90 protein-coding genes and 2 pseudogenes are annotated in these 104,029 nt (G+C 59.8%); 58 read left to right on the forward strand and 34 right to left on the reverse strand.

Annotated elements, in window-relative coordinates; genetic code table 11:
* Positions 1–95 precede the first annotated feature (95 nt).
* The 7 genes from ACTJLA_RS11635 (at position 96) to ACTJLA_RS11665 (ending at position 9,000) form a co-directional block, all read left to right on the forward strand.
* Entirely contained in the window at positions 96–1,052 is a 957-nt protein-coding gene (locus ACTJLA_RS11635; protein WP_034127415.1) for an ABC transporter substrate-binding protein, read from the forward strand.
* 22 nt (positions 1,053–1,074) lie between these two features.
* Positions 1,075–2,406 carry an LLM class flavin-dependent oxidoreductase gene (locus ACTJLA_RS11640; RefSeq protein ID WP_057975947.1) on the forward strand — a complete coding sequence of 444 codons (1,332 nt, stop codon included), beginning with the start codon at positions 1,075–1,077 and terminating at the stop codon, positions 2,404–2,406.
* Positions 2,407–2,507: 101 nt separating this feature from the next.
* A complete protein-coding gene (locus tag ACTJLA_RS11645) occupies positions 2,508–3,347 on the forward strand; it encodes a helix-turn-helix transcriptional regulator (RefSeq protein ID WP_034127417.1) in 840 nt (279 codons plus the stop codon).
* 36 nt (positions 3,348–3,383) lie between these two features.
* Positions 3,384–4,766, forward strand: a complete 1,383-nt coding sequence (locus tag ACTJLA_RS11650) for an aspartate aminotransferase family protein (protein WP_314543643.1) — start codon at positions 3,384–3,386, stop codon at positions 4,764–4,766.
* 146 nt (positions 4,767–4,912) lie between these two features.
* A complete protein-coding gene (locus tag ACTJLA_RS11655; protein ID WP_054918927.1) occupies positions 4,913–6,292 on the forward strand; it encodes an APC family permease in 1,380 nt (459 codons plus the stop codon).
* Between the two features lie 153 nt (positions 6,293–6,445).
* A complete protein-coding gene (locus ACTJLA_RS11660; RefSeq protein ID WP_314543639.1) occupies positions 6,446–7,936 on the forward strand; it encodes an aldehyde dehydrogenase in 1,491 nt (496 codons plus the stop codon).
* A 131-nt stretch (positions 7,937–8,067) separates the two neighbouring features.
* A complete protein-coding gene (locus ACTJLA_RS11665) occupies positions 8,068–9,000 on the forward strand; it encodes a cupin (RefSeq protein WP_054898490.1) in 933 nt (310 codons plus the stop codon).
* 1 nt (position 9,001) lies between these two features.
* Here the strand turns inward: ACTJLA_RS11665 and ACTJLA_RS11670 are convergent, their stop codons facing one another.
* The 3 genes from ACTJLA_RS11670 to ACTJLA_RS11680 form a co-directional block, all read right to left on the reverse strand.
* Positions 9,002–9,907, reverse strand: a complete 906-nt coding sequence (locus ACTJLA_RS11670; RefSeq protein ID WP_054898491.1) for a LysR family transcriptional regulator — start codon at positions 9,905–9,907, stop codon at positions 9,002–9,004.
* 117 nt (positions 9,908–10,024) lie between these two features.
* A complete protein-coding gene (locus ACTJLA_RS11675) occupies positions 10,025–10,285 on the reverse strand; it encodes a metallothionein (protein ID WP_034127423.1) in 261 nt (86 codons plus the stop codon).
* 56 nt (positions 10,286–10,341) lie between these two features.
* A complete protein-coding gene (locus tag ACTJLA_RS11680; protein ID WP_034127424.1) occupies positions 10,342–10,569 on the reverse strand; it encodes a hypothetical protein in 228 nt (75 codons plus the stop codon).
* Positions 10,570–10,816: 247 nt separating this feature from the next.
* On the opposite strand from ACTJLA_RS11680, the gene ACTJLA_RS11685 reads away from it, so the two are divergent.
* The 11 genes and pseudogenes from ACTJLA_RS11685 (at position 10,817) to ACTJLA_RS11735 (ending at position 21,001) form a co-directional block, all read left to right on the forward strand.
* On the forward strand, positions 10,817–12,544 hold the full coding sequence (locus ACTJLA_RS11685) for a hydrogenase maturation protein (protein WP_314543629.1): 1,728 nt from the start codon (positions 10,817–10,819) through the stop codon (positions 12,542–12,544).
* Positions 12,545–12,687: 143 nt separating this feature from the next.
* The gene (locus ACTJLA_RS11690; RefSeq protein WP_314543627.1) at positions 12,688–13,314 is read left to right on the forward strand and encodes a dTMP kinase; all 627 of its coding nucleotides are present in this window, start codon (positions 12,688–12,690) and stop codon (positions 13,312–13,314) included.
* Positions 13,315–13,324: 10 nt separating this feature from the next.
* Complete coding sequence (locus ACTJLA_RS11695; protein WP_314543625.1) at positions 13,325–14,104, forward strand: hypothetical protein; 780 nt, start codon at positions 13,325–13,327, stop codon at positions 14,102–14,104.
* A 6-nt stretch (positions 14,105–14,110) separates the two neighbouring features.
* On the forward strand, positions 14,111–14,704 hold the full coding sequence (locus tag ACTJLA_RS11700; RefSeq protein ID WP_054918938.1) for a hypothetical protein: 594 nt from the start codon (positions 14,111–14,113) through the stop codon (positions 14,702–14,704).
* 112 nt (positions 14,705–14,816) lie between these two features.
* On the forward strand, positions 14,817–15,065 hold the full coding sequence (locus ACTJLA_RS11705; protein WP_014718439.1) for a CsbD family protein: 249 nt from the start codon (positions 14,817–14,819) through the stop codon (positions 15,063–15,065).
* A gap of 490 nt (positions 15,066–15,555) precedes the next feature.
* Positions 15,556–16,920, forward strand: coding sequence for an epoxide hydrolase (locus ACTJLA_RS11710; RefSeq protein WP_314543618.1), 1,365 nt, complete (start codon positions 15,556–15,558; stop codon positions 16,918–16,920).
* Between the two features lie 62 nt (positions 16,921–16,982).
* Positions 16,983–18,056: an alpha/beta fold hydrolase gene (locus ACTJLA_RS11715; protein WP_054898501.1), complete on the forward strand. Its 1,074-nt coding sequence runs from the start codon at positions 16,983–16,985 to the stop codon at positions 18,054–18,056.
* A gap of 24 nt (positions 18,057–18,080) precedes the next feature.
* On the forward strand, positions 18,081–18,590 hold the full coding sequence (locus ACTJLA_RS11720) for a cytochrome P460 family protein (RefSeq protein ID WP_314543615.1): 510 nt from the start codon (positions 18,081–18,083) through the stop codon (positions 18,588–18,590).
* Between the two features lie 25 nt (positions 18,591–18,615).
* Complete coding sequence (locus ACTJLA_RS11725; RefSeq protein WP_197900539.1) at positions 18,616–19,392, forward strand: alpha/beta fold hydrolase; 777 nt, start codon at positions 18,616–18,618, stop codon at positions 19,390–19,392.
* A gap of 12 nt (positions 19,393–19,404) precedes the next feature.
* Positions 19,405–19,482, forward strand: a pseudogene (locus ACTJLA_RS11730) (creatininase family protein); the annotation flags it as partial.
* A gap of 100 nt (positions 19,483–19,582) precedes the next feature.
* On the forward strand, positions 19,583–21,001 hold the full coding sequence (locus ACTJLA_RS11735) for an aldehyde dehydrogenase family protein (protein ID WP_200583341.1): 1,419 nt from the start codon (positions 19,583–19,585) through the stop codon (positions 20,999–21,001).
* 99 nt (positions 21,002–21,100) lie between these two features.
* On the opposite strand, the gene ACTJLA_RS11740 is transcribed toward ACTJLA_RS11735, so the two are convergent.
* Entirely contained in the window at positions 21,101–22,312 is a 1,212-nt protein-coding gene (locus ACTJLA_RS11740) for a cytochrome c biogenesis protein DipZ (protein WP_181124332.1), read from the reverse strand.
* 30 nt (positions 22,313–22,342) lie between these two features.
* Positions 22,343–22,603, reverse strand: a complete 261-nt coding sequence (locus ACTJLA_RS11745) for a DUF2790 domain-containing protein (RefSeq protein ID WP_014718446.1) — start codon at positions 22,601–22,603, stop codon at positions 22,343–22,345.
* Positions 22,604–22,907: 304 nt separating this feature from the next.
* Here ACTJLA_RS11745 and ACTJLA_RS11750 point away from each other — a divergent pair, with 304 nt between their 5' ends.
* Genes ACTJLA_RS11750 through ACTJLA_RS11760 form a run of 3 tightly spaced genes read left to right on the forward strand, consistent with a single transcriptional unit; the run spans position 22,908 to position 25,147 of the window.
* On the forward strand, positions 22,908–23,648 hold the full coding sequence (locus tag ACTJLA_RS11750; RefSeq protein WP_054918946.1) for a response regulator: 741 nt from the start codon (positions 22,908–22,910) through the stop codon (positions 23,646–23,648).
* Complete coding sequence (locus ACTJLA_RS11755) at positions 23,645–24,952, forward strand: sensor histidine kinase (RefSeq protein ID WP_054918947.1); 1,308 nt, start codon at positions 23,645–23,647, stop codon at positions 24,950–24,952. The genes ACTJLA_RS11750 and ACTJLA_RS11755 overlap by 4 nt, the downstream gene beginning before the upstream one ends.
* Before the next feature lie 12 nt (positions 24,953–24,964).
* Positions 24,965–25,147, forward strand: coding sequence for a DUF1810 family protein (locus ACTJLA_RS11760; protein ID WP_374225741.1), 183 nt, complete (start codon positions 24,965–24,967; stop codon positions 25,145–25,147).
* On the opposite strand, the gene ACTJLA_RS11765 is transcribed toward ACTJLA_RS11760, so the two are convergent.
* On the reverse strand, positions 25,112–26,164 hold the full coding sequence (locus ACTJLA_RS11765; RefSeq protein ID WP_072446649.1) for an AraC family transcriptional regulator: 1,053 nt from the start codon (positions 26,162–26,164) through the stop codon (positions 25,112–25,114). The two genes, ACTJLA_RS11760 and ACTJLA_RS11765, sit on opposite strands and share 36 nt — an antisense overlap.
* A gap of 3 nt (positions 26,165–26,167) precedes the next feature.
* On the reverse strand, positions 26,168–27,166 hold the full coding sequence (locus tag ACTJLA_RS11770) for an AraC family transcriptional regulator (protein ID WP_232241639.1): 999 nt from the start codon (positions 27,164–27,166) through the stop codon (positions 26,168–26,170).
* Between the two features lie 170 nt (positions 27,167–27,336).
* Between ACTJLA_RS11770 and ACTJLA_RS11775 the strand changes: the two genes are divergently transcribed.
* Positions 27,337–27,483, forward strand: a complete 147-nt coding sequence (locus ACTJLA_RS11775; RefSeq protein ID WP_169918921.1) for a hypothetical protein — start codon at positions 27,337–27,339, stop codon at positions 27,481–27,483.
* On the opposite strand, the gene ACTJLA_RS11780 is transcribed toward ACTJLA_RS11775, so the two are convergent.
* Positions 27,470–28,081 carry a TetR/AcrR family transcriptional regulator gene (locus ACTJLA_RS11780; RefSeq protein WP_054898511.1) on the reverse strand — a complete coding sequence of 204 codons (612 nt, stop codon included), beginning with the start codon at positions 28,079–28,081 and terminating at the stop codon, positions 27,470–27,472. The two genes, ACTJLA_RS11775 and ACTJLA_RS11780, sit on opposite strands and share 14 nt — an antisense overlap.
* A gap of 119 nt (positions 28,082–28,200) precedes the next feature.
* Between ACTJLA_RS11780 and ACTJLA_RS11785 the strand changes: the two genes are divergently transcribed.
* Genes ACTJLA_RS11785 through ACTJLA_RS11795 form a run of 3 tightly spaced genes read left to right on the forward strand, consistent with a single transcriptional unit; the run spans position 28,201 to position 33,930 of the window.
* Positions 28,201–29,358, forward strand: a complete 1,158-nt coding sequence (locus tag ACTJLA_RS11785) for a MexC family multidrug efflux RND transporter periplasmic adaptor subunit (protein ID WP_314543596.1) — start codon at positions 28,201–28,203, stop codon at positions 29,356–29,358.
* A gap of 27 nt (positions 29,359–29,385) precedes the next feature.
* Positions 29,386–32,517: an efflux RND transporter permease subunit gene (locus ACTJLA_RS11790; RefSeq protein ID WP_054918955.1), complete on the forward strand. Its 3,132-nt coding sequence runs from the start codon at positions 29,386–29,388 to the stop codon at positions 32,515–32,517.
* A 3-nt stretch (positions 32,518–32,520) separates the two neighbouring features.
* On the forward strand, positions 32,521–33,930 hold the full coding sequence (locus ACTJLA_RS11795) for an efflux transporter outer membrane subunit (protein WP_314543593.1): 1,410 nt from the start codon (positions 32,521–32,523) through the stop codon (positions 33,928–33,930).
* 98 nt (positions 33,931–34,028) lie between these two features.
* Here ACTJLA_RS11795 and ACTJLA_RS11800 read toward each other — a convergent pair whose 3' ends face one another.
* Positions 34,029–34,595 carry a TetR/AcrR family transcriptional regulator gene (locus tag ACTJLA_RS11800; RefSeq protein ID WP_044273809.1) on the reverse strand — a complete coding sequence of 189 codons (567 nt, stop codon included), beginning with the start codon at positions 34,593–34,595 and terminating at the stop codon, positions 34,029–34,031.
* Between the two features lie 205 nt (positions 34,596–34,800).
* Positions 34,801–35,382, reverse strand: a complete 582-nt coding sequence (locus tag ACTJLA_RS11805; protein WP_169918920.1) for a TetR/AcrR family transcriptional regulator — start codon at positions 35,380–35,382, stop codon at positions 34,801–34,803.
* Between the two features lie 403 nt (positions 35,383–35,785).
* On the opposite strand from ACTJLA_RS11805, the gene ACTJLA_RS11810 reads away from it, so the two are divergent.
* The 12 genes from ACTJLA_RS11810 (at position 35,786) to ACTJLA_RS11865 (ending at position 52,188) form a co-directional block, all read left to right on the forward strand.
* A complete protein-coding gene (locus tag ACTJLA_RS11810; protein ID WP_314543584.1) occupies positions 35,786–37,210 on the forward strand; it encodes a DUF1329 domain-containing protein in 1,425 nt (474 codons plus the stop codon).
* A gap of 21 nt (positions 37,211–37,231) precedes the next feature.
* Entirely contained in the window at positions 37,232–38,875 is a 1,644-nt protein-coding gene (locus tag ACTJLA_RS11815) for a DUF1302 domain-containing protein (RefSeq protein WP_054896432.1), read from the forward strand.
* An 89-nt stretch (positions 38,876–38,964) separates the two neighbouring features.
* Positions 38,965–41,286, forward strand: coding sequence for an efflux RND transporter permease subunit (locus ACTJLA_RS11820; RefSeq protein WP_437179170.1), 2,322 nt, complete (start codon positions 38,965–38,967; stop codon positions 41,284–41,286).
* Between the two features lie 10 nt (positions 41,287–41,296).
* Positions 41,297–42,241, forward strand: a complete 945-nt coding sequence (locus tag ACTJLA_RS11825; RefSeq protein WP_054918964.1) for a WD40/YVTN/BNR-like repeat-containing protein — start codon at positions 41,297–41,299, stop codon at positions 42,239–42,241.
* Between the two features lie 242 nt (positions 42,242–42,483).
* Entirely contained in the window at positions 42,484–43,767 is a 1,284-nt protein-coding gene (locus ACTJLA_RS11830; protein WP_054896435.1) for an acyl-CoA dehydrogenase family protein, read from the forward strand.
* A 54-nt stretch (positions 43,768–43,821) separates the two neighbouring features.
* Positions 43,822–44,955 (forward strand): saccharopine dehydrogenase family protein, encoded by a 1,134-nt coding sequence (locus tag ACTJLA_RS11835; RefSeq protein WP_054896436.1) that lies wholly within the window; start codon positions 43,822–43,824, stop codon positions 44,953–44,955.
* 10 nt (positions 44,956–44,965) lie between these two features.
* On the forward strand, positions 44,966–46,525 hold the full coding sequence (locus ACTJLA_RS11840) for an AMP-binding protein (RefSeq protein ID WP_054896437.1): 1,560 nt from the start codon (positions 44,966–44,968) through the stop codon (positions 46,523–46,525).
* Between the two features lie 13 nt (positions 46,526–46,538).
* The gene (locus tag ACTJLA_RS11845) at positions 46,539–47,777 is read left to right on the forward strand and encodes a thiolase family protein (protein WP_089041691.1); all 1,239 of its coding nucleotides are present in this window, start codon (positions 46,539–46,541) and stop codon (positions 47,775–47,777) included.
* Between the two features lie 11 nt (positions 47,778–47,788).
* Positions 47,789–49,156, forward strand: coding sequence for an NAD(P)/FAD-dependent oxidoreductase (locus tag ACTJLA_RS11850; RefSeq protein WP_440841300.1), 1,368 nt, complete (start codon positions 47,789–47,791; stop codon positions 49,154–49,156).
* A gap of 191 nt (positions 49,157–49,347) precedes the next feature.
* Positions 49,348–50,820, forward strand: coding sequence for a flavin monoamine oxidase family protein (locus ACTJLA_RS11855; RefSeq protein ID WP_054896440.1), 1,473 nt, complete (start codon positions 49,348–49,350; stop codon positions 50,818–50,820).
* Between the two features lie 9 nt (positions 50,821–50,829).
* The gene (locus ACTJLA_RS11860; RefSeq protein ID WP_089041693.1) at positions 50,830–51,486 is read left to right on the forward strand and encodes a c-type cytochrome; all 657 of its coding nucleotides are present in this window, start codon (positions 50,830–50,832) and stop codon (positions 51,484–51,486) included.
* Positions 51,487–51,525: 39 nt separating this feature from the next.
* Positions 51,526–52,188, forward strand: a complete 663-nt coding sequence (locus tag ACTJLA_RS11865; RefSeq protein WP_236454252.1) for a hypothetical protein — start codon at positions 51,526–51,528, stop codon at positions 52,186–52,188.
* Positions 52,189–52,276: 88 nt separating this feature from the next.
* Here ACTJLA_RS11865 and ACTJLA_RS11870 read toward each other — a convergent pair whose 3' ends face one another.
* The 5 genes from ACTJLA_RS11870 to ACTJLA_RS11890 all read right to left on the reverse strand — a co-directional run bounded on the left by ACTJLA_RS11870 (position 52,277) and on the right by ACTJLA_RS11890 (position 56,619).
* The gene (locus ACTJLA_RS11870; protein ID WP_054896443.1) at positions 52,277–52,933 is read right to left on the reverse strand and encodes a c-type cytochrome; all 657 of its coding nucleotides are present in this window, start codon (positions 52,931–52,933) and stop codon (positions 52,277–52,279) included.
* On the reverse strand, positions 52,933–54,417 hold the full coding sequence (locus ACTJLA_RS11875; RefSeq protein ID WP_054896444.1) for a flavin monoamine oxidase family protein: 1,485 nt from the start codon (positions 54,415–54,417) through the stop codon (positions 52,933–52,935). Before ACTJLA_RS11875 ends, ACTJLA_RS11870 begins: the two co-directional genes overlap by 1 nt.
* A gap of 186 nt (positions 54,418–54,603) precedes the next feature.
* The gene (locus tag ACTJLA_RS11880; RefSeq protein WP_054896445.1) at positions 54,604–55,266 is read right to left on the reverse strand and encodes a TetR/AcrR family transcriptional regulator; all 663 of its coding nucleotides are present in this window, start codon (positions 55,264–55,266) and stop codon (positions 54,604–54,606) included.
* A gap of 90 nt (positions 55,267–55,356) precedes the next feature.
* Positions 55,357–55,773, reverse strand: coding sequence for a RidA family protein (locus ACTJLA_RS11885; RefSeq protein ID WP_314543560.1), 417 nt, complete (start codon positions 55,771–55,773; stop codon positions 55,357–55,359).
* A gap of 12 nt (positions 55,774–55,785) precedes the next feature.
* Positions 55,786–56,619, reverse strand: a complete 834-nt coding sequence (locus ACTJLA_RS11890) for a phytanoyl-CoA dioxygenase family protein (protein ID WP_054896447.1) — start codon at positions 56,617–56,619, stop codon at positions 55,786–55,788.
* 701 nt (positions 56,620–57,320) lie between these two features.
* Between ACTJLA_RS11890 and ACTJLA_RS11895 the strand changes: the two genes are divergently transcribed.
* Positions 57,321–57,875: a hypothetical protein gene (locus tag ACTJLA_RS11895; RefSeq protein ID WP_314543556.1), complete on the forward strand. Its 555-nt coding sequence runs from the start codon at positions 57,321–57,323 to the stop codon at positions 57,873–57,875.
* A gap of 86 nt (positions 57,876–57,961) precedes the next feature.
* Here the strand turns inward: ACTJLA_RS11895 and ACTJLA_RS11900 are convergent, their stop codons facing one another.
* Together ACTJLA_RS11900 and ACTJLA_RS11905 are read right to left on the reverse strand one after the other, a co-directional pair.
* The gene (locus ACTJLA_RS11900) at positions 57,962–58,825 is read right to left on the reverse strand and encodes a methyl-accepting chemotaxis protein (protein WP_370694803.1); all 864 of its coding nucleotides are present in this window, start codon (positions 58,823–58,825) and stop codon (positions 57,962–57,964) included.
* Positions 58,820–59,575, reverse strand: a pseudogene (locus ACTJLA_RS11905) (MCP four helix bundle domain-containing protein); the annotation flags it as partial. The gene ACTJLA_RS11900 and the pseudogene ACTJLA_RS11905, both read right to left, overlap by 6 nt.
* A gap of 157 nt (positions 59,576–59,732) precedes the next feature.
* Between ACTJLA_RS11905 and ACTJLA_RS11910 the strand changes: the two are divergent.
* The gene (locus tag ACTJLA_RS11910; RefSeq protein ID WP_314543552.1) at positions 59,733–60,944 is read left to right on the forward strand and encodes a multidrug effflux MFS transporter; all 1,212 of its coding nucleotides are present in this window, start codon (positions 59,733–59,735) and stop codon (positions 60,942–60,944) included.
* Positions 60,945–61,040: 96 nt separating this feature from the next.
* Here the strand turns inward: ACTJLA_RS11910 and ACTJLA_RS11915 are convergent, their stop codons facing one another.
* Together ACTJLA_RS11915 and ACTJLA_RS11920 are read right to left on the reverse strand one after the other, a co-directional pair.
* Positions 61,041–61,955: a site-specific integrase gene (locus tag ACTJLA_RS11915; protein ID WP_034127441.1), complete on the reverse strand. Its 915-nt coding sequence runs from the start codon at positions 61,953–61,955 to the stop codon at positions 61,041–61,043.
* A gap of 108 nt (positions 61,956–62,063) precedes the next feature.
* A complete protein-coding gene (locus ACTJLA_RS11920; protein WP_054896499.1) occupies positions 62,064–62,876 on the reverse strand; it encodes a M949_RS01915 family surface polysaccharide biosynthesis protein in 813 nt (270 codons plus the stop codon).
* A 411-nt stretch (positions 62,877–63,287) separates the two neighbouring features.
* On the opposite strand from ACTJLA_RS11920, the gene arnC reads away from it, so the two are divergent.
* The 12 genes from arnC to ACTJLA_RS11980 all read left to right on the forward strand — a co-directional run bounded on the left by arnC (position 63,288) and on the right by ACTJLA_RS11980 (position 76,377).
* Positions 63,288–64,322: an undecaprenyl-phosphate 4-deoxy-4-formamido-L-arabinose transferase gene (gene arnC / locus ACTJLA_RS11925; RefSeq protein WP_252950516.1), complete on the forward strand. Its 1,035-nt coding sequence runs from the start codon at positions 63,288–63,290 to the stop codon at positions 64,320–64,322.
* Positions 64,319–66,310: a bifunctional UDP-4-amino-4-deoxy-L-arabinose formyltransferase/UDP-glucuronic acid oxidase ArnA gene (arnA, locus tag ACTJLA_RS11930; RefSeq protein ID WP_054896501.1), complete on the forward strand. Its 1,992-nt coding sequence runs from the start codon at positions 64,319–64,321 to the stop codon at positions 66,308–66,310. The genes arnC and arnA overlap by 4 nt, the downstream gene beginning before the upstream one ends.
* Positions 66,310–67,194, forward strand: coding sequence for a 4-deoxy-4-formamido-L-arabinose-phosphoundecaprenol deformylase (gene arnD, locus ACTJLA_RS11935; protein ID WP_054896502.1), 885 nt, complete (start codon positions 66,310–66,312; stop codon positions 67,192–67,194). The genes arnA and arnD overlap by 1 nt, the downstream gene beginning before the upstream one ends.
* On the forward strand, positions 67,191–68,846 hold the full coding sequence (gene arnT / locus ACTJLA_RS11940) for a lipid IV(A) 4-amino-4-deoxy-L-arabinosyltransferase (protein WP_072446628.1): 1,656 nt from the start codon (positions 67,191–67,193) through the stop codon (positions 68,844–68,846). The genes arnD and arnT overlap by 4 nt, the downstream gene beginning before the upstream one ends.
* Positions 68,843–69,190 carry a 4-amino-4-deoxy-L-arabinose-phosphoundecaprenol flippase subunit ArnE gene (gene arnE / locus ACTJLA_RS11945; protein ID WP_032897302.1) on the forward strand — a complete coding sequence of 116 codons (348 nt, stop codon included), beginning with the start codon at positions 68,843–68,845 and terminating at the stop codon, positions 69,188–69,190. Before arnT ends, arnE begins: the two co-directional genes overlap by 4 nt.
* On the forward strand, positions 69,187–69,600 hold the full coding sequence (gene arnF / locus ACTJLA_RS11950; protein WP_294165513.1) for a 4-amino-4-deoxy-L-arabinose-phosphoundecaprenol flippase subunit ArnF: 414 nt from the start codon (positions 69,187–69,189) through the stop codon (positions 69,598–69,600). Before arnE ends, arnF begins: the two co-directional genes overlap by 4 nt.
* The gene (locus tag ACTJLA_RS11955; RefSeq protein ID WP_034127447.1) at positions 69,597–70,979 is read left to right on the forward strand and encodes a UDP-glucose dehydrogenase family protein; all 1,383 of its coding nucleotides are present in this window, start codon (positions 69,597–69,599) and stop codon (positions 70,977–70,979) included. Before arnF ends, ACTJLA_RS11955 begins: the two co-directional genes overlap by 4 nt.
* On the forward strand, positions 70,980–72,602 hold the full coding sequence (locus ACTJLA_RS11960; RefSeq protein ID WP_236454237.1) for an ArnT family glycosyltransferase: 1,623 nt from the start codon (positions 70,980–70,982) through the stop codon (positions 72,600–72,602). It abuts the gene before it with no gap.
* Positions 72,603–72,922: 320 nt separating this feature from the next.
* Entirely contained in the window at positions 72,923–73,111 is a 189-nt protein-coding gene (locus tag ACTJLA_RS11965; protein ID WP_254989728.1) for a type VI secretion system contractile sheath small subunit, read from the forward strand.
* A 166-nt stretch (positions 73,112–73,277) separates the two neighbouring features.
* Positions 73,278–73,988, forward strand: a complete 711-nt coding sequence (locus ACTJLA_RS11970) for an HPP family protein (protein WP_057975912.1) — start codon at positions 73,278–73,280, stop codon at positions 73,986–73,988.
* 130 nt (positions 73,989–74,118) lie between these two features.
* On the forward strand, positions 74,119–75,222 hold the full coding sequence (locus ACTJLA_RS11975) for an enoyl-CoA hydratase/isomerase family protein (RefSeq protein WP_236454234.1): 1,104 nt from the start codon (positions 74,119–74,121) through the stop codon (positions 75,220–75,222).
* A gap of 3 nt (positions 75,223–75,225) precedes the next feature.
* Complete coding sequence (locus tag ACTJLA_RS11980; protein ID WP_057975908.1) at positions 75,226–76,377, forward strand: acyl-CoA dehydrogenase family protein; 1,152 nt, start codon at positions 75,226–75,228, stop codon at positions 76,375–76,377.
* Between the two features lie 248 nt (positions 76,378–76,625).
* On the opposite strand, the gene ACTJLA_RS11985 is transcribed toward ACTJLA_RS11980, so the two are convergent.
* Genes ACTJLA_RS11985 through ACTJLA_RS12005 form a run of 5 tightly spaced genes read right to left on the reverse strand, consistent with a single transcriptional unit; the run spans position 76,626 to position 82,183 of the window.
* On the reverse strand, positions 76,626–77,399 hold the full coding sequence (locus ACTJLA_RS11985; protein ID WP_054896511.1) for an enoyl-CoA hydratase: 774 nt from the start codon (positions 77,397–77,399) through the stop codon (positions 76,626–76,628).
* An 11-nt stretch (positions 77,400–77,410) separates the two neighbouring features.
* On the reverse strand, positions 77,411–78,538 hold the full coding sequence (locus ACTJLA_RS11990) for an acyl-CoA dehydrogenase (RefSeq protein ID WP_034127453.1): 1,128 nt from the start codon (positions 78,536–78,538) through the stop codon (positions 77,411–77,413).
* Positions 78,539–78,547: 9 nt separating this feature from the next.
* A complete protein-coding gene (locus ACTJLA_RS11995) occupies positions 78,548–79,732 on the reverse strand; it encodes an acetyl-CoA C-acyltransferase (protein ID WP_054896512.1) in 1,185 nt (394 codons plus the stop codon).
* A 12-nt stretch (positions 79,733–79,744) separates the two neighbouring features.
* A complete protein-coding gene (locus ACTJLA_RS12000; protein ID WP_054896513.1) occupies positions 79,745–80,512 on the reverse strand; it encodes an SDR family NAD(P)-dependent oxidoreductase in 768 nt (255 codons plus the stop codon).
* 21 nt (positions 80,513–80,533) lie between these two features.
* The gene (locus tag ACTJLA_RS12005) at positions 80,534–82,183 is read right to left on the reverse strand and encodes an AMP-binding protein (protein WP_197900558.1); all 1,650 of its coding nucleotides are present in this window, start codon (positions 82,181–82,183) and stop codon (positions 80,534–80,536) included.
* 374 nt (positions 82,184–82,557) lie between these two features.
* Here ACTJLA_RS12005 and ACTJLA_RS12010 point away from each other — a divergent pair, with 374 nt between their 5' ends.
* The 4 genes from ACTJLA_RS12010 to ACTJLA_RS12025 all read left to right on the forward strand — a co-directional run bounded on the left by ACTJLA_RS12010 (position 82,558) and on the right by ACTJLA_RS12025 (position 87,952).
* Positions 82,558–83,451 carry a bestrophin family protein gene (locus ACTJLA_RS12010; protein ID WP_054919016.1) on the forward strand — a complete coding sequence of 298 codons (894 nt, stop codon included), beginning with the start codon at positions 82,558–82,560 and terminating at the stop codon, positions 83,449–83,451.
* Between the two features lie 70 nt (positions 83,452–83,521).
* Positions 83,522–84,580 carry a tetratricopeptide repeat protein gene (locus tag ACTJLA_RS12015; RefSeq protein WP_198791286.1) on the forward strand — a complete coding sequence of 353 codons (1,059 nt, stop codon included), beginning with the start codon at positions 83,522–83,524 and terminating at the stop codon, positions 84,578–84,580.
* A 202-nt stretch (positions 84,581–84,782) separates the two neighbouring features.
* Positions 84,783–86,282 carry an ATPase domain-containing protein gene (locus tag ACTJLA_RS12020; RefSeq protein WP_034127457.1) on the forward strand — a complete coding sequence of 500 codons (1,500 nt, stop codon included), beginning with the start codon at positions 84,783–84,785 and terminating at the stop codon, positions 86,280–86,282.
* On the forward strand, positions 86,282–87,952 hold the full coding sequence (locus ACTJLA_RS12025) for an ATP-binding protein (protein ID WP_440841309.1): 1,671 nt from the start codon (positions 86,282–86,284) through the stop codon (positions 87,950–87,952). Before ACTJLA_RS12020 ends, ACTJLA_RS12025 begins: the two co-directional genes overlap by 1 nt.
* 61 nt (positions 87,953–88,013) lie before the next feature.
* On the opposite strand, the gene ACTJLA_RS12030 is transcribed toward ACTJLA_RS12025, so the two are convergent.
* From ACTJLA_RS12030 to ACTJLA_RS12050, 5 genes are all read right to left on the reverse strand, one after another.
* Positions 88,014–88,391: a response regulator gene (locus ACTJLA_RS12030; RefSeq protein ID WP_032897270.1), complete on the reverse strand. Its 378-nt coding sequence runs from the start codon at positions 88,389–88,391 to the stop codon at positions 88,014–88,016.
* Between the two features lie 78 nt (positions 88,392–88,469).
* On the reverse strand, positions 88,470–89,663 hold the full coding sequence (locus tag ACTJLA_RS12035; protein WP_034127459.1) for a hybrid sensor histidine kinase/response regulator: 1,194 nt from the start codon (positions 89,661–89,663) through the stop codon (positions 88,470–88,472).
* On the reverse strand, positions 89,657–90,256 hold the full coding sequence (locus ACTJLA_RS12040) for a chemotaxis protein CheB (RefSeq protein ID WP_054896518.1): 600 nt from the start codon (positions 90,254–90,256) through the stop codon (positions 89,657–89,659). The genes ACTJLA_RS12035 and ACTJLA_RS12040 overlap by 7 nt, the downstream gene beginning before the upstream one ends.
* The gene (locus tag ACTJLA_RS12045; RefSeq protein WP_019817062.1) at positions 90,253–91,083 is read right to left on the reverse strand and encodes a CheR family methyltransferase; all 831 of its coding nucleotides are present in this window, start codon (positions 91,081–91,083) and stop codon (positions 90,253–90,255) included. The genes ACTJLA_RS12040 and ACTJLA_RS12045 overlap by 4 nt, the downstream gene beginning before the upstream one ends.
* Positions 91,084–94,581: a response regulator gene (locus ACTJLA_RS12050; RefSeq protein WP_054919026.1), complete on the reverse strand. Its 3,498-nt coding sequence runs from the start codon at positions 94,579–94,581 to the stop codon at positions 91,084–91,086.
* A gap of 262 nt (positions 94,582–94,843) precedes the next feature.
* Between ACTJLA_RS12050 and ACTJLA_RS12055 the strand changes: the two genes are divergently transcribed.
* Positions 94,844–95,197, forward strand: coding sequence for a response regulator (locus tag ACTJLA_RS12055; protein WP_060773084.1), 354 nt, complete (start codon positions 94,844–94,846; stop codon positions 95,195–95,197).
* 114 nt (positions 95,198–95,311) lie between these two features.
* A complete protein-coding gene (locus ACTJLA_RS12060) occupies positions 95,312–96,712 on the forward strand; it encodes a DUF1254 domain-containing protein (RefSeq protein WP_198791289.1) in 1,401 nt (466 codons plus the stop codon).
* A gap of 56 nt (positions 96,713–96,768) precedes the next feature.
* Here the strand turns inward: ACTJLA_RS12060 and ACTJLA_RS12065 are convergent, their stop codons facing one another.
* The 5 genes from ACTJLA_RS12065 to ACTJLA_RS12085 form a co-directional block, all read right to left on the reverse strand.
* Complete coding sequence (locus ACTJLA_RS12065) at positions 96,769–97,440, reverse strand: DUF3313 domain-containing protein (protein ID WP_054896522.1); 672 nt, start codon at positions 97,438–97,440, stop codon at positions 96,769–96,771.
* Between the two features lie 114 nt (positions 97,441–97,554).
* Positions 97,555–98,913, reverse strand: a complete 1,359-nt coding sequence (locus ACTJLA_RS12070; RefSeq protein WP_054896523.1) for a M10 family metallopeptidase C-terminal domain-containing protein — start codon at positions 98,911–98,913, stop codon at positions 97,555–97,557.
* A gap of 126 nt (positions 98,914–99,039) precedes the next feature.
* Positions 99,040–99,609 (reverse strand): isopentenyl-diphosphate Delta-isomerase, encoded by a 570-nt coding sequence (gene idi, locus ACTJLA_RS12075; protein ID WP_054896524.1) that lies wholly within the window; start codon positions 99,607–99,609, stop codon positions 99,040–99,042.
* Positions 99,610–99,658: 49 nt separating this feature from the next.
* Positions 99,659–100,456 carry a class I SAM-dependent methyltransferase gene (locus tag ACTJLA_RS12080; RefSeq protein ID WP_054896525.1) on the reverse strand — a complete coding sequence of 266 codons (798 nt, stop codon included), beginning with the start codon at positions 100,454–100,456 and terminating at the stop codon, positions 99,659–99,661.
* On the reverse strand, positions 100,453–102,678 hold the full coding sequence (locus ACTJLA_RS12085; RefSeq protein WP_197900561.1) for a cytochrome P450: 2,226 nt from the start codon (positions 102,676–102,678) through the stop codon (positions 100,453–100,455). The genes ACTJLA_RS12080 and ACTJLA_RS12085 overlap by 4 nt, the downstream gene beginning before the upstream one ends.
* Positions 102,679–103,030: 352 nt before the next feature.
* On the opposite strand from ACTJLA_RS12085, the gene ACTJLA_RS12090 reads away from it, so the two are divergent.
* Positions 103,031–103,723 (forward strand): aspartate/glutamate racemase family protein, encoded by a 693-nt coding sequence (locus ACTJLA_RS12090; RefSeq protein WP_057975886.1) that lies wholly within the window; start codon positions 103,031–103,033, stop codon positions 103,721–103,723.
* Positions 103,724–104,029 lie beyond the last annotated feature (306 nt).

A 104,029-nucleotide genomic window follows, 5' to 3' on the forward strand; every position in this document is an offset into this window, starting at 1 on the left:
GGAGCAAGCTCCCTCGCCACAGATAAAAGCTTTTTAAAACCGAGACCGTGCGTGCGGATCGATTTGAATGCCCCACAAGGCATCTGGAGACGAACGTGCGTTACCTCAAAACCCTGGCGGCCGGGTTGGCCGCCTCTTTGCTGTGCCTGACGGCGCAGGCCCAAACCCTGGTGGTCGGCGACCAGAGCTACAACGCTCAGGCCGTGATGGAAGCGGCGGGGGTGCTCGATGACCTGCCTTACACGCTGGACTGGAAGCAGTTCACGGCCGGGTCGCCGGTGGCCGAAGCGCTCAACGTCGGCAGCCTGGACCTGGGCCTGCTCGGGGATGCCCCGGTGTTGTTCCTGGGCGCCTTGGGTGCACCGATCAAGGTGATTGCCGTCAGCCGGCAAAATCTCGACGGCGTAGCCATCCTGGTAAAAAAAGACTCGTCGATCCACAGCCTGGCCGATCTGGCAGGCAAGCGCGCTGCGATCTGGAAAGGTTCCTGGAGCCAGCAACTGTTGCTGACCGCACTGGACAAGGCCGGGGTTGCGCGGGATTCGCTGCAATGGCGCTACCTCAGCGCCCTGGATGCCTCCCACGCGCTGGAAGGCGGTGCAGTTGACGTGATCGCCACCTGGGAACCCTACGTCACGCAACAGGAACGCCAAGGTGCGCGGGTGCTGGCAACCGCTGAAGACTTGATCCCGGCCCAGAGTTTCATTGCCGCCAACGCCAGTGCTGTCGAGGCCAAGCGTGAACCCATCAGCGACTTCCTCCAGCGCCTGAAAAAAGCCCGCGACTGGGCCCGCCAAAGCCCGGCCAACGCCAACGCGTATGCCGATGCCTGGGCCAAGCGCACCCGCGCTGATGCCGACATCGCTCGCGTCTGGTTTGCCCGCGCACGCACCACCGTCGAGCCGCTGACGCCTCAGGCGCCCATCGAGGCGCAAAAGACCGTGGACTTTTTTGCCGGCCTGGGCCTGGTCAAGTCTTACTCGGCCGCCACGTTGTTCGACCCTTCATTTGCAGCCGCCTTGCAGCCCGCCGTCGCCACCACCCAGCCCTGACCGCTTGAAGGACTACTGCGCAATGACTAAAAGACAGCTCAAACTGGGCGCCCTGACCATGGGCTGCGGTGGGCCGGGCCGCCATAACCTGTGGCTTGATCCGCAGTTGCCGGCCGATGCCAGCGTCAACGTCGATTGGTACATCGAGATAGCGCGCCAGGCCGAGGCGGCGCTGTTCGACCTGCTGTTCATCGTCGACAGCCAGTTCATCACCGAGGGCTCGCCTTCTCATTACCTCAATCGCCTGGAGCCGCTGACCTTGCTGTCGGCACTGGCCGTGAGCACGCGGCATATCGGCCTGGTCGGTACGCTGACCACCTCTTATAACTCGCCCTATAACGTCGCCCGGCGCCTCGCCTCCCTGGACCTGATCAGCAAAGGCCGCGCCGGCTGGAACGTGGTGACCAGTGGCGATGCCGGTACCGCCGGCAATTACAGCCGCGACGAACATTACGACTATGCCACCCGCTACGGGCGTGCCGCCGAACACGTTCAGGTGGTGCAGGGGCTGTGGAACTCTTACGAAGACGATGCGTTTGTGCGCAACCGTGCCACTGGGCAGTTTCTCGACCCGAGCAAGCTGCACAGCCTGAATCACCAGGGCGAACACTTCTCGGTGGTGGGCCCGCTGAATATCCAGCGCTCGCCCCAAGGCCAGCCGGTGATTTTCCAGGCCGGCGACTCGGAGCAAGGCCGCGACCTGGGCGCCGCCACTGCCGATGTGATCTTCACCCACGCGGCCAGTATCGAGCAGGGCCAGGCGTTTTACCGGGATATCAAGGGCAGGGCGGCACAACGGGGGCGCGATCCGGAACAGGTACTGATCATGCCCGGTGCGGAAATTTATGTGGGCGACACCGATGCCCATGCCCGGGAAATCGAGCAGCACTACCATCAGCTCGACCACAGTTTTGCGCTGGCACTCAAGGAGTTCGGGCGCAATTTTGGCTGGCATGATTTCAGCCAATACGACCTGGATGCGCCGTTCCCGCAAGAGAGCCTGGAGGCCGCGCGCAGCAGTTTTTTCACCGCTGCCAAACGCATCGCCGACCAGGCGCGGGAGCAGGGCTTCAGCCTGCGCCAGGCCGTCGAATTTGGTCGGCAATTGCGCCCAGGCGCGTTCGTGGGCAGCGCGGCCACGGTGGCGCAGAAAATGGCGGATTGGTTCGAGGCACGGGCGGTGGACGGGTTCAATATCTACATCGGGCACCCTGGGCAATTTGATCGCTTTACTCAGGAGGTGATCCCTTTGCTGCAAGAGCGCGGTGTTTATCGCACGGCCTACGAGGGCTCGACCTTGCGCGAAAGCCTGGGCTTGGCGATTCCGAGGTTCCAGCGCACCCCCTCACCCTAAGGGGTGATTTCGATGACTTTGCGGGTGTGGGACTATCACTTCAGTCCCCGGCGCCAGTGATCTGGTGTCGCACCCAACCGTTATGACGGCGAGTCTTCGAAGTGGATAATGATCGACTGTCTTCAGCCCAGTGGTTCGAACAGATAGCCAGGGTGACCGAGAGCATCGGGCACGCGGGGTTTGCCGCCACGTTGTTCGATGCCCTGGGGTGTATCCGCCCCATTCAGGCCACGACCTTGTACCTGTACCCCCACGACGGCATGCCCAGCGCATTGTTCGAACTGGACGGGCCATGGCTGCCCCAGGGCAATGTGCGCCAGTACCTCTCCGGTTTTTACTTGCTCGACCCGTTCTACGGCGCCTGCGTGGAGGGCGCCACTTCCGGCTGCTACGACCTCGCCGATGTGGCCCCCGACCACTTTGAGCACAGTGAGTACTACCAGTCGTTTTACCGGCATTCGCACCTGGAGGATGAGCTCAACTACATCCTGCAGGCCAGCAACGGCTTGAGCCTGGCGGTGTCGCTGGCCTTTACGCAGAAGCTCGACGCGACCACCACCGAGCAATTCAAGCGCATAGCACCTTGGGTACTGGCGGTGCTGGGCAAGCACTTCGTCGGCCTGGAGACTCAGGGCGCGCGTTTCGAAAGCCTGTTGGAACAGCGTATTCACTCGGCACTCAACAACTTCGGCTCCTCGCTGCTCACCGAACGCGAATGCCGGATCACCCAGTTGATCCTGCGCGGCCACTCCACACGTTCGCTGGCCGAGCGCCTCGGGGTCTCCGAAGACACCATCAAGTCCCACCGCAAGCACATCTACAGCAAGCTCGACATCGGCACGCAATCGGAACTGTTTTCCCTGTTTATCGACTCGTTGGCCGAGGCCCAGGGCGGGCTGAGCAAAGACCCCCTCGAACGCTACATGAGCAAAGGCCGTTGACCGGCTGCATGACCACCCACAACAAGAGAAAAAGCCATGAACCTACCCTTTGAACCGCAACGCCAGACCCAGGACTACCAAGCCTCGGACGCGGCCCACCATATCCATGCCTTTGTGGATCAAAAGGCGCTGAATACCGAAGGCCCGCGCGTAATGGTTCGCGGTGAGGGCCTGTACCTGTGGGACAGCGAGGGTAAGCGTTACCTGGACGGGATGTCGGGTCTGTGGTGCACGCAGCTGGGTTATGGGCGCAAGGACCTGACGGCTGCGGCTGCTGCGCAGATGGATCAGTTGGCGTACTACAACATGTTCTTTCACACCACCCATCCGGCGGTGATCGAGCTTTCCGAGTTGCTGTTCAGCCTGTTGCCAGGGCACTACAGCCATGTGATCTACACCAACTCCGGTTCCGAAGCCAATGAGGTGCTGATCCGCACCGTACGCCGCTACTGGCAAGTGCTCGGCAAGCCGCAGAAGAAGATCATGATCGGTCGCTGGAACGGCTATCACGGCTCCACCCTGGCGGCGTCTGCCCTGGGCGGCATGAAATTCATGCATGAAATGGGCGGCTTGATCCCGGACGTCGCGCACATTGACGAGCCTTATTGGTACGCCCAGGGCGGTGACTTGACTCCGGCCGAGTTCGGGCGGCGCTGCGCCCTGCAACTGGAAGAAAAAATTCTGGAGTTGGGCGCGCAAAACGTCGCCGGTTTTATCGCTGAACCTTTCCAGGGCGCCGGCGGCATGATTTTCCCCCCAGAAAGCTACTGGCCAGAGATCCAGCGTATCTGTCGCCAATACGATGTGCTGCTGTGCGCTGATGAAGTGATTGGCGGTTTCGGTCGTACAGGTGAGTGGTTTGCCCATCAGCATTTCGGCTTCGAACCCGACACGTTGTCGATCGCCAAGGGCCTGACCTCAGGTTACCTGCCCATGGGCGGTTTGGTATTGAGCAAGCGCATGGCCGAAGCCCTGGTAGAGCGGGGCGGGGTGTTTGCTCATGGACTGACGTATTCCGGGCACCCGGTTGCGGCGGCGGTGGCCCTGGCCAACCTCAAGGCCTTGCGTGACGAAGGGATCGTGCGCCAGGTAAAGGACGACACCGGGCCGTATTTGCACAAGCTCCTGCACGAAGTCTTTGGCAACCACCCGCTGATCGGCGAGATCCAGGGCACCGGCCTGCTGGCAGCCTTGCAGTTTGTCGAGGACAAAGGCACGCGCAAACGCTTTGCCAATGAAAACGACCTGGCCTGGCAATGCCGCACTTTTGGCTTTGAAGAAGGCGTGATCATTCGCTCGACCCTGGGCCGCATGATCATGGCGCCGGCCCTGGTAGCCAGCCGCGCGGAGCTCGATGAACTGGTCGACAAGACCCGCATTGCGGTGGACCGCACAGCACGGATGGCGGGAAAACTGTGAAGGGCTGAGCCCCCGCATGCCGCTTCGGTTGAACAGGGTGGGCGGCCCATAGCGGCCTGCCCACCGCTCCCAATGGATGACTCATCAAAGGTGTCGATTTGATCGAACGCCGCGGCGCCCTGCATTCCACTTTCCAGGAGTCAGCAATGAATACAATAACAAACGTAGCCGATACTCCCGTCCATCAAACCCCAACCCAACCAACCTCATCGCGCCGCTTTCGACAACCCCTGGGCCTTGTCGGGCTTGTACTGTTCGGGCTGGCGTATATGGTGCCGCTGGCGGTGTTCACCACCTACGGTCTGGTGACCCAAATGACCAAGGGGCACCTGCCCACCGCCTACCTGTTGACCCTGGCTGCCATGCTGCTGACGGCCTACAGCTATGGGTGCATGGTCAAGGCGCACCCGTATTCGGGCTCGGTCTACACCTATACGCGCAAGGCGTTTGGCGCCTCCTTCGGCTTTATCGCCGGCTGGACCTTGCTGCTGGACTACATCTTCCTGCCGCTGCTCAGCTATTTGCTGATCGGCATCTACTTGTCCGAATACTTTCCTACCGTGCCCACCGCGGTATGGGTATTGGGCTCCATTGCCCTGGTGACGGCGCTGAATCTAGTGGGTATCGAGTCGATTACCCGGGTCAATTGGGTGCTGATCGTGGCCCAACTGGTGTTCATCGTGGTGTTCGTGGGGTCGTCGATCCACAACCTCAGCGGGCAAGCCGAGCCGGTGTCGCTGCTCAAGCCGTTTCACCATGAAGGTTTCAGCGTGCCGCTGATCATGACCGGCGCGGCGGTGCTGTGCTTGTCGTTCCTGGGGTTTGATGCCGTGTCGACCATGGCTGAGGAGACACCTGACCCGCGTCGTACCATTCCGCAGGCGATCATGGCGGTGTCGCTGATCGGTGGGTTGCTGTTTTTGGTGGTGTCGTATTGCGCCCAGATGGTCTTCCCGGAATGGAATAGTTTTGCCGATCCCGACTCGGCTTCGGTCGATGTGATGCGCCGGGTCGGCGGCGAGCTACTGGTGAGTGCGTTTACCGCCACCTATGTGGCGGGCTGTTTCGCCTCCGCGATGGTCTCCCAGGCCAGCGTGTCCCGCGTGCTGTTCGCCATGGGCCGCGACGGCGCATTGCCCAGGGTATTCGGCAAGCTGGTGACGAAAAAACGCGTGCCGGCCAACGCGATCATGCTGGTCAGCCTGTTTTCGCTGATTGCCCTGTTCATCAGCCTGGACACCGTGGCCAACATGATCAGCTTTGGCGCGCTGTTCGCGTTTTCGGCGGTGAACCTGGCCGTGATCAAGCATTACTTGGGCGACCAGAAGCTGCGCGGTACACGCAACTATCTGCTGTACGCCGCCCTGCCGGGCCTGGGGTTTCTCAGCACGCTGTGGTTGTGGACGAGCCTGTCCGGCCTGTCGTTCACCATCGGCCTGTGCTGGATGGCCCTGGGGCTGCTGTGTTTGTTCTGCGTCACGCGTGGGTTCCGGGTACGCATGCCGGAGCTGCAAATGGCCGAATGAACAGGCCCCACCTCGGTTCATCCGTAGGAGCGAGCTTGCTCGCGAAAAACGTCAACGATAACGCGTTCTTNCTGGATGAACGCGGCGCCCTTGAGTTTTTCGCGAGCAAGCTCGCTCCTACAAAAGCCTTACGGCCCAATTCAGGAGTACAGCATGTTCAACCTCGACTATTGGCAGCAACGCGCTGCCCGCCAAACCTTCATCAGCACCGCCCTGATCGACGGCCAGCCCGTAGGTGCACTCTCCGGGGCGACCTTCGACACCATCAACCCGGCGACCAACCGCTTGCTTGCGCAGGTCGCCGCCTGCGGTGCAGCGGAGGTCGACCTGGCAGTACGCTCTGCGCGCCGTGCCTTTAACGACGGCCCGTGGCGACGCATGCCTCCAGGCGAACGCAAAAAAGTCCTGATCAAACTCGCCGACCTGTTGATGACCCACCGCGAAGAACTCGCACTGCTGGACTCCCTGAACATGGGCAAGCCGGTAATGGACGCCTATAACGTCGACGTACCCGGCGCGGCCCATGTTTTCGCCTGGTACGGTGAAGCTCTGGACAAGCTCTACGATCAGGTCGCCCCGACCGCCGCCAACGCGTTGGCGACCATCACCCGCGAAGCATTGGGCGTGATTGCAGCGGTGGTGCCGTGGAATTTTCCGCTGGACATGGCCGCCTGGAAATTGGCACCCGCCTTGGCGGCAGGCAATAGCGTGGTACTCAAGCCCGCTGAGCAATCGCCGTTTTCCGCCCTGCGCCTGGCCCAACTGGCGCTCGAGGCGGGCGTCCCCGAGGGCGTGCTGAACGTGGTGCCAGGCATGGGCGAGGGCGCCGGCAAGGCACTGGGGTTGCACCCGGACGTCGATTGCCTGGTATTTACCGGTTCGACCCAAGTGGGCAAGTACTTCATGCAGTACTCCGCGCAGTCCAACCTCAAGCAGGTGTGGCTGGAGTGTGGAGGCAAGAGCCCGAACCTGGTGTTTGCAGACTGTCAGGACCTGGACCTGGCGGCGGAGAAGGCGGCCTTCGGGATATTCTTCAACCAGGGCGAGGTGTGTTCGGCGAATTCGCGCCTCTATGTGCAACGCTGCATCCACGACGAGTTCATCGAGCGCCTGATCGATAAATCCCACGCCTGGATGCCCGGCAACCCACTGAACCCCGCCAGCGCCGCCGGTGCAATTGTCGACAGCGGGCAAACCGCACGCATCATGCAAGCCATCGGGCAGGCTCGCGCAGAAGGCGCCACGCTGTTGAGCGGTGGCCAACAGTTGAACATCGAGGGTTGTTCAAACTTCATCCAGCCGACGATATTTGCCAACGTCACCGCTGACATGCGCCTGTCCCGTGATGAGGTGTTTGGCCCCGTGCTGGCGGTGAGTGCCTTCGATACCGAAGAACAGGCGATACAGCAAGCCAACGACAGCGTCTACGGCCTGGCGGCATCGGTGTGGAGTGATGACCTGAACCGTGCGCATCGCGTGGCGCGTGCCCTGAATGCTGGTACCGTGTCGGTCAACACCATTGACGCCCTGGACGTGACCGTGCCGTTTGGCGGCGGCAAACAGTCGGGGTTCGGGCGCGATTTGTCGCTGCATTCGTTTGATAAGTACACCCAGTTGAAAACCACCTGGTTCCAATTGCGTTAACTGCCCCGTTTCGCATAACTGCTGTGCCGTTACAGGCATTCATCCGCCAATGGGCAATGCCTATAGTCCACTTAGCCCGTGCAGCGCTTCAACCGTGCTGCGCGATCCAGCCCAAGACTGAGGTGAGCCTGATGAACCGTGAATTCGACCCCGCACTGACGGATATCAACCAAGTGGACGCCGAGTACTTCGAGTACAGCAAGGCGGCGAATCCCATCAGTGCCAACCTGATTTCCCGCATTCCCTACCACAGCTTTCCGGCCTCGCTGTATGACAATGGCCCCTCCCGCGTGGTACCGCTGGACCTCAGCGACGCCTTGGGCTGCGAAGGCCCTGCGACAGGCCCCGGGCTATGCGCGAACTTCATGCGCCTTAACCCTGGCGACACGCTGACCCTGCAACCCAACGCCACTTCCCAGGTGTTCTACGTGATTGCCGGGGAGGGCAGCGTGGTTCAGGGGGAGTATGAGATTCAATGGTCCAAGGGCTGCTTTATCGCCCTGCCGGGATTACAGCAAGCGCACTTCAGTGCCCGCGAGGATGCACGTCTTTACTATGTGCACGATGAGCCGTTGCTGCGTTACCTGGGGGTGACACCCCGCGCCGATCGCTTTGCGCCGACCCTGTACCCAGCAGCACTGGCCAACGCGAAGTTGCGTGAAGCGGCCGATGATCCCAGGGCACAGGACCGCAGCCGCATCAGCATCCTGCTGGGCAACCGTCATTTCCCGCAGACGCGCACGGTGACCCACGTGTTGTGGGCCATGTACGGGATTCTGCCGGCGGGATCGGTGCAGAAACCCCATCGGCATCAGTCGATTGCACTGGACTTCATTATTGATTGCCCCACGGGCTGTTATTCATTGGTGGGCACCGAGCTGGACGCGGATGGGCAAATTCGTAACCCGCAGCGGGTCGACTGGTCTCCCGGCCTGGCGTTTGTCACGCCACCGGGTTACTGGCATGCGCATTTTAATGAATCGGATAGCGAGGCGTTCCTGATCCCGATTCAGGATGCGGGGCTGCAAACCTACTTGCGTGCGCTGGATATCCGCTTCAGTTGAGTCACTTCCAGTCCGGTGTTTCGCCCAGTCGTTCAACGATAAAGTCGATAAAACACCGGACCTTGGACGATACGATGCGCTTGGGCGGGTACACAAACCACACCGCAAACGCCCGCTCAACGCCCTGGATATGCCATTCGGGCAGCCACACTGCCAAGTCGCCGGCCTCGATACTTTGCGCCACCAGCCAGTCCGGCAACAGCCCAAAGCCCAAGCCTTGGCGCACGGCGATGAGTTGCGCGTCCAGGTCATTGATTCGAATAACGCCGTCATGCTGCAACGGGAGCGCGCGGCCGGCGGATACAAAACTGATATCGCCGGTGGTAGCCGTGCCCAGCACCGCAGGCAAACCGGCCAGGTCGGTGGGCGTGGAAGGAGGAGGGTGCTGCATGCCAAACGCCGGGCTGACCACCAAGCGGTAGTGGCCGTCGCTGAGCTTGCGTGCCTTGAGGGTCGAATCGGCCAGCTCGCCAATGCGTATGGCTAAGTCGACGCCGGCATGAATCAAATTGACCTGGGTGTTATCCAGCACCAGTTCCACGCTGATCTGCGGGTAGCGCACCAGAAAGTCATTCAACGCCGGCAGAATGTGATGCCGCGCAAACGCCGGCGGCAGGTTGAGTTTCAACACTCCCCGGGGATGCTGGTTCAGCGCAGACGTGGCGGCCTTGGCGTGTTCCAGTTCATCCAATACCCTGCGTGCGTGTATCAGGAAGGTCTGACCGCCTTCGGTCAGATGCAGCGTGCGTGTGGAGCGGTTGAACAGCGCGATGCCCAGGTCTTGCTCGAGGTCCTTCACATAGCGTGAAACCGTTGAGGCCTTGATCCCCAAGCGTTCGGCGGCACGCGAGAAATTGTTGCCTTCGGCGGCTTCGATGAATGCGGTGAGCGCGGTGAAATAGTCCAAGGGCAGCCTCAGGGCAGGGCGGTGAGACGTGCAGGTTGTTGAGTTTTGCCGGGGGCTGTCAACTGCTAGACCCTAGAGCCACGATGCAGCCCCCGTTTTCCTAATGGGTCTGAATGATCAAGGCGATATGGGATCGCTCGCAGGAAAGGTTTCTTCGATCGCCTCGTCGAGCTGGCTATCGCTGACAGCGCGGTCTTGCACCTTCACATTCGACTCGCAATGGCAATCGGCACTGGGGCACGCTTGACCCTGGGGGTGCAAGTCGGCGCATGCCTGGCTGCAGTAGGCTTTGCCGTTGCGCTGGTGACGCGTGTCATGGGTCACCTGGCAGGTGCAGCCTGGGCAGGCGCAGGTCCAACCTTGAGTTGTCGGGTTCATAGGTCCTCCGAATATTCAGTGATTGATAAACGGGCAGCAGTTTTCTGATACGTAAATCAGGGCTGCTGGTAATGCCCTGGGATGTCATGGCCTTCATCGGCCGGCTTGTTGCGCTTTTGCACCTGGACGTCGCTCAATTTCGCGTCCTTGAGCTCTGCGAAGCGCTGCCTGAGCAGGGACTCGGCCCATTGCGGGTCCAGCGTGTCTGCATCGTGCTCAAGCGTGCGGCTTTGTGGCTGGTTGTCGAGGATGAAACTGATGAGGTAATGCGCTTTCTCGAACATGAACGTGGCTCCGTTACGGTTAACAAGGCGTACCCGAGCAGGGCATGTTCATTTGATGAGTGGGCTGCGCAGTGATTCAGAAAATATAAGCCGCTTTCACCGGCCGAACGTTGAGAACAACAGAACCCGACTATTGATCTCGATCAGGTGGCCGTGCTGGCCCGCGCTATAACCTTGGGCGCTTATCGATGGCCAGGGACGGCTCAACGAGCAGCTCTGGTCGCACATTCTCAAGGAAGAGTCAGCCATGCGATCACTCAAGATCCTGTTGTTATCATCGGCATTCAACGGTTTGACCCAACGAGCCTGGCTGGATCTGCGCCAGGCGGGTCACGACCCCAGCGTTGTGGTGTTCACCGATCAAGCCACGGTGTGCCAGCAGGTCGAGGCGTCAGGTGCCGACCTGGTGATCTGCCCGTTTCTGAAGGATCGTGTGCCGCACCAACTATGGAGCCATCCGCAGCGCCCGGTGGTGATCATCCATCCGGGCATTGTTGGTGACCGTGGTGCCAGTGCGCTGGATTGGGCTATCACCCAGCAGGCCCGCCGTTGGGGCGTCACGGCTTTGCAAGCGGTGGAAGAAATGGATGCAGGACCGATATGGTCCACCTGTGAGTTCGACATGCCCGACCAGGTGCGCAAATCCGAGCTGTACAACGGCCTGGTGAGCGACGCCGCGATGGTTTGCATTCGTGACGTCGTGGCGAAATTCGCCAAGGGCTTCGTCCCCAAACCGCTCGATTACACCCAACCCAGCGTCATCGGGCACTTGCAGCCGAACATGACCCAGGCCGACCGCACCTTCAGTTGGTTCGATTGCGCAGCCTTTATCAAACGCAGCATCGATGCTGCCGATGGCCAGCCCGGCGTGTTGGCCAGCCTGTTGGGCGGGCAATATTACCTCTACGACGCGCACTTGGACGCCCGCCAGGGCACTCCCGGAGAAATCCTTGCGGTACAGGACGACGCTGTGCTGGTGGCGGCCGGAGATCACAGCCTGTGGATCGGCTCGCTCAAACCCAAAGGCCCAGAGACCTTCAAGCTGCCGGCACGGCACGTACTGGCGCAAAGGCTGGCCGGCGTTCCGGTGCTGGACAGTTCAATCGCCTGCCAGGCGTTCAACGAGCGGGTCTATCAACCCATTCGCTACCAAGAGTTCGGCCACATCGGCGAACTGACGTTCGAGTTCTACAACGGCGCCATGAGCACCGAACAATGCCAGCGGCTGGTCGCAGCGTTGCGCTGGGCCAAGGCGCGAGATACCCGGGTGTTGCTGATCAAGGGCGGGCGCGGCAGCTTTTCCAATGGGGTGCACCTAAACGTCATCCAGGCCGCCGACGTGCCGGGGCTGGAAGCCTGGGCCAACATTCAAGCCATCGACGATGTGTGCCTGGAGCTGCTCACTGCCAGGCAACTGGTGATCAGCGGCCTGACCGGCAGCGCAGGCGCAGGCGGTGTGATGCTGGCGCTGGCCGCCGACATTGTATTGGCCCGCGAAGGTGTGGTGCTCAACCCGCACTACAAGACCATGGGACTCTACGGCTCCGAATACTGGACCTACAGCCTGCCACGGGCCGTGGGCAGCGAAATCGCGCATAAGCTTACCGAAGAATGCCTGCCCATCAGCGCCATCCAGGCCCAGCAGTACGGCATGGTCCAGGGCATCGGGCCCCGCTGTCTGCAGGCATTCGGCCTGTGGCTTTTGCAAGAGGCTGACCGTGCGTTGACCGATGATAAGTACCTTCACGCACGCACACGTAAAGCCACGCTGGATACTCAGCAAGTTGAACGCTGTCGCGAGCAGGAACTGGCACAGATGCGATTCGACATGGTGGGAAATCGCCAGCAGTTTGCCGAGAAATGCCGCAACTTCGTGTTTAAACGCAAAACCTGCCAGACCCCACAGCGGTTGATTGCGCCATGGGCGTTGAGGTATGAGGCTGGTGTGCCGGAAAGCCGGATGCTGAATGACTGACTGTCGACGCGGGGAGGGCGCGTCGGCCAGTCCAGCCTCGCATTGGGCAATAGGGTTGCCCATAATGGACGCCAACTCGCCCAAACGCTCAGACCCCGAGGCCCCATGGAACTGCACAACCTGAACGATGATGCAGCGCCCGTATGACTCGTGCGCTGTTTATTTCGATGGATGGCCCCAAAGGCACCGGTAAAACCACGCTGCTGGAGGCCGTTACGACAGCGTTGAGGGCCGACAACCTAAAGGTCGTGCGACTGTGCGAGCGCAAGAGCGATCCCTGTCGAGCGCAAACGATGGCTCTGGTTAACACGTTCGCCCGAGATCCCAGCCGGGATCTGGAACTTGAGGTGTGTGAGCGCTTTGCCGACAGCCGCAGCTGGATTACTCGGAACGTACTGGCCGCGCAGCCACCTGACAGCATCATCCTGATGGATCGCTGGTACCCGTCTGATGCCGCGTTTCGTCGGTTGACACCCTTTGCAGACATTCTTGAGCTGAACATTAATCGGCAGGTGCAAGTGCCGGATCTGCATGTGGGGGTTGTCACCGCGGCGCAAATATCCTGGGCACGGGCGGCAGCACGACGGCGGGGGTTGAGCAGTACGGTGATGTTTAAGCTGGAGGAGCAAGTTGTGTGTACCGAGGCGTTTGAGCGAGCAGCTGTGGAGCAGGGGTGGGTAACGTGTCGCAATGAAGGGACGATTGAAGAGGCGGTGAGGCGGGTGGTTTTGCAGATATATAAGGTCCTTCATCCCAAGCATCAGGAGTAACGGAGTGCCGTTGAACCAGCAAGATCAGGATGATGTTGGTCATCAGAACAAACGTCACCGAACGAAGAAACTCTATGAAAACGTCGTGATAGGAAACTTCCTGTACGGTCTCGGATTCGCCGTGCGGTCATGTCTAGACGCAAACACCTCGATCCCAAGCGTGGTCAACCTACTACAGCAGACGCCTGCAGACAAAGAGCTGGCTGACGTACTGCTGAGCTTTCCAGGTGTCGTGCGCTTGATCGAATTCAAGATGAAGGGCGCCAGCCTGAAAAAAGAACGGCTGCGACATCGTTTACTCATGGCCGGCCTGGCAGGTGAAAATCAGGTATTGGTCGAAACGTCCAGAAGCCTGCACTGGTATGTGGAGGTGGGCGCCAATGACACCGACACGCCTTTGGTTTCGCGAGCCGTTCCATATCTCGACGCCTTCGACGAAGAACACTTGGCGTTGTCCGCGGGAAGCCTTGAACGACTCGTGGAGCAAACCGCGCGCGAAGCTGTTCGCGGCCTGGACCCGATGATGCGCGAGCGTTCACAGATATACCTGCGATTTTTACGCAATATTCAAGCTGACGACCCGGTGGGCGCAGGTGGCGTGCTTCTGGTCATGGGCGCAGGTGGAGCAATGCATTTTGTTCAGCTGCGAGACGTCTGTGATTTGAGTATGCCGCACAGGCAATGGCTTGAGCTGGAAATGAGCGGTCCCCAGCTGGAGCTATCTGTGCCTGCATTGGAGCTAAGCATGAAGCGTCCCAAACACCGCGACGGCCCCGAATATGGAAGGTAATGACCCATGGACGAACACGTGAACGAAAATGACCTCAGCCTGCGGGCCATGGCCGTTGCTGCCAAGGGCATCATGAGCGCAGCGGAAAATGACAGAAAAGCCGCTGAGCAGGCGATTGCGCGTCTTGGCTATCTGGAAAAACGTGTTGAGCAGAGCCTGCAACAGATTCCGACGATACTGGGCGCTTCAGCGGCGCAGATCGCAGATTCAGTGGCTTCAAAGGCGGCCGAGCAGTTGATTGGCAAGTTCAGACAGGCCGATGCCGCTGCGCTTGATGCGGCGCAAAAGTACCAGGCCGCCAGTGACAGCCTTAAGCGTCGATTCTGGCTCAGCATCTTCGCTATTCATCTAGGTGTGGTATTGCCTCTGGCGTTGCTGTTTTTCTTTGCGGTCCCCAGCACCGATGAGATTGCGCAAAGGCAACGAGAGTTAGCGGTGCTTGAGCAAAACATAGAAGCGTTGAAACGCCAGGGTGGTGACGCTGCCATTATTGACTGCGAGGGACGCCCGTGCGTGCGCACGCGAGAGGTCCCGGGCAAAGATCCCTATCACGATGCCGCTACAGGGAAGAAGACTTATCGGTTGATCTGGACCAAGTGAGCTTCATCAACTTTGAACTAATCACTAAGCCTGTCCACCTAACGCTTTGCACGTTGCCTCAAGCCCGGGGTTTTCCTGGGTTACCCAATCACACACGAAGGTTTGGTTAATCATGAAGAGCGAACAGGTAGAAGGCGTTGTAGAAAAGGTTGCTGGCAAAGCCCAGAGCGCAGTCGGGAAGCTTTTTGGCGATTCGAAGTTGGAAGCCGAAGGCGCTGGACGCCAGGCTGCGGGTCAACTGACGCAAACCTATGGCGACGCACTGGACAGCGTTTCTACATTCGTCAAAGAAAAACCGGTTGCTGCACTGGCAATCGGGGCTGTTGCTCTACTGGTGCTGAAGAGATTGCTTGGTCGCTGAACAGCAGTAGCTTCAATAAGATTGCTGGCACGGTAGAGACGATGGTGAACGCTAACCAGAATCAGGGGCAAATTTCTGGAGTTTCTTGCAGGCGTGGAAGGGCGTGAAGTGGAGCGGGGTATCTGCCTGTTCCTTGGGTAACCAAGTCATGCTGCCTGGCAATCGACGCGGTCTCTATGCCCTTTGCCGAGCTTGATGGGCTGAAAAGCCCTTATGTTTTCCAGGTCCCAGAAAAGCCAATGCCCCGACAAGTCGGGGCATTGGTTTTTTTATGAGCGAGTGGTCGGTTTGTATCGTTTTGTATCTGCGCTTTGGATAGATACACAGCGATTCCTTTAAGTCGGTTGATGACACATACGGGATACCTACGGGGCTTTAAATGAACCCATCGAGAAGGCGCAAACCTTCTCCAATGGATGACTCATTTAACTCGCGGCTATCTCTGCGCGTTTCGCGACGTTGTCGACCAATGACTTATAGGAAATTCAAAATGCCTGCAGCTACGTTCGGTTTCACCTGGCGCCCTTGTCTGGCTTCTTCCGTGAAAATGGGCGCTTTGGGGTTGGCCCTGATAGCCGGCAGCGGTGGTGCCTGGGCTGCTGGCCCGGCCGCCGATGCGTCAATTGCCTCGGCCTCGACCAATCCCGAATCGATTAGACCTTATCGAATTCACGTCGATGAAGCGCAATTGACCGATCTGAAAAAGCGCATTGCGGCGACCCGCTGGCCGGACAAAGAGACCGTCAATGACGTTTCCCAAGGCGTGCAGTTGGCCCAGGTCCAGGCGCTGGTGAAGTATTGGGGCAGCGGCTATGACTGGCGCAAGGCCGAAGCGAAGCTCAATGCGCTGCCTGAATTCATCACGACTATCGACGGCGTGGATATTCAATTCATCCATGTTCGCTCGCCAAACCCCAACGCGATGCCGCTGCTTCTGACACACGGATGGCCTGGCTCACAGTTTGAGTTCCTGAAGACGATCGGCCCGCTGACGGATCCCGTTGCTTACGGCGGTAAGGTTGAAGATTCGTTCGACGTGATCATTCCATCGATTCCGGGACACGGTTTTTCCGGTAAGCCAACTGAATTGGGCTGGGGGCCGGATCGGGTCGCGAAGGCTTGGGATGTGCTCATCAAGCGTCTGGGTTATACCCACTATGTCTCCCAGGGCGGAGATCACGGTTCGGTCATATCGGATGCATTGGGCCGCCTGAATCCGCCGGGGCTGTTGGGCATTCACTTGAACATGCCGGCCACCATCCCGCCCGAATTGGTCAAGCCGATCAATAGTGGTGACCCGGCCCCTGAAGGGCTCACTAAGCCTGAACGCAAGGCGTTTGATTCCTTGAGCACCTTCTTCGGCCGCAATGCAGCATACGGCGCGATGATGGTTACGCGCCCGCAGACTATCGGTTACCTGCTGGCCGATTCGCCTACCGGAACTGCGGCGTGGATGTACGAAAAAATCGCCGCGTGGACGGACAGTGATGGCCAGCCTGAACGGGTATTGACCCGTGACGAGATGCTGGACGATATCAGCCTGTACTGGCTGACGAACGCAGGCGCATCGTCATCGCGTTTCTACTGGGAAAACAACAACAACAATTTCAGCGCTGCCGCGCAGAACACCGCAAGCATCAAGGTGCCGGTGGCGATCACGGTCTTCCCGCACGAGATCTATCAGGCGCCTAAAAGCTGGGCGCAACGCGCTTACCCATCACTTTCCTACTACAGCGAGGTTAACAAGGGCGGCCACTTCGCTTCCTGGGAGCAACCTCAATTGTTCAGCGAAGAGTTGCGGGAGGCCTTCCGGCCGCTGCGCGCCAAGCTGAGCGCAACGAAGACAGCCCAGTAGCTCACACGCAACCCAGCCAACACACCTGGCCGCTATTCGGCGGCTCGCTACGGAGAAATACCATGGAGATGACCTTGCTGAACAATCAAAATAAATCCAGCCGCCTGCGGGGTCTTGCCCCATCGCTGTTGGCAGCAGCGGTGCTGCAATTCGCGGCGGTGGCTGTCGGTTTTTCCCAAGCCAGCGCGGCTGATGTACCCGCGTCCACCATTGGGGCTATCACCCCGGGAGCTCACACCTCTCTCGGTGCACTTAAGCATGTGAAAGCGGGGCTGCTGAACGTTTCTTACGCGGAACTCGGCCCAGCCGATGGTCCTGTGGTCATTTTGTTGCACGGCTGGCCCTACGATATCAACGCATACGCTGATGTCGCTCCTGCTTTGGCGGGCAAGGGATATCGAGTGTTGATCCCTTCTGCGCGTGGTTATGGCGATACGCATTTTCTCTCGGCCAAGACTGCTCGCAATGGTCAACCCGCTGCGCTGGCGACCGACCTGATCGACTTCATGGACGCGCTGAAGATCAAGACCGCGGTGTTGGGTGGGTTTGACTGGGGCGCCCGCACTGCAGATATCGTTGCGGCACTGTGGCCGGAAAGAGTGAAAGCCCTGGTCGCTGTGAGCGGTTACCTGATAGGCAGCCAAGAGGCAGGCAAGGCGCCATTGCCGCCAGCCGCCGAACTGCAGTGGTGGTACCAGTTCTACTTCGCGACCGAGCGTGGGCGCCTGGGCTACGAGAAAAACACCCATGACTTCGCCAAGCTCATCTGGAAGCTGGCGTCGCCACAGTGGAATTTCGACGACGCCACTTATGAGCGCAGCGCGGCGTCCTTGCAAAACCCTGATCACGTGGCCGTGTCGATTTTCAACTATCGCTGGCGCCTGGGGTTGGTCAAGGGCGAGGCCAGATACGACGCGCTGGAGAAGAAACTCGCGGCATTTCCATCCATCAGCGTGCCCACCATCACCCTGGAAGGTGATGCGAACGGCGCACCGCATCCACCTGCCGAAGCGTACGCCAAGCGCTTCACTGGCAAGTATGAGTACCGATTGATCACCGGTGGAGTAGGCCACAACTTGCCGCAGGAAGCGCCGAAAGCCTTCGCCCAGGCGGTGATCGACGCCGATCATCTTTGAAAACCGGCTGAGAGGATGGCGATGATGAAGCTGGAATTTCTGGCCGCGATGTCGGCTGCCATTGCAATCGCAGCGTTGACGGCTACCGGTGTTGCCTCGGGCGACGCCAGTAATGGCGACGCCTCGCCGATCTATGGCGTGAAACTGCCTGAAAACTACCGCCTATGGCCGCTGATTGCGCCGGCGCAGGAAGCGGCCCCCCTGAACGAACTGCGAGCCGTGGTGGGCAATGACTTGGCCATCAAGGCTTATCAGGATTCAACGCTGCCGTTCCCTGATGGCACGGTGCTGGTAAAGCTGGCCTGGAAACATGTGCAGTCTCCGGAATTCGAGCCGGCGTCCATCCCGGGGCCGGCCACGACCGTGCAGGTGATGGTCAAGGACTCGAAAAGATATGCAGCAACCGGTGGCTGGGGATTCGGGCGGTTTATCAACGGTAAACCGGCCGATGAAGCCCAACACCAAACCTGCTTCGCCTGTCACCAGGCGCGAGTGCGTAATCACGATTTTGTCTTCACGCGCTTCGCTCCCTGATTTCCCGTCAAACCTGGAGTCAACAATGAAAAAAGTATTAACCGCACTGGCCGTCGCCGTCAGCCTGAGCATGGCGACACACGCCTGGTCGCAAACTGAAAAACCCACGATTGTGCTCGTACATGGCGCCTTTGCCGATGCGTCGAGTTGGAATGGCGTCGTGAAGATTCTCGAGAAGGACGGTTACCCGGTGGTTGCCGCTGCCAACCCATTGCGCGGTGTAAAGAGCGATGGTTCAGCAATCTCGGCATTGCTGACGAGCATTCATTCGCCGGTGGTGTTGGTCGGCCACTCCTATGGCGGCAACGTTATCAGTGATGCGGCCAACGATCATGCAAACGTCAAAGCCCTGGTTTACGTCAGTGCGTTTGCACCTGAGGCCGGGGAAACCGTCGCCGGGCTGGCCGCCAAATTCCCGGGCAGCACGCTGGGTCCAACGCTGGCTGCGCCTGTACCGTTGGCCGATGGGGGCAAGGACTTGTACATCCAGCAGGACAAATTTCACAACCAGTTCGCCGCTGACGTCCCCGCGAAAGAGGCGGCATTGATGGCCGCCACCCAACGCCCGGTAACGGAAGCGGCGCTCAACGAAGCATCCGGCAGCCCTGCCTGGAAGCATATTCCGTCCTGGTACATCTACGGCGACAAGGACAAGAACATTCCCCCGCAAGCCATGGCATTCATGGCCAAGCGCGCCGCTGCCAAAGCCGTGGAAGTGGTCAAGGGCGCTTCACATGTGGTGATGGTTTCGAACCCGGAACCGGTTGCCCGCCTCATCGAAAAAGCCGCCACGGCGAAATGACACGCCAAGGGCGAAGCGGCGCTTTCAGCGCTCTACGCCGAGGCGAGTTTTGCACGTCGCCCGGCGGGTTTCGTTTTGAAGTTGTGCAACGCTGAAACGCAAGAGAGGGGGGTATTCGACGCGGCCAACGCCTGGGCACACCGGGCGTTGTGCTTATCGCGGGCAACCGCAATCAATCAGGTACGCCACGATGTGGAAGATCAATCACAGTTACATTGACGGAGCATTCGTTCCTGTTCATGGCAATGAAACGGTGCAATGCATCAATCCGGCTACCGAGGCGGTCATCGGTACGCTCACTCTGGCTGATCGTGAAGATGCCAGGCGCGCTATCGCGGCGGCTTCGCATGCTCAAGTCGCGATGGGCCGCACCTCCAAGGCCGAACGTATCGACATGCTCGAGCAGTTGCAGGCTGCCGTGCTGGCGAGCACGAATGAAATTCGCGATACCGCCATCGAAGAGTACGGTGCGCCGTTTGCCCGTGCGCAATGGGTCAGTCGCTACGCTTCACAGTCATTTACCAATGCGGCGCAGGTGTTGAAACACTTCGACCTGAGTCGTTCGGTCGGTGACGCTACCGTGGTGATGGAGCCGGTCGGAGTCGCGGCGCTGTTTGCCCCCTGGAACAGCACCGCCGGGACGATATGCAGCAAACTGGCATCGGCCATCGCGGCGGGTTGTGCCTCGGTCATCAAACCGAGCGAGTTGAGCCCCTTGCAAACCACAGTGCTCGCCCAAGCGCTGCATCGCGCAGAGTTGCCCAACGGGGTTTTCAATATTCTGTTGGGACGCGGCAGTGATGTGGGTGACGAAATCAGCGCCAGCCCACTCATCGCGAAAATTTCATTCACCGGGTCCACCGCCACCGGAAAGCTCATTGCACGTGCCGGAATCGAGACCATGAAGCGAGTGAGCCTGTCGCTCACGGGGAAGTCGGCCTCTATCATCTTGGATGACGCCGATCTCGACATCGCCATTCCCCTGGCTCTGAATGCTGCGTTCATGAACAACGGTCAGGCATGTGTCGCTGGCACACGTCTGCTGGTGCCACGCTCGCACGCCGAGGACATTATCGAGCGCGTGAAAAGCCTGGTTGAAGCGATGGTCGTCGGCGATCCGCAGGATCCGGCCACTGCTCTCGGGCCGCTGGTCAATCGCGCCCAATTCGACCGCGTACAAGCTTTCATCCGCCGCGGGCAGGCGCAAGGCGCGACGTTGATTATCGGCGGGGAGGGCAGACCGACCGGCTTGGACAAGGGCTATTTCGTCAGGCCTACGGTCTTTGCCGACGTCAGCAATGACATGGACATCGCGCAAGAGGAGATTTTCGGCCCGGTGCTATCGATCATTGCGTATGACTCGCAAGAACAGGCGATCGCTATTGCCAATGCCAGTCTCTACGGTTTGCAGGCTTATGTATTTTCCCGGCAACCGGAGCGTGCCCAACGCCTGGCGACCCAGTTGCAGGCCGGCTCGGTGTTGATCAACAGAATTTCGCCAGAGCTGCTGGCGCCGTTCGGCGGGGTAAAGCAGTCCGGTGTCGGCCGGGAGTTTGGAGTCTTTGGGCTGGAAGCATTTCTTGAGGCCAAAAGCATCGTGTCAGATTAGCCTGGGGTTGGCGGGAGAGGGTGGTCGCGCAACCCAGGCCGCAGGAGAAAAAGCTAATGGCCCACAGCACGTTGCCTGTGGGCCATGGGTTTTCAAGGGTTACGCGGCTGGAGCTTTCGCCTCCTGCAGCAGTTGCTGAATCATCTTTTCCTGCGTCTCGTAGCGACCTTCTCCGAAGTGGGTGAAACGCACTTGCCCTTTGGCGTCGATCAGGTAGTGCGCGGGCCAGTACTGGTTATCGAAGTTGCGCCAGATCGCGTAGTTGTTATCGATGGCTACCGGGTAAGTGATGCCGAGCTTTTTCACCTCATCCCTGACATTGCTGATGATGCGTTCAAAACCGTATTCCGGGGTGTGGACGCCGATTACCACCAAGCCATCCTTCTCGTACTTCTGCGCCCAGTCCTTCACGTACGGCAGGGTGTGCTGGCAATTGATGCAGTCGTAAGTCCAGAAATCGACGAGCACTACTTTGCCTCTGAGCGATTCACTGGTCAGCGCGGGCGAATTGAGCCATTCCACCGCGCCGGACAGCGACGGCATCGGGCCTTGGGCGTTGTCGAGGGTGGGTTCGGCCTTGGCCTTGCTTACCAGGTATTCGACGACTTTGGGGACGCTTTGCAGCACGCCTTTTTCCAGCACGCTGACGCCTTCGGACGACGCCCCGGCCAACAGCGTCTTGTCGGCACCGGTAGAAATCATCAGCGCTGCGGCCAGGACCGCAAAACCGGTGACGCGCCGCAGCCAACCAGTGACCGGAATCGAGGCCTTCAGGCGATTGACTAAACCGCGTCCGGCGAAAATCAGCGTACCCAACGACAGTGCACTGCCCAGGCCGTAGGCCACCAGCAGCAGGCTGGTTTGCGCATTGGCGCCTTGCAGCATGGCGCCGGTAAGGATCACCCCGAGGATCGGCCCGGCGCACGGCGCCCAGAGCAGGCCGGTGGCGACGCCGATCATCAGTGAACCCAGCGGCCCGGACATTTTGCGCGTCTGGGGGTCGAGGCGATTGCCCAGTAACACGAACGGGCTGGCCAGCCAGCCACTGATTCGTGCCGAGATCAGCGACAAGGCAAACAGCGCCATCACCACAAGTGCCACATGACGCCCGGCGTTGTTGGCCTGAATCACCCATTCACTGCTGACCACGGCCAGGCTGGAAATCAGCGCGAAGGTCAGAACCATGCCACCAAGGGTAAGCAGGATCGAGGAGCGTGTGCGGTCGATACCGGCGAACAGAAATGGCACGACCGGCAGGATACAAGGGCTGAGGACGGTCAATAAGCCGCCCAGTAATGCGATGAGGAACATAAGGGTCTCCTGATGAAATGTGGGCAGGGCTCAGTTATCGCTGTGGCATTCGGCAAATTTGCGGTAGTTCAAGATCTCGGTCTTGCCCTGCGAATTCAGGTAGGTCAGCTGGGCATCGACAATGCCGCAGGCAGCCCCGGCATCCTGTGTCAATGCCACCACTTTCTGGATGTCCAGGTGCGTGCCGTAGGTGTAGGTCTGCGGCGTGACGTCGGCTTCGGCGCGGGCCGAGAAGGTGCAGATATTCAGGGCGGCAAACAGGCAAGTGGCATAGAGGGTATTGGTGTTCATGGTCGTTTCCTCAAGGCTTCATGGGTTGGGTCGTTCGGTTGAGCCGAGGCGCTAGGGTTGGCCTCGATGTGGCTCATTAGAAGCCCGCGAGGTATCTCGTCTGTGTCAAAAACAGGCGCGGATAAATCGGTTCGTATCAGGACCCCGTCCCGATACACAGCCATACAAAACCTAGGAAATTGTTGTTTTTGCCTCTGCATGTATCCTTCGCCACAGCAGATACACTGCAATACAAACCGCCGCGGGCGAACGGGCTCAGCCTCTATAGACTGAGCCGCAATTTCCAATGACAGAGGCTTGGCCCATGGAACACGTTGATCACATCCTCATCGTGGACGATGACCGTGAGATTCGAGAGATGGTAGGCAACTACCTGAAGAAGAACGGCCTGCGGACCACCGTGGTTGCCGATGGCCGCCAGATGCGCTCGTTTCTCGAGGCCACGCCGGTAGACCTGATCGTGCTGGACATCATGATGCCCGGCGACGATGGCCTGGTGCTCTGCCGCGACATTCGCGCCGGCAAACACAAGGCCACGCCGGTGCTGATGCTGACCGCCCGCAACGACGAAACCGATCGCATCATCGGCTTGGAAATGGGCGCCGACGATTACCTGGTCAAGCCGTTCGCCGCCCGTGAATTGCTGGCGCGCATCAACGCTGTGCTGCGCCGTACGCGCATGCTGCCGCCCAACCTGGTCGTTACCGAAACCGGAAGGTTGCTGGGGTTCGGGCGCTGGCGCCTGGACACCTCCGCCCGCCATCTGCTTGATGAAGACGGCACCATGGTCGCCCTCAGCGGCGCTGAATATCGCCTGCTGCGGGTGTTCCTCGACCATCCGCAACGGGTACTCAATCGCGACCAGTTGCTCAACCTGACCCAGGGCCGTGACGCCGACCTGTTCGACCGTTCCATTGATCTGCTGGTCAGCCGCCTGCGCCAACGCCTGCTTGACGATGCCCGCGAGCCGGCTTACATCAAAACCGTGCGCAGCGAAGGGTATGTCTTCTCGCTGCCAGTGGAAGTGCTTGGAGCACCGGCATGAAGCCTTCGCTGCATTGGCCTCGTACCCTCATCTCGCGGCTGTCGCTGATCTTTCTGGTCGGGCTGACCCTGGCGCAGGCCTTGTCCTTCGGCGTGCAGTATTACGAGCGTTACGAAACCGCGAAAAACACCATGCTCGGTAACCTGGAAACCGATGTATCGACGTCCATTGCCATCCTTGACCGCTTGCCCGCCGAGGAACGCATGAGTTGGTTGAAACAACTGGATCGACGCAATTACCGCTATTTGCTCGGCGAAGGCTCGCCAGGCGTCGCTCTGCGTGACACGCCGATTGCAGTGACCTCGATCAAGGAGGCCATCGGCAAGGATTACCCGATGACCGTGACAGACATTCCCGGGCCTATCAAACATTTCCAGGTCCATCTGAAACTGGCCGACGGCAGCCCGGTGACCATCGACGTGCGCCCCTCGATGGTGCCGTTGTCGCCGTGGCTGCCGGTGGTTTTGCTGGGCCAGTTGGCCTTGATGATTCTATGCACGTGGCTGGCTGTGCGTATTGCCATACGCCCGCTGACCCGACTGGCCCAGGCCGTGGAAAACCTTGATCCCAACACTCACCCGGTGCATCTGGATGAACAAGGCCCGACCGAAGTCGCACACGCTGCCATCGCCTTTAATGCCATGCAGGCGCGCATTGCGGCCTATCTGAAAGAACGCATGCAACTGCTGGCGGCGATTTCCCACGACCTGCAAACCCCGATCACGCGCATGAAGCTGCGTGCCGAGTTGATGGACGACTGCGGTGACAAAGACAAATTGTGGAATGACCTCGGCGAGATGGAACATCTGGTGCGTGAAGGCGTTGCCTATGCCCGCAGCGTGCATGGCGCCACCGAGGAAAGCCGCCGTACCGATCTTGATTCATTCCTCGACAGCCTCGTGTTCGACTACCAGGACATGGGCAAGGACGTGCAGCTCAGCGGCAAAAGCAACGCAGTGATTCACACGCGGCCCCACGCGCTGCGCCGAGTGCTAGTAAACCTCACGGATAACGCGCTCAAATTCGCCGGTGCAGCGCAACTGCGGGTGGAGCCGAAGGAGGGCGACAGCCTCTCGGTGACCGTGATGGATCGTGGTCCCGGCATTGCCGAAGAGGAGCTGGCCCGTGTGATTGAGCCATTTTACCGCGTGGAAAATTCGCGCAACCGCAGCACCGGCGGCACGGGCCTGGGCCTGGCTATCGCCCAGCAACTGGCACAAGCCCTCGGCGGCACCCTGACCTTGAGAAACCGCGAAGGCGGCGGACTGTGCGCTGAACTGAGATTACCGACGCGCTCATCGTAGGAGGAGCGAATAATGCAGGATTCGTTCAATCTGTCCCGTTTCGTCGAGGCGCAGCGCCGGGTGTTCAGTCGGGTCATGGACGAGCTGCGCGCGGGCCGCAAGACGAGCCATTGGACGTGGTTTGTCTTCCCCGCAAACGCAGGGGCTGGGTCGCTCCGCTCAAAGCTGATCTTTCATCCGGCTCGTAATCAATAAAGGCTGCCTGCTCACCCCCGACTGGCTGCACCACTCAAGCGCAGACATACCAAACCAGCGATGAAACGCCCGCGAAAAAGTGCTGACATCGGCGTAACCCAGCAGATGCGCCACGTGTGTAAGACTGACTGTCGGAACCAGCAGGTAATTGCGTGCCAGTTGTTGGCGAGTCTCATCCAGCAACTGCTGAAAAGACGTATTTTCTTGAGCCAAGTGGCGCTGCAAGGTTCTTGGGGTGACTGCCATGCAATCGGCCACCTTGTCGATCGTTGCACGTCCGCTGGGCAACAAGTTACGCAGCAATTGCCTGACGTAGCCAGGCATCACGTCTGTCGACAAGCGCTCTATACCTGATAGATGTGTAGCAAGAATCTGATGTAGTGCTTCGCTGGAGCGATCCAGTGGTTGCGCCAGCACGCATGCGTCAAATAGCAGACCAGTACGTGCTGCTGAGAACGTTGGTGTAATACCCAGTGCCTGGCGATAGCCCCACTCATCGGCAAGGGGCGGATGACGAAGCATTACCGCCTCAGGTTGCCATTGATCCCCCGCCAACGCGAGCATCAGTTTTAAACCGACACCACACGCCAGTTCTTCTGCTTGAGGCAATCCGACAATCGACATCTCATCGGTTCGATAACTCAGCAACGCGACGCCTTCGACAACCTCCAAATCAACCTGTGCCGCGCCGTTGTACAGCCCGAAATTCGCGCGCAGTTCGAGCAATGCATCGCCGATGGTTCGAGCGTTGTGGATCAGGAAAAACATATCACCGAAGACGTCGACACCTTGGTGGAGCCCGAATTCCAGGCCGAACAATGCGTTATTCGAACGCTGCCGGCACATTTGCAACAAGCTGCAATATTGTTGGAAGGAGAGGATATCTTCCGGGCGCTGCAGCGACATCGCAGGCACACGGGCCTGTAGCAGTATACGGCTTGGGTCCAGACCCTGACGCCGGGCAAATTGATCGAACCCTGTCAGACTGATTGCACGAATAAATGGATTGGACGCCATTTTTTACCCAAGAGTTTGTTGCATGCGCTGCTTCCACTTCTGCGGGCTGACGCCATTCCAGCGCGTGAAAGCCCGGGAAAAGGTGCTCAGGTCGGCATAACCCAACATACCTGCCAGCTGTGTCAGGCTGATCGATGAGTCGCAGAGGTAGCGTGCGGCCATCGTCTGGCGCGTTTCGTCCAGCAGCTCCTGAAATCGCGTGTTTTGTGCCCGAAGATAACGTTGCAAGGTGCGCGGGCTGATCATCATGTACTTGGCCATGTCGCGAAGCGTGACCGGACCATTGGCAAGCTCATTGCGTAGCCTTTTTTGCACATAAGACGGTAATTCTTGCAGTGTTACGCGCGCTAACTCGTCGATCTGTTGCTGGGCTAATAGTTGACACCTGACGTCTGTAGCTCCGAGAGGTCTCGCCAGTAATGACTCATCGAAAACCCAGGCATTGACGGTGCTGTCAAAGCACGGAGGGACACCCAGCAGCGTGCGATAGGCAATGCGGCTGGCCGGAGCGCTGTGGCGCAACATCAGAGCTCTCGGTTTCCAGGCGTACCCTAGCAGTTCGCGGAGCAAGCATGCGGCAACTCCCATCGCCAGTTCCACTGTCTGATGTACTGAGGCCAACGTACCGTCAATGACTTCGTACACAAGAAGGGCACTGCCGCCTCGGCGTTCAAGGCGCACTAGTGCGCCGTCACTGTGTATATGGAAATAGCGTGTCAGCAGATTCAGCGATTCGCCCACATTGGCCGCGTTACGCATGGCGTACAGCAGAGTGCCTAGACTTTGCGTGCCTTGGTGCAAGCCTAACTGTAAGCCGAACAAGGGATTGCTCGACCGTAACGCACATAACTGGACCAACGCATTGAATTGAGCGCCGGATATTTGAGCGTTCAGCGGATCTTCGGGCAGGTCTACCTCCGCCAGCGCCGAAACCGGATCAATCCCCTGACTGGTAGCAAACGCCTTGAAACCAAGCAAAGCAACACCACGCACTGTGGACATCATCTGAGCCTCTCGAATGAAATACTGCCTTTGGCCTGAGAAGTATTGGCACGATATGCAAAATCTCTGGCGCGATATGCAAAGCTTTCACCCTTGTCCCGAGACCACACTCGAACGACCAATAACAAAAGACCTGCGTTCGGCCCAAGGCTGGACGATGGAGGTATACGATGCGTCGGTTTCTGTTCGCTTTGCTGGTGGTCGCGCTGATTTCGGGTGCGCTGTATGTTCAGCCACGGCCCGCTGACCACAATGTTGTTCATCATGCCAATCACCCGCCGGTTGCCAGCATCAGCGATGCCTTCACGCATTTCTGAGGACTGAAGCGTGCTCCTGCACAGAGGCGTGCTCGCGGAACTCGCCACTAGAAAGTGCTCCGTGCAGGAACATTTGCTCCAGCGTTCGGGCCGACTCGGCGTTGGCTGCACGCCCGCGCTGTTCGGCATCCACCAAGCCGTAGACCAGGGTGATGAACAGCTCGGTAAAAATCGCTGCGGTAATGTCGATGCGAAACAGTCCTCTTTGCTGACCTCTGAGGAAGAACTCGTCTAGCGCCGCCAGGTAAAACTGCCAGCGTGTGTCACCCCGTTCGAAGTCGAGGAAGTCTGGGCGGTATTGCGCCATAAGAAAGGCAAGCAATTCGCGATGAGCCAAGTGCTCGCGGATCAATCGACGCAGCGCGTCCAAGGGCTGCAGGTGCTGCAAACCGGCGCTGCGGATAATCAGATTGAGCGTACTTTCGGCGTACTCCTCCAGTCTCTGCCCTAGATTTTCCCGTGTCCCACAGTAGCGGTGCAGGGTCGCTTTACTCATGCCCGCCAGTTGCGCCAGCTCTTTCATTGTCGCCCGGGGGCGATTGACAACCGCCATAGTCAGCGACTTGAGCATTTGTTCATCATGGGAATTGGGTGTCATCACCACGCCTTTAGCGATGTTTATACAGGGATCACAATATTCTCATATGAGACAATGTTGACTCATTAGAGTTTGCAAAGTAGCATCCGCACCAAGTTCAATCAAGCCTTGGGTGAGAGATGGGAAATTTGCGTGCGATAGGGATGGCAGGCTCGCTGGCAGCGGCCATTGCGCTGGCCGGGTGTGGGCCGTCGAATGAACAAACGGATGTGGCCGAAGTGGCGCGTGCTGTAGAGGTGCTGGCAGTAAAGACGGAGCCTCTGGCTCTGACTTCGGATTTGCCGGGCAGGGTAGAGCCCATGCGAGTCGCCGAGGTGCGCGCGCGCGTGCCAGGCATCGTGATGCAAAAGCGTTTTGAAGAGGGCGCGGATGTCAAAGCCGGGGACCTGCTGTTCCAGATCGACCCGGCGCCGCTAAAGGCGGCCTTGTCGCGAGCAGAGGGTGAATTGGCCCGCACCCAGGCCGTCGCACTTGAGGCACAGGCGCGGGTCAAGCGCTATGAACCGTTGGTGAAGGTCGAGGCGGTCAGCCAGCAAGACTTCGACAGTGCCATGGCCGACCTGCGCAGCGCCCAGGCGGCCACGCGCTCGGCTCAGGCCGATCTGCAAAGCGCGCGCTTGAACCTTGGTTATGCTTCGGTGACTGCACCGATTTCTGGTCGTGTCGGCCGTGCGCTGGTAACCGAAGGTGCGTTGGTCGGTCAGGGGGACGCGACGTTGATGGCGCGGATTCAACAGCTTGATCCAGTCTATGTCGATTTCACTCAGTCGGCCGCCGACGCGCTGCGCCTGCGCGAATCGCTCAAGGGCGGAAAACTCTCCGCTGATGACAGTAAGACGTTGTCGATTCGTGTCGACGGCACCGCTTTTGAGCGTCAGGGCGCACTGATGTTTACCGATATCGCCGTTGATCGCGGCACCGGGCAGGTGTCATTACGCGGCAAGTTCGCCAACAGCGACGGCGTGTTGCTGCCGGGCATGTTCGTGCGCGTGCGCACGCCTCAAGGCACCGACAAACAGGCCATTCTCGTGCCCCAGCGCTCGGTGCAGCGCGGCAGCGATGGCGGCGCGCAGGTCATGGTCGTCGGCGCCGACGGCCGCGCCGAAGCGCGCAATGTGGCGACCGGTTCCATGCAGGGTTCGCGCTGGCAGATCAGTGAAGGCCTGAAGGCTGGCGATCAGGTGATTGTCAGCGGACTGAGCGGCCTGCAACCAGGTGCCAAGGTCGTACCCGCCCAGCCCCAAGCCCAGGCTCAGTCGCCTGAGTCGCACCAGTAAGGGCGCCGTCGCCGCGAGGATATTCCGATGTCTCTGTTTTTTATCAAACGCCCGAACTTCGCCTGGGTGGTAGCGCTGTTCATTTCTCTGGCCGGTCTGCTGGTCATTCCGATGCTGCCGGTAGCGCAGTACCCCAACGTCGCGCCGCCGCAGATCAAGGTGACGGCGACCTATCCCGGCGCCTCCGCGAAGGTGCTGGTGGACTCGGTCACCAGCGTGATCGAAGAGTCGCTCAACGGTGCGAAGAACCTGCTGTATTTCGAGTCGACCAACAACTCCAACGGTATCGCCGAAATTGCAGTGACGTTCCAGCCGGGCACAGATCCGCAGCTCGCTCAGGTTGATGTGCAAAACCGCTTGAAAAAAGCCGAAGCGCGGATGCCGCAAGCCGTGCTGACCCAAGGTCTGGAGGTGGAGCAAACCAGTGCCGGTTTCCTGCTGATCTATGCGCTGAACTATAAGGAAGGCACCCAGCACAGTGACACCACCGCATTGGGCGACTACGCCGCGCGCAATATCAACAACGAGCTACGCCGGGTTCCGGGCGTCGGCAAGCTGCAGTTCTTCTCCTCTGAAGCGGCGATGCGCGTCTGGCTCGACCCGCAGAAACTGGTGGGCTACGGGCTATCCATCGACGACGTCAGCGCGGCCATCCGTGGCCAGAACGTGCAAGTGCCGGCTGGCAGCTTCGGCAGTACGCCGACCAGCAGCCAGCAGGAACTGACCGCCACCCTGGCGGTGAAAGGTACGCTGGATAATCCGGAAGAATTCTCTCGTATTGTCCTGCGTGCCAACGAGGACGGTTCGACGGTCAAACTGGGCGACGTCGCCCGCGTGGAAATCGGTCAGGAAAGTTACAACTTCAACTCGCGCCTGAATGGCAGACCCGCCGTGGCAGCGGCGATCCAGTTGTCGCCAGGCGCCAACGCGATCCAGACCGCAACTGCGGTCAAGCAGCGCCTGGCCGAACTGTCGGCCTACTTCCCGGATGACGTGGAATATTCCGTTCCTTACGACACCTCGCGTTTCGTTGATGTCGCGATCGAGAAGGTTATTCATACCCTGATCGAAGCGATGGTCCTGGTATTCCTAGTGATGTTCCTGTTCCTCCAGAACATCCGCTACACCTTGATTCCGTCGATCGTGGTACCGGTGTGTCTGCTGGGCACGCTGCTGATGATGTACGTGCTGGGCTTCTCGGTGAACATGATGACCATGTTCGGCATGGTGCTCGCCATCGGCATTCTGGTGGACGACGCCATTGTCGTGGTGGAGAACGTCGAACGGATCATGGCCGAGGAGGGGTTGTCGCCGGTCGACGCCACGGTGAAAGCGATGGGGCAGGTATCGGGCGCGATCATCGGTATCACCCTGGTGCTTTCGGCGGTGTTCATGCCGCTGGCATTCATGTCCGGCTCGGTCGGTGTGATCTACCAGCAATTCTCGGTATCGCTGGCGGTGTCGATTCTGTTCTCCGGGTTCCTCGCGCTGACGTTCACCCCGGCGCTATGCGCCACGCTGCTCAAGCCGATTCCACAAGGGCACCATGAAAAGCGCGGCTTCTTCGGCGCCTTCAACCGTGGCTTTGCCAAGCTCACCGATCGCTATTCAGTCCTGAACAACGGGCTGGTGGCGCGTTCCGGCCGGATGATGTTGGTGTACCTGGGCATTATCGCCATGCTCGGTTACTTCTACCTGCGCCTGCCGGAATCGTTTGTGCCGGTGGAGGACCAGGGCTACATGATCGTCGACGTCCAGCTGCCGCCGGGCGCGACCCGTACCCGTACCGAATCGACTGGCGAACAACTGGAGCGTTACCTGGCTACCCGTGACGCGGTTCAGTCGACGTTCCTGGTGTCCGGCTTCAGCTTCTCCGGGATGGGCGATAACGCAGCGCTGGCATTCCCGGTGTTCAAGGACTGGTCGGAGCGTGGCGAAGATCAATCGGCCATGGCAGAGGTCAATGCGCTGAACGAGCAATTTGCCGTGGCCAACGACGGTGCGGTGATGGCCGTGCCACCGCCGCCGATTGACGGTCTGGGCAACTCCGGTGGTTTCGCCCTACGCCTGCAGGATCGTGCCGGCCTGGGTCGGGAAGCGTTGCTCGCTGCTCGTGATCAGGTGCTTGGTCAGGCCAACGGCAACCCGAAAATTCTCTACGCGATGATGGAAGGTCTGGCGGAGTCGCCGCAATTGCGCGTAGTGATCGACCGTGACAAGGCGCGCACCCTGGGGGTGAGTTTTGAATCGATCAGCAGTGCGTTGTCTGCCGCTTTCGGTTCGGAGGTGATCAACGACTTCACCAATGCCGGCCGCCAGCAGCGCGTAGTGGTGCAGGCCGAGCAGGGCGACCGGATGACTCCGGAAAGCGTGCTCAAACTGTACGTACACAACAGCGCGGGCGATCTGGTGCCGCTCAGCGCTTTCGTCACCACGCATTGGGAGGAAGGTCCGGTGCAGGTAGTGCGCTACAACGGTTATCCGTCGGTGCGCATCGTCGGTGATGCCGGGCCGGGCTACAGCACCGGTGAAGCCATGGCAGAAATGGAGCGTATCGCCGCGCAGTTGCCGGCCGGTTTCAGCTACGAGTGGACCGGTTTGTCCTACCAGGAGAAGGTCTCCAGTGGTCAGGCCACGCAACTGTTTGCGCTGGCCATTCTGGTGGTGTTCCTGCTGCTGGTGGCGCTGTACGAGAGCTGGGCGATTCCGTTGACCGTGATGCTGATTGTGCCGATCGGCGCCATCGGTGCGGTACTCGCGGTGATGGTCGCCGGCATGCCTAACGACGTGTACTTCAAGGTCGGTTTGATCACCATCATCGGTCTGGCGGCGAAGAACGCGATTCTGATCGTCGAGTTCGCCAAGGAACTCTGGGAGAAAGGTTACAGCCTGCGTGACGCCGCGATCGAGGCCGCACGGCTGCGCTTCCGGCCAATCGTGATGACCTCCATGGCCTTCATTCTCGGCGTGGTGCCGCTAGCACTGGCGACCGGGGCAGGGGCTGCAAGTCAGCGGGCAATCGGTACCGGGGTGATCGGCGGCATGCTCAGCGCGACACTGCTGGGTGTGTTGTTTGTACCGATCTGTTTTGTGTGGGTGCTGTCGATGTTGCGCAGTAAACCGGCTCCCATTGAACAACCCGCTTTGGCTCAGGAGTGACACATGCGTATTTCAGGATTTTCTACGCTGGTGATCGCCATGTTGTTGGCCGGTTGCTCGTTGGCGCCGACCTATGAGCGGCCCATCGCACCGATTGCGGACAACTGGGCGGGCGAGTCGTTGAAACAGGGCGCTCCGATCAACCAGTTGGCGTGGCAGTCGTTCATCGTCGATCCCGACCTGCGCCGTCTGGTGGGTGTTGCGCTGGCTAACAACCGCTCGTTGCGCCAGACCCTTTTGGACATCGAGCAGGCCCGGGCGCAGTACCGCATTCAGCGAGCCGATCGGGTTCCGGGGCTGAACGCAAGCGCGTCCGGCAATCGCCAGCGCTTGCCGTCGGACCTGGCCAGTGACGGCCGGGCAGGGGTGGTCAGCCAGTATCAGGTCGGTCTGTCGCTGCCCGAATACGAGCTGGATCTGTTTGGCCGGGTAAAAAGCCTCAGTGACTCTGCGCTGCAGGAATACCTTGCCACCGAAGAAGCAGCCCGCGCCGCGCAGATCGCGCTGATCGCCGAAGTCAGCCAGGCCTATCTGGTTCACGACGGCGCCCAGCGTCGGCTGGAGTTGACCCAACAAACCCTGAGCAGCCGCGAATACTCGTTCGCGCTGATCAGTCAGCGCCGCTCCAGCGGCACGGCGACAGCGCTGGATTATCAGGAAGCTCTGGGGCTGGTGGAACAGGCGCGAGCCGAACAGGAACGCAATCTGCGCGAGAAGCAGCAGGCGTTCAACGCGCTGGTTTTGCTGCTGGGCACAAAGGACGCGGGCAAGGTGATTCCCGAGCGGCTGACGACGCAGCCGATGCTGGTGCAAGACATCCCTGCGGACACCACGTCGACGCTGATCGAGCGCCGGCCGGACATTCTTGCGGCCGAGCATCGACTGCAAGCGCGCAATGCCGATATCGGCGCGGCACGGGCGGCGTTCTTTCCGCGTATCAGCCTGACCGGCAGCTTTGGTACTTCCAGCGCGCAGATGTCCGGTCTGTTCGACGGCGGTTCGCGCTCCTGGAGTTTCGTACCGAACCTTTCGCTGCCGTTGTTCGATGCTGGTCGCAACAGTGCCGGGCTGAGTCTGGCCGAAGCCCGCAAGGATTCAGCTGTGGCGACCTACGAAGGCACGATTCAGACGGCGTTCCGCGAGGTCGCCGATGCATTGGCTGCCACCGACACCTTGCGCCGGGAGGAGGCCGCGCGCCGCGCGCTGGCCAATACCAGCACTGAAACCCTGAGTCTGGCCAAGGCCCGATATGAAGGCGGTATCGACAGCCACCTGCGTTATCTCGATGCGCAGCGCACCAGTTTCGTCAATGAAACAACGTTTATCGAGGTCAGCACGCAACGCCAGATTGCTCTGGTCGATCTGTTCCGTTCGCTGGGCGGAGGTTGGTCCACGCCGACAACCGTTAGATAACGCCTGACAAGAGCTCCTTTGGTTGGCGCATCCAACCGCCTTTGCCCCGCAGACCGAAAGGTCTCGGGGCTTTTTTTTCCAGGAAAACCGAGTAAGGCTTACAACGCACTCGCTGCGCCGGCCGCGCCATGCAGGAACATCTGTTCCAGCACATTGGCCGAGTTGGCACTGGCCGCGCGCCCACGGCGCTCGGCATCAACCATGCCGAAAATCATGGTCAGGAACAGCTCCGTGAAAACCGCGGCGGTGACATCGATACGAAACGCGCCCAGTTGCTGGCCACGCAGAAAAAAAGCATCCAGAGCGTCAGCATAAGTCTGCCAGCGGTCGCCCTCACCATTGACCGCAAACGTGTCGGGGCGGTACTGAAAGAGCAGGAAAACCAGCATTTCCCGATGCGCGAGATGCTCGTTGATCAAACTGCGCAACGCCTGTACCGGCTCGCCGTGCAACAGGTCGGTGGTGGTGGTGATCTGGTTCAGCACCGTCTCACCGTGGCTTTCCATCATCTGCACCAGGTTGTCACGGGTGCCGCAAAAACGATGCAGCGTAGCCTTGCTGACGCCAGCCGCTTCAGCCAGTTCCTTGAGTGTCGCCCGAGGGCGATCCACGATGGCCAAGGCCAGCGCCTTGATAAGTCGTTCGTCTTGAGGAGTCAGGGTCATCAGTCGGTCTCGAATCGAATTTCAATCCGCCGAATTGTGCAGGAAAAGCTCATTACTGCAACGAAAACCACCGAAATAGAGCAAATGACTTCATCTGAGACAGTTTTGTTCATCACGGGATCGGCGTTGCGCACCGTTCGAATGTCATGAATTGTAAGAGGCCTGCGCGATCTGATCCCCATGCGGCGCCTGGGCAAGGATCGACTCAGTGACTGGCCACCAACAAGGCCAGCGCAGTGCAAGCAGTCTCGGTTTCGGCTCGCAATCGATCCAGATCACCGTGGGCCGACCAGGCAATGGTCAGCCCGTCTACCAGTTGAATCAGCAAGCGGCTGGACGCCTTTAAAAACGCTTCGCTCAACTCAGTTCCCATGGCTCGCTGCAGCGCCTGCTCGGTGGCTTCAATGGCCACCGAGTAAATCTTGCTGGCCATTTGCGGGTCATTGCGCATTGCCCAGAAGAACAACTCGGTCTGCGCCCTGGCCGCATCCGGATGATCGATGAACCAAGTGATCAATTGCCGCAGAACTTCGGCTGCCGTCGCCGCAGCAGTGGCCCCGGCCGGTACCTGTTCCAGCGCTTGCGGTGGCAGGCTGAACAGCGATTCGTAGACCGCATAAAACAGGTCGTTCTTGGTATGGAACACGTAATGCAACGAAGCTAACGGACAGCCGGCTTGCGCCGCAATACGGCGGGTCGTGGCATTGGCTACGCCATGCTCGGCGATCACTCTGATCGTTGCCTCGACGAAATCCTGCCGGCGTAATTCAGCGCCCATTCTGGCCATGGTTCAGCAATCTCCTTTATTCCTGGCGCCCTATAACGACAAGGGCGATGTCGACGCTTGCGGATCCTACAGCAACAAATCGCCAGGCGTCATGAATGGAAAGGGGACATGAAACGGCTGCACCAATAATGGTAACAACTGTTTCGTTATTTCCCGAATCGGTGCGTTTCGGCGAAACAAACGGAAACATCCTCCGGCAGTTTTATCGCGCTGTATACCCCTCGATCGCGCAATCGATTGATAAGAAACGACTAATTCCCGCTCTGTGGATCTTGGCACCGGGCTTGCTTTGATTACTCGACTTGGTCATTTGATCAAGTCAGTTGATTAGGTTAGCGCAGGCAACGGGTTGCCACCGTAAAGACCACCCCGTTGCTGATCAAGGCCCACGAGGATCCCTCCCATGAACACAATGATTGAGCGCCCCCATAACAATTTTTCTATTGGCGTCGTAATCCGGCATCTGGTCGCGGCCGTCGCGACCTCGGCGTTTTTCTGTACGGCACAGGCAGCAGATAAGGATCCAGCATTACTCGGTACCAAACTGACTCCGCTGGGAGGCGAGGCGGCGGCCAGTGCCGACGGGGTGATTCCCGCGTGGACAGCACCCGGTCCTCAAGGTGGCAGTTGGACCCATGGCCAAGTGCGCGGCAAGCAATGGACGTTCAAGGATGACAAGCCGCTGTTCAGCATCGACTCGGGCAACGTCGATAAATACGCCAGCAAGCTTTCACCGGGCCAGGTAGAAATGTTCAAGAAGATTCCCGGCTACCGGATGGACGTGTACCCGACACGACGCAGCTGTGGCGTGCCGGATTTCGTCGCGCAGAACACGAAGAAGAACGTCGGTTTCGCCAAGCTCGACGGCGACGGCCTGGCGTTGCAGGAAGCCTATGTTCCAGGCATTCCGTTTCCATTTCCAGCCTCGGGTGCCGAAGTGATGTGGAACATGAAAATGCGCTATCGCGGCGTTGGCTTCGATATGTCGAAAACCGTTTCCGGAATTTCGCCACGCAAGGGCAGTGAAGACTGGCTGCGCACCTCCACCGACTGGTTCATGTACACACCATGGGGCGTGAAGGGCAGCGCGCTGTTCTCGTCATTCGATCGCCTGGAAGTCGCCACCTACTTCAGCTACACCGACCCCGCCGCGCTTGCCGGACAAGCCGGGGTGGTCACCACCAAGGCCGGCGAGCAAGCCACCACGTTCTATTACTTCCCGGGCCAGCGCCGCGTGCGGCGCATGCCGGCGTATTCCTACGACGCACCGCAAATCGGCCTGGACAATCAATACACCATCGATGAATCCAACGTGTTCTTCGGCCCCATGGACCGCTTCGACTGGAAGCTGCTGGGCAAGCAGGAAATGCTTGTGCCCTACAACTCGTTCGGGGCCTACGACAACTCGGCGAAGATCGAGGAGGTGGCCAAGCGCGACTTCATCGCTCCCGAATCGCGTCGCTATGAGCTGCACCGCGTGTGGGTGGTCGAAGCGACCGTCCGCCAAGGCATGCGCCATCAGGCACCGAAGCGTCTGTTCTACATCGACGAAGACAGCTGGAACGCGCTGATGGCGGTGGACTACGACAAGCAGGGGCAAATCTGGAAGGTCCGCGAGGGTTACACGATCCCGGTGTACGAGACCGGCACCTGCGACATGGAAGCCCAGGCGCAATACAACCTGGTTGACGGTCGCTACCTGTACGACATGACCTCCATTGGCACCGGCAAGAACGACCATCGCTGGCTGACCGACGGGGCGAGCAATCCGCGCCTGAAACGCGACTTCTACACCTCCGACAACCTGCGCGCCAACAGCGAACGCTGATAGCGGCTTTCGGGAACAGACATGAAAAAAATAATCAGTAGAACCTCAGGTCTTGTCATCGCGTGTGCAACCCCATTTGCCATGGCGTTCACCTTTGAAACCGAAAACATTCGCGGCTCTTTCGACTCCACCATCGCCGTGGGCATGGGACTGCGCACCGAATCGCGCGGCTGCAACCTTATCACTAGCGGCCCCGGCGGGCACAATCCACCCAGCGGCTGTCTGGCGCCCAGCGCAGGTGTTGGTGACCAGGGCGACTTGAACTACGACCGGGGCGACCTGTTCACCAACTACATAAAAGGCATCCATGAACTGGTGCTGAAGTTTCCCGAAGACTACACGTTCATGGCGCGCGGTAGCTGGATTCGGGACTTTGCCGCGACCGACACCAGCGGTGCGCTATCGGCTAACCGGCCTGAAGGTGTCGGTAGCGACGGCCTCACCAGTGGCGCCCGAGACGATCTGGAGTTCAAGGCGCGTCTGCTGGATCTGTGGGTGAGCAAGAGTTTCGATGTCGGTGACCAACGTGTTCGCGCTCGCCTGGGTAATCAGGTGATCAACTGGGGCGAGAGTCTGTTCGCTGCTGGCGGCATCAACAACACCAACGCTTACGATGTCATGGCATTGTCGCGTCCCGGTACCCAGCTCAAGGAAGCCTTGCTGCCGGCCCCGATGTTGAGCCTGGCGTCGGGGCTTGGTGCCGGGGTGAATATCGAGGCGTATTGGCAGTTCAATTGGAACAAAAGTGAATTGCCCCCGGTAGGGAGCTATTGGTCCACCACCCACGCGCTGGGTGAGGGCAGGGGTACCTACGGGTACGATGAAAAAGAGGCGCGCAACAGCGGCCAATGGGGCGTGTCACTGCGCTGGCAGCCTGACAACACCGATCTCAACCTGGGTCTGTACGTGATGCGTTATCACGACAAACTGCCGTCACTGAGCGTGCAGGTGGATCCGCAAACCTTCGCCGCGGCGCCGACCTGGGAATATCCGGAAGACCGCATGATGTACGGCATCAGCGCCAATATGCCGGTCGGCGACTGGGCACTGGGCACCGAGTTGTCCTATCGTCCCAAGGATGCGGTACCGCTCAACCCGGTCATCGACGCTTGCGCCGCCAACGGTGGCAAATGCTGGAAAGACGCAAAGAAACTGCAATGGCACCTGACCGGCATCTACAGCATGACGCCGTCCAACTCGCCGACCTTGCTCGAATTCACCGGTGCCAGCACCGGTACCTTGTTGAGCGAACTGGTGGTCGTGAAATACCCCGGTCTGCATAACGACTACGCCGGGGAACCCATCGCCGCCGGCCTTAATACCTGGCAACTGGACCCGGCCATCGCGCCGAGCGCCAAGGGTAACAAAACCTCCTCTGGCATCAGCCTCGATTTGAGCCTGACCTATGACAACACGCTCGTTCCTGGCTGGCAGGTCACGCCGGGAGTGTTCTACTCGCGCTCGATCAACGGACGCACCCCGAACCTGTCGGCCACCTTCACCGAAGACGCCAGCAGCATGAACCTCTACCTCAACTTCGTGCGCAATCCGGCGAGCTGGCAAATCTCGGCCAACTACGCAAAGTTCATGGGCGGCAAGACCCCTTACGATCAACTGCTGCGTGATCGCGATTACGTTGGCCTTGTGGTTTCCCGAACCCTGTGAGGCGCGCCGTGAACAGTTCCCTGAACCTTAAGCAAAGCACTTCGCGCGGCGTGTTACCGCGCATCGAACAATGGCTGTTCTCGCATCGCATGCTGACGTTGGCGAGCCTGGCGCTGTTCACCTTGGGCATGGCTTGGTTTGCCGTGCAGTTGCGCATGGAAGCCGGGTTTGAAAAGCAGTTGCCCATCGGCCATGAATACATCGAGACCTTTGAGACCTATCGCAATGACTTGCTCGGCGCGAATCGGTTGACGGTGGTGGTCAAGGCTCGCCAAGGGACGATCTGGAGCCAGGCAGGGCTCAACCGTCTGTATGACGTCACCCAGGCGCTGATCTTTCTGCCCAACGTGTCGCGCAGCAGCGTGCGTTCGTTGTGGACGCCCAACGCGTTCGTCAATGAAATCACCGAAGAGGGCTTTCGTGCCGACCCGCTGGTACCAGGGACGGTAACGCCGGAAAGTCTCGATGATACGAGCATAGCCATGATCGCCAACTCGACGGCGCAGGGTGGTTTTATCGGAACGCTGGTGGCTCGCGACCAAAGCAGCGCGATGATCACGGTCGACCTCAACGAGTTCGATACTAACGGCCTGCGCCTGGACTATGTGGCTTACAACCAGGTCCTGGAGCAGCAGATTCGCGGTCAGTTCGAGGACATGGATTTCGAGATCCAGATCATCGGCTTCGCCAAGCAGATCGGGGACATTGCCGTGGGCGCTTCGGCGGTTTTCGAGTTCTGTCTGCTGGCCTTGTTGCTGACAGCGGCTGCGGTGTTCTGGTACTGCCATTCGCTGCGTTTCACCTTGCTGGCGGTGGGTTGCTCGCTGGTTTCGCTGATCTGGCAGTTCGGCGCTTTGCGTCTGCTCGGCTATGGCCTCGATCCGTTGGCGGTGCTGGTACCGTTTCTGGTGTTTGCCATAGGGGTATCCCATGGCGTGCAGCAGATCAACTTCATCATTCGCGAGATCGCCTGCGGCAAGTCGGTGGAGGGCGCGGCGCGTGCCAGTTTCAGTGGGTTGCTGATTCCCGGCACACTGGCGTTGGTCACCGCATTCGTATCGTTCGTGACGTTGCTGTTGATCCCGATACCCATGGTGCGGGAACTGGCAATCACCGCTTCACTCGGGGTGGCGTTCAAGATCGTCACCAATCTGGTGATGCTGCCCGTGCTGGCCTCGATGCTCAGGGTGCATGACGGTTACGCCGCAGCCGAGGAAGTTTCTCGCCAGCGCCGTGTCCGTTGGTTACACGGTCTCGCCCGTTTGAGCGAATGGCACAACGTGCGCTGGGTGCTGGGTATGGCCGTGCTGATCTTTGTCACGGCGGCGTGGCAAAGCCATGATCGAGTCGTCGGTTCTTTACAGGCCGGAGCCCCGGAACTGCGCGAGGATGCGCGCTTCAATCGGGATGCGCTGTCGATCGCCAGCAATTACGACATTGGTCTGGACTGGCTCAGTGTGGTCTTCGAGGTCAAGGTCGATGGCGGTGCGAACGACTGCGAGAACGTCGCTCTCGGCCAATATCAGGACCGTTTTGTCTGGGCCATGCAAGGTGTGCCTGGTGTGGTCTCGGTGACCTCGTTTTCCAACAGCCTGCGCCAGTTCAACGAGGGCTATAACGAGGGCAACCCGAAAATGAACGCGGTGCCCATCGACCCGACCAACTACTCGTCGATGGCCGCCGAGGTGGCTCGCGTGCCCGGCATGATGCGGCCTGATTGCAGTATGACCGCGGTGCATTTGTTTCTCGCCGATCACAAGGCAACCACCATTCACCGGGTGATCACCGCGGCCAAGGCTTTCCGCAGCCAGTTCACTCAGCCCGGGGTGAGTGTACGTCTGGCGTCCGGTAACGCCGGCGTGATCGCGGCGATCAACGAAGAAGTGGAACGCAGCGAGTTGCCGATGATGCTTTACGTCTACGGCGCTATCGCGCTGCTGGTGTTTGTCGTCTACCGCGATTGGCGCGCAGTGCTGGTCTGCTGCCTGCCGCTGACTCTGGGGACCTTCATCGGCTACTGGTTCATGAAGGAGCTGCAGATCGGCCTGACCATCGCCACCTTACCGGTCATGGTGCTGGCGGTCGGCATCGGCGTGGATTACGCGTTCTACATCTATAACCGTTTGCAGCTGCATCAGGCGCTCGGGCAACCGATCACCAAAGCCGTGGAGCATGCATTGCTGGAGGTCGGCGTCGCCACGATTTTTACTGCGATCACCCTGGCGGCGGGCGTCGCCACCTGGGCGTTTTCCGACCTGAAGTTTCAGGCAGACATGGGCAAGCTGTTGGCCTTCATGTTTCTGGTCAACATGATCATGGCTATGACCGTTCTCCCAGCCTTCGCAGTATGGCTGGAGCGGACATTCCCGCGACGGCGCCCAGTGCGCCTGATCGGCTCACTGGTGCATTGAGGAGACAGCCATGCGAAACCTGATGCCTTTACTGGTTCTGATGTTGCCGGCGTTATTGCAGGCTTCGTCCTTGTCGGCTGTACCGGCTACACAAACGGCCAGCGCCAATGCCGCGACGCTGTTGAGCGTTGCCCGGGCCGGGGAGCGAACCGTTGCCGTCGGCGATCACGGCGTGGTGCTGTTGTCGGATGATCACGGTGGGCATTTCCGTCAAGCGACATCCGTGCCGTTGGCCACCCCTCTGACGGGGGTGTCCTTCGTCGATGCCCGTCAGGGTTGGGCCGTTGGTCACTGGGGGGCGATTCTGGCCACTACTGACGGCGGCGATACCTGGCAGGTGCAGCGCCTTTCCAGTGCAGAAGATCGGCCACTGTTTGCCGTGCACTTTTTCAATCCGCAGCAAGGGGTGGCGGTGGGGCTGTGGTCGCTGGTGCTGACCACCGATGACGGCGGCAAGCACTGGACCGAGCAGCGACTCGAAGCTCCGCCGGGTTCGAAGCGGGCCGACCTAAACCTAATGGGGCTGTTTGCCGATGGGGAAGGGTGCTTGTACGCCACCGCCGAACGCGGCCAGTTATTGCGCTCAGACGATCAGGGCAAGCACTGGCGCTATGTGGATACCGGTTACAGCGGCACGCTGTGGACGGGGGCGGTGCTGGGCGACGGCTCGCTGCTGGTGGGCGGGCAACGCGGCACGTTGCTGCACGGCTCCGCCGACGGCGCACGTTGGCAGCGCGTGTCGCTGCAAAGCAAGAGCTCGGTCACCGCCATCGATGTTTCCGGGCAAACAGTCATCGCCGTAGGTCTGGACGGTTTGATCGTGCGCAGCGACGACGGTGGCCAAAGTTTCCATGAACAACCCAGCGGCGACGGGGTTTCGCTCACGGCGACACTGCTGAACGGGGATGGCTCGCCGATCGTCTTTTCCCGTAGAGGCGTCGTTTCTCGGCACTGATACCGGCGGTATGTCGGGAGTCGAACGCCATGCTCGTTTCCCGACACGTCGGCGCGATTTTTTCTCAAACGAACTGCTGATTTCCGGCCGAATTTCCATGCCTGAATGAGTTTCTATAGGTGCAAAATAATAAACATAACGAATGTTGCGTTAATTAATTTTGCTTGTTAGAGTCGATGGCAAATAACAAGACGCAGCACGCTGCAAGCGCAGCGGCTGCCACTCTCGATGGAGGTACTTTGATGATCTCGCTCAAGTCGACACTCACCCTGCCAGCCGCTGGACTCACCGGTTTCGAAACCCCGCTGACGGAAGAGGAGGCTGCGATTCAGGCCTCCGTGCACCGCTTCGCCAAAGAAGTGTTGCGACCATTGGGTCGCGAGCTGGACCGCATGACCGCCGAAGAGGTGGTTGCCCCTGGCTCGCCTTACTACTCGCTGTTTGCCGAGTTCGCCAAGCTCGGCCTCGACCCGGCGCTGTTGGCACAGTTGCCGCCGGACATGGCGGTGCGAATCGAATCGCTGATCGGTGAAGAACTCGGCTGGGGCGACGCCGGGCTGGCGATCTCTTTGGGCTGCGCCGGTTTCCCTCTGCAAATGGCCGTTGCCGCCGGCAATGCCGAACTGGTCGAACTCTGCCAGGGCCGGATCGGCTGCTGGATGGCCACCCAACCCGACCGTGGCAGCGACAACCAGATCTTCGACATGGCGCGAGACTGGCCAGCGGGCAAGCTCGGCAATATCGGCAACCTGACCGCCAAAGTGGTTGGCGATGAAGTCATCCTCAACGGCCAGAGCTCGGCGTGGGTCTCCAACGGCGTCATTGCCCAAGTGGCACTGGGCTTGATCTGCGCCGATTACGGTGACGGTTTTTACGATGAGAACGGCCGGCCGCACGGGATTGCGCTGATTATTCCGCTTGATCTGAAGGGCGTGTCCAAAGGCAAGCCGCTGGACAAAATCGGGCAGCGATCCTTGCCTCAAGGCGAAATCTACTTCGACAGCGTACGAGTGCCTCGGCGCTTTGCTATCGCCGAGCGCGACAACTACTACGGCGCCGTCAGTTCTTCCTGGTCGTTCGCTGGCACCCACATGGGCCAGGTGTTTACCGGTGTCGCACGAGCCGCCTTCGAAATGGCCCTGCAGTACTGCCATGAGCGCCGCCAGGGCGGGCACCCATTGATCGACCACCAGATGACCCGTCTGCGCCTGGGTGACATGTTGCGTCGGGTCGAAACGGCCCGTGCGGTCGCCCGACGTTCGCTGAGCTTCGCGCGCCTGTCGCCGCAAACCCATCCGTACGCCACCGCCTCCGCCAAAGTCACGGTGACCGAAGAGGCGATGGCCGTTGTGCAGGAAGCTTTCCGCCTGTTCGGTGGCAATGGCACCACCCGTGAATACCCGATCGAAAAACTCTTGCGTGACACCCAGTCGTCATTGATCGAGGACGGCGAAAACCGGGTCCTGACCATGCGCCTGGGGCTGCTCGCCCAGCAGCTGTACGCCGAAGGCTGGGCTAACAACTGATTCTGAATGCACCCGACATCACTCATCCAACAATAACAAATGAGGTAAATCCCGATGGCCAAATATCCTGTCGTTGTCTATGGCGCCAGTGGTTACACCGGCATGCTGATCATGGACTGGTTGATCGACCAGCACATCCCGTTCACCGCCGTCGCTCGCAACGCCGCCCGTGCTCAGGAAATGATGGCACAACGCGTCGTCGGCCTGGAGTCGGCCACTTACGAAATCATTGAATGCGCCCACGAGGTCGACGCGCTGGTCTCGGTTTTCAAAGGTGCGCGCGTGGTGTGCAACACGGTCGGCCCGTTCATCAATTTTGGCCTGACTGCCGTAGAAGCGGCCTTGAAAGCTGGCTGCCATTATCTGGATCCAGCCGGAGAGCAGGCGCACATTCGAGCCTTGCGTGATCAGTTCGGCGAGCTGTATCGCCAGGCCGGGCTGCTGCTGTCGCCATCGCTGGCGTACATGTACACCTACGCCGAGATCGCCGCCGAATTGGCCCTGGAAACACCGGGCGTCGATTCGCTGGAAACCGCGACACTGACCCGCGGCCCACGCACCGGTGCCGCTGGGGTGACTGTCGGTTCAACGGCGACCATTTTCGAGGGCGTCCGTTACCCCGGCGCCTACCTGTGGGAGAAGGAACTGGTGCCTTATGCGCCGAACACAAGCTTCAACGTGGTTTGTCCTGATCTGCTGGAAGCTGTGTTCTGCCTGCCTTGGGGCGGCACTTCACTACCGGTATTTTACGAAGAGGATGGCCGGGTACGCAGTTGCATGTCCTGTGTCGGCTTCTACGACAACCCGGTGATGAAAATGGTCCACGGCCTGGGTGAGAAGTGGGAAGCCGAATACAAGCACCTGCCCAAAGAACAGCAGGACGCGGTGATCCAGAGCCTCGTGCAATCGACCACCCCGAGCATGCCACCGCGTGAACGCAGCACTCTGCAACGCACCGTTGACTTCGCAATCGGTCGTGGTCAACTGACGGCCGTGCGTGCCACCGTGCATGGCATCACGCCTTACATCGCCACCGGGGCCTTGCACGCCGCAGCCGTGGTCAAACTGTTGAATAACGACACCGCCAGAACCGGTTTCGCCTCGGCCTCGAAAGCCTTCGGTCATCGCTATCTGCTGGGCTTCCTCGAGCAGCGTGGCCTGGCCCGCGCAACCGTTACTCAACTGTGAAGTGAATAACATGGCGATTATTGATTTCTTCGACCGTGGCTGGCGGATCAATCCGCACGGCGCGGCGTACATCCAGGACGATCGGGTGTTCACCTTCACCGAAGTCCGCAACCTGTCTAGCCGGATCGCCAACGCGCTGTTAGCCGCCGACCTGCCCGGCGGCACCAAGGGCGCAGTCTGGTCGGCCAACGATGCGGTGGCCTGGACCTGCACCCTGGGGCTCTGGCGCGCCAACCTGTGCTGGATTCCCATCGGCGCACGCAACAGCGCCGAAGAGAACCGTCACGTGCTCGATGCCTTCGACTGCGAGGTGCTGTTTTTTCAACGAGAGTTCGCGCCGATCGTCGACGCGTTGCGTTCGAGCCTGCCGAAAATCCGGTTGTGGATCTGCATTGACGAGCACTTGCCCGGGGCGCCGTCGCTAAAGTCCTGGATCGCGGATCAGCCGGCCACGGCACCGAAGGTCGAGTATCAACTCGATGATGTCGTGGCGCTCTCGCCAACCGGCGGCACCACGGGGCTGCCGAAAGGGGTGATGAACACTCATCGCAGCATCCAAACGTTCTGCGCGCACTTTATGATCAATTTCCCATATGCCGATGAGCATCCGCCGGTCAACCTGGCGGCGGCGCCGATGACGCATACCGCCGGCACGCTGTCCCTGCCGTGCACCTCGCGCGGAGGCACCGTGGTGATCATTACTAAGCCGGATCCTGCACTGATGCTGGCAATGATTCCGAAATACAAGGTCACCGAGACCTTTCTACCGCCGACGGTTATCTATCGACTGCTGGATGTTCCGGATCTGGCGCAGAAGGTCGATTTCAGCTCGTTGAAGTATTTCCTGTACGGCGCGGCACCGATGTCGGTGGACAAGCTCAAGCAAGCCATCGAGACCTTTGGCCCGGTAATGGCCGGCGGTTACGGTCAGACGGAAGCGCCGGCCTCGATTTCCAACCTGCCGCCCGCCGAACATTTGCACGGTGGACGTCTTGCAACGGACGAGCGTTTGTCATCGGTAGGCCGTCCTAATCCGCTGGTTCGGGTGGAAATTCTCAGCGACGCCGGAGACATTCTCGGCCAGGGCCAAACCGGAGAAATCTGTGTGCGCGGCGATCTGGTGATGAAGGGCTACTACAAGGATCCGCAGAAAACCGCAGAAACCATCGTCGATGGCTGGCTGCACACCGGCGACATCGGCCATTTCGATGTGCACGGCTACCTGCACATTACCGACCGCAAGAAAGACATGATCATCTCCGGCGGATTTAACGTTTATCCCAGTGAAGTCGAGCAAGTGCTGTGGAGTCATCCGGCGGTGCAGGACTGCGCCGTCATCGGTGTGCCAGATGAGCAATGGGGCGAGGGCGTGAAGGCCGTGGTCGAGTTGAGCGCCGGGCATACCGTCACTGCTGAGGAGTTGATCGAGCTGTGCAAGACCCGGCTCGGTTCGGTCAAGTCGCCGAAAACCGTGGATTTCATTGATGCATTGCCACGCAGCCCGGTCGGCAAAGTACTGAAAAAAGATCTGCGTGCCCATTACTGGCAAAACGTTGAGCGGCGTATCTGAGGGAAATGATCTGATGGAACCTATTTACATCGCCGGCATTGCCATGACCGAGTTCGGTCGCCACTTGGACCGAAGCCTTCAGGATCTGGCGCTGGAGGCCTTGCAAGGCGCACTCGCCGATTCCGGTGCCCTGCGCGCCGATATCGGTGCGGTGTTCTACGCCGGGATCACCAACGGTCATCTGCAAGGGCAACTGTCGATTCCCGGGCAGGTGCTGTGCAGCAAGATCGGCCTCGAAGGGGTGCCGGTGTACAACGTCGAAAACGCCTGCGCCTCGGGCAGTACCGCGGTTCATCTGGCAGTGCAGAGCTTGCGCTCGGGGGCTACCGACGTAGCCCTGGCGTTGGGCGCGGAGAAAATGAACGTGCCGGACAAGGCGCGGGCGCTGGCCCTGTTCGAAACCGGCTGGGACGTTTCCACCGCCGAGGAAAACTACGCGACGCTGGTGAAAATGGGCGAGGGCATCGTGGTGCCGCCGGGCTCGGAATCCGATCGTCCATACAGCAAGTTCATGGCCATCTATGCCGCCATGTGTCGCTGGCACATGAAGACCTACGGCACCACTCAGCGACAGATTGCAGCGGTGTGCGCCAAGAATCATCAACACTCGGTGCACAACCCGTATTCGCAATTTCGCAAGACCTTCACCATTGAAGAAGTGCTCGCCGCGCCGCCGATCACTTATCCGATCACGCTGCCGATGTGTGCGCCGTTATCCGACGGCGCGGCCGCCGCGATTCTCTGTACCGAGGCGGGATTGAAACGCATTGGTGCCGACCCGAAACGTTGTGTGCGGATCGCCGCCAGCGTGATCCGCAGCTTCACCCTGCGTGGGCTCGACGAGCCGCACAAGCACGTCAGCCTGTTGGCAGCGCGTGAAGCCTACGAAATCGCCGGCCTTGGCCCGCAGGACATGCACGTGGCCGAAGTGCACGACGCCTCGGCCATGGGCGAAATCATCCAGGCGGAAAACCTCGGGCTTGCGCCGCTGGGGGAGGGTGGGGTGTGTGCCGAACGCGGCGATTTCACCCTGGGTGGTCGCCTGCCGATCAATCCCTCTGGCGGCCTGGAATCCAAGGGCCATCCGCTGGGTGCAACAGGGATCGGTCAGTTGTACGAGCTGACCACCCAGTTGCGCGGGGAGGCCGGTGCACGCCAGGTACCCGGTGCGCGGCATGCCATCCAGGAAAACGGTGGCGGTCTGCAAGGTGTAGAGGAAGCAGCCGTCGCTATTCACATCCTGAGTCAATAGGAGCACATCACATGTCCATGACCTACCAATCACGAGAGCTGGAAAGCCACTTCGCCGGCGGGCATTTCCGTCGGCTGGGTGGCTGGGTCGAAACTCCGGCTGATCTGCAACCCGAGCTTGAGGGCGATGTCAGCGCGGACGTCATCGTGATCGGTGGCGGTTTCGCCGGGCTGTCCACCGCCCTGGAACTGACGGCGTTAGGGGCCAAGGTTGTGGTGCTGGAGCAGGCGTTTGCCGGTTTCGGCGCCAGCGGGCGGAATGCCGGCTATCTGGGCGGCAGCGTCGGCATTGAGTTCGAGTTATTCTTGAAACGTGTTGGCAAGGAAAAAGCGCAAAAAATCGTCAAATTCTATGACGAAGCTGTCGCCTACGTCGAAGGTCGCTTACGCGAATTGGAGATCGACTGCGACTACAACGCATCGGGCATCATTAGGGCGGGCATCCATCCGTCGCAGGAGAAAAGGCTGCGCAAAAGCATGGCCGTGGGCCACGAATTGGGTTCGCAAACCGAGTTTCTGGATCAGGCACAAATGCGCGCGCGGGGCATTCCACCGGCCTTTCTGTTTGGCTGCCTGCAACGCCACGGCGGTACGCTGGACCCTGGCAAATATGTGATGGGCCTGCGCCGCGCTGCACTTCAGGCGGGAGTGAGGCTGTATGAAAACACCAAGCTTGAGTCGTACTCCGACGGGTCGACGATCACCTGCCGGACGCCACGCGGGCAGGCGAGCGCGCCGATAGTGGTGCTGGCCACCAATGCCTATACGCCGCAACTCGGTCTTCTGCGCGACAAAGTCGTTCCATTTCGAGTGTCGGCGGTCGAAACCGAGCCATTGACACCACAGCAGTTGGCATCGCTGGGCTGGGCAGGGCGGGAAGGGTTGACCACGCCGCACCTGGTGATGGAAAGCCATCGCCTGACCGCACGCAATACGCTGCTGATGACCACTAAACGGCTGGGTTATGCCTACGGCTCGAAAACCCCGAACATTCCCGATGAGGTGACCTACCGCGCGTTGCAAGACAACCTTGGCGTGCGTTTCCCGACGTTACGCGGTGTCGGCATTCAAGCGTGCTGGAACGGTTACGTCAGCATGGCCTACGACGCGTTGCCGGTGGTGGGCGAAACCGGGTCGCACCACAACATTCTCTATACCGCGGGTTGCTCCGGACACGGCGTCGCATCGCAGTCGCTGATCGGTCACCTGCTGGCGGAAAGAATCGGCGGTATCGAGCATCCGCTGCTCGCCGCGTTGCGGCATAAAACCCCGAAAACCCTGCCCGAACCGCTGCAGTGGTGCGCCGTGAATGTGGCGCTGGGAGGGGCACATCTGCTGGACGAATACACCAACCGCAAAGTTGCGCGCCCTCATGCCTGACGGCTGAGGCTTATAGAACCAACACGCTGAGTTTGCATGATGACGCTGACCTTGAAGTCCTGGGGCCGGTAGGCGTTCGCCTGCAGAAAGACAAACGAATGTTTGCGTTTTCGTCACCCCTTTTTTACTGCCGCACCCACGCTCGGCCACGGGCGTTCAATTCAACAATAACGTGATGTGAGGCAACGAACATGAGCACTGACGCCCCTCCTGATTTGAAGCGCAGGCAACTACTCAAACTGGCCGGTGCCACTGCCGCCGTGGGATCGATCGGTTTGAACATTGGCCTGGCCACTGCCGCCGATGCGCTGCTCAAAGACAACCCGGACGATGTGTTTGATGTGGTGATCATCGGTGCCGGCCTGGCTGGTTTGACCGCCGCTCGTGATCTGCATCTGGCGGGTTGCGAGTCGCTGCTGGTGCTTGAAGCGCGTGATCGTGTCGGTGGCCGCACGCTCAATCATGACTTGGGTTCTGGCTATATCTCCGAGGCCGGAGGCCAGTGGATCGGCCCCGGACAAACCGCCGTAGCGGACCTGGCCCGTGAGCTTGAGGTCGGCACCTTTCCCAGTTTCTATGAGGGGGAAACCGTGATCCTCGGTGGCGATGGACGTGTCGCCGTCGATTTGAAAGGCACCTTCGGTACCGACGAAAGCGTCTCGGCAAAACTCAGCGAGCTGTCGCGTGATGTGCCGTGCGGCGCGCCATGGAAATCCCCCCGACTGGCCGAACTGGACAAGCTCTCGGCAGGCGACTGGCTGGCTCAGCAAAACATCAAACCGGAAGACCGCGCAGGGTGGAATGCCAGCTTTCTCCTGACCTGCGGCGTCACACCAGCGAAGATGGGCTTTCTGCATTTTCTGTCGATGATCAATTCGGCCGGCAGCGAATACATGCGGCTCGACTCGATCAAGGACAGCGCGCAAGGGACGCGGGTCGTCGGCGGTTCACAGGTTCTCAGCAGCAAAATGGCGCAATTGCTGGGTGACAAGGTTCGCTTGTCGTGCCCGGTGCGCAAAATTGCTGACTGGAACGGCGACATCGTCAGACTGCAAACGGATCAGGGCGAGATCCGCGCCCGGCGCGTGATCATGGCGATTCATCCAGCACTGTGCCAACGCCTGCAGTACGATCCACCGCTGCCCGAAACCCGCGCCGCCCTGCAGCGAGCCTGGCCGGCGCACTCGCCGGCACGCAAGACCACAATGGTCTACCCGCGGCCTTTCTGGCGCGACAAAGGCTTGAACGGCCACATCATTCAGGTCGGTGGGCCGGTCATCTGGGCATACGACAACTCGCCGCCAAACGGCGAAATCGGTGTGATCAATGCGTTCATTTTGAATGCCGCAGCCCCCACCGACCTAGAGGCCGCGAAGCGTATGCAGACCGAAATCTATGCACGTGCCCTGGGGGACGCAGCGCTCGAGCCGGTTTCCTATCACGATCATGACTGGGCGCATGCCGACCCGTGGACCATTACGTGCGTGTCGCCGATTCCCCCCGGTTTCTGGTCGACACATGGCGAGGCACTGCGTCCGCCCTGCGGCAATCTGTTCTGGTCGGGCACCGAAACCGCTGACATCTGGGCAGGTTACATGGACGGTGCCGTGCGCGCCGGACGCCACAGCGCCTTACAGGTGCTCAACGCATTACGTAGGGTGTAGGAGGCGGCAATGAAAAAAATCATAGCGCTTGGCGTCATCGTGGTCATTGCGGTGCTATTGGCGATTTTTGGCCGCGATCTGCTCGATCTGTATCGGCTGCAGAGTTACATCACCACCTCCACTGAGGCCTACCAGGCCGAACGCGGAAACTGGCCCCATCTGACCGATGCCTGCACCGGTTGCCATGGCAGCCACGGTAACTCGATGAACTCGAGGTATCCGAGCCTGGCCGGGCAACCCGCCGCGTATCTGTCTGCCCAGTTGCGCAATTTTGCGAGCGGACAACGGCTTGCGCCCAACATGGGGCCGTTGGCGATGACCCTCAGCCCGGATGATATTGATCTACTGGCGAATTTTTATGCCCGGCAATCGGTCGTTGCCCATGCGGCTGTCAGTCCTGACGAGGGGCTGAGGGATCAGGGCAAACAACTGGTGCAAACCCGAGGCTGCACCGCCTGCCATGGTGCCCAACTGATGGGCCAAGACGCCTTCCCACGCCTGGCTGCACAAGGGCAGGACTACCTTTTGGCCCAGCTCAACGCTTTTGCCAGCGCCGAGCGCATTGAGCCCAGTGGTGCCATGCAAGCCATGGCCGCAGCGCTGTCAGCGCAGGAGCGCCAAGCGATTGCGGCTTATCTGGCCGCACTCGTTCCTCAACCCCGCTAATCCATCAAATTATCTGTCAGCTGTACCGAGGCTATCGTTATGGAACCGAGAAATATTGTGCTGTGCCTTGCCTGTTTCTTGCTGCTTGCCAATGGGCTGACCTTCGGCATCAGGTTTCTGAAGAAAAGAAACCTGCTACTGGCTCTGGAGTGGTTTGTGGTTGCCTTTTCCGCAACAAACTTCCTGGTTTTTTTCCTGACGGGATCGGAGCATGCGTACCTGATTTCATACTTTTGCGACGCGTTCTCCAGAGCCTTTGGGATTCCGCTGATTACCGCGCTCGGGCTGATGGCGGTGACGCATGCCTACAAGCCGTCTGTGGGCAAGGAACTCATGATGTTTGCCGGCGCTCTGCTGGGCACACTCGCGTTGATCTCGGCCAAGGTTCTGGTCCCGCTCCTACCGTATTTCTACGTGCTGATGTGGATGATATTTTCGGTCTACCTGGTGTATTTCGCAGTACGCCTGGCAACCGTTGGAGAGTCACTGCACGCGATCGGAGTGATGTTTGGCATGCTCGCCTCACTGACCATTGCGTGCATCTACGACTTCTACAAGATCCCCGGCGACGATAGCAATGTACTGCTGAACTTCTACGTGCTTGCACTGACGACCTGGGCTTATCTGCTGGTGCACCTGTATTACGCGTATTGCGCGCTGGAGCGCGCGAAGGGCGCAATGGCAGCTCTGCAAACGCGCTGAGGGGTAGTTGAAGTGTTCGAAGCCGCCGTTCTGGCGGCTTTTTTGCGTGATGCAGAGGAGGACGGGGGGCATCCTTGCCCGTGCAGGATCAAGGGTTCAGCTTGGCCAGATAATGCGCCACGGCCTTGATGTCTTCATCGGACAGGGTGCCCGCCATGGCATTCATGGCCTGCGTCGGATCGGTGCGTTGGCCACACTTGAAAGCGCTCAATTGATCGCTCAGATAAAGCTGCCCTTGTCCGGCGATACGCGGAGCCAGGGGGCCGCCAGAGAGTTTTTCGCCGTGGCAGGCTGCACACCCGTTGGCGGCGACCACACGCTGACCGCGCTGGTCCAGCGCATCATCCTTCGTCGGGACTTCAGTCACACCAGGTTTCTGTTCGGAAAAATAGGCGGCCAGACGTTTGATCTGCTCGTCCGTCAGATTGGCCGCCAGTGGCTCCATCTGTGCGCTGTGGCGACGTCCTTCGGCAAACGCGTGCAACTGGTTTTCGATGTACGCTGCGGTCTGCCCTGCAAGCGCTGCGTATTGAGCGTCGCGCGGTTGACCGTTAGCGCCATGGCAAAGCGCGCAGGTGTCCTGTAACTGTGGCCACGCACCGCCATTGGCCTGGTATGCAGCGTCGTGCTGATCCACGGCCTGCATGAAACGATAGCCCGCCCACAGTTCCGGTCCATACATCGCAATTGATCCGGCCAACGCTGCGCTCACGACGATGGCTCCAACCATCATAATCCGCTTCATCAGGCGTTCCTCCGAGGTTGAAGTAACGCCTGGAGCGCTTCCATTGCCGCGCGATGTCCGGCGCGGACTGCACCGTCCATTGCCCCGGCCCAGATCTGCGCAGTCTCGGTACCCGACCAGATCATGCGACCGACCGCCGGCGTCAGATACTCGCCCCATTGCGTCCAGAAACCGGGGGGCATGGGGGAAATACAACTCAAACTCCACGGGTCGATCTTTCCCCAGTCCAGATCATGAAACTGAATCGGGTGCAGGGCTTGTTCGCCCATGGCGCTGGCGTAGATCGCCGACAAGGTGTCCTGTGCGGTTTTGGGGTCATGGGGTAATTGGCCAGTTCTGACGAAGCCGCTGAGCACACCCAGGCTGCCGTCCTCCGGCGAATTGTCAAAGGCCCAGATCAGCGGACCTTCCACTTGCACGATCTGGCCGTTGAGGCCTTGGTCGCGCCAGAACGGGCGCTCATAGACGTGCACGGTCTTGCGCATCGGTGCATGGGCCGGCCAATGCCGATGCAGCTCGGCACGCCCGGAGGGCAGGGGTGGATCGAAGACGATCTGATTGCACAGCGCCGGGCTCAGCGCGGCAATCACCTGCCGCGTGCGCATGATGCCCTGATCGGTATGCAACTCGACGACATCACGATCCCAACCGACAATCTTGCGCACTGGGCACGCCAATCGGACTTTTTCTCCGAGAGCTTGCGCCATCTTCAAGCTGAGGATTTGCGAGCCGCCTACCAAACGTGATTCCTGTGCACCCCCTTGGACACCTTCGAGCTTTTCGAGACGGCAGTCAGAGGAGTTGATCATCGCCAGGTAATGCAGGAGCCCCATGCCGGCCGGCGTGGTACCGAAGGTGAGGCTCACGGACATGTTGAAGCCGATCTTGTCGACATTGCTGATGCCTTGCCCGGCCAGCCATTGGCCAATCGAGAGTTTGTCCAGCTCACCCGCATCCTTGGCTTTCCACGGCGCTTTGCTGGGGACGCCTTCGGCGAGTTTGTTCAGTTTTGCGACGATGTCAGTATTGGAATTCGGACCATCGCTGACGTCCTCTTGGACTGTTACCTCGTCTATCAGATAGACCGCCTTGCCCTTGTAGTACGTAGGGAAGGTTGCGACATCAAGCTGTCTGGCCAGATCGGCGATTGACGTTTGACCGGGGCCGATCCATTGCCCACCGGCCTCGCAGATTACGCCATTGCCTAGGTCATGGTTAAGTGTGCGACCACCGACGCGATCGCGGGCTTCAAGCACGACAAACGACTCGCAGCCAGCGGCCTGGAGGTCTCTGGCAGACGTAAGCCCGGACAGGCCTGCGCCAATGATCACCACATCCAGTATCGAGGTGTCTAAAGGTTGGGTTTGCGCCATCGCACGCCCGGTGACACCGAGCCCTCCGGCGAGGGCCGCGCCTCCAACCGCTTGCAATAACAATCGTCGCTGTCGTGATTGCGTCGACAGTTCATCGAGATCCGCATCCATCGTCACCTCCGTCTTTTAGTTATAATCACAGATGTTATGCAAATATATGACGGAACAGGAATTCAGCAAAGTGAAATCGGCGCAATGGCGATTAACCGAGGGGGTGAGAGATAGGCGGGCGCCATCAAGCAGGATTCGCTGCGCAAATGAAGCGAATCTTCTGGATGCCTGAGGGCAGGGTAGGGTTTAGCGAGCGGGGCTGATCAGCGTGATGACCGCATCCATCAAGGCCTTGCTGCGTTTGGCTTCAAATCGCTCTGGCTCGATTGGCAACATCATCATCCAGCCGTCACTCAGCGCGCTGAGCTGATCGGCGAGCAGATCGGCAGCAATGTCCTTGCGAATGATGCCCTGGGTTTGTCCTTTGCCCAGAATGCTTGCGAGATCCTCGCGAAAGCGCGAGTAACGTTTCTGGATTACGTCGGCAAACACCGGTTCGTGCCGGGCGTGTGCAAGCATCTGAAACAGGGCCAGCCAACGCGCCGAGTCGTTGGCTTGAGTCAGGTTCAACCACTGCTCGATCATTGCCCTGATATCGACTTTTTCCTGATCGGCATCCAGCAAGTGATCGAACTCGTCAAACAGACTCTGCGCCGCCGCCGTGATCATTTCTTCTTTATTGGCAAAGTAATAGGTCACGGCGCCCGTGGTGCAGCCGGCATGGCTGGCAACTTTGCGCAGAGACGTCCCGGCATAACCCTCCTGCGCAATGACTTCGATGGCTGCAGTCAACAGTTCACCGCGTTTTTCCAGACGATTACCTACCGGGCGGCCGCGACGTGGGGCGGGCGCTGAATCACTGTCTTTGGAGTGCTGACTATCCGTGGAAGGCGCTTGAGCATCATGCATGAGAGAAAGTGATTCCGTTGGTTGAAGGCGTTGAGCCGGCAGCGGCTGCGAACGCCATTTTGGCTTGGCACGTCGCGATCATGCAATCGTTCAGATTCGACCGCTGCCAATCACCGCGACGGCCCGAACCTCCACGCGCAAGCCCGGCATTGCCAGTTGTGAAATGCCGACAGCGGTCCAGGCTGGATAACGTTCAGGGAAGTATTCATCCTTTACCTGTCCAAAAGCGTGCACTTCGGCCTGCAGATCGGTATGAAACGTCATCAACTCGACGACATCAGCCAGGCTTGCGCCGGCAGCTTCGAGGATGGTCCGCAAAGACTGAAACGCCAGATGGGATTGCGCCTGGATGCCTTCGGCGGGAACCATGGCCTCGTCGATACCGACTTGGCCGGACACCCAGATCATGTTGCCGACGCGTGTTGCCTGGGAAAAGTGGAAGTTGTCGTAGATTGCCTGGGTGTGACCAGGGTTGAAGGACTGACGCTGCAGGACTTGAGTGTTCATGGCAATGCTCCTTTATATTAATTGGCGGAACGTTGGGTGGCGGAAGCCGTCTCCCGCTTTCAGGGTCGACAGTTCTTCAGTAAACAGCACGCCTTGCTGCGGGTAACCGCTCGCGCTGTTTTCTGGTAAAGGATGGAAGGTGGCGTCGTCGCCAAAGAAACGGAAAACGAAGGTGTGACGATCCGGGAAAGCTTCATCCACTGGAGCGCCACCATGCAGTGAACCCGGATGCAGCAAGACGATATCGCCAGGCTCGGTAGCCCACGAAATGATGTCGAATGATTCGGGATCGTTTTGGCGCAGCGCCTCGATATCCGGCAGGCGTGGTAATGCGTCGCCGCCATGCAGCGGTTGAGTCGGATCGTTAGGATCGCGAAACGTAGTGCCGTCGTAGCGTGGTCCTTTGTGCGAACCTCGAACGATTTCCAAAGCGTTTTTCTTCGGCACTGATTCAAAACTGATCCAGGCATTGGCCCAGTGGCTTCCGGCCCATGGCAGATAAGACGTGTCCTGATGCCAAAGCGTGCGAGATCCGCGCCCACCTGCTTTGAGAAACACCTCTTCGGCGAAGTACCACACGTTTTCCGAGCCCCAGAGCTGCGCAAACAGCTGGCCAAAGGGCAGGGAGGTTACGAGTTCTTCAAGACGGGCTTTGGCGACGGGGTTGGCATTGTCAACATGGGACTGTTGCTCAGTCCCGTCGAACATTCGGGTTGCATGAGGGCCGTGATTCTCGACTGCCCAGTCATAGGCTGCCCGGCACTCAGCCAATTGATCTTTGTTCAGAAAACCTTTGATCAGGACGGCCCCGTCTTCCAGGAACGCCTTTCGCACAGAGAGTTGCATGAGAGCTTTCTCCTCGAAAATGCCACGTGGCAATTTCGATGCTAGCAGCCCTCAAAATTAAACACAACGAAAGTTATGTTAATTATGAAGAGCCATTACGATGACAGAATCCTGAAGATCTGTGCATACCAGCAACGGCGCCGTCACGATCAAAGATGAGGGTTTCAGCTGCGCAGTCCTCACTCGGTGCCAAGCATCACCTTGTCTGAGCGCACAGCCCTTATCCAGGTATCGGCTTTTTGCGTAGCTATAGAAAGCCTGGATCGCTCGTAGATGCGCCGCCGCAGTATTGAAAACGCGGCGCCTGAGTTTGAGTTGGACGTACATGAGCGGACAAGCATGGGCAACGGCGCGCGTCACCAGCTTGCCCGAGCAGCGGTAGTCGTTGACCTGAAGAGGACTCGTCATGAGCACTATGGACATGGCTCATTGGGAGAGTAGGCGTAATAACGAATTCGTCGAATCAGTGACTTACGTCGCTTATGAACATATCCGACATAATACATTATTTAACATAATATACATTATGCGTACCGTCGTATGCGGGGTTGGAGGGCTCTGGTGGTCAGATTTGAAGCCTGGCTCAACCCTCGATCACCGTCTCCAGCTCGTACAGGCTTCGCTTGGCGATGCTTTCTCCGCATGCTTGAATGCCGGCCTTTAGCAACGCTGTTGCTTCCACTCGGCGCCGGAGAAACGGAATGTGGCTTTGTGCAAACTGGAAAATTGATTGGAACGCAATCAGCGCCGTGGCTACTGCCGCAGCCGCACTCATCGCATTATCCGTTTGGCTTTACGACAAGCATCAACGGAGGCTCGAACGCAAGGCCAGTGCTAGGCTTCTAGCTCAGATCATGACGACACTTGTTGGAGCTGCACATGTCCAGATTTCTAAATTCCAAAGTGATCTTTTTCCAACTGGCAGTGATCCCCTGATCGGCAGTTTGCTGCAGGACAAAAATGCGCGAAAGCAGCTGGTCGAAAAGGCATCAGCAATTACGATTGAGCTTCCATCCCAGTTTTTGGACAAAGCTGATTTCTTCAGTGAGGCTGTCAGCAGCACCCTGGCAAACGCATTTTCTGAAGTAAATCGCTTAAAACAGTTCGTCGGCTTATTCGGTGACCTGGCAGATAAAGAGCGGCAAGATGTGATTGACCTTCACTTAATGACGGTTCTCAACCAAATCAAAACGGCTGAGACGGCTGCTGAAGCTGCCTTTCGGGCTCTTTTAATGGTTGGACGAACCAGCCGGTAATCTTGCCTCTCCTCCCCCTAATATGCATATTAATTATAACTAAACTAAATAACTATTTAGTTTAGTTATATATGGGTCGTCATCCATCAAAGCCTAAACCGATCCACCGACTGCGAAAGCTTCCCCGCCAAACTCGACAATTCATCCGTCGTAGACGCCGTCTCGCCAATCACCCGACTGTTACTTTCCGACATCCCCGCAATCCTCTCCACCTGATGGGCAATCTCATTGCTGGCCAGGCTCTGCTCACTAATAGTGCGGGAAATATCGTTGACCAATTCAGTGGTGCTCAGCGTGGCTTGGAGGATCTCGCGAATGGCACGTTCCACTTCGGCAGTCACCGCCATGCCCTTGTCCACTTGGGCAACGCCCTCCTCCATGCTGATCACCGCTTCACGGGTGTTCTGCTGGATACTCCCGACCATGCTGGCTATTTCCTGGGTGGAGGCGCTGGTGCGTCCGGCCAGGCTGCGCACTTCGTCGGCCACGACTGCAAAGCCGCGCCCTTGTTCACCGGCGCGGGCGGCTTCGATGGCGGCGTTCAGGGCCAGCAGGTTGGTCTGGTCGGCAATCCCTTTGATCACCTGGATAATGCTGTAGATCGCCTCGGACTCCTTGTCCAGCGTGCGGATCACTTGCGCCGACTGTTGGGCAGAACGGGCGATGCCGTCCATGTCGCTGACCACCTGGTGGATAACCCGGCCGCCGTCCTTGGCCAGGGTTTCAGCCTGACTGGCCATGTCCAGGGCACGTTGGGCGTGACGGGTGATTTCTTCGATACTGGCGGTCATTTCGCTCGCGGCGGCGGCCATGGTGCTGGCGGCGACGCTTTGTTGCTGGCTGCTGCCTGCCACTTCATGGCAACCCTGGCTGAGGCGCTCGCTCATGCCATTCACGCCATGGGCATTGCTGCGAACCACTTCGATCATGCCGCGCAAATCCCGCTGCATCGTCGCCAGGCTGCGAATCAGTGCACTGGCTTCGTCCTGGTTCTTGGGTTCGGCAATCGGCTCGCTCAGGTTGCCATGGGCAATGCTCTGGGCAATACGGCTGGCGGTGCGCAACGGCCCCATGATGCTCAGGGTCACCCAACGTCCTTGTGCCAGCAGCAACAGCAGGCTCGCCCCCAATACAATAATCAAGGTCCAGTTAGCGTTACTGATGGTTTGACGGGTACCAGTGCTGGTGAGTTGGGTATTGTTTTCGATCAGTTCGCTCAACGCCGCCATTTGTTCTTCCAACTGGCTGAACGCGGCATTGAAGGTCTGCAGTTCCCCTCGTGCGGCCTCTGGATTCTCCAGGGCCAGCGCGACGATGCGCTCGCCGGCACTGATGTAGGTGTCCAGGCTGGGTTTGATTTTTTCCAGGCTGGCCTTGATCGAGGCGTCCAACGGCAGCTTGAGATTGTCCGCCAGCACCTCGCGAAAGTGCTCGGCATGCTCCTTGATCGAGCTGTTGACCTCGGCCGGCGTACTGGTGCTTTTGCCCAGCCCGACCAACATCGCCGAGAGTACATCCGCACGCAGGGCGTCGTGCATCATGTCGGCTTCCATGTGGTTGCGCAGTACCGTCATGCTGACGTCGTTGTCCTGTACCGCATCGGCCATCCGCGTATTGCCCAGGTAGCCAGCCAGGCTCATGATCAAAGCCGTGAGCAACCCGGTCGCAATCAACAGCACCAAGCGTAATTTGATCGTCATAGTGGTACCCCGTGCCAGGAACGCCGGTTGGGAACCCAACCGTTTCAATGTCGCTGCTAGCTGTATCGGCAGCTGTTGCTTGTTAGTGAAGCCTAAGTTTGCGGATCTGCGCGGTTCCCTTAAGCTGACCGTCCGTTGCTCTACCTGGATCTGCCAAATGCCTCAACGTATCGCCCGTCTCGCCCTGTTGCTGGGCTTGATCACCGCCGTGGGCCCGTTTGCTATCGACATCTATCTGCCGGCGCTGCCGACCCTGGGCGCCAGCCTCCAGGCCTCGCCGGCGGCCGTGCAGATGAGTTTGACGGTGTTCTTCATGATTATCGGCGTGTGCCAGTTGTTCTACGGCCCACTCAGCGACGTGTTCGGGCGTAAACCTCCGATTTATGCAGGTTTGGTGATCTTTGCCATTGGCAGCGTCGGCTGCGCACTGGCCCCGACTATCGAAGTGCTGATCGGCTTTCGAGCCATACAAGCGTTCGGTGCCTGTGCGGGGATGGTGATCCCACGGGCGATTGTCCGTGACCTGTACACCGGCCATGAAGCGGCGCGTCTGATGGCTTTGTTGATGCTGGTGATGAGTGTTTCGCCGATCCTCGCGCCACTGGCCGGTAGCCTGGTGATTTCGATCTGGAGCTGGCGCGAAGTGTTTGCCGTGTTGGGGGTGGTGGCCGTGCTGTGTCTGGTGATGACCGCAGTACAACTGCCAGAAACCCACCCGGCCGAGCGCCGCCTGGGCAAGACACTGGGCCAGGCGTTCGGCAGTTATGGCGCCCTCCTCCGCGACCCGGTCTTTACGGGCTTGTCGGTGGTGTGCGGGTTTGGCCTGGCCACCTTCTTCGTGTTCATCGGCAGCGCGCCCTTCGTGTACATCGAGTTTTTTGGCCTGACGCCAACCCAGTTCAGCCTGTGCTTTGCGCTCAACGCGGCTTCGTTTTTTGCCATGAGCCAACTGACCGCCCGCCTCAGCGCCCGCTTTGGGCTGGCGCCGTTGATTCGCTGGTCGGTGGTGGGCGTGGCGGCGGTCATGAGCTTGCTGGCGGCTACTACGCTGTGGGGTGACAGCCTGGGCTTGATGATGGGGCTGTTGTTTATCGGTTTCGGCTTTCTTGGCCTGCTATTGCCGGCGGCCGGGGTACTGTCGCTGGAGGATCATGGTGCGGTGGCAGGTTCTGCGTCTGCACTGCTGGGCGCGATCCAGATGGTCACGGCGGCTGTGGCGATGACCTTGGTGGGTGTGTTTGCCGACCATACACCGGCGCCGATGTTGATCGGTATTGCGCTGTGTGCGCTTGCCGCGATGCTGACCACCTTGTGGACGTTGCGGCGCTTACCGGCTCACTTGACCTCAAGCGTCCCGCCTTCCTCTTGAGCACAGGAGCAGGCAGATTCAACATTCTGGTTGCCTGTGAGGCCCTCTTCGCAGGCAACCCAGCTCCCACATTTGAATCGTGGCGTATCCACAAGCCTACAAATCAAATCGGTCCACCGCCCGCCGGCGCTCATTGTCGTCACGCACGTCATAGCTGGCAGTGGTCTGGATGTTGGTGTGATGCGCCAGTTTCTGCGCAATCGACAAATCATGCTCCTCGATCACCCGGGTGATAAACGAACGACGGAAATCATGGGGCATGATCTTGACCCCCACTTGATCGCCGCGCTGGCGCGCGATGTAGTAAATCGCATGCTTGGTGATCCGCTCTCGGGTGATATGGCTGCCTCGCCGGATGCGGTTGAACAGGAAGCTGTCGTCCTGCTCGCCTTCCTTGAGGTGCTCGCGACGAAACGCCAGCCAGGCTTGCAGCTTGGCAAACGCCCAGTCCGGCGCGTACTTGACCAACTCTTTGTTGCCCTTGCCGATCACGCGCAAGCTGCGCTCGTCAAAGTTGACCTGTGCCAAGTCCAGGTTCACCGACTCCGACTTGCGCATGCCCGAGCCATATAACAGGCCGATCACCGCTGCATCCCGCAGGCCCTGGGGCCGAGGGTCGGCGGCGCAGACGTCGAGCATCTCGCGGATCAAGGTGCGGCGCAGATTGCGGCCCTGGCTCAGGCGCGTGCCAGGTGTGGCCTTGACCGAGCGCATCTTCAACAGGTGGTCCTGGCTGATCAAGCTCATGCGCCACGCTTCATTCATGACCCCGCGCACCGCATTCACATACAGCGACGAAGTGTTCGGCGCTAAGCCGTCCTCGCGCAAGGCAGCCACCAGTGCGATGACGTGTTCAGGCTGCAGCAGGTGCCAGTCAATCTCTTCGAGGTTGAGGTCTTCGAAACCCAAGCGGTCGGCGGCATCCTGCAGCACGTAGCGCATGGTCAGTTGGCTGGAAGGCGCCAGGCGGGTGAGATATAGGGTCAGTGGGTTGCAAATGGACTCGGTCAAGGTAGATCAGCCTTTGGATTAAATACACCGACCAACTATTTGATTAGTCGATGTATTTAGTGGATTGGCGAAGGCCGAGTCTAACCCAGGACCGGCCCTGGCACAAAATCACGGGGCCGATTCGTCGTCTTCGCTGGCTGCCTGGGGTTGGGCCTGGGATTGGCTCCAGTCAGCGTCCTGTTGCTGCATCAGCGCGAACCACTGCTGGCGCATAAAAGCGAGGTAACTGTCCGGCGCCTTGGCAAAGTCCTTCTCGTCGCCATAGCAGCCTGGCAGGGGCAGTTCGGTGCCCTGCTCCTTGTATTGGCTGACCAGCGCTTGCTGCGCCGCGACGCTGCAGTCGGTGGGCAGGGGCATGCCGCGCAAGGCACCAGCGTCCTCGTCCCACCAACTGGCGCCCACGCGGTCAAGGCCACGCAGACGATACTTCTCGGACTTGCCGGCATGCATGATCAACTTGAATTCGTTGGGGCTGACATCACTGGTGCAGGCCCGCGAATAACCGACCGTGGCCTGGGTATTGCCGTCGCCCAGCAGGTCGGTGACCTTGGTGGCAGCCCGGTCAAAGCGCAGCCCTGCGTCGAATTCGCAGTGCTGTACATCGTCGTACAGCATCCACACGCGCTTGGGGCGCTCGCCACCCAGCACGTATTGCGCCGCGTAGACAAAGGCCGATTGGGTACCATCGTCATCGCGCTCACCGACTTGCTCGGCGAGTACCAGCAGGTTTTTGCCTTGGCGGTCATCCCAGGTATAAGCCGCGACCTGCTTGCCGCGCACTTCCACCCCGTCCGGCACCTGGTCCAGTGGGGTCAGCGCGACGCCTTGATCGGCCCGCACGCTGGTGACACAGGCCACCGTCATCAACAATCCCATCAGCGCTGGCCGCAACTGGCCGCGTAAAAGCTGCACGCTATTCATCCGAGTACCCTGGCAAGAGAGGGCTTACTTTACCGGCACTTGAGCGCTAATGCAGAGAAGATTGTTGAAGGGCGAGCATTGGGCTGATCGCCTCGCTCAGATTGAACCAAGCGTCTTGTACGAAGCTCCGATGTCGCCCTGTGAGACCTACATGTAACGCCTTGATTACTTAGCTGAACCCTAGCTGTCTGCCTGTCAAATAAACGAGTTTTTCATCCGCCTTTCATATTCGTTGCACATTTTTGCGCTTAACCTTGTAGGCAACACTTGAGAGCAATCCGTGGATTATCGACTAACCTATTGAAAACGCATCATCTTTAGCCCCGTTTTGTAACCTGCGGGCTGTAGTTTTGCCCAATGAACGCTGCCGTTTTCACGCTTGAAGTCGCTTTAGCCCGAGGTCATGAATCTTTGAAACCCTACCCTATTCATTGCGTGTCGATCGTTATCCCGGTCTACAACGAACAAGAAAGCCTGCCTGAGTTGCTGCGTCGCACCACGGCAGCCTGCAAGCAGCTGGCCTACGAATACGAAATCATCCTGGTGGATGACGGTAGCCGCGACAACTCGGCCCAACTGCTCGAAGACGCCGCCGCGGAAGACGGCAGCAATGTGGTAGCGGTGATCCTTAACCGCAACTACGGCCAGCACGCGGCGATCATGGCCGGCTTTGAACAGTGCCGTGGCGAAGTGGTGATCACCCTTGACGCCGACCTGCAGAACCCGCCGGAAGAGATCCCGCGCCTGGTCGAGCAAGCTGCCCTGGGCTACGACGTGGTTGCCACCGTGCGGAATAACCGCCAGGACTCGGCCTTCCGCCGCTGGCCGTCGCGCTTGATCAACCTCGCCGTGCAACGTTCTACCGGCGTGGCCATGACCGACTACGGCTGCATGTTGCGTGCCTACCGCCGCACCATCGTCGACGCCATGCTCGCCTGCCGTGAGCGCAGCACGTTCATTCCTATCCTGGCCAACGGCTTCGCCCGCCACACCACGGAAATCCTGGTGCACCACGCCGAACGTGAGCACGGCGAATCCAAATACAGCACCATGCGCCTGATCAGCCTGATGTTCGACCTGCTGACCTGCATGACCACCACGCCCTTGCGCCTGCTGTCCATCGTCGGTTTCAGCCTGGCGGCGCTGGGCGTGCTGTTTGCCTTTGCCCTGATCGTCATGCGCCTGGCCTTCGGCGCCGACTGGGCCGGTGATGGCCTGTTCGTGCTGTTTGCGGTGTTGTTTGTGTTCACCGGTGGCCAGTTCATCGGCATGGGCCTGCTGGGCGAATACCTGGGCCGCATGTACAGCGATGTCCGCGCCCGCCCACGCTTCTTTATTGAAAAAGTGCTGCGCAACCAACCGGCAGCACCGGCTCCAGTCGTCGTGGTCGACGGTCTGGTGTCTTCCCATACTTCTACTTCTTCTTCGGATCAGGTCCAGTCATGAGTTCAAAAGCTGTTGTATTCGCCTACCACGATATTGGCTGCGCAGGCATTGAAGCGCTGCTCAGCGCCGGTTACGACATCGCCGCCGTGTTCACCCATGCCGATGACCCCAAGGAAAACAACTTCTACGGTTCCGTCGCCCAACTTTGCGCCCGCAATGGCATCCCGGTACATGCACCGGAAGACGCCAACCACCCGCTGTGGATCGAACGCATCGCCAAGCTGAACCCGGAGTACATCTTCTCGTTCTACTACCGCAACCTGCTGAGCGAGCCGCTGTTGGCCACCGCCCGCAAAGGCGCGTTCAACCTGCACGGCTCGTTGCTGCCTAAATACCGTGGCCGCGCCCCGGCCAACTGGGTGCTGGTCAACGGCGAAACCGAAACCGGCGTGACCCTGCATCGCATGGTCAAGCGTGCCGATGCCGGCGCCATCCTGGCCCAGCAAAAAGTCACCATCGAGCGCAGCGATACCGGCCTGAGCCTGCACGCCAAGCTGCGTGAGGCGGCCACTGCCCTGTTGCGCGATGCTCTGCCACAGCTGGCCCAGGGCAAGCTGAGCGAAACCGCCCAGGACGAGAGCAAAGCCACCTACTTCGGTCGTCGCACCGCCGCCGATGGCAAGCTGGACTGGAAAAAACCTGCCGAGCAACTGTTCAACCTGGTACGCGCAGTGACCCAGCCGTACCCCGGCGCCTTCTGCGCCGTGGGCGAGCACAAGCTGATCGTGTGGCAAGCCGACGTGGTCAAGGGCAACGAAGGTTTGGCGCCTGGCCGTGTAATCAGCGTCAACCCGCTGCGCATTGCCTGCGGTGAAGATTCCCTGGTGGTCAAGTTCGGCCAGCGCAACGAAAACGGCCTGTACCTGGCCGGCCCGTCCCTGGCCGATGAACTGGGCCTGGTAGACGGTTCCGTGCTGCGCGGCGCCGAGTCGGGCCGCAAGCCGCGCCGTACCCGTGTGCTGATCCTGGGCGTGAACGGTTTTATCGGTAACCACCTGTCCGAGCGCCTGCTGCGTGACGACCGCTACGAAGTCTATGGCCTGGACATCGGCTCCGACGCCATCGAGCGCCTGCGCAGCCACCCGAACTTCCATTACGTGGAAGGCGACATCAGCATCCACACCGAGTGGATCGAGTACCACATCAAGAAATGCGACGTGGTGCTGCCGCTGGTGGCCATCGCCACGCCGATCGAATACACCCGTAACCCGCTGCGCGTGTTCGAACTGGACTTCGAAGAAAACCTCAAGCTGGTGCGCTACTGCGTCAAGTACAACAAGCGCGTGATTTTCCCGTCGACCTCCGAAGTCTATGGCATGTGCCAAGACCAGTATTTCGACGAAGACACCTCCAACCTGGTGGTGGGCCCGGTCAACAAGCAACGCTGGATCTACTCCGTCTCCAAGCAACTGCTGGACCGCGTGATCTGGGCCTACGGCGACAAGGGCCTGAAGTTCACCCTGTTCCGTCCATTCAACTGGATGGGCCCGCGCCTGGACCGCCTGGACTCGGCGCGTATCGGCAGCTCCCGCGCCATTACCCAGCTGATCCTGAACCTGGTGGAAGGCACGCCGATCCGTCTGTTCGACGGTGGTGAGCAGAAGCGTTGCTTCACCGACATTGCCGACGGCATCGAAGCCCTGGCGCGCATCATTGATAACGACAATGGCGTCTGCGACGGCCAGATCATCAACATCGGCAACCCCGAAAACGAAGCCAGCATTCGCCAGTTGGGCGAAGAACTGCTGCGTCAGTTCGAGGCTCACCCACTGCGCCACAATTTCCCGCCGTTCGCCGGTTTTCGCGACGTCGAGAGCAAGGCGTTCTACGGCACAGGTTACCAGGACGTGGCGCACCGCAAGCCGAGCATCGAAAACGCCAAGCGCCTGCTGAACTGGGAGCCGAGCGTGCAGATGAGCGAAACCATCGGCAACACGCTCGATTTCTTCTTGCGTGAAGCCATGCTTGAAATTGCGGATAAAAAGTAATGCAGGCAGGTCTTCGCATCGACGTCGACACCTACCGCGGCACCCGTGAAGGTGTGCCACGGTTGCTCGACTCCCTGGCCGAAGCTGGGGTCAAAGCGACGTTCTTCTTCAGTGTCGGGCCGGACAACATGGGGCGCCACTTGTGGCGCCTGATCCGCCCGCAGTTTTTGTGGAAGATGCTGCGTTCCAACGCTGCCGGCCTGTATGGCTGGGATATTTTGCTGGCCGGCACCGCCTGGCCAGGCAAGCCGATTGGCCGCGACCTGGGGCATTTGATGCGCCAGGCCAAGGCCGCCGGGCATGAAGTCGGCCTGCACGCCTGGGACCACCATGGCTGGCAGGCCAACACCGGGCGTTGGAGCGAGGCACAGCTGGTCGAGCAGATTCGGCGCGGCGTAGACACCTTGAGCGACATCCTCGGCGAGCGCGTCGACTGTTCAGCGGCCGCCGGCTGGCGTGCCGATGAGCGCGTGGTGCAAGCCAAGCAAGGCTTCAACTTTCGCTACAACAGCGATTGCCGGGGCACCAGCCTGTTTCGACCAACCTTGGCCGATGGCAGTGCGGGCACCCCACAAATTCCGGTAGACCTGCCGACCTTCGACGAAGTCGTCGGGCCGGTGGTGGCTGCCAACGATTTCAACCGTTTCATTCTCGACAGGTTCAGCGCGTCGAAGCTGAACGTCTATACGATCCACGCAGAAGTAGAAGGGATTCTGATGGCCAATGATTTTCGCCAGTTGCTCGCCCAGGCAGGGCAGCGCGGCATTGATTTCAAACCCTTGGGCGAACTGTTGCCCACGGATGTGACCACCCTGCCCCAGCAACAGCTGGTACGCGGCGCCTTGAGCGGCCGCGAGGGCTGGCTTGGAGTACAGCAGGCATGATCCGCCGCTGGGCCTTGCCCCTGCTCCTGCTCGCGTTTGCGGTGTTCTACCTGCTGCCGTTGGCCACCCATGGCCTGTGGATTCCCGATGAAACCCGCTATGCACAAATCAGCCAGGAAATGCTGATGACCGGCAAGTGGGCCTCGCCGCACTTCATGGGGATTCGCTACTTTGAAAAACCTGCGGCCGGCTACTGGATGATCGCGCTGGGCCAGGCGATCTTCGGCCAGAACCTGTTCGGCGTACGGTTTGCCTCGGCGTTGAGCACCGGCTTGAGCATTCTGCTGGTGTATCTGGTCTCTCGCCGGTTGTGGAATGATCCGCAAAAAAGCCTGGTCAGCACGTTGCTCTACATGAGTTTCGTCAGCGTGGCTGCGCTGGGCGGCTATGCCAACCTGGACCCGCAGTTCACTTTTTGGGTCAACCTGACCGGCGTGGCCTTGTGGTTCTGCTTCGACAGCACCACGCGGCGTGCGCGCTTGTGGTCCTGGGCCTTGCTGGGCCTGGCGTGCGGCATGGGCTTCATGACCAAGGGCTTCCTGGCCTGGTTGCTGCCGGTGCTGGTCGCCCTGCCCTACGCCGTCTGGCAAAAACGTTTTGGCGAGTTGTGCAAATTTGGCCCTGTTGCCGTGGTGGTGGCGATTGCGGTCAGCGTGCCGTGGGCCCTGGCTGTGCACCTGCAAGAGCCGGACTACTGGCATTTCTTTTTCTGGCACGAGCACATCCAACGCTTTGCCGGTGAAGACGCCCAGCACGCCGAACCTTTCTGGTATTACTTGCCGCTGCTGGTAGGGTTCGCACTGCCGTGGGTTGCGCTATTGCCGTCCGCGTTCAAGCAGGCCTGGCTGCAACGGCGTGTGCCGAAAACCGCGTTCCTGCTACTGTGGCTGTTGATGCCCCTGGCCTTTTTCAGCTTGGCCAAAGGCAAGCTGCCCTCCTACATTATGCCGTGCATGCTCCCCCTGGCCTTGCTGATGGGCTCGGCCCTGAGCGACAAACTGGCTCAAGGCCACGGCCGCGTTCTGCGCATCAATGGCTGGTTGAACCTGGTGATCGGCGTGCTGGTCTTGCTGGCCCTCAGCTGGTTCCAGTTGAAGAAGCCGGTATACGAACCGGGAGAAGAAACCCTCAGCCTGGTGCTGGTGTTCATCTTTTTGTTCGGTTGGATCGTGGTCAATCTGCTGCAAGCGGCGCGCCCTTTGGCATTGTGGGCCGCGCCGCTGATCGGCAGTGGATTGCTGGTGCTGCTGGTGCCTGCGGCGTTGCCTCATTCGGTGGTTTACAACAAGACCCCGGACCAGTTCATCATTGATCACATCGACGAATTGCAACCCAGCGTTGCCCTGCTGAGCAACGACCTGGGCGCCGCCTCGGCGCTGTCCTGGCGCCTCAAGCGTCCCGATATCACGCTGTACAACACCTCGGGTGAGGTCAAGTACGGCCTGGCTTACGAGGATACGGCCCCGCGTCTGGTCGACCGTAACCGCATCCAGGCGTGGATGGCCGAAACCCGGCGTACCGGCGCGGTGGGCGTGGTGATGCGCGTCAATAGCACCGGCGAAAAAGAAGAACTCGCACTGCTGCCCACTGACGGCAAGCGTTATGCGCAAGGCAAGATCGTGATCCTGATTTTCCCGCAGGTCACGCCATGATCACCCTGCTGCTACTGCTCACGGCCTGCCTGCTGACCTGCATGGGCCAGGTCTCGCAAAAATTCGCCGTGGAAAGCTGGCGCGGCGTGCCAGACGGCTGGGCACTGAAACTGCGCTCGCCGTGGTTGTGGTCGGCGCTGGTGTGCCTGGGCCTGGGCTTGCTGGTTTGGCTGCTGGTGTTGCAGCGCCTGGAAGTCGGCATTGCCTACCCCATGCTCAGCCTGAATTTTGTGCTGGTCACGCTGATGGCGCGCTTTGTGTTTCACGAACCCATTGATGGCCGTCACTGGCTGGGCGTGGGGCTGGTGATTGCCGGCGTGGTCTTGCTGGGGCGCCAGGTATGAGTCGCGTGCGGGGTTTCGCCCTGGCTTTGGGCAGTGTCGGCCTGGTGAGTGGTGCCCAACTGGGCATGCGCTGGAGCATGACGCGCCTGCCGCTTCCCACCCAATGGCTGGCGGCCTTCACGGATAACAGCATCGAACTGGGCGCCCTGGGCGCGGTGATCCTGGCGATCATCGCCTATGCGCTGTCGATGCTGTGCTGGCTCGGCGCACTGAAGCACTTACCCCTGGGCCGCGCCTATTCGCTGCTCAGTATCAGCTACGCGCTGGTGTATTTGCTGGCCGCCTGCCTGCCGGTGTTCAACGAAGATTTTTCGCTTTCAAAAACCCTGGGGGTGGCCTTGGTCATCCTCGGCGTACTGGTTATCAACTCTCGTCGTGCTAGCACCTCAAGTCCCAGGAATACCCCATGAAAATCAGTGTATTTGGTAGTGGTTACGTTGGTCTGGTCCAGGCCACTGTATTAGCCGAAGTCGGTCACGATGTCATTTGCATGGACGTTGACAAGCACAAGGTCGAATCGCTGCAGAAGGGGCATGTGACCATCTTCGAGCCGGGCCTGGCAGCCATGGTCAAGGACAACCTGGAAAGCGGGCGCCTGCGCTTTACCCACGACGAAAAACTCGCCGTCGAGCACGGTGAAGTGTTGTTTATTGCCGTGGGCACGCCGTCGGATGAAGACGGCTCGGCCGACCTGAAATACGTGCTGTCGGTGGGTGATGCGGTAGCCCGCCATCGCGTGGCGCCGGTGATCCTGGTGGAAAAATCCACTGTACCGGTCGGCACTGGCGACACATTGCGCGACCACATCCTCAATAACCTGCGCGCCGCCGGCCGTGAGCTGCAGTTCGATATCGTCTCCAACCCGGAATTCCTCAAGGAAGGCTCCGCCGTTGCCGACTGCCGCCGCCCGGACCGGATCATCATCGGCTGCGAGCGTGAAGAGGTGCGCGACGTGATGCGCGACCTGTACGCACCGTTCAACCGCAACCACGACCGCATCATCTTCATGGACCTGCGCAGCGCAGAACTGACCAAGTACGCCGCCAACTGCATGCTGGCCACCAAGATCAGCTTCATCAACCAGATCGCCGAGTTGGCTGAACACCTGGGTGCCGACATTGAGTCGGTGCGCCTGGGCATCGGTGCCGACTCACGCATCGGCTACCACTTTATCTACCCTGGCTGCGGTTATGGCGGCTCGTGCTTCCCCAAAGACATGCGCGCCCTGATCCACAGCGCCAAGCAGGCCAACTGCTCCAGCGACCTGCTCGAAGCCGTGGAAGCCATCAACCAGCGCCAGAAGAGCAAGCTGTTCGAGCGCATCAACGCGTTCTTCCAGGGCAACCTCAAGGGCAAGACGTTTGCCCTGTGGGGCCTGGCCTTCAAGCCCAACACCGATGACATGCGTGACGCCCCCAGCCGCGTGCTGATGGAAGCCCTGTGGGCTGCCGGCGCCAATGTGCGCGCCTTTGACCCTGAAGCCATGCAGGAAACCCAACGCATCTACGGCGATGACCCGCGCCTGATGCTGATGGGCACCCCGGAATCCACCTTGGGCGGCGCCGATGCGTTGATCGTGTGCACTGAATGGCAGCAATTCAAGGCGCCGGACTTTGACCTGATTCACCAGCGCCTGAAAACCCCGGTGATCTTCGACGGCCGCAACCTGTACGACGGCGAGCGCCTGACGCGCAAAGGCTTCAAGTACTTCCCCATCGGCCGCGGCGACTCCTGCGAGTTACCGATCCCCCAGCAAAACTGGGTGGAACAGGTCAAGGACGCTTGCTAAGTGAACATCGCCTTACCGTCCGGGCAGCGCGCAACGATCCGTCGCCAGTCCCTGGGGCTTGGGCTCTTGGCGCTGCTGCTGTTTATCGTCGGCAACTGGCACCAGGCGATCATCGGCTTTGATTCGCGCTTTGTGCTGTTTGCCCAGGAAATGCTGCGCCATGGCCCGAGTTTCTTTCCCACCACCTATGGTCAGCCGTATGCCGATTACCTGGCGACATCGACCCTGTTGACGTGGCTGCTGTCGGTACCCTTGGGCCAGGTCACCAGCCTGACGGCGTGGCTGCCCACGGCGGTCGCTTCGGCGCTGATCGTGGTGCTGGTCTATCGCCTCACGGCGCCCTACTCGCCACGTTGGGGCCTGCTGAGTATTGCGATGCTGCTGCTCAGCAGTACGTTCATCAGCGAAACCCGTGCAGTCTCCCTCGACCAGATGCTCGCCGCCGTGGCGTTGGCGGTGTTCTACCTAGGCTATGCCCATGATCATTTCGCTGCCGCCAAGCGCCTGCATTGGGTGTTTTTGCTGTTGCTGCTGGGGTTTGCCATCCGTGGCCCGATCGGCCTGGTGATCCCTACGGGCGTGTTGTGCAGCTATTACCTGATCAACCGCCAGTGGCGCCAGCTGTTCAGCTTCGGCCTGCTGGCACTGGCGCTGCTGGCGGCGTGCGTCGGTCTGTTGCTGCTGCTGGCCAAGCTCAGCGGCGGCGAAGACTTCATGCATGACGTGATTCGCATGCAGTTCCTGGGGCGAATGGATGGCAGCGAAGGCTCCGGCGGCGTCCTGTATTACTTCACCAGCTCCCTGGGCAACTACGCCCTGGCCTATCCACTGGCATTGTTAGTGCTGCTGGCGGTGCTGATGGACGGTCGACGCGCACCGGCCCCGGCCTTGAAGCTGGTGCTCTACTGCGCGGCAGCGGCTGTGCTGGTGATGCTGGGCCTGTCGGTACCTCAAGCCAAGAAAGCGCGCTACATCCTGCCGATGCTGCCGATGGCCGCGATCATTGCCGCGTACCCCTTCGCGGTCACGCAAGGGCGACAGTTTGCGTGGCTACGCGCCTTGATGCTGGGCATCTGGACGCTGTTGCCAACGCTGTTGGCCATTGGCTTGATGGTGGCGCGGCGGCGCTACCCGGAACCGCTGGCCGACCTTGAGCTGATCTTCGTCGTGCTCGGCACGCTACAGGTGCTGGCCCTGCTGGCATTGCTCCGCTCGCGGCTGCGCACCTACGGCCCCGCCTTGGCCGCCGTGCTCGCCCTCTGGACCACCTACATCATGGTGGTTGAACCCCTGGAACGTCAGGTGTACGACACCCGCACCTTCAGCCTTGCCGTCAAGGCGCACGTTCAGCAGCAACCGGCGCCGCTGGTGTTGCATGCACTGGGCAAAGACGCGAAAGCTATCAAGTTCATGGTCAACTTCGATTGCGACAAGGTGCCGCTGTTTACCCAACTGCCTGCCGAATTGAAACCGGTCCAGGCGCCGGCATGGTTGGTCATGAGCCAGGCTGACTTCCAGGCACTGGACGATCCGCGCCTGCGCTCAATCACGCCGACGCTCACCGCAGCGTTCGACAAAAATCCGTATGTGTTGCTGCACTTGGCAAAAGCCACGACGCCTTGAGTGCTTTGCCCGCTGCACTGTAAGAAAGAACGCCCACTCCTCCACGAGTGGGCGACTTTCATCATAGGTACCAAGAAAACACCTACATTTGTTTGCGTAATGGCTGGTGCACTTTCCCTTCCGGTGCTCGGAGCCCAACTGTAGACTCGCTGCCACGTGCACTTACTATCTACCACCCGACCGCCAGGACTGCCCTGAAACGCTTGGGCCAGGGCACTTCATGACAACAAGGACGTTGTAGGCTGCCCGCGCGCGATGGCTTACTTCATCGAGAGGACAATGCCGTGCGAGAAAACCTGTTAACCCTCCCTTTACCCAGGCTGGATCGCTTGATGGCGTTGCGTGACGCACTGGTGGCGTTGAAGGGGCCGCTGGCCGACGATCCAAGGCTGCGCGAAGACCTGCAAGCGCGTCTGTTCAATGAAGAAACCCATAGTCGCGTGCTGGGCAAGATCAATCCGGCTACACCCGCAGACTCCGGGCCGATTACCTACGGCGAGGCCTTTTAGCTGCATTTATTTTGCATTTAACCCTCATTAATATGCATTGGCGCCGCGTTATCAAGCACTGCACACTGCACAGGTTCCTTCCCCCAAATGTTGGAACCTTCAAAGGGCTGTTCCGGGAAACCAGGCAGGCCTTTTTTTTCGCCCGCTGTTTATGGACCGTCTCTCAATGCTCGCTCGCTGGTTACCCGCTGCAATCAACACCCGTCCCGCCGAATGGAGCCGTGCAGCCATCGGCATGGCCCTGGGCACGATGTTCAGTGTCTGGGCCTGTGCCCAGGTGTTCGGCATGGAGGTGGCCCTGCACCTGCTCGGCCCTCTGGGCGCATCGGCCGTACTGTTGTTTGCCGTGTCGTCGGGGGCGCTGGCCCAACCCTGGTCAATCATGGGCAGTTACCTGTGTGCAGGCATCGTCGCGTTGTTGGTCGCCCGCGTCTTGGGGCGCACCTTGGGCAGCGCCTGCCTGGCGGCGGGCATGACCGTGATTCTCATCTGCTGGCTGCGCTGCCTGCACCCACCGGCCGGCGGCCTGGCCATGACCCTGGTGCTGGCCGATCCGGCATCGGTCAACCTCGGCTGGTACGAGCTTGCGCCGGTGATGCTCGGCGCCGGCGCCCTGCTCGCCTGCGCGCTGGCCTATAACAATGCCACGCGCACGCGTTATCCCAAGGGCCTTGCCGAGCCAGCCCCGGTTATCCCGGGCACTGCCAATGCCGTGAGCGAGCCGAGCATCACGGCAGCCGACCTCAAGCTCGCGTTGGCCGAGATGGAGCAGTTCTACGATGTCGAACCGACAGAGTTGGAGCAACTGATCCACGCCGCCGAGGGCCATGCCCGACGTCGCAGTATCGGTGAGGTACTGGCCAGCCGGGTGGTTTGACCGGCACTGCATAAATGCAACAACGACCTGCAGGATTCCGGGTTGTACTGGGCAAATTTGCACTGGTACGATCACGAGAGAGTTCACCCGCGAACATCTTGATAAAGACAATAAAAGCAGGGAGTTAGAGATGACTGCTCAGGTTTCATCCCAAGCAAGCCGCGCCGAGGTCCAGCAGGACGCTGTCCTGGCAAGCGTGCGCAACCATATCGGCCACCTCACCCTCAATCGTCCCGCTGGCTTGAACGCCATCACCCTGGACATGGTCCGCCAGTTAACCGCGCATTTGCAGGCCTGGGCCGACGACGCCGAGGTCTACGCCGTGGTACTGCGCGGCGCCGGTGAGAAAGCCTTTTGCGCCGGCGGCGACATCCGCTCGCTGTACGACAGCTTCAAGCAAGGCGACACCCTGCACCAGGACTTCTTCGTCGAGGAATATGCCCTCGACCTGGCCATTCACCACTACCGCAAACCCGTACTGGCGTTGATGGACGGCTTCGTCCTCGGCGGTGGCATGGGCCTGGTGCAAGGTGCGGACCTGCGGGTAGTCACCGAACGCAGCCGCCTGGCGATGCCGGAAGTGGCCATCGGCTACTTCCCGGATGTCGGCGGCAGCTATTTCCTCTCACGCATTCCGGGTGAGTTGGGTACTTACCTTGGGGTGACTGGCGTGCAGATCCGTGCGGCCGATGCGTTGTACTGCGGATTGGCAGACTGGTACATCGACAGCGCCAAGTGGGTTGAGCTGGATCAGAAACTCGACGGCCTGCAATGGCATGACTCGCCGCTCAAGGACCTGCAAGGCGCACTCGCCAAGCTCGCCGTGCAGCAATTGCCCGACGCCCCCTTGGCGGCCTTGCGCCCGGCCATTGACCACTTTTTCGGGTTGCCGGACGTGCCCAGCATCGTCGAGCAACTGCAACAAGTCACCGTGGCCGATAGCCATGACTGGGCGCTGACCACCGCCAACCTCATGCAGACCCGCTCGCCCCTGGCCATGGCCGTGACCCTGGAGATGCTGCGCCGTGGCCGCCACTTGCCACTGGAACAGTGCTTTGCCCTCGAACTGCATCTGGATCGCCAATGGTTCGAGCGCGGCGACCTGATCGAAGGGGTTCGCGCACTGATCATCGACAAGGACAAGACTCCGAAGTGGAACCCGCCCACCCTCCATGCGCTGGATGCCAGCCATGTGGACAGCTTCTTCCGCGACTTCGTGCAGATTGGGAAATAAGCCATGCAAGATCTTGAATACACTGAAGAACAAGTGATGATCCGCGACATGGCGCGGGATTTTGCCCGAGGCGAAATCGCCCCCCATGCCCAAGCCTGGGAAAAAGCCGGCTGGATCGACGACGCCCTGGTGGCGAAGATGGGCGAGCTGGGCCTGCTAGGCATGGTCGTCCCGGAAGAATGGGGTGGCACCTATGTCGATTACGTCGCCTATGCCCTGGCCGTGGAGGAAATATCCGCCGGTGACGCTGCGACGGGCGCGTTGATGAGCATCCATAATTCAGTGGGTTGCGGGCCGATCCTCAACTACGGCACAACCGAACAGAAACACACCTGGCTGGCCGAACTCGCCAGTGGCCAGGCCATCGGTTGCTTCTGCCTGACCGAACCCCAGGCCGGTTCCGAAGCCCATAACCTGCGCACCCGTGCCGAGCTGCGTGATGGCCAATGGGTCATCAATGGCGCCAAGCAGTTTGTCAGCAACGGCAAGCGGGCCAAGTTGGCCATCGTGTTCGCCGTGACCGATCCAGACTTGGGCAAGAAAGGCATTTCGGCGTTTCTGGTGCCCACCGATACCCCAGGTTTCGTGGTCGACCGCACCGAGCACAAGATGGGCATTCGTGCGTCAGACACCTGCGCCGTCACCCTCAACCAATGCAAGGTTCCTGAAGCCAGCTTGTTGGGTGAGCGCGGCAAGGGGCTGGCCATCGCCCTCTCCAACCTGGAAGGCGGCCGCATTGGTATCGCCGCCCAGGCCCTGGGCATCGCCCGCGCCGCGTTTGAAGCCGCGCTGGCCTACGCCCGTGATCGGGTGCAGTTCGACAAGGCAATCATCGAACACCAGAGCGTGGCCAACCTGCTGGCCGACATGCAAACCCAGCTCAACGCTGCGCGCCTGCTGATCCTCCACGCCGCACGCCTGCGCACTGCCGGCAAACCGTGCTTGTCCGAAGCCTCCCAGGCCAAGCTGTTCGCCTCGGAAATGGCCGAGCGGGTCTGCTCCAAGGCGATGCAGATCCATGGTGGGTATGGGTATCTGGAGGATTACCCGGTGGAGCGTTACTACCGGGATGCACGGATCACGCAGATTTACGAAGGCACCAGCGAGATTCAGCGGATGGTGATTGCCAGGGAGTTGAAAAACTACCAGCTCTAACGGACATGACACCATCGCCTTCTTTAGGAGCGAGCTTGCTCGCGAAAAACGTCAACGATAACGCGCGCTTGCTGACTGACCGCGGCGTCTGTGAGCTTCTCGCGAGCAAGCTCGCTCCTACAAAAATGCCTTGACCGTCTGGCATTATGGCTTGCCTGCGATGCAGAAACCTCGGTCCATCAGCTAACCGAGGCGATGCCATCGCAGGCAAGCCAGCTCCCACCTTTGCTATGCGGGGTTTGGCAGGGTTATTTATCCTTGAATTCCGGCGCCCGCTTGGCCACGAATGCGGCCATGCCTTCCTTCTGATCCTGGGTCGCGAACGCCGCATGAAACACCCGGCGCTCAAAGCGCACGCCTTCGGACAGGCTGACTTCAAACGCACGGTTCACGCTTTCCTTGACCATCATGCTGATCGGTACGGATTTACCAGCGATCAGGGCGGCCACTTTCAGCGCTTCTTCCAGCAGTTCATCGGCGGGTACGATACGCGCGACAATCCCGCAGCGCTCGGCCTCTACCGCGTCAATAAAACGCCCGGTCAGGCACATTTCCATGGCCTTGGCCTTGCCCACTGCACGGGTCAGGCGCTGGGTGCCGCCCATGCCCGGCAGCACGCCCAGATTGATTTCCGGCTGACCGAATTTGGCGGTGTCGCCGGCAAGGATAAAGTCACACATCAGGGCCAGTTCGCAGCCACCGCCCAGGGCGAAGCCATTCACGGCGGCGATGATCGGCTTGCGGCGATTGGCCACGCGATCGCTGTCGCTGAACAAGTCGTCCATATAGATCTGCGGGTAGGTCAGCTCGGCCATTTCCTTGATGTCGGCACCGGCCGCGAAGGCTTTTTTCGAGCCAGTCAGCACGATGCAGCCAATTTCAGGGTTGGCTTCCAGGCTGTCCAGCGCCTGGTTCAGCTCACTGACCAGTTGTGCATTCAAGGCGTTCAGTGCGCTGGGACGGTTGAGCGTGATCAGCCCGACACGGCCCTGGACGTCAAGCAGGATGGTTTCGTAACTCATGTATCGGCTCCTTAAAGATTGCGTGAGATGACCATGCGTTGAATATCGCTGGTGCCTTCGTAAATCTGACAGACCCGCACATCGCGGTAGATCCGCTCAAGGGGGAAGTCGTTCAGGTAACCGTAACCGCCCAAGGTTTGCAAGGCGGCCGAGCAGACTTTCTCGGCCATTTCGGACGCAAACAGCTTGGCCATGGACGCTTCCACCAGCGCCGGCTTGCCACTGTCACGCAGGGCGGCGGCGTAATGCACCATCTGCCGGGCGACGGCGATCTGGGTGGCCATGTCGGCCAGGCGAAAGGCCACGGCCTGGTGTTCGATCAACGGCTTGCCAAAGCTTTCACGCTCACGGGCATAGTCGCGGGCCGCTTCGAAGGCGGCGCGGGCCATGCCCACCGACTGGGAGGCGATGCCCACGCGGCCACCTTCCAGGTTGGCCAAGGCGATTTTGTAGCCCTCGCCCTCCTCGCCCAGACGGTTGGCCACCGGTACTTTCACGTCTTCAAACAGGATCTGACAAGTGTCCGAGGCATGCTGCCCCAGCTTGTCTTCCACCCGTGCCACGGTATAACCGGGCGAATCGGTGGGCACAATAAACGCGCTGATTCCACGCTTGCCTGCGGCGGGGTCGGTGACCGCAAACACAATCACGATCCCGGCGTTTTGCCCGGAGGTGATGAACTGTTTGCAGCCGTTGAGTACATAGTGGTCGCCTTCAAGGCGCGCACGGGTTTTCAGGCTGCTGGCGTCGGAGCCGGCCTGGGGTTCGGTCAGCGCGAAGGCACCGAGCATGGCGCCGCTGGCCAGGGGCGTGAGGAACTGCTCTTTCTGCTGGTCATTGCCAAATTTGAGGATCGGCACGCAACCCACCGAGTTGTGCACGCTCATGATCGTGGAGCAGGCACCGTCGCCCGCGGCGATTTCTTCCAGGGCCATGGCGTAGGCCAGGTAGCCGGTGTCGCAACCGCCCCACTGTTCCGGGACCAGCATGCCGAAAAATCCCAGTTCGGCCATTTCCCCAATGGCCTCCTTGGGAAAACGATGCTCGCGGTCCCACTCGGCGGCGAAGGGTTTCAAACGTTCCTGGGCAAATTGCCGGGCGGCGTCGCTGATCTGCAGTTGTTCGTCATTGGGCAACATAGGTCATCCTCAATACAGGCATTCAACGGCCATGGCCGTGGCTTCACCGCCGCCAATGCAGATAGCGGCGACGCCACGCTTGAGGCCCTTCTGGCGCAGGGCCGCGAGCAACGTCACCAGGATGCGTGCGCCGGAGGCACCAATGGGGTGGCCCAATGCACAGGCGCCACCATGCACGTTGACCTTGTCGTGGGGAATCTCCAGCTTGCTCATGGTCACCAGGCTGACCACGGCGAAGGCCTCGTTGATTTCGAACAGGTCGACCTCGTCGAGGCCCCAGCCGGTCTTGCTCATCAGTTTGCGAATCGCCCCCACCGGCGCCACCGGAAACAGCCCAGGCTCATCGGCAAACGCGGCGTGCCCGTGGATCACTGCCAACGGCTTGAGGCCGCGCTTGAGCGCCTCGGACTCACGCATCAGCAACAACGCCGCGGCGCCATCGGAGATCGAGCTGGAGTTGGCTGCCGTCACTGTACCGCCGTCACGGAACGCCGGTTTAAGGCTGGCAATCTTGTCCAGCCTGGCTTTCGGCGGTTGCTCATCGTGAAGGATGGTTTTTTGTTCCTTGCCCACGGTGACCTGCACCGGGACGATTTCACTGGCAAAGCTGCCGTGGGTGATGGCCTCTTGTGCGCGGGTCAGGGAAGCGATGGCAAACGCGTCCTGGGCTTCCCGGGTAAAACCATTGTGCTCGGCGCAGTCCTCGGCAAAGGTGCCCATCAGGCGCCCCTTGTCGTAAGCATCTTCGAGGCCGTCGAGGAACATATGGTCCAGCACCTTGCCGTGGCCCATGCGGTAGCCGCTGCGCGCACGATCCAGCAGGTACGGGGCGTTGGACATGCTTTCCATGCCGCCTGCGATCACCACATCCACGCTGCCAGCGCGCAGCGAGTCGTGGGCCAGAATCGTCGCTTCCATACCGGAACCGCACATTTTGTTGAGGGTGGTGCAGCGCGTGCCCTTGTCCAACCCGGCGCCCAGGGCAGCCTGGCGGGCAGGCGCCTGTCCAAGCCCGGCGGGCAGCACACAGCCAAACAGCACTTCGTCAACAGCATCGGTGGCGATACCGGCACGCTCGACCGCCGCACGAATGGCGGCTGCGCCCAGCTGCGGTGCGGTCAGGCTTTTGAGGTCGCCCTGGAAACCGCCCATGGGCGTGCGCACGGCGCTGACAATAACAATAGGGTCGTTCATGGCAATTGCTCCTTATTTGGCGGCCATGCGCAAGGCACCGTCGAGACGGATCACCTCGCCATTGAGCATGCTGTTTTCAATGATGTGGCGTACCAGCGCGGCATATTCAGCGGGTTTGCCCAAGCGTGGCGGGAACGGCACGCCGGCAGCCAGGGAGTTGCGGACTTCGTCGGTCATGCCGGCCATCATCGGGGTTTCGAAAATGCCCGGTGCAATGGTCATCACGCGGATACCAAAGCGCGCCAGTTCCCGTGCGGCAGGCAAGGTGAGGCTGGCGATCGCGCCCTTGGAGGCGGCGTACGCAGCCTGGCCGATCTGCCCATCGAATGCCGCCACCGAGGCGGTATTGATGATAACGCCGCGCTCGCCGTCGGCATTCGCCTCGGTTTCAGCGATAGCCGCAGCGGCCAGGCGCAACAGGTTGAAGCTGCCGACCAGGTTGACGTTGATCACCTGGGCAAAGCTTGCCAGGCCGTGCGGGCCATTCTTGCCGAGGATCTTCTCGCCGCGCACCACACCCGCGCAGTTGACCAGGCCATGCAAGCCACCAAAGGCCTCGACCGCTGCCTTCACCGCCGCTTCTGCAGCGGCTTCCTGGCTGATGTCTGCTACGGCACTGCGGGCGTTGTCGCCCAGTTGCTCGGCCTTGGCGGCCACGGCGTCAGCGTTCAAGTCCACCAGCATCACCTTGGCACCTGCGGCGACCAGCATTTCAGCCGTGGCCGCGCCGAGGCCCGACGCGCCGCCGCTGACCAGGAATACCTTGTTTTCAATCTGCATCGTTGTTTCCTTTTAAAGGGATCACGCCACGGCCGCCTGGGCCTTGGCTATTTCCTGATTGCGCAAAATAAAGCGTTGCAGCTTGCCGCTCGGGGTCTTGGGCAAGTCGCTGACAAATTCGATTTCCCGCGGGTACGCATGGGCGGCCAGGCGCTGACGCACATGCAGGCGCAACTCTTCAGCCAGCTCCGGGGTGGCACGGTATTGCTCACTGATCACCACAAAGGCTTTGACCAGCTCGGTGCGCTCCGGGCAAGGCTTGCCGACCACGGCAGCCTCGACCACCGCAGGGTGTTCCACCAACGCGCTTTCCACATCGAAGGGCCCCACGCGGTAGCCGGATGTAGTGATCACGTCGTCGCTGCGCCCGACAAAGCTGATGCTGCCGTCCGGGTTCAGCTCCACGGTGTCGCCGCTGAGGTAGTACTTGCCGACGAACGCGTTGGTTTTCACGCCGTCGTACCCGGCAAACCAGCACATAGGCGATTGCTCGCGGTCGATGGCAAGGATGCCGGGTTGGCCGGCTGGCAGCTCCTGATGGTTGTCATCCAGCACCACGATGCGATGCCCTGGCGAGGCAAAACCCGCCGAGCCGACATGCACCGGATGCGCCAAACCATGGTGATTGCACAGCACCATGCCCAGCTCGGTCTGGCCGTAATGGTCGTGGATGGTCACGCCCAGGTTGTCGGCGAACCAGCGGATCACCTCCGGGTTCAATGGCTCGCCGGCGCTGCTGACGATGCGCAGCTTGCCCTTGATCGAACGGGCGAACTGTTCGCCACCGGCAATCAACAGCCGATACGCCGTGGGCGAACCGGTCAGGTTGGTGATCGCGTATTTATTGATGACCCGGCAGGTGCTTTCCAAAGTGAACGGGCCATCGTAGAAGGTAATCGGGTGCCCCATGGACAACGGCCCGGTCACGCCGAAATAGATGCCATAGGCCCACCCAGGGTCGGCAACGTTCCAGAACGCGTCCTCGGGGCGCAAGTCCACGGCGTCGCGCATATAGCCCTGGAACGCGACGATGGCCTTGAGCGGTACCGACAGCGCCTTGGACGGGCCGGTGGTGCCGGAGGTGAACATCAGCAGGAACGGCTCCTCTGCGCCCAGCAGCACCGGCTCGCAGTGAGAAGAGTAATTGGGCAGTTCGGCCCAGAAGCTGTAGTCGCCCCGCACGATACCTTCGCCTTTGGCCCCGGCGACTGTGACGATGGTCGGGCAGTCGGCGACCTCCGCCAGCTTGGGACGGTTCACTGCATCGGTGACTACCAGCGCTGCGCCAGAGCTGTTCAAGCGATGTTCAATCGCCTTGGGTCCGAACGCGGTAAACAGCGGCTGATAGACCGCGCCGATGCGCCACGTTGCCAGCACGACCACCAACAATTCGGCAGTGCGAGGCAACAGGCCCGCCACTTTGTCACCGCGCTTGACGCCCTGGGCCAGCAGGAAGTTGGCGAAACGTGCGGCCTGCTCCTGCAGTTCGGTAAAGGTAGAGGTGGCGCTGCGCCCGTCCTTGCCTTCCCAGAACAACGCGATGCGCCCCGGCAGCGCGTGACGGTCACAGCATTCAACACAGGCATTGAGCGCCTGCAGATTGCCGGCCAGTGCGGCGTCGGCGGTATGCTGGTAATCAAACTCGGTAGTGGCAGCCAAATACTCACGCATCGCTTCCTATCCTTCTGTGTTTTTATTTTCAGGACGTTTACAACTCGATAAACCGCTGAAATAGTCGCTCCAGAGCGGCGCAGCGGCAATGGTCAAAGCCTTCAACTTGGCTGACTGGTTTGGCCAGTCCGTAGTGAACACGGGGGCTTTTTCGCTTTTCTGTGGGAGCGGGCTTGCCCGCGAAGGCGGTGGGTCAGTCACCCCGACTGTCACTGCACCACCGCTTTCGCAGGCAAGCCTGCTCCCACAGGGTTATGTACTGCCGGTTCACACGTTAGTCATTGAGTTGACTGATCAGACGGTCGATCCAAGTGATTGGACGCGATGCATAGCAGCTTCTAATCTGACAGCCTGCTCCGCCACAGAAGCCCTCCATGATCGTTCGCCCTAAACCCAACGTCCTGGGTATCCTGTTCTCCCTCAAAGGCTCCATTGCCAAGCGCATTGCCTGGCGCAGCCTGCTGGTCACGCTGTTGGCCTCGGTCATCGTGCTGGTGGAAACCCTGCACCCCGCCTATTTTTCCAAGGTCAACGCTACGCCCTTCACCTTGTTGGGCCTGTCACTGTCGATCTTCATGAGTTTTCGCAACAACGCCTGCTACGACCGTTGGTGGGAGGGCCGCAAGCAACTGGGGCAAATGGTCATTGACGTGCGCTCGCTGATTCGCGAGACCCAGGTGCTGGGGGACACCGCCGAGCGTGCTGGCCTGCTGCGCGGCCTGTGCGGTTTTGCCCATGGCTTGGTCGCGCATTTGCGCCATGAAGATCAAGCCCGGGCGATACACCCGTGGATCAGCGTGCCAGCGAGCCACCCCAACCTGCCGGACAGCGTGCTGCAAGCAGTCGGTGCGCGCTTTTCGGTCCTGGCACAACAGGGCGTGATCAGCGAATGGCGCTACACCCAACTGGAAGCCCGGCTGGTCAGCCTGAGCCAGGTGCAGGCGGCATGCGAGCGCATCAAGACCACACCACTGCCCTTTCCCTACACCCTGCTGTTGCACCGCACCATCTACCTGTTCTGCATCTTGCTGCCATTCGCCATGGCCGAGCCTCTTGGCTGGTTGACGCCAGTGTTCACCGCGATTGTCAGCTACACCTTCTTTGGCCTGGATGCGATTGGCGATGAATTGGAAGACCCCTTCGGCTTCGACGAAAACGACTTGCCGTGTGACGCTATCCTGCGGACATTGGAGCGCGAGATCCTCTCCGCCTTGGGTGAAGTCAACCTGCCGCCAGCGTTGGAGCCAGCGGACTACGTGCTGACCTGACGCGGGTTTGACACTCGCCTCGCACTGACCGAAGCTTGGAACTTTGCTGCCCAAGCTTTCGGACGCCTGCATGTCAAAGTCTCGCCGTTACTCCATCATCGGCCTGTGCGCCCTGTTGCTGATCGTACTGATCACCTGGTTTTTCTCCCGTACCCCGGCAGTGGCCGTCCCCCCGGCCATCGCCCATGGCTATTCCAAGGCCTTGAAGCAGGCGCATAATGGCGAGCCAGGCGCCGCACGTGTGTTGTACCAACAGCTCGGCCGGCCGGACCTGTTGCCCGAGCGCCGCGCCGCCTTGCACGCCGAGCTGCCCAATTACCCCAGCCCCCAGGCGCTGAAACTGGCCGATAAAGACCTCGCCGATAAGTCGGCGCTGGTGCGCGAAGCCGCGATTCACAGCATCGTCGGCTTGGTGCCCACTGGCCAGCGCACCTTACTGCTCGGCCCGGTGCTGGACGATCCGGAACAATCGGTGCGCTTTGCGGCCGCCAACGCCTTGCTCGGCCTGTCGCCCGATACCCTGGGTTTGTACTTTGGCCCACTGCAGCAGGTGCTCGACGAATTCGTGACAACGCTGAAGGCCCAGCCCGAAACGGCTGAAGGCTGGATTCAATTGGCGCGCCTGTACATCCACAGCGCCCTGCTGCCGGAGGCGCAAAACGCCCTGGAGCAGGCAATGCGCTTGCAGCCGGACAACCTGCAAGCGGTGGTATCGCAAATCGAACTGCTGGACAAACAAGGAAAGACTGACGAGTCGCGTCAACTGCTGGCCCGACAATTGGCTGCGCACCCCGAATCGGCCTACCTGCAACATGCTCTGGGCATGTGGCTGCTGCACCATGGCGAGCGGCCCTACGCCCTGCTCGGCCTGTCCAAGGCGGTGGAGCTTGCGCCGGACAACCCGGATTATCGCTACGACCTGGCCACGACCCTGCACGCCCAGGACGAAGTAGAGGCGGCCCAGCGCCAGTTGGAAGAAATCGTCCAGCGTCACCCCGCCAACCGCAAAGCCCGCGTGCTGCTGGTCACCTACTGGAAAGAGACCGGCCAGTTGCAGAACGTCCAGGTGCTGCTCGCTCAACTGGAGCAACAGAACCCGGATGATCCGGCGCTACAGCAGGGCCTGTAGGAGCGAGCTTGCTCGCGAAGATCGTTAANACGCGGACTGCCTGGTTCACCGTGGCGCCCTTCAGATCTTCGCGAGCAAGCTCGCTCCTACACGGCTGCATTTCTTACAAAACGTTGAACCGCTACGTGCCACTACGGTCAAGTGAATATGGCGCGTCCCATTCGGCGTGCCCCTCTACTTGTACGTGACCTGAGGGCACTTCTTGAGTACATCCAAACAGCTGTTGAGTGAAAAGGCGGCCACCGGCGTCGAAGGTCTTGATGACATTCTTGCCGGGGGGCTATCGCGAAGCCACGTGTTTTTGCTCGAAGGCGAACCCGGCACCGGTAAAACCACCGTGGCCCTGCATTTTCTGCGGGCCGGTGCGCAGAACGGCGAACGTTGCTTATATATCACCCTGTCCGAAACCGAGCACGAACTGCGCCAGGGTGCCAAATCCCACGGCTGGGACTTGGATGAGCATATTCATATCTTCGAGCTGACCCCACCGGAAAGCCTGCTCAACGCCGATCACCAGCAAAGTCTGCTGTATTCCTCCGACCTGGAACTGGGTGAAGCCACCCGCCAGATCTTTGAAGTGGTAGAACGGGTCAAGCCGACCCGCGTGGTGGTCGACAGCCTGTCTGAGATCCGCCTTTTGGCGCAAAGCTCCTTGCGCTATCGCCGGCAGATCCTGGCGATCAAGCACTACTTCGTACGCTATGACGCCACCGTACTGCTGCTGGACGACCTGACCACCGAGTCCCTGGATAAAACCGTGCACAGCGTGGCCCACGGCGTGATTCGCCTGGAAGAACTGACCCCCACCTACGGTGCCGAGCGTCGGCGTATCCGCGTAGTGAAATACCGTGGCCAGAAATACCGTGGCGGCTTTCATGATTTCACCATCATGGGCGACGGCATTCACGTGTTCCCGCGCCTCGTAGCGGCCGAGCATCGCGGTGGTTATAACCGTCAAACGTTGAGCAGTGGCATCGAGGAGTTGGACTCTTTGCTCGGCGGTGGTATCGAGACCGGCTCCAGCAGCCTGATTCTCGGCCCGGCGGGCACCGGCAAGTCGCTGATCTCGATGATCTTCGCCGCCGCCGCCGTGGCGCGAGGCGAAAAGGCTGCGCTGTTTATCTTCGATGAAGAACTGGGCCTGCTGTTCGAGCGCATGAAAAACATGGGCATTGATCTCGCCGCGCTACGGGACACCGGCAACCTGCTGATCGAACAGGTAGACGCCGCTGAACTCTCCCCCGGCGAATTTTCGCACCGGGTTCGTCGCTGCGTGGATGAGCGCGGCATCAAGACGGTGGTCATCGACAGTATCAACGGCTACCAGGCCGCAATGCCTGAAGAAAACGCGTTGATCCTCCATATGCATGAGCTGTTGCTGTACCTCAACCGCCGCGGTGCCGCGACCTTCATGACGGTGGCCCAGCACGGCCTGGTGGGCGATATGCAGACCCCGGTCGACATCACCTACCTGGCTGACACCGTGATCCTGCTGCGTTACTTCGAGGCTCTGGGCAAAGTTCGCCGGGCCATTTCGATCATCAAGAAAAGGACTGGCTCCCATGAGTCGACTATCCGCGAATATCGCATCGGCAGCCGTGGCATGACCGTGGGTGTTCCCCTGGATAACTTCCAGGGTGTGCTGCGCGGCATTCCAACCTATATGGGCGCCGGCTCCCCTCTGCTCAAGGATGAGGGCTAGTGCCGGCCCTCTCCCCCATCTCCGAGCGCGCCATCGTGCTGGCGCCCATGGGCCGCGATGGTTCATTGGCGCTGATGATGCTTAACGAAGCCGGCTACAGCGGGATCGTCGCCAGCAACCTGGGGCAAGTGTGCGAAGAACTGGCGCAAGGCGCCGGCCTGCTCATCATTGCCGCCGAGGCGCTGCGTGGCGTAGACCTTGAACCACTGCTCGAGCAATTGCACCAGCAGCCGGCGTGGTCCGACCTGCCGATCGTGCTGATGACCCATCATGGCGGCAAAGAGCAGAACGGCTCCACCCGGCTCAGTGGCTTGCTGGGCAACGTGACGTTTCTGGAGCGGCCTTTCCACCCCATTACCCTGATCAGCCTGGTGAGCGCCGCGCTGCGCGGTCGGCGTCGCCAATACGAAGCACGGGACCGGTTGATTGACTTGAGCGAGAGTGAACTGCGGCTGCAGCGCACCCTGGAAACGCTTGAACAGCAAGTGGAAGAACGCACGGCTCAACTGCGCCATAACGAAGAGGCTTTGCGCCAGTCGCAGAAAATGGAAGCCGTCGGCCAGTTGACCGGCGGTATCGCCCATGACTTCAACAATATGCTCACGGGCATTATCGGCAGCCTGGAACTGCTGCGCAGGCGGGTATCCCGAGGCAAGCTGGATGACCTGGACAGCCTGATCGACCTGGGTGTGACCTCCGCCAATCGCGCGGCCAGCCTCACACACCGGTTGCTGGCGTTTTCGCGCCGACAATCGCTTGACTCCAAGCCCGTGCATATCAATCAACTGGTGGCAGCCATGGGCGAGTTGCTGCAACGCAGCATCAACGAAAGCATCAGCCTGGACATGCGTCTGAGCGATGCCCTGTGGACCGCCGAAGCCGACCCGAACCAGCTCGAAAGCGCCTTGCTCAACCTGGTGATCAACGCGCGCGACGCCATGCCCACGGGTGGCACGCTGACCGTGGAGACCACCAATCGCCACCTCGACAGTGTCTTTACCGCCGCCTACGGCACCTTGACCCCGGGCGACTACGTAGAGCTGAGTGTCAGCGACAACGGTTGCGGCATACCGCAACATCTGATGGGCCGCGTGTTCGATCCGTTTTTTACCACCAAACCCATCGGCCAAGGCACCGGTCTTGGGTTGTCGATGATCTACGGCTTCGCTCGTCAGTCTCGTGGGCATGTGACCATCCACAGCGAAGTCAACCAAGGCACGACGGTCAGCCTGTTTCTGCCGCGCTTCATCGGTGAGCCCCAGGCACAGGCGCCGCTCAACCCGACACTGCTGCCGTTTGCCAATGCTGGGGAAACGGTGTTGATTGTCGAGGATGACCCCGCGGTTCGGGTGCTGGTCAGCGCTGTGCTCAAAGAACTGGGGTATGGGTTTATCGAGGCTGGGGATGCGAATACGGCGGTGCCGATTATTGAATCCGAACAGCGCATTGACCTGATGATCAGCGATGTCGGCCTACCCGGTATGAACGGCCGGCAACTGGCGGAAATCGGCCGGCAGATTCGTCCTCAACTCAAGGTATTGTTCATCACCGGCTATGCCGAGCATGCCGCCGTGCGAGGGGGATTCCTGGATCCGGGCATGCAGTTGATCACCAAGCCGTTTACCTTCGATTTATTGACCGCCAAGGTCCGAGAAATGATCAGGGCCTGAGGCGGTCACGCCACCTAAAAAGAAGAGCGTCGAGATGCGCAGAGTCTCAAGTTGTGCGGTATTACGCCAATAACCGCTGGATATGCTCCTGCAGCGTATCCAGATCGAACGGCTTTGCCAGGATCGGCGCATTGCGCGTGATGGGGCTGTGGCAGTCCAGAATTTCCTGCGGGTACCCGCTGATAAAGATCACCTTCAGCTCCGGACGCAATTTGATTGCCGGCTCGGCAATTTGCACGCCCGAGATCCCACCCGGCAGGCGGTAATCGGTCACCATCAAGTCCAGGTGCGGTTTGGTCGCAAGGATTTCGAAGGCCTGCTCCCCGTCGATCGCCTTCAAGACCCGGTAGCCCAAGCCTGCCAGGTACTCGCCCAGCACAAACATAATGGATTCGTCGTCCTCGACGATCAGTACGACATCTTGTGCATCTTCACTCATGGGAAGCCTTTGTCCGGTCAATTGCTGCAGTTACGACCATGGGGTCACGCAGAGGTTGCGTCGGGGTGACGATTGATTTCACTCGGCCACTTCCAAAGGCAGGCATACCCGGAACAGGGCGCCCTCACCTATCTGACTCTCGACCTCAATCGTGCCGCCATGGGCCGCCACGATCTGCTCGGAAATAAACAGGCCCAGGCCCAGGCCGGCTGCGGAATGGTTGGCCGAAACCCGTTCGAACTGTTGGAAAATACGCTTCTGGTTCTCCTCGCTGATACCAATGCCATGGTCGCGTACCTCTACCCGCGCTTCGCCATGCTCGGTATACACCCGCACCTGCACCGGGCTCTTGGCTCCGTAGCGCAGGGCGTTGGTCAGCAGGTTGGTGATCACCTGCTCGATACGGAACTCATCCCAGCAGCCTTGCACCGGGCTTTCGGCCTGCAATTGCATGGACGACTCGGCGGCTGCCACTTGCGGCGCGAAGTTATCCACCAGGTTGCGTACCAGTTGCGCCAGGTCGATGCGTGCCGGGCGAATCGACAGCTTGCCGGTACGGATACGCGACACGTCGAGCATGTCCTCGATCAGGCGGATCAAGCTCTGGATCTGGCGCTCATCGCGGTCAACCATGGCGCGCATCTTGTCCAGGGTAAACGCCGCGGCGTTGTCCCGGGCCAGGTGCATCTTGCGCAGTTGGGTCTCCAGAATCAGCCCGTTGAGGGGCGTACGCACTTCGTGGGCGACAATCGACATGAAGTCGTCACGCATGCGCACCGCCTGTTCCAGCTCGGCCTGGGTGGCCTGCAGGCGCGTGAGCAACAGCTCCTGCTCACGGCGGCTGCGCTCCAGTTCTTCAACTTGCAGCTTCATCGCCTTGCTCTGCCGATACAGGTCGACGAACACATTGACCTTGCTCTTGACCGCATGGATATCCAGCGGCTTGTGCAGGAAGTCCACCGCGCCGCTTTCATATCCCTTGAAGGCGTAGTTGAGTTCGCGGCCAGCGGCGCTGACGAACACGATGGGGATGTTCTTGGTCTTTTCGGTGCCGCGCATCAGTTCGGCCAGTTCGAAACCGTTCATGCCAGGCATCTGCACGTCGAGGATCGCCATGGCGAATTCATGTTCCAGCAACAGGGACAACGCCTCGTCGGCACTCAATGCCTTGAAGACCTGGCGATCCTCACGCTTGATCAGCGCCTCGAGGGCCAGCAGGTTTTCCGGCAGATCGTCGACGATCAGCAGTTTGGCCTGGACAGTACTTAACATGGGAAGGGTTCCAGGGAAGCCAGCAATGAGCCGATTCGGCTCAAGGAAAGAATATGGTCAGGTGTGTGCAAGGCCAGGGCCGCCAGGGGCATGACGGCAATGCGTGCCTCTTGTGGGTCCTGCACGATGGTAATGCCACCCGATTGCTTGACGTGGGCCAGCCCGCTTGCGCCGTCCTGGTTGGCGCCAGTCAACAAAATGGCGAGCAGGCGCGGCCCATACACATCGGCCGCCGAGGAAAACAGGTAGTCGATGGCGGGTCTGGAATGGTGCACCCGGTCTTCCTGGCTCAGGGACAGGCTGCGGTCCTGCTCTACCGAGAGGTGATAACCGGGCCCGGCAAAGTACAAGGTGCCCGCCTCCAGCGCTTCTTTGTCCCTGGCCTCCTTGACCGGGATGTTCAGGCGCCGGGCAAAGACTTCTGCCAGTTGGCTGCGGCGCTCGTCCGGCAGGTGCAGCACGGCAATGATCGGCAGCGCGAAGGTGCTCGGCAACTGGCCGAAAATACTCAGCAACGCCTCAACGCCGCCGGCGGAAGCGCCGACGACGATGGCTTCGATCCCCGAAATCGGGGTGTCTGGCGCGTCGCTCATGATTTTCGGTAAATCCGTTCCTGCTTGACCAAGGGCTCGAATTGCTTGCTGTAGGCGGAAAAATCCAGGGTTTCCTTGCTGCCCAGCACCAAAAAGCCGCGATGACACAGCGACTCATGAAACAAGCCAAACGCTCGATCTTGCAATTTTTTATTGAAATAAATCAATACGTTACGACATGAAATTAATTGAGTTTCTGAGAATACGCTGTCGGTCGCAAGGCTGTGGTCGGCAAAGGTCACGTTCTCGCGCAATGTCTTGTCGAAGATCGCGTAATCGTAAGCCGCTGTGTAGTAGTCGGCAAATGACCGTTGCCCGCCGGCCTGCTGATAATTGGCGGTGTAGGCGCGCACGTTCTCCAGGGAAAAGATGCCCTGCTTGGCTTTGTCCAGCGACGCGGGGTTGATGTCCGTGGCGTAGATGATGGTGCGTTCCAGCAAGCCTTCTTCACGCAGCAGGATGGCCATGGAGTACACCTCCTCGCCCGTGCTGCAGCCGGCAATCCAGATCTTGATCGACGGGTAGGTCTTGAGCAGCGGCACGACTTCCTGGCGAATCGCGAGGAAGTGCGACGGGTCGCGAAACATCTCGCTCACCGGAATGGTCAAGAATTGCAGCAACTGCATGAACGCGGCCGGGTCGTGCAACACGCGCTCTTGCAGTGCGGAAATGGTCGCGCAGTCGAACTGACGCAAGGCATGGGCCACACGGCGTTTGACCGACGCGCCCGAGTAGTCGCGAAAGTCATAGCTGTACTTGAGGTAAATCGCCTCGATCAACAGGCGCAGCTCAATATCGCTGCTCTTATCCAAGAAACACTGCTCCACTTAAATGCGTTCCATCTTCGGTAGCCATACGCGAATCAGTGAGAACAGGCGGTCCAGGTCAATCGGCTTGGCCAGGTAATCGTTTGAGCCTGCTGCCAGGCAACGTTCCTGATCGTCCTTCATGGCCTTGGCCGTCACGGCAATGATTGGCAGTTTTTTCCAGCGTGGGTCCTGGCGGATCAAGGCGGTGGCCTCGTAACCGTCCATCTCCGGCATCATCACGTCCATCAGCACCAGGTCGATATCGTCCACTTCATTGAGCTTGTCGATGGCTTCCTGGCCGTTACGCCCGATCACCACCACAGCGCCTTTGTGCTCCAGGGCGCTGGTCAGGGCGAAGATATTGCGTACGTCATCGTCCACCAGCAGGATCTTGCGCCCCTCGAAGACCTTATCGCGGCTGCGGGCAGTCTTGAGCATCTTCTGGCGGTCATGGGACAACTGGGATTCGACTTTGTGCAGAAACAGCGTGACTTCATCCAGCAGACGCTCAGGCGAGCGCGCCCCCTTGATGATGATCGAGCGTGAATACTTGCGCAGTTCGGCCTCTTCATCCCGGGTCAGGTTACGCCCGGTATAGACGATTACTGGCGGGAACGAGCAGATGTCCTCGGTGGCCATGCGCTTGAGCAGCTCGTTGCCGAGCATGTCCGGCAGCTTGAGGTCGATGATCATGCAGTCGTAGATGGTGGTGCGCAGCAGGTCGAGGGCTTCCTGGGCAAAGCCTACGGCGGTGATCTCGATGTCATCGTCACCGATCAGGCGGGCAATGCTGTCGCGCTGCAGGTCATCGTCTTCGACCAGCAGGATGCGTTTGACCTTCTGGGTCAATTTGGCTTCCAGGCGCGCAAACACGTCCTTGAGCTCTTCGCGGGTAGTGGGCTTGACGGCATAACCGATGGCGCCCATGTGCATGGCAGCTTCGACGCGATCTTCCACGGAAATCACATGCACGGGGATATGGCGCGTGTTGGCGTGTTCCTTGAGGCGTTGCAGCACGGTCAGCCCGGAATGGTCTGGCAGGCGCATGTCCAGCAGGATCGCGTCGGGGATGTACTGCTCGGCAAGGCTATAGCCCTCGTCGGCACCGTGGGCGACCAGGCAGTGGTAACCCAGTTCGTGAGCGAGGTCGAACAGGATTCGCGCAAAATTCGGCTCGTCTTCCACCACCAGGATGCAGCGGGTGCTGAACGGTGCTTTTTCTCGGTCGTCGGCAAAGCGTGGGATCAGCTTGGCGTCGGCCACCGGCAATGGCGACACCTTGACGGGCGCCGGTGCCGGCGCGACCACCACTTGACGCGGTGGCTCGATCGGCGCTGCGTCCTCGTCGCGTTCGACATACTGTTCAGGCAGTACAAGCGTGAAAATACTGCCTTTGCCCGGTTCGCTGGTCACACTGATATAGCCGCCCAGCAAGGTGGCCAGGTCACGGGAAATCGACAAGCCCAGGCCAGTACCGCCGTAACGGCGATTGGTGGTTCCGTCGGCCTGGCGGAAGGCTTCGAAGATGCTTTCCTGCTGATCCGGGGCGATACCTATGCCGGAATCGCGCACGGTAAAGGCAATGCCCTCCCCCGGCGCGCGTGACACCGACAGGCTGACCTCGCCCTGTTCGGTGAACTTGATGGCGTTGGACAACAGGTTCTTGAGGATCTGCTCCAGGCGTTGGCGATCAGTAAACAGCAGGGTTGGCGAGCCTTGCTGCACGTCCACCTGGAAGCCCAGTTTGCGGTCCATTGCCAGCGGCTCGAACATGCCGCGCAGGCCATCCACCAGGCGTTCGACGCTAGCGTTTTCCGGGCGCACTTCCAGCTTGCCGGCTTCGACCTTGGAAATATCCAGGATGTCGTTGATCAGGTTGAGCAAGTCATTGCCGGCTGAATAGATCGATTCGGCAAACTTGACCTGCTCGGCGCTGAGGTTTTCCTGGGGGTTATCTGCCAGCAGTTTGGCCAGGATCAGCGAGCTGTTCAGCGGTGTGCGCAGCTCGTGAGACATGTTGGCCAGGAATTCGGACTTGTACTTGCTGGAACGCTGCAGCTCATCGGCGCGGTCTTCCAGCTCCAGTTGGGCCTGGTTCAGCTCGATGTTCTTGCGGTCCATGGCGTCGCGCTGTTCGGCCAGGGTCTGGGTCTGTTCGGCGAGTTGCTCGTTGGTCTGCTCCAGCTCAGCCTGCTGGGTTTCCAGGTGGGCCTGGGACTCCTTGAGGATGCGCGACTGTTCTTCCAGCTCTTCGTTGGCGGTCTTGAGCTCTTCCTGCTGTACTTGCAGTTCTTCGTTGAGCTGCTGGGTCTCGGCCAGCACTTCCTGCAAGCGCTGGCGATAGCGCGCGGCTTCGATGGAGGTGCCGATATTGCCGGCGATCAGTTCCAGCAGTTCGATATCACGCTCATCCAGCGGGCGCAGGAAACCCAGCTCGACCACGCCATTGACACGGTCATCATCGCTGGTTGGCACCACCAATACGCTGCGGGCGGCCCCTTCACCGAGGCCGGAACTGACCTTGAAGTAATCCACCGGCACATCGTCCAGGCGAATCAGGCGATCGCGCTGGGCGGCCTGCCCGACGATGCCTTCGTCGCTGTAGATCGACTGTTCCTGTTGTTCCTGCTCGCGGGAGAAGCCATACGTGGCCACACGCTTGAGGCCGCCGTGTTCTTCGCGCACGTACAGCGCCGCGACGGCCGAGCCCATGTACTGGGCGAAGAACTGCAGGATATTGCGTCCCAGCATGTTCAGGGTCAGTTGGCCCAGCACTTGCTCGGCCAGCTCGGTCTGGCCATTGCGCAGCCAGGCGGTTTGCTCCAGGCGCCGTGCAATCTTCTGTTGTGACGCGAGGTTTGCGCTGTAACTCTTTGAAAGTGAAATTAAATTCTTCCTGCCGATGTAGGCCAGAAAACCACTCAGCCCCAGTACAAACGCCAGGTACAACGTGACACTGATCACCGTCGTGCGGGTAACCTCTGCGTTACGGGTGATACGGAACTGTTGTTCCATCGCCACCGCGTCCTCATATTCCTTGCGAATTTCATCGGTGAGCCGCTTGCCCCGGCCCGCCTTGACCGCGCCCCGGTAATCACCGCTGTTGCGCTGCAGCTCAATCATCGACTGTGCGTAGTTGTTCCATTCGGTTTGCAAGGTTTCCAAGCGCTTGAGTCGGTCGACCTGCTGCGGGTTGTCGGCCACAAGATCCTGCAAATTGCGCAGGTCGGCAATGATCCGCGGCTTGGCCACTTCGTACGGATCAAGGAAGTGCTCGTCACCGGTGATCAGGAACCCGCGCATACCCGTTTCCAGGTCAACCGTCAGTTTGGACGTCTCATTGAGGTTGTTAATGACGCGGTCGGTGTGCTCCACCCACTGGATCACCGAGAGCAAATAGGTAATCAGGCAGACGAAAAACACCGCGCTGAGCACGCCCACGCCCAAGGGCAGGGCCACGTTACGGCTCAGCAAGGTACGAAAGCTTTTTTCATCGACGGACGACGCGGGTGTCATGGGCATGCCTTGGCCAAATGCGGGAAAACCGCAAGTTTGCCCGAATAACGTCGCTCAACGCTATGTTTGTGCGTTGATTGGCAGCGGATGCGGTCTAGCTCATGGCGCCTGCACCTTGGTGAGTCAGCACGCAAGCGGACGGGACTTTTTGCGCCGCTAAGGTCACAATGCCAGCAATTGCTTCGGAACTTGCTGGCATTGTTATTACTCACAATCTAGTTGCCTTTAAGCCCAGCGCTCTCACTGTTCAGGAAAGTCCACTATGTCCCACACCTCCACCATCCTTGTAGTCGAAGACGACGCCATCGTGCGCATGCTGATCGTCGATGTCCTCGAAGAGTTGGAGTTCAAGGTGCTCGAAGCCGCGGATGCTGGGGAAGCACTGGCGCAGGTGCAAAATACCGACCAGATCATCGACCTGATGATGACCGACGTTGGCCTGCCCGACATGGACGGCAAACAACTGGCAACCAAGGTCCGCGAACTGCGCGCTACCCTGCCTATCCTGTTTGCCAGCGGCTATGCCGAAAACATTGATGTACCCGAGGGTATGGAGGTGATTGGCAAGCCGTTTTCGATCGATCAGTTGCGTGACAAAGTCAAATCCATGCTCTAACGCCCCTTCCCCATGGTCCTTTGCAGAGATTAACGTGACGACCGGCCAATAAAACAGGAAACTCAGCGCCTTCACGCCACGCTCTCAGATAGCACTCAGGAAGGACGCAACAACATGATTGGAAAACCGACGCGCCTGCTGTTGGCGAGCCTCTCGATACTCATGAGCTCCGGCGCCTGGGCTGACTTCACCGCAAGCCCCAGCGAAGCCAGGGCCATTGCCAAGGAAGCCTACTTGTACGGCTTCCCGGTGGTGCAGATGTACAAGACGCTCTACACCCAGGCCGTTGATAAAGGCGGTGCCCACTTCAAGGCGCCGTTCAACCGTATCGAAAACAGCGCCCAGGTGCTCACCCCCAAGGACAACGCAGTTACCACCCCGAACGTCGACACGCCCTACTCGTTCGTGTGGATGGACTTGCGCAAAGAACCGCTGGTGCTGACCCTGCCCAAGATTGAAGACAACCGCTATTACTCGGTGCAATTGATCGACCTCTATACGCAGAATTTCGCCTACCTGGGCACCCGCAGTACCGGCAATAACGGCGGGCACTACATGATCGCCGGGCCAGACTGGAAAGGTCAGCAGCCGGTGGACATCGACCGTGTGGTCTACAGCGAAAGCAACATCGCCTACGCCCTTTACCGCACTCAACTGTTTGACGACAAAGACCTGAGCAAGGTCAAGCAGATCCAGAGCGGCTACAAGGTGCAGGCGCTGAGCAGTTATGTGAAGCAACCCGCCCCCGCCAACGTGCCGAAGATCCAATGGCCCAAGCCGATGGCGACGATGACCGAAGGCCCGCAGCTGTTTCGCTACCTGAACTTCATGCTGGCCTTCGCCGCGCCCCAGGACAATGAAAAAGATCTGCTGGCGCGCTTTGCCAGGATCGGTATTGCCCCGGGCGCGCCGTTCAAAGTCAACCAGTTGACCGCCGAGCAGCGCAAGGCTCTGGAAGACGGCATCGCCGATGGCCGCGCTGAATTCGCCGCGTTCAAGAAGGCCAAGGTCGACACCCGCCAAGTGACCGGCGCAGACTTGTACGGCAGCCGCGACCACCTGCAAAACAACTACCTATACCGCTACGCCGGTGCCGAGTTGGGGATGTTTGGCAACTCCAGTGATGAAGCCGCGCACTTGAGCTACGTCATCGACAGCGAGGGCAAACCGGCCAATGGTGCACGCCACAGCTACACCGTGCATTTTGCCAAGGACCAGTTGCCGCCGGCTGATGCGTTCTGGTCGCTGACGATGTACGACGCCAAGACCAAATTGCTGGTGCCGAATCACAAGAAGCGCTACCTGATCAACTCGCAGATGCTACCGACCCTCAAGCTCGATGCCGATGGTGGCTTGACCCTGGCATTGCAACACCACGAGCCACCCAAGGCTGAGCAGAGCAACTGGTTGCCGGCCCCACCCGGCCCGTTTTACGCGGTCTTGCGCATTTATCTGCCCAAGCCTGAAGTTGCCAGCGGCCAGTGGAAGGTACCAGCGTTGACGCCGCTAAAATAATCTTTGCGAAATAAAAAAAGCGTGGCGGGTGATGACCCGCCGCGCTTTTTTTTGGCTCAGTGTTTTTTCAGTTTCACGTAGGACTGGTGCAGGTCTGACGCCCAACCGTCGATGACGCTTTTTACATCGTCGGCCTTCATCACTTGGGAGTCATTAGCCAGCGGCTTGCCGGTGCCTTTGCGCACCACTTGGGCCAGCACTTTATGAGTGGCGCCATCGATGAACTGCGCCTCGGTGCCCAGGGTGGTTTCCTGGTCGCGAATGCCGGTGCCCGTGCTCACTGCCGCAGCCACCAGGGCGACGGGAATAAACTCATATGGCTTAAGACTCTCGGTCTTGCTGCTCACGGCGGTAATCGCCGCTCTCACAACAATTACCCCTGGGCCTGGGGCATTGGCCACGGGCAGTGACTGACCCAGCTCGCGCTTGAGCGCCTGGTTGTAATAGTCATTGATGCCCCGCAACGTGCTCTCGGGAATTCGGGAAGTGGCCTGGGGCTTGGGGTAAAACTGGGTAGGCTCGATGTAGACCGCGGTGTAGCGGCTCAGGTCCAGCTGTGGATCAACCCAGCGCATCACCTCAGCCCCCGACGGTGACTTGGCTTCCTTGAGCTGGCTGTAGTTGGAAAGGAACCCTGAATATTCATTCGGTTGCACCACTTTGCTGGCGCAACCAACCAAACCGAGCGAGGCGACGCACACTGTGCCGATTATTAGCCTTAGCTTCATTAGTGAACTCCCTGGCGACCATCATCGTAAGAATGAGCTATAGGTATAGCCAATACTTGGGCAGCACACCTGATTTCGCTCGGCGCCAGCCAGTACATGCGTTAAACATTCAGGTCAGAAGCGGAAATCGGAATCCGCGATTCGCCCATATATGTTCACCATGAAGTCTTCTTTTTTGTCGCCATCGAAATCGAAACGCAAAAAGGTGAGATTATGGCTGCGATAATATTCGTGGGTGAAGGTGAGTCGAGGGTGGGCTGCGCGCAGGGCTGAAATATCCAATTTATCCTTGCCGCTGACGAAATCCATTATTACGGTGTTTGCGAAGCTGGCAGATGAGTCGTTCGCGCCGATAACGAAGGTATTTTTACCCGGCCCGCCTGTCAGCCGGTTAAAACCCGAGTTCGCCTTGACATAAAGAATGTCATCGCCCTCGCCGCCCTCCAGTTCGTTACCGACGTCATTGCCAATTAAAATGTCATTGCCCGCACCGCCAATAGCCCGTTCGATGGTGACGCCATTGGCGATCGAAACGTTGCCTAGGCCTCCCCCAACATTAGAGAAGCTGCCCGATTTCAAGTTGAGAACCTGATCTTGCCTGAAGGCGGAGAAATCGAAGGTGTCATTACCATCGGCGTCCCACACGCAAAACACCGGCAAGTCGTCGCTCGACTGCAGTTTGAATACGTCACGATCAGCATTGGAGTTAAAGCCATACGTCGTATCCCCGGTCCGCGTTTGGAGGTTCGCACCAAATTTATCTTGCGTGACTGCAATATCATCCATCATCAGCGCACTTGAATACTGAGTCTTATCACCATGGAACTTATTAAAGCGATGGTCTGAGCGGGTTTCCAGAAAAGGACTCCTTACCGTGTAAGCCGACGTATTTTCCGCGTAGTTGCTTCTCGATACTGCAGACGCTGGGTCAGGAAGACCTAATTTAAAGGCCACAGCCTTTGCAATGATGTGACGCCCAAAACTATTGGGTTTTACCAGCTCATCGGCATGGCGCTGGTTCAGCGATACCTGCACCTTGCCGGGCTCGTCATCGGACACGGGCGTATACCAGGGGGCCTGCCACTTGAAGCTACCGCCATCAACCTTGATCTGCATATGATGGGATTGTGCATTGACAGACTCTTTGAACCGAATATTTGCAGTATCGCTGAAATTATTCAGGGTCTCACGGATCACGCCTTTTTGTGCTTCTGTGAACTGGCTGGTCGTGCCCCCCGTTTCGGGACGATTGGCGAACTCATACGTCACCTCCGCAGGGTCCCCGGAACCCAGTGAACCGGCAAATCCGGCTGCACCTTTTGACCCTTTTAATACTTGGTCCATGGACAATGAAACTTGGCGATGTTTAATCTTATCGCCGCGGTCGTCAGCATGAGCAATTTCAACGACAGTCCTGTGTGCAACGCTGGTGGCGCATGCTCTTGCCAACGCAATGTTCGGATCAATATTCATGAGGTAGTCCTATGGGAACTTGGCATTTGTCTACTCGCCTGACGGCAGGCCGGCGACCTGCGTATCAGTGGTATTCCTACGCAAAACAGTTCCAAAAACTCACCTGGCAGCCGACGCCTATCTACCTCATGCTCCGCGACCCAGCGGTGGGAGCGTGGCCTCGGCCCTGGGCGCATCGAACGAAGGATGCTCTGATAGAAGGCGCTGCCACTGCATCCGAAACCAGGGCGTGAATGGCGCTCGGGGCTCTGCAAGCTGGGCCGTTATTTCGGCGCGGGTCAGCCACTTGATATCGCTGACTTCCTCTGGGACGGGCGAGACCTCAGCGTCAGATTGAGCAACCAGCACATGACAGAGTTCATGCTCGGCGCCGATCGAGCCAAACAAAGCATGATACTCAAAGTAATAGAGAGCTCGACACGAAGCCCAGACGCCTAGCTCTTCACGCAGACGACGAGAGGCGGCATCCAGAATAGTCTCTCCAGGTGCCGGATGACTGCAGCAGGCATTCGACCAGAAACCTGCCCAGAGCATTTTATCCGCCGCCCGACGCTGAAGCAGATGACGCCCACGGCTGTCAATCAAGTGCACTGAAAAAGCGCGATGAAGCTGCCCAGCTCCCAGGTGAGCATCGCGTTTATCGCACACGCCAATCTGTACATCCTGTGCGTCGACTAACACTACCTCGTGGATCATGCTGGATCTCCTTTTGTGCAATGAGGCGCGCACGCCACACAGTATCGAGCTAAAGAATTTGTCCCCAGGCACTGACCAAGGTCAACGCGGCGTCGGTGAACGCTGGATCGGCACGCAGCATGACCATGGCATCCAGCTCTGCCTGGGTGAGTAACCCAAGTTCCAACAATGCAGGCCCTGCCTGCGCGGTGGTTGCCGCCCAGAAGGCATCTGCCGGGCTGTTGTCGCCGATTCGGCCTTCGAGGGTGCGATGCCCCACGTTGACAAGCCCCCGGTCACGTAGCCGATCAGGCAGTCGATCGGCCCAGAACATGTCAGACCCGATGGACTGCTCCAACAGTGTGATTCCGGCCTGGGCTACTTTGCGCAACAACGGGTTCGTCGTTCTGAGGCTCGGTTGCAGGCTCACATCTTCGATCACCAACCAGCCTCCGGGACGTAACCAAGTGGCGGCTCGCGTCACTATCTCCTCGCGGTCAGTGAGGTGGCACAGCAACGCCCGGGCGTGCACCACGTCAAACGATGCCGCAGGAAAATCATCGGTCGTGACATTGTGGGTCATCACCTTGATGCCGGGGATATCGACCAGGAAGCGGGTATCGATATCCGTGGCGGTAACCGTTGCGTCGGGATATCGCTGGCTCAACCAGCCCGCGAGCGATCCGGCACCGGCGCCCAGATCAAGGATCGCGGGCGCGTCCGGCAGATCCAATCGTTCAAAAACCTTATGGCTTAACGGGTCAAAGGCGCGCTCCAGGGTTTGCAACCTCGCCAATTGGCCTGCGTGTTGGTCCGCGAGATAGCTGCGGGTGTAGCCGGGTTGCTCGGTGGAAACAGATGTGGTCAAAGCACGACCTCCAATTGATCAGGGCAGCGATTGAGAAACCCGCGCTCTTCGGGCTTGAACCCCGGAGCCCAGCGCAGGTTGGGAAAGGTCTGCAGCAGCATGCGCGCACCGATCGTGATCTCCATCCGGGCGAGCATGGAGCCCAGGCAGAAGTGGCGCCCCGCTCCGAAAGCGAAATGGCTGGTCGCCTGTTCGGCGCGCAACATATTGAAGGTGTCCGGGTCGCTGAACCGGGCCGGATCACGGTTGGCTGAACCGATCAGGCAGGCCAGGGTTGCGCCACCCGGAATTGTTCCCGAGGGCAGTTGCAGCGGTTCAGTCGCCTCCCGCAGCACAAGTTGCAATGGCGGGTTGCGTCGCAGGGTTTCAGTGAGGGCGTTGTCCATCAGTGCTGGATCAGCGATCACCGCCTCTTTCACGCCAGGTTCGCTCAACAGGTTGACAATCAGATTCGCCAGGGCGCCGTGACTGGTCTCGCTGCCTGCCGTCATCAGGATCGCGCAATAGGACCGTACAAAGGACTCGGACAACGGCTGGTCGTCAATGCGTGCCGCCAGGAGTTGTGAAATCAAGTCGTCCTTGGGTTCTATACGCCGAGCGTCGATGTAGGGCTGGATAAAGTGGTAAAAACTGTCTCGGTTGGATAACCCGCCGGTCAACAGTGCTGGGTCCTGACGATAGTTGCCCATGTACGCGAAGCCGATGGCACACCAACGCTTGAGCCGCTCCACCTCCTCTCGTGTGTGTGCCGGGAGGCCCAATGCATGAGCCATCACTCGCACCGGCAGCGCAGCGGTGAAATCGGCAATCAGGTCGACCTGAGGCCGGCCCTGCATACGCGCCAGCAAGTCTGCGGTCACTGCGGTGACAGACGCTTCGAGCGCCACCAGCGCCTTGCTGCGAAACGACGGGGTGAGCAATGCTCGGTGCTGGGCGTGTTCGCAGCCGTCCATGGTCACAATGGTGTGCCCCAGCAGCGGCCCAATCTGCCAGGTGTAGTTGCGATTGCTTGCCCCTGGGTGGGTCAGCGCGGCTTTGACATCCACATAGCGACTGACCAGCCACACATCGGTGGGCTCGTCGTACGCGATCGGAAGTGTGGTGCGTAAACGCTCATACAAGGGGTACGGGTCGATTTCGAACTGGCGGGACTTGAGGGTCGGCGGAGTCAGCGCCAGGTCCACTTGTCGGCTGTGCTGTACCGCGCAGCCATCGGCCTGTAGGTGATAGCGCGAAACGCTGCGATGCCAGTCCCCCGCCGCCCGGACAACCTGACGCAACCGGTCCGGATCGGTCGCAGCGCACGGCGGGTAATGGGCATGCTCGGTAGCGGCTGCCGTGAATTGAGCAACTGCCGTGTTGACCATCTGATGGGCTGCTTCTATCGCGCCAGGCCAGTCCAGGCCAGCGGTGTGCGCGAGTATCGATACCAGATTGAAGCGCTCGCCACACACCACATCTTTGGCAACCGAGTGGATATCGTTTGTCCACGCGATGATATCGGCAGCGTGCTTACGCAACCTGCTCCACGTTTCCACCTGCGCAGGATGCTCGTACGGGTCCAGGGCTTCGGCACCATCGATCAGATCAAAAAAGAACAGGGCGCCGAAGGAATCCCGGCGCAACGGCAGATACTCAGCCAAGGCGAGCGCCGTATCGGTTTCTCGCATGCGTACCTGCGCCGCCTGCGCGCGCAGATGCTGGACCAAATGCCCCGCCAGCCTCTTCCGCCAAGGCCCGCTGCCCCAACGCTGGGTCTCGGGCCACAAGTCGTCGACCAGAACAGCCAGCATCGGGTCCTCGAACCCGCCGCGTTCACCTGACGGCACAGCATCGCCGCTGTCGGTCAATGCCTGCACGGCGGCGATGAAATGCTCCAGCGCGCCGTTTTCCGCCCAGGGTCCGTCATCAATACGGTCATCCAGCGTAAGCGCCCACAGGTACCAGCACACCAGAGTCTGCGCTCGGTGCGTGGGCGCCCGCCCGCACAATGCTATTCCCAGGTCGAGCAGTGCCGTGGTGGTCAACCGATGCGCGCCACGCCTGCCGATCAAACCGTATCGCTGCGCCCAAGCAAGCGCATGCGTACGCAACCGTTCAGTGTCGGCACGCGGCGGTGCAACGGCGAAAGGTAGCTGGATATCGGGAATAGTGAGCGGCGCCGGTGACGAATGACTGTTGTGGCGGGTATCGGTGTCGCCTTCACAGTGTTGCGCTGCCATGAAAAGCTCCTCTGGAATCAAACTTTCAGTAGGGCTGACTTTATTTGAAATCAAAAACACAGGATGTGAGAGGTATCCGAAGGTCACCCGGCAATGGCGGTCTTTCGGCGTAGGGGAAAACGGAGCGTCGCCATCAGCTCAGGGGCTGCTCGGTCGTTCGTGCTGATTAAATAGGGGGGTTTCAGAAAAATATACTGTCATTTCTCACAGGTATGGACGAGTCGCCCAATACCGAACAATGACGGATCACCCACGCTTCTTGAACTGCTCCGGTGAATGGGTCGGCAACTGCGTATGACTTATCAGCCTCGAGTGGATAAGGTGAAGGCTTATCCTTTTTCAGGAGCACCCTATGCGCACCATCGGCCTTATCGGCGGCATGAGCTGGGAGTCCAGCGCCGAGTATTACCGCCTTATAAACCAGCGCGTGCGCGACCGTCTTGGCCCGCTGCGCTCGGCGCAAGTGTTGATGTACAGCGTGGATTTCGGCCCGGTGGAACAGGCTCAGCATGCCGGGCGTTGGGACGATGCCGCGCTGATCCTGGAAGATGCCGCACGGCGCTTGCAGGCCGGGGGCGCTGATTGTGTGGTGCTGTGTACCAACACCATGCACTTGGTGGCACCGCGTATTGAGGCGGCGGTGTCGATCCCCTTCCTGCATATTGCTGATGCCACGGCGGCGGCGGCTCTGGAGGCCGGGACCCTGACGGTGGGCTTGCTGGGTACCGCGTTCACCATGGAGCAGGAGTTCCTGAAGTCCCGCCTTGCCGCCCAGGGGCTTACCGTGCTGGTGCCAGACGCGGATGAACGCCAGGAGGTGCACCGAATCATCTATGAAGAACTGTGCGTGGGCATCATCAGTGACGCGTCACGCCAGGTGTATCAGCGGGTGATCCAGGCACTCGCTGCACAAGGCGCCCAGGCGATCATCCTCGGCTGTACGGAAATCTGCCTGCTGGTCCAGCCCGAACACAGCGCCCTGCCGCTGCTGGACACCACCGCGTTGCATGCGCAGGCCGCGGTGGGGTTTGCCTTAGAGGCTTAGGTATCGACACAACTTTGTGGTCCTTACCTGAATAACGGGTATGTACTCGGTCTGATCCAACATCCTGGCGGGCTGTCAGCCCGCTTTCGCGGGCAAGCCCGCTCCCACAGGGGATCTGTACCAGACGCTGATTCTGTGGGTAATGCATGACCCGTGTGGGAGCTGGCTTGCCTGCGATAGCGGTGGTTCAGTTGTAGATTCAGTGACTGACACTCCGCCTTCGCGCGCTTGCCCTAATGCCAGTCAGTTAAGAGCTAGAGCAGACAACCAGTGACTTGTGGCGAGGGAGCTTGCTCCCGCTGGACT

Source organism: Pseudomonas sp. 22072 (genome assembly GCF_052046095.1).
GTDB lineage: Bacteria > Pseudomonadota > Gammaproteobacteria > Pseudomonadales > Pseudomonadaceae > Aquipseudomonas > Aquipseudomonas paracarnis.

Bases quoted from the DNA above. Each gene is read 5' to 3' on its own strand.
- ACTJLA_RS12070 (WP_054896523.1), bottom strand. From the start codon at position 98,913: ATGAATATTGATCCGAACATTGCGTTGGCAAGAGCATGCGCCACCAGC.
- ACTJLA_RS11765 (WP_072446649.1), bottom strand. From the start codon at position 26,164: ATGGCGTCCAATCCATTTATTCGTGCAATCAGTCTGACAGGGTTCGAT.
- ACTJLA_RS11680 (WP_034127424.1), bottom strand. From the start codon at position 10,569: ATGTTCGAGAAAGCGCATTACCTCATCAGTTTCATCCTCGACAACCAG.
- ACTJLA_RS11665 (WP_054898490.1), top strand. From the start codon at position 8,068: ATGAACCGTGAATTCGACCCCGCACTGACGGATATCAACCAAGTGGAC.
- ACTJLA_RS12055 (WP_060773084.1), top strand. From the start codon at position 94,844: ATGTCCCACACCTCCACCATCCTTGTAGTCGAAGACGACGCCATCGTG.
- ACTJLA_RS11810 (WP_314543584.1), top strand. From the start codon at position 35,786: ATGAACACAATGATTGAGCGCCCCCATAACAATTTTTCTATTGGCGTC.
- ACTJLA_RS11975 (WP_236454234.1), top strand. From the start codon at position 74,119: ATGACTGCTCAGGTTTCATCCCAAGCAAGCCGCGCCGAGGTCCAGCAG.
- ACTJLA_RS11835 (WP_054896436.1), top strand. From the start codon at position 43,822: ATGGCCAAATATCCTGTCGTTGTCTATGGCGCCAGTGGTTACACCGGC.
- ACTJLA_RS12010 (WP_054919016.1), top strand. From the start codon at position 82,558: ATGATCGTTCGCCCTAAACCCAACGTCCTGGGTATCCTGTTCTCCCTC.
- ACTJLA_RS11830 (WP_054896435.1), top strand. From the start codon at position 42,484: ATGATCTCGCTCAAGTCGACACTCACCCTGCCAGCCGCTGGACTCACC.
- ACTJLA_RS11785 (WP_314543596.1), top strand. From the start codon at position 28,201: ATGGGAAATTTGCGTGCGATAGGGATGGCAGGCTCGCTGGCAGCGGCC.
- ACTJLA_RS12035 (WP_034127459.1), bottom strand. From the start codon at position 89,663: ATGTTAAGTACTGTCCAGGCCAAACTGCTGATCGTCGACGATCTGCCG.
- ACTJLA_RS11850 (WP_440841300.1), top strand. From the start codon at position 47,789: ATGTCCATGACCTACCAATCACGAGAGCTGGAAAGCCACTTCGCCGGC.
- ACTJLA_RS11815 (WP_054896432.1), top strand. From the start codon at position 37,232: ATGAAAAAAATAATCAGTAGAACCTCAGGTCTTGTCATCGCGTGTGCA.
- ACTJLA_RS11805 (WP_169918920.1), bottom strand. From the start codon at position 35,382: ATGGCCAGAATGGGCGCTGAATTACGCCGGCAGGATTTCGTCGAGGCA.
- ACTJLA_RS11640 (WP_057975947.1), top strand. From the start codon at position 1,075: ATGACTAAAAGACAGCTCAAACTGGGCGCCCTGACCATGGGCTGCGGT.
- ACTJLA_RS11985 (WP_054896511.1), bottom strand. From the start codon at position 77,399: ATGAGTTACGAAACCATCCTGCTTGACGTCCAGGGCCGTGTCGGGCTG.
- ACTJLA_RS11920 (WP_054896499.1), bottom strand. From the start codon at position 62,876: ATGAATAGCGTGCAGCTTTTACGCGGCCAGTTGCGGCCAGCGCTGATG.
- ACTJLA_RS11770 (WP_232241639.1), bottom strand. From the start codon at position 27,166: ATGTCCACAGTGCGTGGTGTTGCTTTGCTTGGTTTCAAGGCGTTTGCT.
- ACTJLA_RS11880 (WP_054896445.1), bottom strand. From the start codon at position 55,266: ATGCATGATGCTCAAGCGCCTTCCACGGATAGTCAGCACTCCAAAGAC.
- ACTJLA_RS11655 (WP_054918927.1), top strand. From the start codon at position 4,913: ATGAATACAATAACAAACGTAGCCGATACTCCCGTCCATCAAACCCCA.
- ACTJLA_RS11980 (WP_057975908.1), top strand. From the start codon at position 75,226: ATGCAAGATCTTGAATACACTGAAGAACAAGTGATGATCCGCGACATG.
- ACTJLA_RS12040 (WP_054896518.1), bottom strand. From the start codon at position 90,256: ATGAGCGACGCGCCAGACACCCCGATTTCGGGGATCGAAGCCATCGTC.
- ACTJLA_RS11990 (WP_034127453.1), bottom strand. From the start codon at position 78,538: ATGTTGCCCAATGACGAACAACTGCAGATCAGCGACGCCGCCCGGCAA.
- ACTJLA_RS11685 (WP_314543629.1), top strand. From the start codon at position 10,817: ATGCGATCACTCAAGATCCTGTTGTTATCATCGGCATTCAACGGTTTG.
- ACTJLA_RS11750 (WP_054918946.1), top strand. From the start codon at position 22,908: ATGGAACACGTTGATCACATCCTCATCGTGGACGATGACCGTGAGATT.
- ACTJLA_RS11910 (WP_314543552.1), top strand. From the start codon at position 59,733: ATGCCTCAACGTATCGCCCGTCTCGCCCTGTTGCTGGGCTTGATCACC.
- ACTJLA_RS12030 (WP_032897270.1), bottom strand. From the start codon at position 88,391: ATGAGTGAAGATGCACAAGATGTCGTACTGATCGTCGAGGACGACGAA.
- ACTJLA_RS11825 (WP_054918964.1), top strand. From the start codon at position 41,297: ATGCGAAACCTGATGCCTTTACTGGTTCTGATGTTGCCGGCGTTATTG.
- arnA (WP_054896501.1), top strand. From the start codon at position 64,319: ATGAGTTCAAAAGCTGTTGTATTCGCCTACCACGATATTGGCTGCGCA.
- ACTJLA_RS11745 (WP_014718446.1), bottom strand. From the start codon at position 22,603: ATGAACACCAATACCCTCTATGCCACTTGCCTGTTTGCCGCCCTGAAT.
- ACTJLA_RS11715 (WP_054898501.1), top strand. From the start codon at position 16,983: ATGGAGATGACCTTGCTGAACAATCAAAATAAATCCAGCCGCCTGCGG.
- ACTJLA_RS12060 (WP_198791289.1), top strand. From the start codon at position 95,312: ATGATTGGAAAACCGACGCGCCTGCTGTTGGCGAGCCTCTCGATACTC.
- arnD (WP_054896502.1), top strand. From the start codon at position 66,310: ATGCAGGCAGGTCTTCGCATCGACGTCGACACCTACCGCGGCACCCGT.
- ACTJLA_RS11845 (WP_089041691.1), top strand. From the start codon at position 46,539: ATGGAACCTATTTACATCGCCGGCATTGCCATGACCGAGTTCGGTCGC.
- ACTJLA_RS11795 (WP_314543593.1), top strand. From the start codon at position 32,521: ATGCGTATTTCAGGATTTTCTACGCTGGTGATCGCCATGTTGTTGGCC.
- ACTJLA_RS11755 (WP_054918947.1), top strand. From the start codon at position 23,645: ATGAAGCCTTCGCTGCATTGGCCTCGTACCCTCATCTCGCGGCTGTCG.
- ACTJLA_RS11870 (WP_054896443.1), bottom strand. From the start codon at position 52,933: ATGAAGCGGATTATGATGGTTGGAGCCATCGTCGTGAGCGCAGCGTTG.
- ACTJLA_RS11800 (WP_044273809.1), bottom strand. From the start codon at position 34,595: ATGACCCTGACTCCTCAAGACGAACGACTTATCAAGGCGCTGGCCTTG.
- ACTJLA_RS11885 (WP_314543560.1), bottom strand. From the start codon at position 55,773: ATGAACACTCAAGTCCTGCAGCGTCAGTCCTTCAACCCTGGTCACACC.
- ACTJLA_RS11725 (WP_197900539.1), top strand. From the start codon at position 18,616: ATGAAAAAAGTATTAACCGCACTGGCCGTCGCCGTCAGCCTGAGCATG.
- ACTJLA_RS11735 (WP_200583341.1), top strand. From the start codon at position 19,583: ATGTGGAAGATCAATCACAGTTACATTGACGGAGCATTCGTTCCTGTT.
- ACTJLA_RS11705 (WP_014718439.1), top strand. From the start codon at position 14,817: ATGAAGAGCGAACAGGTAGAAGGCGTTGTAGAAAAGGTTGCTGGCAAA.
- ACTJLA_RS11660 (WP_314543639.1), top strand. From the start codon at position 6,446: ATGTTCAACCTCGACTATTGGCAGCAACGCGCTGCCCGCCAAACCTTC.
- ACTJLA_RS11720 (WP_314543615.1), top strand. From the start codon at position 18,081: ATGAAGCTGGAATTTCTGGCCGCGATGTCGGCTGCCATTGCAATCGCA.
- arnT (WP_072446628.1), top strand. From the start codon at position 67,191: ATGATCCGCCGCTGGGCCTTGCCCCTGCTCCTGCTCGCGTTTGCGGTG.
- ACTJLA_RS11675 (WP_034127423.1), bottom strand. From the start codon at position 10,285: ATGAACCCGACAACTCAAGGTTGGACCTGCGCCTGCCCAGGCTGCACC.
- ACTJLA_RS11840 (WP_054896437.1), top strand. From the start codon at position 44,966: ATGGCGATTATTGATTTCTTCGACCGTGGCTGGCGGATCAATCCGCAC.
- ACTJLA_RS11995 (WP_054896512.1), bottom strand. From the start codon at position 79,732: ATGAACGACCCTATTGTTATTGTCAGCGCCGTGCGCACGCCCATGGGC.
- ACTJLA_RS11760 (WP_374225741.1), top strand. From the start codon at position 24,965: ATGCAGGATTCGTTCAATCTGTCCCGTTTCGTCGAGGCGCAGCGCCGG.
- ACTJLA_RS11895 (WP_314543556.1), top strand. From the start codon at position 57,321: ATGTGGCTTTGTGCAAACTGGAAAATTGATTGGAACGCAATCAGCGCC.
- ACTJLA_RS11860 (WP_089041693.1), top strand. From the start codon at position 50,830: ATGAAAAAAATCATAGCGCTTGGCGTCATCGTGGTCATTGCGGTGCTA.
- ACTJLA_RS11690 (WP_314543627.1), top strand. From the start codon at position 12,688: ATGACTCGTGCGCTGTTTATTTCGATGGATGGCCCCAAAGGCACCGGT.
- ACTJLA_RS11865 (WP_236454252.1), top strand. From the start codon at position 51,526: ATGGAACCGAGAAATATTGTGCTGTGCCTTGCCTGTTTCTTGCTGCTT.
- ACTJLA_RS11650 (WP_314543643.1), top strand. From the start codon at position 3,384: ATGAACCTACCCTTTGAACCGCAACGCCAGACCCAGGACTACCAAGCC.
- ACTJLA_RS11740 (WP_181124332.1), bottom strand. From the start codon at position 22,312: ATGTTCCTCATCGCATTACTGGGCGGCTTATTGACCGTCCTCAGCCCT.
- ACTJLA_RS11855 (WP_054896440.1), top strand. From the start codon at position 49,348: ATGAGCACTGACGCCCCTCCTGATTTGAAGCGCAGGCAACTACTCAAA.
- ACTJLA_RS11890 (WP_054896447.1), bottom strand. From the start codon at position 56,619: ATGCAACTCTCTGTGCGAAAGGCGTTCCTGGAAGACGGGGCCGTCCTG.
- ACTJLA_RS11875 (WP_054896444.1), bottom strand. From the start codon at position 54,417: ATGGATGCGGATCTCGATGAACTGTCGACGCAATCACGACAGCGACGA.
- ACTJLA_RS11970 (WP_057975912.1), top strand. From the start codon at position 73,278: ATGCTCGCTCGCTGGTTACCCGCTGCAATCAACACCCGTCCCGCCGAA.
- ACTJLA_RS11900 (WP_370694803.1), bottom strand. From the start codon at position 58,825: ATGCAGCGGGATTTGCGCGGCATGATCGAAGTGGTTCGCAGCAATGCC.
- ACTJLA_RS12065 (WP_054896522.1), bottom strand. From the start codon at position 97,440: ATGAAGCTAAGGCTAATAATCGGCACAGTGTGCGTCGCCTCGCTCGGT.
- ACTJLA_RS11775 (WP_169918921.1), top strand. From the start codon at position 27,337: ATGCGTCGGTTTCTGTTCGCTTTGCTGGTGGTCGCGCTGATTTCGGGT.
- arnF (WP_294165513.1), top strand. From the start codon at position 69,187: ATGAGTCGCGTGCGGGGTTTCGCCCTGGCTTTGGGCAGTGTCGGCCTG.
- ACTJLA_RS11780 (WP_054898511.1), bottom strand. From the start codon at position 28,081: ATGACACCCAATTCCCATGATGAACAAATGCTCAAGTCGCTGACTATG.
- ACTJLA_RS12000 (WP_054896513.1), bottom strand. From the start codon at position 80,512: ATGCAGATTGAAAACAAGGTATTCCTGGTCAGCGGCGGCGCGTCGGGC.
- idi (WP_054896524.1), bottom strand. From the start codon at position 99,609: ATGATCCACGAGGTAGTGTTAGTCGACGCACAGGATGTACAGATTGGC.
- ACTJLA_RS12015 (WP_198791286.1), top strand. From the start codon at position 83,522: ATGTCAAAGTCTCGCCGTTACTCCATCATCGGCCTGTGCGCCCTGTTG.
- ACTJLA_RS12005 (WP_197900558.1), bottom strand. From the start codon at position 82,183: ATGCGTGAGTATTTGGCTGCCACTACCGAGTTTGATTACCAGCATACC.
- ACTJLA_RS11710 (WP_314543618.1), top strand. From the start codon at position 15,556: ATGCCTGCAGCTACGTTCGGTTTCACCTGGCGCCCTTGTCTGGCTTCT.
- ACTJLA_RS11820 (WP_437179170.1), top strand. From the start codon at position 38,965: ATGCTGACGTTGGCGAGCCTGGCGCTGTTCACCTTGGGCATGGCTTGG.
- ACTJLA_RS12085 (WP_197900561.1), bottom strand. From the start codon at position 102,678: ATGGCAGCGCAACACTGTGAAGGCGACACCGATACCCGCCACAACAGT.
- ACTJLA_RS11700 (WP_054918938.1), top strand. From the start codon at position 14,111: ATGGACGAACACGTGAACGAAAATGACCTCAGCCTGCGGGCCATGGCC.
- ACTJLA_RS11955 (WP_034127447.1), top strand. From the start codon at position 69,597: ATGAAAATCAGTGTATTTGGTAGTGGTTACGTTGGTCTGGTCCAGGCC.
- ACTJLA_RS12090 (WP_057975886.1), top strand. From the start codon at position 103,031: ATGCGCACCATCGGCCTTATCGGCGGCATGAGCTGGGAGTCCAGCGCC.
- ACTJLA_RS11790 (WP_054918955.1), top strand. From the start codon at position 29,386: ATGTCTCTGTTTTTTATCAAACGCCCGAACTTCGCCTGGGTGGTAGCG.
- ACTJLA_RS12050 (WP_054919026.1), bottom strand. From the start codon at position 94,581: ATGACACCCGCGTCGTCCGTCGATGAAAAAAGCTTTCGTACCTTGCTG.
- arnE (WP_032897302.1), top strand. From the start codon at position 68,843: ATGATCACCCTGCTGCTACTGCTCACGGCCTGCCTGCTGACCTGCATG.